The following is a 114,256-nucleotide window of genomic DNA, read 5'->3' on the forward strand; positions in this document are numbered from 1 at the left end:
AGCGGCCGGCCGCGTCGATGCTCCGGATGCCTGCGGGCACGGTGACCTCGGCACGCGAGCCGACCGCGGAGATCGTGCCGGTGGCGTCCACGAGCACCGTCTGGTCGGTGAGAACGGTGCCGGCGCGGTCGCCGGTGACGACGTTCGCGCCGACGATGGCGAAGGGGATGGTCATGAGCGGGGCTCCTTCTGGGGATGGGGCGGGGACGAGTGGTTCAGGTGGCGGCGCGGCGTGTGCGGTCCGGCAGGCGCAGATCGGTGAGGAAGGATCCGATCTTCGTCCCGATGCACAACGCCGCGAAGGCGAGCAGGGCGCCGGTGACCGCATCAGCCTCTCCGGTGGACAACGCGACGAGCCCGACGCTGCCGGGCACGAGGAGGAGGAAGGCCGGCTGGAAGGTGGTGGCTGCGGGGATCCCGACGCTCAGTCGTTCCAGCAGCCGAGCCGCGATGAATAGCGCGGCCGCAGTCGTGCCGGTGGCGACGGCGCTGCCGGTGAGGGGGGTGAGCAGGGACAGCCCACCGTAGGTGCCGAGCATGACGACGAGGCCGACCGTGGTGAGCGCGACCCCGGCCCCGAGCGCGAGGCCGACACCCGCGGCCAGCACGGCGACGCCGATCCAGGCGAGCCAGAGCGGCGGCGCGGCCATCCAGCCGGCCGCGAGTGCGGGCGCCGACGCGGGCTGGCCCACCAGGCTCGCCGAATCGGGGTCCACATGCAGCCCGGTCAGCGCGCCGCCCGCGGCGATGCCGGCCGCCATGAAGCCCAGCACGATGAGCCCGTAGGCGAGCCGGGCGGATCCGGTCACGATGTCGGCCGCGGTGAGCTCCAGCAGTGCATTCGTGATGAGCGCACCGGGGACGAGGATCGCGATCGGCGCGCACACCGCGTACAGCGGCACCGGGCCGGTTCCCAGCCAGGATGCGATCGCGCCGACGAACAACGTCGAAGCGAATGCGGCCGTGAACGGGATGACCGCGGCCGTGCGCGAGAGCCTCCCCATCAGCCGCACGAGTGCACCGACAGCGGCCCCGCCCGCAGCGGCGGTCGCGATCGCCCACCACGGGCAGCGGAACAGCACTGCGAGCCCGATCGACACCATCGCACTGCCGCCGATCCAGGCGAGCGCGGGATGGGGCATGGTGCTGTCACGGATCGCGCGGATCGCGGCTGGCGCGTCGCGCACGGGCACCGAGCGATCCTCGATGCCACGCAGCAGCAGCATGGACCGCGCCGCCTGACGGGTGCTCAGCGCGTCGCCGGTGGCGGTGCCGATCACGGCGGATCCGCCGCGGTCGTCCTGCCCGATCAGCACGGCGGCGGGCAGCACCGAGACCGAGAACCGCTCGGAGCCGGTGGCATCCGCCACAGCGACAAGCCCGGTGCGCACATCCGTGACCGACAGGTCCGCGTCGAGCAGAAGCGCTCCGAGCTCTGCCAGCGCGGCGGCGGCACCGGGCTGCATCGGAGCCATTCCGCTCGAGCCGCCGGAAGGCGCTTCGGGGTCCATGCGCAGATCTCGTTTCGGTGAAGGGGTTCGAACATATCGCGACAACGCTCTCGCCCATTCGGTCGCAGGGCCCGAGCAACCTGCTCCGGCGCGATGTGACACACATCACGGTGATCTGTGTCGAGCGCGTCGCGCTACGCTCGAGGCTCCGCTGCGGTCGGCCGAAGGGGGAGCGGATGCAGATCCGGCACGGGGTGCTCAGCAGGGTGCTCGGGGTGGTGCTCGCCGTCGCGGCGGTGGCGTTGACCGGCTGCGCTCCGGCCGCCGCAGATGCCTGTGTGAGCGGGCGCCTGGAGTACACGGCGCCGGTCGCGGAGGACGGCGGCACCGAGCGCACCGTGCCCGCGAGATCCTCGACGGTGCAGGTGTGGGCGGCCTCGTCTTCGGACGGGAGACGGGCACTCGTCCACGAGGCCGGTCTCGACGATGACGGGCGTTTCGAGGTATGCGCGCGGAATCGATCCCTCGTCGACGTCGAACTGCGCTTCCTCGCCCAGCACGAAGGGCTGTGGCGTGTCGTGTCCGAGGGTGAGGAGGTCGTGGCCCGGTTCACCGCGGAGGACGTCGGCACCACCGTCGCCGCGGGGCAGCACCACGACATCGGCACGATCGCGGTGCCCGACGACGAGGCCGGAGCCTGGCGGATCGTCGACGCCGTGACGGACCTCTATGACGCGCGTGCCACGGAATCGCCGTGCTGGGCGGCACAGTCCCGTACCGACTGCGCCGAGGCGACCTACGTGTGGCCGGCGTCGGATCCGGAGAACGCCGGGTTCTGGGACCACGCCACCGACCGCATCGTGCTCGGCCGTGACGACGCGAACTCCCGGCACTTGATCCTCCACGAGACCGGGCACTGGTGGCAGAACCAGCTGTACGCCGACGACTTCCCCGATGTGGTGAACTGCGACACCCACTACATCGACACGCCCAGCTCGCCGAGTTGCGGGTGGACCGAGGGGTTCGCCGACGCGGTCGCCGCGCAGGTGCTCGGTGACCGCGTGTACGTGTCCGACAGTGGTGAGGTCTCCCCGTTCGAGGAATCCGTCGGCACCGCCTGGGCGGGCGGCGACTCCACGCAGGGGAACGTCGCGGCGACCCTCCTCGATCTCTGGGCGCTGCAGGAGAAGGGTGAAGGCTGGGCGTCGAGCATCGCCTTCATGACGGGGCACCCGAGCGCGGACCTGGGCGCCTACATCGCCGATCGCTACCCCCAGCGCCCTGCGACGGTCTCCGACATCCTCCGCAGGCACGGCATCGACCTCGGCTGATCGCGGAGCGGGATCCGTCAACTGGTCCGCGCGTGACGCAGCGTGCCGTCCGATCCGGTGCTGTCGATCTTCCACACGCCTTGGTGCAGCAGGAGCGCAAGCTCGGCGCTCTCGCCGTCGGCCGTCGCGCGGACGGTAGCGGTGGTGCCTGCGTCGGTCACGGTGCGGAACGTCGCCGCGTCCAGGCGGAGCGTGCGCGGGTACGGCACCGTCGCGTCGGCCGCGAGGGCGATGCCAGGGCTGAGTGCGACAGCGTCGGCGAACGCGGCGGGATCGCTGCTCAGCGCGCCGGCGACGATCGTCTCGGCGCGTTCGGGGGTGAAATCTGTCGTGGTCATGTGTGGTCTCTCTTCCTGTCGGGATCCGATGGGACTCAGCTGCAGCGACCGACGAGGACGCCCAGAACGCTGACACCGCTCAGTCGCTGGCTGGCGCTGTCGTCGGTGTGGATGACGTTCGCGTTGCCGATCACTGTGCCAACTGTGAGGCTGTAGGTGCGGGCGATGAACGCGCCGGCGACGCCTGTCACCTGAAGGGTCAGGCTGGTTCCCGCCGGGATGTCGCGCCGCAGGGTGACCACGGCCTGGTTGCCGTCGACGAGGTGGATGTCGAACAACCCCATGGTTCCGCCGAACACGAGGTTCGCGAGCCCTGTTCCCTGCAGGATGAACGTCGATCCTGCGCTGATCGTCTCGCCGACGGCGGCGATGTGGAACTCCGGGAAGCTCGCGCCGATGCCGAGGATCGTCAGGCCCCAGCAGGAGGACGTCACCACGACGTTTCCCTGCCCGGACGCGGCGCGCGCCGGAGCGGCGACCGCCGCCGCGATCACCGGGATAGACCAGGCCGCGCCCTTGATCACGGTGCGACGCCGGATGATCCCGGTCCGGGCTGCATGTGGTGTGACGCGTTCGTCGGTCTCGATCGGCATGTGCTGGTCCTTCCCCCTCGATGAGTGCTCCACGCCGGCGATGGGGCGGCGGAGCAGGTTGGGATCAGCCTCGATGCCGCGCGCGGGCAACGTCCGCCGGTGGCGGGGATCAGACCGTGAAGCGGCGCAGATCGGTGCGGGCAGGGCGCGGGATGCGCCTGCGAGGCGCACATCGAGCCCTCGAACGGGGAGCGCGTCAATCGCGAGCGTGTGATGCCGGATCGCCGGCGCGCAGCGCCCGCCGCAGTGCCGCCGCGCTAGGGAAGCCGCTCATCGCGGCGAGGGTGCGCAGCGGCCGATCGCGGTGCAGGGGCGATGCGGACAGCTCGCGGAACAGCTCCAGCCGTGCGCGGCGCAGCTCGTCCGCGGCCGTGGTGCCGAATGCGGCGAAGACGCGGTTCAGTTGTCGAGGCGACAGAGCCAGTTCACGGCTCAGCATCGACACGGTGAAGGCGGGATCGCGTCGATGCGTGTACACCAGCGCCATTGCGGCGGCGCGCCGATCGCGAGGGCCGACGGGGCCCGCCTCCGCGCGCGCAACCTCGTTCAGCGTGCCCGCGATCAAGTCGATGCCGATGCCTGCGAGCGTCTCCCGGGCTACATCGGTGACGGCGAGCGTGGACGGGTCGATGTCGACCAGTCGCAGCAGGGCAGACACCAGCACGGATCCCGGCGGAACAACGGTCAGGTGCTGGCTGACAGGGTGACCGCGGCGGCGCAGCGCGGAACCTGCGACCCACGCCACCTGGGCGTGTGTCGGCGCATCGATGAGGATCGTCACCGGATCCCGGCTGACCAGCAGCAGTCCGTGGCGGCGGTCGGCCCGCAGGGGGCGCGGGTGCTCCGAGGACGACACGAACGCCTCGCCTTGCCGGGCGAACACGAAAAGCACGTGCGCGTCGTCGTGCGGGGCAGAGATCCGGTAGCGCCCGCGGGATCCTCGAAGATCATGTACGGCAGCCCCGTGGGCGTTGAACAGCAGGCGCTCGGCGAGTGGTTCGCTCGCGGAATCCCCCGTGGAATGTCGATATGCAGTCACGTCAAGCCGCTCCCCAACGGCGCGCCCCGTGGCGCAACCCCCCTGGAAGCGCCCGGACCTGGAGGCAGTATAGGCACGCCTGCCTGCGGGTCCGTCAGGCACTCAGGAGCTTGCTGATCGCGAAGAAAGCACTCCTGATCGGGATTTCTCAGCTGAGATTCCGGACCGTTCGGAAAAGTCGAATTCTCGTGAGGTGACGCAGAACCGCCGTGATCGTGCTCGGCGGGGCGAGTCCGCAGTCGGGATGAGGTGAAGCTGGGCGGGGTTCCGCGGACAAGGCTCAGTCGCCGAAGGCTCCCGGCGCCTCCGCCGGGGCGTCGGGTGCGGGCGGCGCCGGGATCGCGCCGGTATGCCCCTCGGCCTCGTAGTCCGGACGCGGCGGCTGCCGGCGCTGGTGCGCACCCTCGCCCCCGAGCCGTCCGCCGTAGGGTCTGCCGTGGTCGGCGAACTCGTCGCGCACGAACACGAACCGCCAGCCACCGGCGGTGAAGCGCGCGCCGGTGTGCAGGGTCTCGACCGGGCGGCCCTCCTCCTCGGCGGCCTTCGCGATGTTCGCGCTGGTCTGTCCCGGGCCGATCATCTCCAGGTCGTAGTCGTCGTGACCGTCGTGACGGATGATCGCGTGCACCGCCGCGATGCCCTCGAGCCGGATCTGGCAGTCCGCGCCGGATCCGATCCGCGTCTCGTCCTCGGTGATCTCATGCACCAGATGCGTGTCGTCGAAGGTGATCAGCAGATGAGGATGCCCCGCGCCCCAGTCGGCGTGCGTAGTGGTGCCGCGCTGCTCCTGCGTGTTCATGTCGGACCTCCTTCGCGGAGTCCGGGCGGCGTGGATCATCTCTCCAAGACGCTCAGCGGGGTGTCGCCACGGGCTCTCGCCTATCGCGATCGTAGCCCCGTCCGGGGCCTTCGGCGCCGGTTCTGGGAATGCTGTGCGGATACTCCGCCTCAGGGGCCGTTGAGCGTCACCTCGACGCGCTGCGCTTGCTCAGCACGGGTCTTCGCGAGACGAAACGCGGCGCCCGACGTGAGCACCGCGTTTCGTCTCGGTCGCCTGCGGCGTCCTCGCTCAACGACCCCGGGGTAGGGGCCTGCAGCGTCTTCGCTCAACGGCCCCGGGGTGGGTGCCCGCTGCGTCCTCGCTCAACGACCCCGACGAGGAGAACGCCCCTCAGCCGTGGTGGTCGTGCTGATGGCCTTCATCGTGCGCGTGGCCGTCGTCGGAGCCGTGGCCCGCGCCGTGGTCGTGTCCGCACCGGCACTCGCCGTCGCTGCACGCGCAGGCCGCGCCCTTGACCGAGCGCGGAGCGTCGAGCGACGGGTTGCGGTCGAAGAACCCGAACGGCTTGAGCCAGAACGAGATCGTGTCGGCCGGCATGATCGGCCAGTCCTCGGTCCGCGTGATGTGGTGGATCCCGAAGTTGTACCAGAGCACCACGTCCTCGTCGACGAGGTTCTCGTCATCCGCGATCCACGCCGTCATGCCGTTGCCGAGGTCGTCGACGGCCTGCGTCGGATAGTCGCCCGCGGGCCAGAACTGGTCGTCGTGGTGCCGCGTCACCCAGACGGTCTTGCCGATGACCGGGTTGCGCTTCAGGATCGGTGAGGACTCGTCGAACATCGCGGGGAACGATGCGGACGGCACGAGCTTGTACGCGACGGGTGCGCCCCACGCATTGAGCTTGTTCGGATTCTGCACCTTCCAGCCGCGCTGACGCTCCCAGTCGAAGCTGCGACCCGCCTCCGCCTCGGAGCGGATGACCGTGGCCTGCGTATGCAGGTCGAGGCCGAACGGGTTCGACTCCGAGATCGGCGCGGGCATCGAGTCGGACTCCACGACGGTGTTGCCGTCCCCGTCGACGTCCAGGTCGAGGCGAGCGATGAGGAAGTGCTGGTGGAACGGCGCGTAGGTGCGGGTGTCGATCGTCGTCCCCGTGGCCTTGCCCTGCTCGCCCTCGGCCATAGGAGTGGTCACCATGATGCCCGTGGCGCGCACCTCGCACTCGATGTTGCCATCCTGATAGAAGCGCCAGTAGACGAGGTACTCGTAGTTGGCGACGGTGGCGTGCACGGACACCACGAACCGGCGCTGGCGGCGCACCTCGGTGCCGGAGTCGGGGTCGACGTGCTTCCACAGCACGGCGTTGTCCTCCTCGTGCAGGCAGATCGCGTTCGTGATCGTCCAGGGCTGACCGGCGGTGTCCGGCAGGACCGCATCCAGGTAGGTGATCTCGCCGAGGCAGTCGCAGCCGAGCTCGAGCGAGGTGCACATGTATCCGAGGCCCCACTCGCCGATGTCGAAGGCGGTGCGCCGGTAGTGGTCGAAGCTGGAGTCGCGGTAGGGCACGATCATCTCGGCGAACGACATGCGGTACGCGACCTCGCGCCGGGTGCCCGCATCGTTGAAGCCGACCTGGTAGATCACCGGCCCCTCGCGGTAGTTGAACCCGAGCCGGAAGTCCCAGTTCTGCCAGCGGATCCGGGATCCGTCCACCTCGAAGGAGACCCCCTCGGGCTGTACGATCTGCAGCGGCGTGAGGTCTTCCCGCGGCGTGATGCCCGCCAGCTCCGGCACGTACTCGCCGTGCACCTCGGGGAAGCCGTAGTCGTGGTGGTCCTCGATCTCGAGCACCTCGAGGGTGTTCATGTCGACGATGATCTTCAGCCCGCTCACGGGGTGGGCGTAGGGGTTGCCGTCCGGCGTCGCGCGCATCCACAGATCCACCCAGCCGAGACGCCGATCGCGCCACTTGTCCGGGATCACGGCGCCGCCATACGTCCAGACGTCGAACAGCACGAGGTCGACGTCGTCGATCCCGCGACCTGCCAACGCGGCGCGCACCTCGGGGTTCGCCTTCATGGCGTGATCGCAATCGTGGTACTCGTCGATCGTGAAGTTGGGGGTCACGCCCGGCACATGCGTCCACGACTCCACGACGTCGGCGGTGAGGTCCACGACAGCCTCATAGACCTCGTTGGTCTGCTTGCGCCACAGCACCGCGAGCGAGCGCCGCACGATCGGATCCCCGTCGCGCCAGGCCTTGACCTCGGTCTTCGGCGGCTCCTTGAGGATGATCGAGGCGTACCGCCAGCCGGCGTCGATGCCGTGTTCACGGGCGAGCACGGCGGCGGTGGCGGAGAACTCCGCCCCGGTGAGCGAGTCCAAGGGGTGCGATGGCGTGGGCTGCTGCGACATAGAGGTCCCGATCGTTCGATCTTCGGGGCGCGCACCGATGCGCGTCCCGGCGGACTTCGAGTCTGCCAGTCCGGCGCGGACCGCGCGAGGGGAATCGCACCCCGTCCGGGGATCCGTCTCAGCCTTCGAGAAGCGCCTCGAACTCGGCCTTGACGTCGGCGCGATAGGAGTCCGTGTCCAGCGTCGCCGGAGGAACCTCGCCGTCGAGGAACGCGGTCATCCCGGCCGTGAGCGCGTCATCGTCCTGCGTCACGATCCGGATGGCCCCCTCCGGCAGAGCGCCGTACACGGAGCCGAAGGACGTCGACACGATCGGCAGACCGCAGATGGCGGCCTCGATGAGCACCATCGGCTGCCCCTCGTAGAGGCTGGACAGGACGAAGCAGTCGGCGGCGGCGAGAAGAGCGTACGGATTGCGCTGCGCGCCGGTGAGGAACGCCACGTCGGAGAGCCCCGCCTCGTCGATCTGCTCCTGCAGGTCGGCGGCCAGCGGACCCGCACCCACGATGAGCAGACGTGCCTCGGGGTGCGCCCGATGCACGGCGAGGAATGAGCGGATCAGGCGGGCGTGGTTCTTCTCGGGACTCAGACGACCCACCGTGATGAACCAGCGCAGGTCGCCTTCGTCGGCCTGGAGCGCCTCGTACCAGGCGGGTCGCGGCGGGATCTCCCGGTCTGCGGCCTCGTGCTGCGCGTCGGACTCGGAGAAGAACTCGCTGAGGGGGCGCCGCGCGCCCAGGGTGACGTGCTCGACATCGGGGAAGTTGCGCACCGTGCGGAAGTGCTCTCCGGAGGCGTACTCGGCGAGCTCGATGCGATTCAGCTCGGTGAGCTGGTGCGACACCGACACGAGCTGGTCGTATTCGGAGTACATGGCGAACACGGCGCCGAGGCCGCGCTTCATGCTGGCCCTGCCGTTCACCGTGCGTTCGCGGTCGGACGCCATCTCGTTGTGCATCCAGATCGCGCGGACCGGATCCGGCCCGCCGTCATCCACCGCGGGTGCGTGCAGCAGAAGGCTGGTCCACAGCGGGCCGTAGCCGCTGAAGTCGGCGACCCAGTCGAAGCGGGCGTGACCGAACACGCGCATCCACTCCGCGTTCCACAGCTCCTCGTGCCAGGGCTCCGCGCCCGGGGACCGAGGGGCTCCGCGCCAGTCGTCGACGCGGCGGCGCAGATGCACGACCTTGGACCCGTTCATCCCTCCGATGCGGAACACCTGCCGCACCTCGGCGGGGATGCGGGCCTGCGTCAGCGGATCCGTGCTGAGCCGGCGCTTGGGCAGCAGCGCGGTCACGTCATACCGGGTGTGATCGATCGCGCCGAGGAGGTTGAGCGCGCTCGTGGTGATGCCGTTCGGCTTCATCCCGCCGAGGTACACGAGCAGCCGCTTGCGACCGTCGTGGGCGGTGGGGCGGGCGCGGTAGCCCTCGCGGGCACCGCCGAACACGATGTCGACGACGCGTGCCGTCGCGCCGCCGTCTTCGAACGGTGCGAAGCGCAGGGCCCAGGAGGCGTACTGCGGATGCGGGTCGGAACCCTCGAGGAGAGATCGCAGCGCGCGGCCGGTCTCGGCGGCGTCGTCGGCGACGGGGCCCGGCAGGGTGTCCAGCGGCATGTAGGTGCCGCGTCCCGAGGAGTACAGGTCGGCATCCGGAGTGAAGAACGCGATGGGGCGACCCGTCGCCAGGTAGTCGAAGAAGATCGACGAATAGTCGGTGACGAGGCCGGCCGAAGCCCCCAGCAGCACGTTGGAGGGGATCGAGTTGGGGGCGAGCGACCGCGCCAGCTCCGGACGGGCCGAGGCGTGCGCGTGCACGATCTGATGCGTCTTCAGCACGACGACGTGGTCGTCGCCGACACCGGCCTGCAGGGCGGCGAGCTGGGCGGCGAGCTCGTCGATGTTGTCCTCGGGGTCGTCGAAGGAGCTCCCGCGCCAGGTGGGCGCGAACAGCACGATCGGCTTTCCGCCGAGCAGGACGCCGCTGCCCTCGAGCTCCGCGCGCACGGCCGCCTCGGCCGCATCGTCGAGTCGCTGCCGGTCGATGCGGGGGTAGCCCTCCTCGATGAGGGTGCCGGGGTAGACGTTGGTGAGCCGGTAGGCGCCTTCGTACATGGTCTCGGCCATGAACGGATTCGCCGCGAGCAGGTAGTCCGACATGAGGAAGTTGCGCAGGGTGTTCGCCGACTGCACGGCTCCGGACGGCATGTCGAAGCCCATGAGCTTCAGGGGTGTGCCGTGCCAGGTGTTCAGATAGACCTGGCCCTCCCTCTTGCCGAACCAGGTCGGGAAGGTGGCGTTGTTGATCAGCCAGCCGCTCGCCGCGAGCGCCTGACGATAGGAGGCGGATCCGCGACGCACGAACGAGACCCGGCGGTCCGCGGAGAACTCGTTCTGGAAGCGGGCGATCGCGTCCTCGTCGGCGAGCGCCCAGACGTGCGTCAGGTGGGCGTAGTCGGGATCTGCCAGCAGGTGGCGGAAGATCGCCTCCGGATTGCAGAGCATGCCGTTGCCGGCGAACGACTCGTACAGCACCTGATCGGGGCGCACCGGACGGGAGCGCCAGAACGCGATGCGCTCGGCCTCGACCGCCCGCTTCAGACGTCGGGCAGCGGACTTCAGACGCCGCACGGGGGAGGAGAGTGACACGGAACAAGGATATTGGGCGCATGCCGAGCGAACGCTCGGAGAACGTCGGGTGGACGGACGGTGACGCAACACCGTGCTGACAGCCATCTCGGAGCAGCGGCAAAGCAGAGGCCGCTACCCTCGGGGCGTGACCTCCTCCGCTGTCGGCACCGCCTCGGAGCGGTCCCTCCCCGCCTCGGCGCGGGTGACGGCCGATCCGCGGCGCCTGGGGCTGTGGGCCGGGCTCATCGGGCTGTTCGCGGTCGCGGCCAGCGCGGCAGGATCCTGGATCCCGTCGCTCTGGGGCGACGAGGCGGCGAGCCTCATGTCGGCGACGCGTCCGCTGTCCTCGCTCTGGCACATGCTGAGTTACGTCGACGCCGTGCACGGGCTGTACTACCTCGGACTGCACGCCTGGATCGACCTGTTCGGGCCGAGCGCGTTCTCGATCCGATTCCCGTCGGCGCTCGCGATCGGCGTCTGCACCGCCGCCGTGGTGTGGCTGTGCGGACGGTTCGAGCGGATCTGGTTCGCCGTCGTCGCCGGCGTGTTCACCGCACTCCAGCCCCGCCTGATCTTCGCGGGGGAGGAGGCGCGCTCCTATGCGATCGGGGCGGCGTTCGCGGCCGTGCTGCTCGTGCTGCTCATCGAGATCGCCCGCCGTCCCGGACGTGCGACCTGGTGGTGGGTCGGCTACGCGGCGATGCTCACGGTCGCGATCTGGACGTTCCTCTACTTCGCGCTCATGGTGTTCGCGACGCTCGCGATCGTGCTGCTGTCGCCCGAGCTGCGCCGACGATGGCGGGCCTGGGCGCTCAGCACCGGGATCGCCCTCGCGCTGTGCACGCCCCTGGCCTGGTTCGGCTTCCTGCAGCGCCGCCAGATCGCCTTCCTCGCGGTGCGCGAGTCGGTCACCGCCGAGGTGGTGCTGAAGAACATGTGGTTCCAGGAGTGGTGGTTCACCGCGATCGCCTGGATCCTCATCCTCCTCACCGTGGTCGTGTTCGCCCGCGAGATCGTGCGAATCTGGCGGGGCGGCGGGCGGCTGTGGCGCACACCCGGAGTCCGCCTCGAGGTGGTGGCGCTGAGCTGGATGATCGTGCCGATGGGTCTGCTGCTCGCGGTCACCCCGTTCGTGGCGGTGTACACCGCCCGGTACGGCACGTTCTCGGCGCCCGGAGTGGCGATCGTGATGGCACTCGGCGTGCGCGCGCTGGCCCGGATCGGGGATCGATCCGGCGATGTCCCTGGGGGCGTTGCGGCGGACGGGCGCCGCCGGGAGGGGCCGCGTCGGGAGGGCTCGCGTCGCGGGTCGTGGCTCGCGGGGATCGCGATCGCCGCCGTCGTGATCGCCGCCGTGCCGGTCGCGGTGCTGCAGCGTGGGCCCTACGCGAAGAACCAGTCGGACTGGAACGACATCTCCGCCTTCATCAGCGCGAACGCCGAGCCGGGCGACGGCATCGTGTTCGACGACGGTGCCCGACCGTCCCAGCGCACCCGGCTGGCGAAGGCCACGGATCCTGCGGCCTTCCGCAACACCACCGATCTGCTGCTGAAGACGCCGTATCAGAAGTCCTACACCTGGTACGACCAGACCTACGGGATCCCTCGGGCGGCCGGAATGGGCCGATTCGACGGGGTCGATCGGATCTGGGTGGTCGAACTGCGCTTCGACGGGGTCGTGGACTCCTGGGGCCTCAGCGACCTGCGCGAGCTCGGCTACCACGAGACCGCGCGCCACGACGGGGCCGGCAGCGTGATCCTGCTCTACGAGCGCTGAGGATCGGATCCGCCCGGCCCGGGGCTGTTGAGCGGGCATGGCCGGAGGCCGCGCGAGACGAGACGCGGTGCTCTTGAGAGCTGGCGGCGTTTCGTCTCGGTCGCCTGCGGCGTCCTCGCTCAACGACCCCGGAGGGGTGGTGTCGTGCGGCGTCCTCGCTCAACGACCCTGGAGGGGTGGTGTCGTGCGATGTGCTCGTTCAGCGACCTCGGACGGGTGGTGTCGTGCGGTGCGCTCGCTCAGCGACCTGCCGAGCCTGCGGCGACCGCGGCGGCGTGCGCGCGTCCGCGGACGAACGTGGCGCGCACCCGTGCGGTGAGGAACGCCTCGGGGCCGTCGCGGAACGGATCCGCGTCGAGTACCGCGAAGTCCGCGGATGCGCCCGCGCGGAGCACGCCCAGCTCGGCCTCCCAGCGCGAGGCGTACGCGGCGTCGCGGGTGGCGCGGCGCACGGCGTCGGCGATCGCCATCGCGTTGCCGGGGACGTTCGCCGGCAGGGCCGGGTCGAACGCCGAGCGCCGAGTGGTCGCGATGAACAGGTTCGGCAGCGGGTCGAACGGCGCGGTCGGCGCATCGGTGCCGAGCGCAAGCGTTGCGCCCGCCTCGGCGAACTCTGCCCAGGGGTAGCCGCGCTCGACGCGATCGTCGCCGAGCATCGCACGCCAGTTGTCCTGGATCGCGGGGTCGCAGTGCACGGGCTGCATCGAGGCGATGATGCCGAGGCGCGCCAGACGCAACGGGGTCGCGTGATCCACGGTCTCCAGGTGCTCGATCCGGTGGCGGCGGTCGGCGCGCGGGCCGTTCGTCGCGACCGCGGCTTCGAGGGCGTCGAGGGCGAGTGCGGACGCGGCATCGCCGATCGCATGCATCGCGATCTGCAGGCCCGCGGCGTCGGCGCGGGTGACGACCGCGGTCAGCGACGGGAGGTCCCAGAGCGCGTCCGGCTGCGAGCCGTCGGCGAACGGCGAGCGCATCGCCGCGGTGCAGCTGTCGATCACACCGTCGACGAACAGCTTGATGCCGGCGATCCGCAGACCCTGGCCGGAGTGCTCCCGGTGCAGGGCGATCGCCCGGTCGACCGCGGCGGCGTCGCCCTCCGCGGTCGCGGTGCGGTACACGGCCCAGTGCGCGGCGACGTGCATCGGAAGGACACCGTCGTACCGATCCTGCACGGCGAGCATCGCGCGCAGGTCGGGCTCGCCCAGCGCCATGTCGACCGCGGCGGTGACGCCGGCGTCGAGGTAGGTGCGCAGCGCCGCCTCGAACTGCGCTTCGCGGTCGGCGTCGCTCGTGAGGGCGTCCAGCCGCTCGCGGAGGAACGCGAACACCGCATTCTCCAGCAGCATGCCGGTGGCGTGGCCCTCGGCGTCGCGCTGGATCGTGCCGCCGAGCGGATCCGGGGTCGCGTCGTCGATGCCCAGTTCCGCGAGCGCCGCCGTGTTCAGCCAGGCGGAGTGGTTGTCGTTCGCGTTCAGGTAGACGGGGCGGTCGGCGACCACTGCGTCGATCATGTCGCGGTGCGGCGCCCGGCCGTCCAGGCTGGAGAACAGCCAGCTGCGGCCGAGGATCCGCGGTGCATCCGGGTCGGCGGCGGCCGCCGTGGCGATGCGCGTCTGGATCTCGGCGAGGTCGGGAGCGTCGTGCAGATCCACCTGCTCGAGCGACTCGCCCAGCCCGATGAGGTGGGTGTGCGCGTCGACGATGCCGGGGATCACGAGCGCCCCGTCGAGCTCGACGACCTCGTCCGCGGCGAAGGCATCGGCGGCGTCGGTGTCTCCGACGAAGAGGACGCGGCCGTCCTCGACGATGAGCGACTGCGCCCACGGCGGGGTGTCGGAGGTGAAGATCGCACCACCGCGGTAGTGCGTCGTACGGGTCTCGTTCGAAGTCATCGGTGTCGGATCCTTGTAGGTGCGGATGGTCAGAGCGAGGCCTGGGAGCGGGGCGAGCGACGCACCAGCACCAGGTAGAGGATGAACGGGACGAGCAGCCCGACCGGTACCGAGAGATCGATGCCGCCGAGCGCCGCGGCGATCGGACCGGTGAAGACCAGGGTCGCGCTGCACATCAGCGAGGCGCCGATGCCGACGAGCACCGCGACCGCGCCGGGGACGTGCACGCCGCCGGTGAACCAGAACCGGCTGCCACGGCTGTCGTCGGCGAGAGCCGCTCCGTCGTAGCGGTTGCGTCGCCACAGCATGTCGGCGAGGTACACGCCCATCACCGGTGCCAGCACCGTCACCGCGAGCTGCAGGGCGCTCGACACGCTGTCGAGGAAGTTCCACACGAGCAGTGCGAACAGGGTCATCAGCACGCCGACCGTGCCGTCCAGCAGCACGGTGCGAGAGCGGGGCAGGCGGATGCCGACGGCCTGCAGGGCGAGGCCGGAGCTGTAGGCGGTCATCGCATTGTTGGCGATGGTGCCGACGATCACGGAGATGAGGAAGATCGGCGCGAACCAGCCGGGCAGGAACTTCTCCAGCCCCGCCTCCGGATCCGACATGTCCACGGAACTCGCGGCGAGCACGCCGACGAAGGTCGCGAGCACTCCGGGGATCACCATTCCCAGCGTGGTCCACAGTGCGACGTCGCGCACGCGCGTGGCTGCGGGCAGGTAGCGGGCGAAGTCGGCGCTGTTCGTGTACGACAGCGGGCCGGACGCGACCAGCGCGACGCCGGCGGCCATCATCGCGACCAGTTCCAGCCCGTGCAGCGGGTGCGCGGGCGCGTAGCCCCACTTCGCGCCGCCGACGACGAACACGGCCATGCCCGCGAAGATCACGGCGAGCAGGATCGCGAGCGGCTGGTACAGCCGCATGATCAGGCCGTGGCCGTACACGCTGATGACCATGGTCGCGGCGGCGATCACGACGGCGCTGATCGCGATGGTCCAGGGCGATGATGCGATCCCGAGTCGGCCGAGCAGCCCGACCGCGACGGTCGTGGCGGCCGCCCAGTTGATCGCGAGGTAGCAGACGCTGATCAGCCAGCCGGCGATCGCGACGTTGAACCGGTTGCCGGTGATGCCGTACATCGCGCGGGTGATGATCTCGCTCGGGGTGCCGGCGGCGGGTCCGGATCCGGCGACGATGCCGGTGATGATGGAGAAGAGGTTGCCGATCACGATGACCAGCAGCGCCTGCCACAGGTTCAGACCGAGCAGCACGAGGGTCACGCCGATCACGACGGCGAGGAAGTTGACGTTCGGGGCCGCCCACACCGCGAACAGGTCGCGGGCGCGGCCGTGCCGCTCGGCGTTCGGGATGTAGTCGATGCCATGCGTCTCGACCCGCGTGGCGCTGTCGGTGGGGACGGGGTGCGTGAGGGCGGGGGACGGGTCCGCGGTCTCGGGGGGTGTCGTCTGCGACATGGGTCCTCCAGGGCGAAAGGTCGGGTGCGCGACGTCCTTGTTCGCGCTCGACACGCAACGCTAAAGATCCAAAACGATTTGGACAAGCGGATTCCGCGATTATCATCGCGGCATGCGCAGACAGCGATCGACGATCCGCGACGTGGCCCGTCGTGCGGGAGTTTCGGTGACCACGGTGTCGCACACGTTCTCGGGCAACGGCGTCGTGAACGAGCGCACTCAGGCGCGCGTGCGCGCGGCGGCGACGGCGCTGGGGTATCACCCGGACGTCGTGGCGAGCGGGTTGCGTCGCAGCAGGCTCGGGGTGATCGGGCTGGTGCTGCGGCCCGCCGTCGGCGTCGAGCCGCAGCAGATCCAGGACGTCGACTACTTCCCGCGGTTCGCCGGGGCGGCCGCGCTCACGACGCTCGCGCACGGCTACGCGCTGATGCTGGTCGCCGATCCGACGGTGCCGCAGGCGCCGAGCACGGCGTGGGCGTGCGACGGCATCATCGTGACCGACCCCGTCGAGGACGACCCGCTCATCGCTGCGCTGCGCGCGGGCGGCATGCCCTACACGCTGGTTGGGGCCGACACCGCGGACCCCGGGGATCCCCACGTCGTCGACATCGCCACCGCCCTGATCACGGACCGCGTGCTCGAGCATCTCGCCGCGCACGGGGCCCGCCGGATCGCCCTGGTCGTCGGCACCGATCCGATCGAGTGGAACTCCGCGACCGAGCAGCGCTACCGGGAGCGTTTGCCCGGGCATGCACAACTGGTGCGGCACGTGCCGGAGCTGGCCGAGCAGGAGGAGCTGGTCGCAGTCGCGGACGAGCTGCTCGCCCTGTCCGAGCCGCCGGACGGCATCTACTGCATGACGAGTGATCACGCCCGCGCGCTCGTGGACCGGCTCGTGGCTCGCGGCGTCCGGGTGCCGGAGGACGTGCGCGTGGTGTGCGGGTCGGACGCGGAACGCCTGCGCGGCGCGATCCCGGAGATCACCGCGGTCGACCTGCAGCCGCAGGCGCTGGGGCGTCAGGCGGCGGCCGGACTGCTGGGGCAACTCGAACCGGAGCTCCTGGTCGACGTGCCCGCCCCCGACCACGGCGCACTCATCGTGCGTGCGTCGACCGCGGGCTGAGCCGGTTCGGGCGCCGAGCCCCGCGGATCCGCCGTCCTGATGAGGGCGGATCCGCGGCGCCCGGTCAACGCGTCGACGCGTTCCCGGCGGCGATGACGGCGTTCAGCGTCGCGGTCAGCACCGATCCGTCCCGTCCTGCGGCCCACGCCGTGCCGTGCGCCCCGCGGTACTCGATCAGCGTCAGCGCCTCGCCGTCGCTGCCGGGGCCGAGGCTCGTCTGCTGCAGGTCGAGGATCTCGATCGGCGCCCCGTGCATCGCGAGGGCCGCCGTGAGCGCCTCCACCGGACCGACCCCCGGGTGCTCCGAGGCGTGCTCGGATCCATCCACGCGCAGCCGGAAGGTCGTGCGCGGCTCCACGGCGGATGTGTCGGTGCGCACCTGCGTCAGCGCGATCCGCGGCTCCTCACCACGTGCGAGATACGCCTCGTCGAAGATGCGCCAGAGCCCGTGCGCGTCGAGTTCGAGGCCGCTCTCGTCGGCGTGCCGCTGCACGTGCCCTGCGAGGTCGATCTCCAGCCGGCGAGGGAGCCGGATCCCGAACGCCGTCTCGAGCAGGTAGGCGATCCCGCCCTTGCCCGACTGCGAGTTGACCCGGATCACCGCATCGTAGGAACGGCCGAGGTCGGCCGGATCGACCGGGAGGTACGGCACGCGCCAGGCGATCTCCCGCTCGGACCGGCCCTCGCGCGCGGCGCGCGCGCGGTGCTCGGCGAAGCCCTTGCGGATCGCGTCCTGGTGGGTGCCGCTGAACGCCGTGTGCACGAGGTCGCCGACGTAGGGGTGCCGCGGGTGCACCTCGATCCGGTTGCTGTGCTCGACCGTGCGGCGGATCTCGTCGATGTCGGAGAAGTCGATCATCGGATCGATGCCCTGGGCATGCAGGTTGAGGGCGAGCGTGACGAGGTCGACGTTTCCGGTGCGCTCCCCGTTGCCGAACAGGCAGCCTTCCACCCGCTGCGCGCCGGCGAGCACGGCCAGCTCCGCGCAGGCGATCCCGGTGCCGCGATCGTTGTGCGGGTGGACCGACAGGATGACGCTCCCGCGCCGGTCGAGGTGGCGGTGCATGTACTCGATCTGGTCGGCGTAGACGTTGGGCGTGGCGATCTCGACCGTCGCCGGCAGGTTGAGGATCACCGGGCGTTCCGGCGCCGCGTCCCACAGGGCGGTCATCGCGTTGCAGACCTCGAGCGCATAGTCGGGCTCGGTCAGCATGAACACCTCGGGGGAGAACTCGAACCGCACATGCGGCAGCGCGCCGCCCAGCTCGAGCACGTCCCGTCCGGCGCCGAGGATGAGGGTGCGCAGCTCGTCCCGATCTCGTCCGAGCACGGTCTCCCGCCAGATCGGCGCCGTCGCGGTGTAGAGGTGGATGACGACGGGGTTGCGGATGTCGCGGATCGCGTCGACCGTCCGCGCGATGAGATCGCGCCGCGCGGCGGTGAACACGACGATCGTCACGTCCTCCGGCGCGATGTCGTGCTCGGCGATCAGACGCACGAAGTCGAAGTCGGTCTGCGATGCGGACGGATAGCCGACCTCGATCTCCTTGTAACCCATCGCGACCATGAGGTCGAAGAAACGTCGCTTGCGCGCAGGATCCATGGGCTCGGCGAGTGCCTGGTTGCCGTCGCGGAGATCGACGGGGACCCACAGCGGTGCGGCGGTGAGGCGCCGGGCCGGCCAGGTGCGCTCGTCCGCGGAGAGGGGGATCGAGACGCGGTCGTAGGGATCGGCGTAGCGATGCGACGGCATCTGCGAACGCCTCTGCCGGTTCCAGGCCGGCGCGTCGGCGGGGACGGGGCCGGCGGGCGTGGAGATTCCGGGGAAGGGGGTGCGGGTCATGCTCTTCTGCTCTCTGCGAGGGTTTCGGCGGGCCGGCGCGGCGCATCAGCCACGACGGGGTGCCGGACCGGTCAGTCCCCGCCGTGGCGGTGAAGAAGGAGGATCGCGCTCGTGAGCATGCAGGCAGTGTAGCGTTAACTCCGCAGACAAGTTGAGGAGTTGACGTGGTCATGAGTCCGAGTGTGCGACGTTCTTCGATGGCGGATCAGACCGCGGACCTGCTCCTGGAGAGGATCAGGGACGAGGAGTGGGCGCTGGGCGCCCGACTCCCTGGCGAGACGACCCTCGCCGCCCAGCTGGGGGTGGGGCGGTCCACCGTGCGCGAGGCGATCCGTCAGCTGGCGGGCCGAGGCGTGCTGTCGGCGCGCCAGGGCGCGGGGGTCTTCGTGACCGCGCTCGACGTGCGGGAGGACTGGGATGCCGTGCTGCAGCGCGCCGACATCGTGAGCGTGATCGAGGCGAGGGCGGCGATCGAGGGCGATGCCGCGGCGCTCGCCGCGGAGCGCCGATCGGCGGATGATCTCCGTGCGATCCGTCGCGCCCTCCGCAACAGGTCGGAGCACCGCTCCGATCTCGAGGAGCATGTCGACGCGGATCTCGCGTTCCATCGCGCGATCGTCGTCGCCGCCGCCAACCCGATCCTCACCGAGCTGTTCGACGGGTTCACTCCGCGCCTGCGGCAGACGATGATCGCGATGCTGCGGATCCGCGCCTCCTTCGGCGACGACGAGGACCATGAGGCGCACGTGCGCCTGGTCGATGCGATCCGTTCCCGCGACGCCGCGGCCGCCTCCCGCCTCAGCAGGTCGCACCTGGCGTCGCTCAAGGACGGCCTGCGATGAGCGCCGAGGTCGTCCGGCTGGACGGGGTGACGCTGCGGCGCGACGGGCGCGACATCCTGCGCGAGATCGGGCTCGTCGTGCGCGCGGGCGAGCACTGGACACTTCTGGGGCCCAACGGCGCCGGCAAGAGCTCGATCCTCGGCATCTGCGGCGCCCGTACGCATCCGTCGAGCGGGACCGCCGAGGTGCTGGGGCACAGGATCGGCCGCGTCGACCTGCAGGAGCTGCGACACCGCATCGGCCACGTGGATCCGCGGCATCCGCTGCGCTCGCCGCTGACCGTGACCGAGGTCGTGCTGACCGGGCTCACGGGGACGATCGAGACGCCGATGCGCTGGGGGCCGACGCCCGCGCAGACCGCCCTCGCGCAGCAGCTCATCGTCGATGTCGGGCTCTCGCACCGACGCGACGCCCTGTGGCCGACGCTCTCGCAAGGGGAGCGCGGCCGGGCGCTCATCGCGCGGGCGCTCGCGTGCCGGCCGCGGCTGCTCCTGCTCGACGAGCCGATGACCGGGCTCGATGTGGCCGCCCGGGAGCAGCTCCTGGAGACGATCGACGCCCTCGCACACCGGGATCCGCGGCTCGCATCGATCCTCGTCACGCATCACCTGGAGGACCTGCCGGAGACCACGAGTCATGCCCTCGTCATCGAGGGAGGGGCGATCGCCGCGATCGGCGCGATCGAGGCGGCCGTGACGACCGAGACGATCTCGCGCGCGTTCGCCCACCCGATCGAGGTGACCCGCACCGGCGGGCGGTGGGCGGCGCGCACGCGTCGCGACCGCAGGGCGGCCGTGCCGGCGTGACGCCGAGCCTCAGAGCTCCGGGACGATGCGGATCGCTCCCTTGTCCGCCGACTGGGCGAAGTGGGCGTAGGCGCGCAGCGCCGGGCTGACCTCGCGCACGCGGTCGCGCGGCCGGTATCCGCCGTTGGCCTCGAGGTGCTCGCGGCGGCGCTCCAGCTCCTCCCACGGCACGTCGAGTTCGAGCTTGCGGGTCGGGATGTCGATCGAGACGATGTCGCCGTCCTCGACGAGCGCGATCACGCCGCCGGCGGCCGCCTCGGGCGAGACGTGCCCGATGGACAGGCCCGAGGTGCCGCCGGAGAAGCGGCCGTCCGTGATCAGCGCGCACGCCTTGCCGAGTCCGCGACCCTTCAGGAACGAAGTCGGGTAGAGCATCTCCTGCATGCCGGGCCCGCCCTTCGGTCCCTCGTAGCGGATGACGACGACGTCACCCTCCTTGACCTGCTTGTTCAGGATCTTCTCCACGGCCTCGTCCTGCGACTCGCAGACGACGGCAGGGCCGGAGAAGGTCCAGATCGACTCGTCCACGCCTGCGGTCTTCACGACCGCGCCGTTCGCGGCGATGTTGCCGTGCAGCACGCCGAGGCCGCCGTCCTTCGAGTACGCGTGCGCGATGTCGCGGATGCAGCCGCCCTCGGCGTCGGTGTCCAGTGAGGCCCAGCGCTCCGACTGCGAGAACGCGGTGGACGAGCGGCGACCGCCGGGCGCCGCGTGCCACAGGTCCTGCGACACCTCGGAGGCCGATCCGCCGCGGATGTCCCATTCGTCGAGCCACTCGCCGAGCGTCGCGGCGTGCACCGTGTGCACGGTGTCGTCGAGCAGTCCGCCGCGGCGCAGCTCGCCCAGCAGGGCGGGGATGCCGCCGGCGCGGTGCACGTCCTCCATGTAGTACGTCTTGCCGCCCGCCGAGTTCGGGGCCACCTTGGCCAGGCACGGCACGCGCCGGGAGATCGCATCGATCTCGGCGAGGCCGAACTCCACGCCGGCCTCGTGCGCGGCGGCGAGCAGGTGCAGGATCGTGTTCGTGGATCCGCCCATCGCGATGTCGAGGGCCATCGCGTTGCCGAACGCGGCCTCGGTGGCGATGCTCTTCGGCAGCACGCTCTCGTCGTCGCCCTCGTAGTAGCGCTGGGCGATGTCGACGACCAGGGAGCCGGCCTTCTCGTACAGGGCGCGGCGCGCCGTGTGCGTCGCGAGCACCGACCCGTTGCCGGGCAGGGAGAGGCCGATCGCCTCGGTGAGGCAGTTCATCGAGTTCGCGGTGAACATGCCGGAGCAGGATCCGCAGGTCGGGCAGGCCGACTCCTCGATGCGCAGGATGTCGGCGTCCGAGATCTTCTCGTTCACGGCGTCGCTGATCGCGTCCACGAGGTCGAGGGAGCGCACGGTGCCGTCGACGAGCGTCGCCCGCCCGGCCTCCATCGGGCCGCCCGAGACGAACACGGTCGGGATGTTCAGGCGCAGCGCTGCCAGCAGCATGCCCGGGGTGATCTTGTCGCAGTTCGAGATGCACACGAGCGCATCGGCGCAGTGCGCGTTGACCATGTACTCGACGGAGTCCGCGATGAGGTCGCGCGACGGCAGCGAGTAGAGCATGCCGCCGTGGCCCATCGCGATGCCGTCGTCGACGGCGATGGTGTTGAACTCGCGGGGGATGCCGCCGGCCTCGCTGATCGCGTCCGACACGATGCGCCCGACGGGGGCGAGGTGCGTGTGCCCCGGCACGAACTCGGTGAAGGAGTTCGCGACGGCGATGATGGGCTTGCGTCCGAGGTCCTTGCCGTCGACGCCGGCGGCGCGGAAGAGGGCGCGAGCGCCGGCCATGTTGCGTCCGTGGGTGACCGTGCGAGAGCGATAAGCGACCATGGTGACCATTGTGGACCTCACGGGTGGTTCTGCCGAGCCCGGTCGCGAGGAGGCTTTGTACTAGTACTCGGAGTACTGTTTCGCCATGAGCTCCATTCACCGCGGAACCACACCCTCGTCGCCGGTCGGGACGGTCCGAGCAGGGGGACGGGCATGATCCGCCCGCGCACGCCCCGTCGCGAGCAGCTGGGTGACTTCCTCGCCTCCCGGCGCCGTGCGGCGCGACGTTCCGCGCTCGGGCTGCCGCAGGCCGCGCGGCGCGGCGACATCGGTCTCAGCCGCGAAGAGGTGGCGGCCCTCGCCGGGGTGAGCGCGAGCTGGTTCACCTGGCTCGAGCAGGGGCGCGACATCGGCGTCTCCCGCCAGGTGCTCGGCGCGGTGGCGCGGGTACTGCAGCTCAGCCCGGCCGAGATCGACTACGTGGTGCGACTAGCGGGGCCGGAGGAGGACGCCGCTGCCGAGGAGGCCGAGCGGATCCCGGATCACCTTCAGCGGCTCGTCGACGCACTCGCCTTTCCGGCGTTCGTCGTGGCGAGCGACTGGGCGATCGTGGGCTGGAACGTCCCGTACGCGCGTCTCTACGAGCCGATCGTCACCGTCGATGCCGGTGATCGCAACCTGCTCTGGCTGATCTACACGGATCCGCGGCTGCGTCGCATGCTGCCGGACTGGGACCAGGAGAGCAGGCGCTTCCTCGCGGAGTTCCGCGCGGAGTCGGGCGTGCGTCTGAGCTCGGACCGGCATCGGGCGCTCATCGATCGGCTGCTCGAGGAAAGCTCCGACTTCCGGATCCAGTGGGCCGAGCACGCGGTCGAGCGCTTCGCCTCCCGTCAGCGGGTGTTCCAGCATCCGAAGGACGGCCGGCTCGAGTTCGAGCACCACAGCCTCGTGCCCTCCGACGCCCCGGGCCTCTCGGTCGTGATGTACGTGCCGGTCTGAATCCGGTTCGAGGAGCGATGTCTGCTCCATCTGGCGCAGGAGGCGAGCGCACATCGCTCCCCGAAGACGAAAGAGGCGGTCAGCGCTCCAGGCGCAGCACCGTCGTGACGTTGAGACGGTGCGATGAGATCACCCGATAGCCGAGCGCCTGCAGGTGCTGCACGTCGGGGGAGCGCTCGGCGTCAGGACCGCGTTCGATCGCCCAGACGCCGGGCGTGAGGTCGCCGGCGGTGAGCCGGTCGTTCGGAACGGTGCGATCCCAGAGGCCGGGCTGGGTGCGGAACGAGGAGAGCAGGGCGGGATCGCGGAGTCCCGCGAGGTCGTCCGGATAGACCGCGGCGATCAGCCGCGGTCTATCCGAGTTCTTGGGGCGGTCGTCGTAGACGACGGCATCGCCGGTCCGGGCGTGCGCGCGCAGGTAGGCGGCGGCCTCGCGCCAGTCACTGCCGTCCTTCGCGTAGGGTCCGCGCAGGACGATGAGATTCGGGACGAACGCCGCCAGCACGACGGCGAGGAGGATCCCCGTCGCCGTCGTCGTGCGCAGCGGCGTGCGCCCGGCGAGCCACCGCGCAGTGGTCCGCACGCCGAGAGCGACCAGGATCGCCGCGGCGGGGACGCAGAACGACAGATACCGCACGGTGTACATCGGGGCGATCAGCACGCTCCCGATCAGGACCGCCGCGGTCGGCAGCGCCAGCCAGAGCAGCGCGAGCACGCCGAGACGGAGGCCGCGCGCATCCTGACGACGGCGGCGGAGCACGCCCGCCAACCCGATCACGATGAGCGCGCCGCACGGCCACGCAGTCACCGGGTCGAACCACTGCAGCGCCAGCACGCCCTGCGGCGTGATGTAGTCCCGGTGCGCGAGGAAGCCGATCTGGTTCTGCTCGGCGGCCGCGAGCCGGACGATCGGCACCGCCAGCAGGATGGCGACCGCGGCCCAGATCGCCCACCGCCAGAGCGACCGGCGGTGGAAGAGCAGTACGAAGACGCCGTGCACCACGAGCAACAGGGCCAGGTAGAGGAAGACGTAGATCGACACCGCGGCACCGACGGCGTAGACCGCCCACCCCCACCACGCGCGCCGCCCCTCCAGCTGGGCGAGCAGCAGCACGGTCAGCCACACCGCGATCGCCGAGCCGATCGCGTACGAGCGGGCCTCCGCGGCCATGAGCACGGTGCGCGGCAGGAGCGCGACGATGAGCCCTGCCGCGAGGGCGAGACGCGATCCGCCGAGCCGGCCCGCGAGCACGACGGTGCCCGCGGCGAGGAGTCCTGCGGCGATCGCGCTGGGCAGGCGCACGGCGAACTCGCTCGCGCCGAACAGATCGATCCACACATGCAGGAACGCGTAGTAGGCGCCGTGCACCCCGTCGACCGACTGCAGCATCCGCCACAGCTCGGGCCAGGTGCGCGAGGCCGACATGACGCTCGCGGCCTCATCGCCCCAGAACGAGGGGATCCAGGATCCGAGGACGCCGACCAGCGTGCCGACGATGCCCGCGATCAGGGCGATGCGCGGCAGGCGCGCGTCGGCAGGCGTGGACACAGGACGAGACTGGCTGATCCGCCTGTGAACCAGCCCGGTCGCGGACGTCGGCAACGATCAGGCCAGCGGCAGCCTCAGTGTCACCACCGTGCCGGAGTCCTCCGCGGATCGCAGGGCGACGGCACCGCCGTGGCGGCGCAGGATCGCTGCGACCAGGCTCAGCCCGATCCCGGATCCGGCGACGTCACGGGCGTTCTGAGCCCGGGCGAGCTCGTCGAACACCTGCGGGAGGTCGGACTCGGGGATGCCGCGGCCGGTGTCGGCCACGTCGATCACGGCCTGTCCCGCCTCCTCGCGCAGCCGCACCTCGATCGGGCCGCTCTCGGAGTACTTCGCGGCGTTGCCGAGCACGTTGTCGACCGCGAGCGAGAGGAGATCCAGATCGGCGGAGATCGGGGGCACCGGCCAGGGCACGCGGGTGACCGTCAGGGCCATGCGCGCGCCGGAAGCCGGATCCTGCTGTGCGAGTGCGGCGATCGCCTCGACCAGAAGCTGTTCGAGATCCACGGGTTCGCGCTCGAGCGGACGCGACTCCAGATCGGCGAGCTTGCGCAGGTCGCGCACCAGGGTGCCGAGCTTGGCCGCCTGCGCATCCACGATCGGCCAGGATTCGGCGCCGCCCACATTGTTCTGCGCGGCCGCCGAGGTCGCCAGGATCGCGGTGAGCGGGTTCTTCAGCTCGTGGTCGAGTCGCGCGAGGAAGCGCGCATGGTGCTGCCGCTCCTGAGCCGAACCTCGCGCCATGGCCGCGTCGAGCGCGATCTGCGCGCGGACCCGGCGTCGGGTGCGCACGGCGATGGCCGCGAGGACCCCGAGCGCGATCACGCTGAGCAGGATCCCCGCGCCCGCGGCCACGGCGGGCAGTGCGATCCTGACCTGCACCTGGCGCAGGTCCCCGGCCGCCGCCAGCACCGCCGCGATCGCCGCTCCGAGCACCGCGGGCGCAGCAGCGAGGATCCACCACAGGGGCCGTGAGCCGCGCCCACCACGACCTCCGACCGCGCTCGCCGCACGACCCGGCCCACCGGCGTTCACGCCGCCCCCACAGGAGCGGCGAACCGGTATCCGAAGCTCTGCACCGTCTCCACGAATCGCGGGGCCGCAGCATCGTCGCCGAGCACGCGGCGCAGTTCGGAGACGCGATGGTCGACCGCTCGGCTCGACGTGGCGAAGTCGAAGCCCCACAGCGTCGACAGCAGGCGGTCCCGGCTGTGCACCTCGTCGGCGTGCAGCATGAGGTACTCCAGCAGCGTCATCGCCTTGGGGGTGAGCGTGAGCTCGACGTCGGCGAGCCAGGCGCGTCGTGCGGTGCGGTCGAGCACGAGGTCGTGGGCGCGCAGCCGCCCGGCGGTGGCGAGGGAGGGGCCTCCGGCCGCGGTGCGACGCAGCACGGCGCGGATCCGCGAGATGAGCTCGTGCGGGTCGAAAGGCTTGTTGAGGTAGTCGTCCGCACCCTCGTCCAGGGCCGCGCTGCGCTCCCACGACTCGCCCACCTGGGTGAGCAGGATGATCGGCAGCCACAGGCTGCGGGCGCGCATGCGCCGCACGAACTCCCGGCCGTCGAGGTGCGGCATGAGCACGTCGCACACGACGAGGTCCGGGGCGCGGCGCTCCACCGCGGCGAGGCCCCGCGCGCCGTCGCCGGCGATCTCCACGTCGAACCCGCTGCGTTCCAGGAAGGGTCCGAGGGCGCCCGTGATGGCCTCATCGTCGTCGACGAGCAGGATCCGGGGGCGCGGGGTATCGCCCATGTCAGCCGGCCTTCAGGGTGTTGGCGGTGCCGATGTCGGAGATCGCGGGTGTGGAGCCGGTCCAGTTCACGATGTTCCCGTCGCCGTTGACCACGAGCTCGCGCACGGACTCCGCGAGCACGACGTTGGCGGATCCGATCACCGACAGGGAGGTGACGTCGTCCGCCACCACCTGCGCGCCCTGGGCGTTAACGATGAGCCGGTCGCAGGGCCCCTCCACATGCACCGCGACCGCGTCCTGCATGAGGGTGAGCTCGCCGTCGCAGCGCTGCGTCGTGGTGGCGGCGGCGATCAGCCCGGCGCGGGAGACCGCGTCCGCCATGGTGACGGGCGCATCGGTCTGCGGCACCGGCTTCGGCGGGCCGGACGGGCGCTCGCCCTTCACATCGACGGACGCGTCGGGGGATGGACTGCGCGACGGGTGCGCCGTGTCGACGACGCTGATCGAACAGCCGGTGAGGCCCGCCGCCAGAGCGAGGGCGGTGATGAGGAGTGCGGGGATGCGGCTGCCGTGCATGGTCTTCTCCGGTCGTTCCGAGGCGGGCGTTTCCGAGGCGGCGGATCAGTGGCCGGCCGGGATGAAGATCTCGACCCGCCGGTTCAACTGCCGCCCGGCGGGGTCGTCCTGGCCATCGATCTCGTTCGGTGCGACGGGGCGCGTCTCGCCGTAGCCGACCGCCTCCATCGCCGTGGCGGCGCCGGCCTTCCGGAGCGCGTCCACGACCGACTGCGCGCGACGCTCGCTGAGGTCCTGGTTGTCGGCGTCGTCTCCGATCGCATCGGTGTGACCTGAGATCTCCGCATTCGCGACGTTCTTCGAGACCAGCACCTGCGCGACGGACGCGATCGTCTTCGCGGCGTCGGCGCGGATGTCGCTGCGGTCGAAGTCGAACAGGACCCCGTCCTGGAACGTGATCGTGGTACCGCACGACGAGATCGGGGCGAGGGCGGCGATCGGCGGGAAGCTGCCGAGCTTCGCCACGGCGGGAAGCCTCTCCGCCTTCACCGTCTTCCCGTTGACCTTCGCGGTGCCGTCGCCGTAGTTCTGGATCGAGATGCCCGGGCCGGCGTAGTCACCGGATCCGTCGCCGAAGTTCTGGATGCGCACCGATCCCGCCGTGTAGTCGCCGGATCCGTCGCCGAAGTTCTGGATCGCCATGCCGGGCGCGGCGTAATTGCCGGACCCGTCGCCGAACACCTGGACGGTGATGCGACCGTCGCTGTAGTTGCCGGATCCGTCGCCGAAGTTCTGGATGCGCACGGAGCCGGCCGTGTAATTGCCGGATCCGTCTCCGAAGTTCTCGATCGTGACGCCGTTGATCGTGGAGACACCGGATCCGTCTCCGAAGTTCTGCACCGAACCGTCCGGTCCCGTGTAGTTGCCCGACCCGTCGCCGTAGAGCATCGCGGATCCTGCTCCCGACACCACCTTCCCGCCGGCGTCGCAGCGGGCCGGGGAGACGGTGACGCCCGGAACGCCGTCGAAGGCGGTGCTCACCTCGATCGCGAAGGCGTCAGCGGATCCGGAGAGAAGGCCGAGGTCGGGCAGCCGGAACAGGGGGACCGGCGGGAACTGACCGACGTCGTAGCCGGGGATGGTCGCGGCGGCGGGCTTCGCGGCGGCGCTCGAGGAGGGGCCGTGCGAGGGCTTCGCGGTCCCGTCGCCCGACACCGGCGCGGCGGAGGAGCATCCGGCGAGGGCGAGGACGGCGATGGTCGTGGCGGTCGCGGTGACGAGGGCGGCACGCCGGGTGGGGTGAGGCGCGCGGTGCTGCGTGGTGCTCATGACTCGAGGCTATCGACCCGGTGTCGCCGTCCCGTCGCGGCCGTGTCTCGATCCTGCGACACGCTCCGGTGGCCTGCGGCAGGGGCGCGGCGCACGCCGTCCGCCGCGGAGCGATCTCGGGGATCAGCCGCTGCGTCCGCCGTAGCCCAGCCGGCGCTGCAGCTGCCGGGCGGTCTCGGCGACGGCGTCGGCGACAGCCTTCTCGTCGACCGAGCCCTCCTCGGACCAGGTGACGGCGACGGCCGCCACCGGCCAGTCCACGTGGTCGCGCACGGCGATGCCGACCGAGCGGAACCCCGGGGTCACCTCGCCGTCCTCGCGGGCGATGCCGTCGCGGCGCACCTCGCGCAGCAGCTCGTTCAGCTCGCGCGGGCGTGCGGGCCCGCCGCCGGTGCGCTGCGCGAAAGATGCGGCATCGGGGTACAGCGCACGCACCTGCTCGCGGGGGAGCGCGGCGAGCATGGCCCGGCCGGTCGCGGTGAGGTGCGCCGGGAGCCGCACCCCCACGTCGGTAATGAGGGCGGGGCGCCGGAGCGCGCGCTCCTCGACGATGTAGAGCACGTCGCGCCCGGTCATCACGGCGAGATGCGCGCTCTCGCCGAGGCGGTCGGCGAGCCCGGCCAGCAGTGGACGGCCGAGCCGCGCCAGCGGCTCCTGCCGCGCGTAGCCGCCGGCCAGCTCGAAGGCGCTCGTGCCGAGGCCCCAGCGGCGCTCCTGCGGCAGGTGCACGACGAACCCGTGCGCCTCGAGGGTCGCGAGCAGGTGGTAGACGGTGGAGCGGGGGATGTCGAGCTCGCGGGCCAGCGCGGATGCCGCGACCGGCCCCGCGCGGCGGGCCAGGAACCGCAGGATCCGCAGCGTGTGCTCGGCCGCGGGCACCTGCGGGCGGTCGTCGCGGGCGCTCGTCGGCGAGCCCGCCCCGGCGCCGTGGTCGGTGCGATCGGCGTTCACGGTCCCAGGATGCCATGCTCGCGGCGCGCCGGGCCGTCGCCCGCGGCGGGGGCCAGGACGGCGCGGCACGCGAGGTGCATCGCGAGGCGGGTCTCGGGATCCGTGAGGTCGACGCCGAGGAGCTCCTGCACCCGCCGGATCCGCACTGCGACGGTGTTGCGATGCAGGTTCAGCGACGCGGCTGTGGCGACCAGGCTCGACTCCTGGTCGAGGTAGACGGAGAGCGTACGCAGCAGATCTCCGCTCGCGCCCTGCAACGGTGCGAGGAGCGACGCCGCCGCGGGCACGAACGTGTCGTTGCCGGTCCAGGCCAGCAGCAGCTGCTCGAGTCCGAGGCTGTCGACGCGGACGAACCAGCCCGTTGCCGAGCGCAACGCCGCGATCCTGGCCGCATCCGCGGCCTCGTCCAGCGTCGCGGCGAGCCCCGCGGGCCCGCGCTGCAGCGATCCCACGCCCGTGGCGATCGCGAACGAGCGCCCCACCTCGCGGTGCAGGGCGCGCAGACCGCGCGCGAGCCGTTCGACGGTCACGGGGTCTGGAGCCTCGGAGAACGCGAGCCATCCGCTCAGCCCGCGGCCGGCCGTGGTGACGTGCGCCTCTGCGGCGATCCCGCCGAGTGCGGCACGCACCGCGCGCAGCAGCGGCAGCGGATCCAGCCGGCCCCGTCCGACCATCCGGAAGCCGAGATGATGTCCGGACGTGCGCCAGCCGCGCTCGCCCATGCGGCGCTCGATGTCGTCGTCCGCGAGGCCCCTCGCATCGACGAAATCGCGGAGCAGGGCGGACGAGGCCGAGACGTCGTTCACCTCGGCGACCTCGTCGATGAGGATCCGCGCCGCGACGGCCGGCATCGCGACCTCGGCCGCGACCGAGAGCGCGGCGAGCTGGCTCTCGCTCAGCCCCGCACCGAAGACGACCAGACGCAGACCCGGCCTGCTCGGGCTGTCCACGCGCACCGAGGCCGCGGCGGCGTCGCCGGCACGGGCGATGTCGACCCAGGGGCGGAAGTCGATCGCCGCGTGCAGTGCCGGATCGAGGTCGCCGCCCGAGGAGTGCAGCACGTCGGTGCCGTCGACGAGTGCGAGCGGATGGCCGAGATTCGCGGACACCTGGCGCAGCAGATCCGACAGATCCCGGGCCGGGTACTCGAACGAGCGTGCGACCTTGCGCACGTGCGAGAGGGTGAGGGCGTCCTGCGCCTGCACGAGCATCCAGCACGCCTGGGCGAGCACGATGGGCCGCTGCACGTCGAGGAGGCAGATCCCCAGCCGCTCCGCGAGCCGCTGCGTGCCGGGGTCGAACGCGCCGGCTCCCGGCATCGCGACGCCGCCGAAGCCGCGCTCGCGGATCCGGCGCAGCATCGCGTCCTGCTGCCAGGGCGTCCTCGGCGCGGCGTCGAGCAGCACTGCGAGGCCGCCGTCGAGGACCGCGGGCAGGTCGGCCTCGGCCGATTCCACGGCGACCGCGTCCCATGCGGCGTCTTCGGGCCCGGCGATCCGGCGCAGGCCGCCGTTCTCGGGGTGTGCGCGGAGGCCCGCGAGCGACAGTCGCGCGGTCATGCGGCGTCCAGCTCGGCGAGTCCGTACGTCGACGGCAGCACGCGGCGCAGGCGCTCGGGACGCTCCAGCCACCAGTCGGGCGCCGGCAGCGAGAGCACGACCACGCGCCGTCCCGGAACGAGGTCGGTGACCTGCAGGATCTCGCGCGACGCGGCGTCGAGGACGACGATGATCGCCGGTGCGGAGGCGAGCAGTTCTCCGTCGCTGAGCACCGCCAGGGACTCCGAGCGGGTCACGACGCGATCCACCGCGCCGCCGGGGCCCGCGATCTCGACCGACTGCACATGCGGATCGGCGTGGTGCGCTGAGATCCGGTCGATCCGGCCCTCGGTCAGCAGCCTCGCTCCGAGCCGCGCGGCGAGCTCCGCCGGGGGCGCGAAGCGGGCGGCGAGGAAGGCGCGACCCAGCGCGAGCGCGCGCCGCTGGTGTCCGGGCATCGCGTGCTCGCGGAGATCCCCGACCGTGAACCCGGCGAGCACGGCCGCGCCGCTCCCTCCCGCCTGGATGATGGCGGAGCGGACGATGCGCTCCGCGTCCACGGCGCGATCCGTCTCGACGAGAGCGACTCCGCCGGCGCCGCTCTCGCACGTGAACACGAGGCCCGGCACCCGGTCGACGAAGAGCGACATCTGATCGAGCTCCGGCACGGCGCGGCCGGTGCAGTCGGCATCGACGATCGTGCGCTCGCCGGCGAACAGGAACGGGACGAGGCTGTTCAGGCCGCCGCCCTCGATCGAGCAGACGGCGGGGATCCGCGTGCCCAGCCAGCGCTCCGCCGCGGCCACCAGGCGTCCGAACGGCGCGAGGCCCGGCATTCGCTCGCCGAGCAGGATCGTGGAGCCCACGAACGCGGCGCCGAAGCACGGTGTCGAGGGATCCAGCTCGTCCACGTCCGCGAGCGGACGCGGACCGGAGTCGTCGCCGGCGAGCATGAGCTCGAGCATGGTGGTCGTGCCGCCGCCGCCCGAGCCGAGCAGCGCGCAGCCCAGCGCGAGCGCGGCCACGTCCTCGGGTCGCAGTCGCCACGCCATCGTCCCAGACTAGAGGTCTCGTAACGGATCGGGATCGGCTCCCTGGGCCGGTTCGGGTCCGGCCCAGGGAGCCGGCTCAGGCGCCGAGCCGCTCGACCGGGAGGAACGGCTCGGCGAGGCCGAAGGCCGAGGGGCCGAACGCGGCGAGGGCGCCCTCGGTGCGCATCATGTCCGGCGTCGAGATGCCGAGCACGCGCACGCGCTGGCCGTAGCGCAGCCCCTCGGTCGTGATCGGCTCGGCTGTCTCGTGATCCACGACGCAGATGAGATCCGGCACGATCGCGACGACCTCGCCGTCTCGCCGCGCGATGAGGTTCTCGTTCTGGAACAGGATCTCGAAGGAGCCGTCGCCCTCGAGCGGTGCGATCACGGCGCGTCCCTTCGCGAACCCCTCGGTGGTACGACGTTCGACGTCGAGCACCTTGCCCACGGCGAGTTCGCGCACGTGGGTGTACAGCGTGCGGGAGAGCGTCTCGGCGATCGCGTCGAAGGGGGAGCGGTGCTGCTCGCGGGCCTCGCGGATCGCGCGGCCGAGGGCGAGCGCCATCGAGATCGTGCGGGGAACCGCGGTCCGGCGCACGTCCGCGCCGGACATCGCGTACTCCGCGATGTGCCCGACTCCGCCGAGCCGGATGGTGATCGCGCGGGCGAGCCACTCCATCTGGCGGTCGTCGTCGCCGGTGTCGATGATCACGGTCTCGCCGCGCTCGCCGGCGAGGGCGAGGGGCGAGCCGTGCACGCCGTACACCGCGAACGTCTCCATGGACAGCTCGGGGAAGGCGCGCCCCATGCCGTCCGCATCGACCACGGGCATCCCGGTCTCGGCGGCGACGACGAGCGGGATCATCGAGTTGATCCCGCCGCACTCGATCGGCATCGTGGCGTCGGCTGTCCGCCCCAGGTGCGCCTCGAGGGCGCGCAGCGCGAGCGTCGGCTCTGTACCCGCCGGGATCTTCTCGACCATCACGGTGGGTGCGCCCATCTGCGCCGTCGGGATCACGAAGAGGTCATCCGGAAGGTCCTCCGGATCCAGGATCGTGATCGCGCCGTCGCCGAGGACCCGCTCGACGAGCTTGCTGCCGATGTAGGGGTCCCCGCCGCCGCCCGTGCCCAGCAGCGTCGCGCCGCGGGCGAGGTCGGGGAGGTCGGCCGCGGTGAGCTGCCAGCTCATGCCGCGCCCGCCGTCGCGAAGGAATCTCCGGCGGAGACGGTGCCGTCGTAACGGTGCGCCGGCATGTCGTAGCCGAAGTAGCCGGGACCGACCATCGCGAGCGCCTCGGCGGTGTGCCAGCGCTCGTCGGCGGGGGCCGCGAGCACGCGCACGCGCTGGCCGTAGCGGAGGGCCTCGGTCGTGATCGGCTCCCCGGACTCTCCCTCGACGACCATGATGAGATCCGGCGTGGTCGCGAGGATCCGCCCGTCGGCCTCGGCGACGAGGTGCTCGTTCTGGAACTGCAGGGTGAGCGCGGTGCCGCCCTCGCCCTCGATTCGCGCGCGGCCGCGCGCGAATCCGGTCGTCGTGGCGCGCTGCACGTCGACGACCTTGCCGTCGAAGAGCTCGCGCCCGGAGAGCTCGCGGACCGCGGCCGCGACCGGATCCGTCTTCGCCGCACGGGCGTCGGCGATCGCGCGGCCCACTGTGATGCACCGGGACAGCGAGCCGCCGACGAGGCCGGTTCTGGCCTGCGCGCCGGTCATCGAGAAGCCGGCGATCATCGTGGAGCAGCCCATCTCGACGGTCGCGACGCGTGCGATCCGCTCCGTCCAGGTGTTGTCGATCGTCTGCAGGACTGCGACGTTGCCCTTCTCGTCGCTGAGCGCGAGGGGCGAGGCGGTGACGCCGATGAGCGTGGGCAGCACCATCTGCAGCTCCGGGAACGCGCGGCCCATGCCGTCGGCGTCCACGAGTGGCAGTCCGAGCGCCGCGGCGGCCGCGACGGGGATCGTCGAGTTCACCCCGCCCACCTCCGCGCACGCGATGTGGGTGACGGGGCGGCCCAGATGCGAGCCGAGGGCGCGCACGGGCTCGACGACCTCGTCCAGGCTCGGGAGCTTCTCCACCATGACGGTCGGTGCGCCCATCATCGCGACGAACAGCACGTGCGCATCGTCGGGGACCTCGGCGAGGTCGAGGACCGGGACGGGGCCGTCCGACAGCGCCTGCCGGGCGAGGAGGGATCCGATGTAGGGATCGCCGCCGCCGCCGGTGCCGAACACGGCGGCGCCGCGGGCGAGATCCTCGATCTGCGCGGTGTCGATCTGCCAGCCCATCTCAGGCCCCCATGTCCAGGTCGCCGACGGCCTTGGCGCGAATGCGCGTGGCGTTGCCGGGCAGGTACGGGATCGGGACCTCGTCGAAGTCGATGATCGCGACCGTGGACGGCTTCGCGCCGGCGGCGATCGCCTTGTCGACGGCCTCGGCGCGCACGGCCGCGATGGTCTCGTCGCGCGCGCCGGGGGCGATCGCGTAGACCTTGTCGATCTCGCCGCCGACCTGAGCGATCGAGGCGCCGATCGCGTTCGCGACCGCGTAGTTCTCCGGGCGGTGCACGGGGCCGAAAGGCTCCAGCACGTCCGGCAGCAGGATGGATCCGCCGCCGACCGCCACGACCGCGATCGGGTCGGGGGAGGTGCGCATCCTGTCCACGGCCTCCGCGACGCGCTCAGCGATACGCGCGAGCACGCGCGCCACGAACTCCGGATCGAGGTGCGCGACCTTCGCGGGGTCGCCGACCTCGGCGCGCCCTGCCGCGACCGCGATGTCGGTCGCGGTGAGGGTCGAGCCGCCGAAGACGAGCGCTTCGGTGCCGAGGCGGTAGCCGACCGAGGCGGGGCCGACCTCGGCGGTCTCCTCGTCCACGATGCTCCCGCCGCCGATGCCGAGGGAGAGCACGTCGGGCATGCGGAAGTTCGTGCGGATGCCGGCGACCTTCACCTCGTTCGCGGTCTCGCGGGGGAAGCCGTTCACGAGCAGGCCGATGTCCGCCGTGGTGCCGCCCACATCGATCACGGCGCAGTCCTGCAGGCCGCTCGTGGCCGCGGCCCCGCGCATCGAGTTGGTCGGGCCGGAGGCGAAGGTCGCGACCGGATAGCGGCGCACGTACTCGTCGTCCATCAGTGTGCCGTCGTTCTGGCTGAGGAAGATCGGCGCCTCGATGCCGTGCGCCCGGACGGCAGCGGTGAGGCCGTCGACGATCTCGGAGGCGAGCTCGCGCAGGGCGGCGTTGATGATCGTCGCGTTCTCACGCTCGAGGATGCCGATCCGGCCGATCTCGTGCGAGAGGGAGATCGCCACGTCGTCGCCGAGGACCTCGCCGAGGATCTCCGCGGCGCGCACCTCGAGGTCGTGGTTGACCGGGCTGAACACGGCCGAGATCGCGACCGAGCGGATCCCATGCGCCTTCATGTCCGCGGCGATCCCGCGCAGCTCCTCGGGATCGAGCGGGGAGATCGGGCGACCGTCGAACTCGTAGCCGCCGTGCGCGAGGTAGCTGCGCGCCCGGGCGGCCTCGAGCAGTTCGCCCGGCCAGTCCACGAGCGGGGGGAGGGCTCGGGTCGCGGGCAGTCCGAGCCGGAGGGCGGCGGTGGGGGCGAGGCGACTGGCCTGCACGAGCGCGTTGATGAAGTGCGTCGTGCCGATCATGACGGCCTCGATGTCGGATCCCTCGAACGGATGGTGCGCGCGCAGATCCTCGATCGCCTGCACGATCCCGTCGGTCACGTCGGGGGTGGTGGAGTGCTTCACCCCGGCGAGGGTGTGGGCGCCGTCCATGAGGACGGCATCCGTGTTGGTGCCGCCGACGTCGATGCCGATGTGCATGGTTCTCGCTTTCTCGGTGTTTCCGGGACTTGTGGTCCCGTCGCGGGGAGTCGGAAGGCGCCGCGCCCCGCGACGGAGTCTGGGGGTCAGACGGCCGCGCTCTCCGCGGGATCGGCCTGACGGGTGGGGACGGCGCCGACGCCGCGGACGAGGCCCAGCTTGCCCGCCGCGATGTACAGGATCATCGAGAGGAACAGGCTGATGAGGGACGGGATGCCCCAGGTCACGAAGTAGCCGACGAGCGACGAGACCAGCCAGACCACGATCGTGGCGGGCACGATGCGCGGGGCGGAGGCGGGCAGCACGCCCTCCTCGCGGCTGGCGTCGAGCTCGCCGCGCCAGCGGCGCACGATGAAGTACTCGGCGACCATGATGCCTGCGATCGGCGGGAACGCGACGCTCAGCACGATGAGGAACTGGGTGAACTGCCCGAGGATCCCGGCGGCGGCGAGGACGGATCCGACCACGCCGAGCACGATCGTCGTCGTCACGCGGTGCAGGTTCTTGCCGAAGGTCGTGGAGACGAAGTTCACCAGGCCCAGGGCCGAGGAGTAGAGGTTCCAGTCGTTGATCTTGAGCGTTCCCGTGATGACGATGATGAGGCCGACGAGGCCGACCGAGCTCGTCACGATCGCGACGATGTCGCCCGACTTCGCGGCGTGCGCGAGGAGCACGCCGGCCAGGCCGATGACGAACTCGCCGAGCGTGACGCCCACGACGGTCTGCTTGACCACATCGGCGCGGGAGCGGTTGAAGCGCGTCATGTCGCCGGTGATGATCGCACCCACGATGAGGCCGCCGGCGACGATGCCGGTGCCGGCCCAGACGCTGATGTGCGGGCCCGGCGCGGGGCTCGTGAGCAGCGTGCCGAGGTCGTGACGGCTGAGCTCGGAGATCACCGACCAGCCCACGAGGATGAGGAACAGCGGCACGGTGATGTTCGCGAGCCACTGCATCCCGAGGAAGCCGAACGCGACGATGGCGGTGACGGCGAGGCCGAACAGCAGGCTCCACAGCCAGGTCGGCAGCACGCCGGGCATGAGCGCGTCGAGCGACTGCGCGGAGATCGCGGACTGGATGCCGAACCAGCCGATGAGGCTGATGCCGATCGCGAGACCCACGAGCGCCGCGCCGATCTCGCCGAAGCCGGTCCAGCGGGCGAGGAGGGCCGTGTTCAGGCCCTCGCGCTGCCCGATGAACCCGACGATGCACATGATGACCTCGAGGATGACGGATCCGAGCAGGAACGCGAGCGCGGCCTCCCCGAAGCTCATCCCGTATCCCAGCGTCGCGCCGAGGAGGAACTGCGACAGGGCGGAGACCTGGCCGAAGCGCTGCACGGCGATGCCGAACCAGGGCTTTCGTGCTTCGGGAGTCACGCGGGAGAGGGCGAAGTCGTCGTGCGGCGCGATGCGGGCCATGGTGGGTTTCCTTCGGGCGGAAGAGGATGGTGCCGCTCACGCTAGTGACGAGCCGTCCGCCCCACCATGTGCGATCTGCACTGATCTCATCGTTCGATCAACAGAGCGCACATCTCCTCCGTCGCGGCGGCGGTCATCCGAGGATCTGTGATCGCGCGAACCCGATCCCTCCCGGGGCTCCCGGGACCGGTCCGAGCGGTGCGCAGTCTTTCCTCCACTTGTCTGTGATCCCAGACAGGACGTCCTCCTGGGCCCTGTCCGAGCGGCAGACGAGGGTGTGAAATCGTCTCATGGCCCACACTTCCCCCGTCACCATCGGCGCGGCGCCTCTGCGCCCCGAGGACGTCGTCTCCGTCGCCCGCTACCTCGCACCCGTCGTCATCGACGCCGGTGCGCTCGACCGCGTCGCCGCCTCCCGCGGCGTCATCGAAGGCATGGCCGCCGACCCCAAGCCGCACTACGGCGTCTCGACCGGCTTCGGGGCTCTGGCCACCACCTTCATCGCCCCCGAGCGCCGCCGCCAGTTGCAGCTCAGCCTGATCCGCTCCCACGCGGCCGGCACCGGCCCGGAGGTCGAGACCGAGGTCGTCCGCGGGCTGCAGCTGCTGCGCCTGCAGACGCTCGCCTCGGGCCACACCGGTGTCCGTCCCGTGGTCGTCGAGACCTACGCCGCGATGCTCAACGCCGGGATCACCCCGATCGTCCGCGAGTACGGTTCGCTGGGCTGCTCGGGCGATCTCGCCCCGCTCGCCCACGTGGCGCTCGCCAGCATGGGCGAGGGCGACGTGCGCAACGCCGCCGGCGACCTCGTCCCCGCGGCCGACGCGCTCGCCATGGCCGGCATCGCGCCGCTCGAGCTGCAGGAGAAGGAGGGCCTCGCCCTCATCAACGGCACCGACGGCATGCTCGGCATGCTGTCGCTCGCGCTGCACGACCTGGACAACCTCTTCCTCACCGCCGACATCTCGGCCGCGATGTCGATCGAGTCGCAGCTCGGCACGGACGCGGTCTTCGCCGCCGACCTCATGGCGCTGCGCCCGCAGGTCGGCCAGGCCGTCTCCGCGGCGCACCTGCGCGCGTTCCTGGGCTCCTCGCCGATGGTCGCCAGCCACAAGGGCCCGGAGGACGGCCGCGTGCAGGACGCCTACTCGCTGCGTTGCTCGCCGCAGGTGCACGGCGCCGCCCGCGACACCGCCGCATACGCCACCACGATCGCCGAGCGCGAGCTGGCGAGCGTCGTCGACAACCCCGTGGTCACCAGCGACGGCCGGATCGAGTCCAACGGCAACTTCCACGGCGCCCCGGTCGCCGCCGTGCTCGACTTCCTGGCGATCTCCGTCGCCGATGTCGCCTCGGTGGCCGAGCGCCGCACCGACCGCGCGCTCGACCCCGCCCGCAGCCATGGCCTGCCCCCGTTCCTCGCGGACGAGGTCGGCGTCGACTCCGGCCTGATGATCGCGCAGTACGCGGCCGCCGGCATCGTCTCCGAGCTCAAGCGGCTCGCGGTCCCGGCCTCGGTCGACTCGATCCCGTCCTCCGCGATGCAGGAGGACCACGTCTCGATGGGCTGGGCCGCCGCCCGCAAGCTCCGCCGCGCGATCGACGGCCTCGGCCGCGTGCTCGCGATCGAGATCCTCACCGGCGCCCGCGCGCTCGACCTGCGCGCGCCGCTCGAGGCCGGACCCGCCACCGGCGCGGTCCGCGACCTCGTCCGCACCGTGGCCGGCGGCCCCGGCCCGGACCGATTCCTCAGCCCTGACATGGAGGCCGTGACTGCGCTCGTGCAGTCCGGCCAGATCGCTGCGATTGCGAAGGAGCACGCGAATGACTGACACCACCACCACTGCCGGCCCGACCCTGTCGGACCCGACCCGTTCGATCCGCGCTCCCCGCGGCAACGAGCGCACCGCGAAGAGCTGGGGCGCCGAGGCCGCCAAGCGCATGCTCATGAACAACCTCGACCCCGAGGTCGCTGAGCACCCCGAGGACCTCGTGGTCTACGGCGGCACCGGCCGTGCCGCGCGCAGCTGGGAGGCGTACGACGCGATCGTGCGCACCCTGGACGAGCTCGAGCCCGACGAGACCCTGCTCGTGCAGTCCGGCAAGCCGGTCGGCGTGTTCCGCACCCACGAGTGGGCGCCGCGCGTGCTCATCGCGAACTCCAACCTCGTCGGCGACTGGGCCACCTGGCCCGAATTCCGCAAGCTCGAGGCCGAGGGCCTGATGATGTACGGCCAGATGACGGCCGGATCCTGGATCTACATCGGATCCCAGGGCATCCTGCAGGGCACGTACGAGACGTTCGCCGCCGTGGCCCGCTCGCTCGGCAAGGACTCGCTCAAGGGCACCCTGTCGCTCACCGGCGGTGCCGGTGGCATGGGCGGCGCGCAGCCGCTCGCCGTGACCCTGAACGACGGCGCCTGCCTCATCGTGGACGTCGACGAGTCGCGTCTCGCGCGCCGCGTCGACCACGGCTACCTCGACGTGTACTACACCGACCTCGACGAGGCGATCGCCCGTGCCGTCAAGGCCAAGGAGGACGGCGAGGCGCTCTCGGTCGGCATCGTCGGCAACGCCGCCGAGGTCTTCCCCGAGCTGTTCCGCCGTGGCGTGCCGATCGACATCGTCACCGACCAGACCAGCGCGCACGACCCGCTCGCGTACCTGCCCATCGGCATCTCGGTCGCCGACTGGAAGGCCGAGGCCGAGCGGGACCCCGAGGAGTTCACCCGTCGCTCGCGCGAGGCCATGGCCGCGCACGTCCGGGCGATGGTCGCGTTCCAGGACGCCGGTGCCGCGGTGTTCGACTACGGCAACTCGATCCGTGCCGAGGCCGTTCTCGGCGGCTTCGACCGCGCGTTCGAGTTCCCCGGCTTCGTGCCGGCGTACATCCGCCCCCAGTTCGAAGAGGGCCGCGGCCCGTTCCGCTGGGCCGCGCTCTCGGGCGACCCGGAGGACATCTACAAGACCGACCGTGCCATCGCGGAGCTCTTCCCCGAGGATGCCGCCCTGCACCGCTGGCTGGAGAAGGCCGGCGAGAAGGTGCACTTCGAGGGACTGCCCGCCCGCATCTGCTGGCTGGGCTATAAGGAGCGCCACCTGGCGGGCCTGAAGTTCAACGAGATGGTCGCCTCGGGCGAGCTGTCCGCTCCGATCGTCATCGGCCGCGACCACCTCGACTCCGGTTCCGTCGCCAGCCCGTACCGCGAGACCGAGGCCATGAAGGACGGCTCCGACGCGATCGCCGACTGGCCTCTCCTGAACGCGCTGCTGAACACCGCCTCCGGCGCGAGCTGGGTCTCGCTGCACCACGGCGGCGGTGTCGGCATCGGCCGGTCCATCCACGCCGGTCAGGTGACCGTCGCGGACGGATCCGCGCTCGCCGCGGAGAAGCTCGAGCGCGTGCTCACCAACGACCCGGGTACCGGCGTCATGCGGCACGTCGACGCGGGCTACGACCACGCGAAGGACATCGCACGCGAGCGCGGTCTCAAGGTCCCGATGGGGCTCTGAACAGAGCTCGGACATCGATCCGGGGTCGTTGAGCGAGGACGCGCGTAGCGCTCAAACCGAGCGTCGCGCTGAGCGAGCGAAGCGAGACGAAGTGACGAGACGTGGTTCCCACAGGGGCTCGGCGTTTCGCCTCGTTCACTCGCTCAACGGCCCCGGATGACACTTTTGCGAAAGGCTGAGGACATGCGGATCCTGATCACGAACATCGGCGAACTCACGACGAACGTCGCCGAGGGCGACGACGTCTGCGGCACGCTGCACGACGTCGCCGTGCTCGTCGAGGGCGAGCGGGTCGCCTGGGTCGGCCCGGCGGCCGACGCACCGGATGCCGATGAGATCGTCGACGCGGCGGGTCGCGCGGTGATCCCCGGCTTCGTGGACAGCCACAGCCACCTCGTCTTCGGCGGCGACCGCGCCGCGGAGTTCGAGGCCCGCATGCAGGGCCAGAAGTACGCGGCGGGCGGGATCCGTTCCACGGTCGCCGCGACCCGCGCCGCGACCGATGACGAGCTGCGCGCGCGCCTGCGCGGTTTCCTCGACGAGATGCTCGCCCAGGGCACGACGACGGTCGAGATCAAGAGCGGCTACGGCCTCGACGTCGCGACCGAGGAGCGCCTGGTGCGCCTCGCCGCCGAGGTCACCCCCGAGGTCACGTTCCTCGGCGCGCACGTGGTGCCGGCCGAGTACGCCGACCGCGGCGACGAGTACGTCGACCTCGTGACGGGGGAGATGCTCGGCGCCTGCGCCCCGCACGCCAAGTGGATCGACGTGTTCTGCGAGACCGGCGCCTTCACGGTGCCGCAGTCCCGCCGCGTGCTCGAGGCCGGCATCGCCCGCGGGCTGCAGCCGCGCGTGCACGCGAGCCAGCTCGGCCCCGGGGAGGGGGTGCAGCTGGCCGTCGAGCTCGGCGCCGCCTCGATCGACCACGGCACCTACCTCACCGACGACGACGTGACCGCGCTCGCCGCATCGGACACCGTCCTCACCCTCCTGCCCGGCGTGGAGTTCTCCACCCGGCAGCCCTACCCGGATGCCCGTCGGCTCATCGACGCCGGCGTCACGGTGGCGATCGCCTGCGACACGAACCCGGGATCCAGCTTCACCTCATCGATGCCGTTCTGCATCGCGGTCGCCGTGCGCGACATGCGCATGACCGTCGCCGAGGCGATCCACGCCGCGACCGCCGGCGGAGCAGCGGCCCTGCGCCGCGACGACATCGGCCGCATCGCCCCCGGCATGCACGCCGACCTCGTGCTGCTGAAGAGTCCGAGCCGCGTGCACCTCGCGTACCGTCCCGGAGTGCCGCTCGTCGAGGCGGTCTGGAAGGACGGCGTGCGGTTCGCCTGATCGGCGTCAGCCGAGCACGAAGCGGATCCGGGATCCGGGTGGCAGCTGGCCGGCGAGATCGAGGTCCGCATCCACGACCGCGCCGATGACGGGGTACCCGCCGGTGAGCGGATGGTCGGGCAGGAACAGCACAGGCTGACCGTCGGCAGGGACCTGGAGCGAACCCGTCACCGCGCCCTCGCTGGGCAGCTCGGAGAGTACCGCCCGCGAGAGGGGGACAACTCCGTGCAGGCGCAGCCCGATGCGATCCGAGTGCGGCGTCACCTCCCACTCCTGGCCGAGGAGCGTCTCGACGGCGCTCGGTGCGAACCAGTCCTCGCGCGGGCCGATCGTGATCCGCAGCGCCACGACCTCGCCCGGCGCGGGCAGCGCCCGTGCGCGCGGGAGCGGCTGCACCGCGGCGCGGACCGCGCGCGGATCGCCGATCCCGAGCGCCGCGCCGGTCCGCAGAGGCGAAGGGCCGAGACCCGCGAGCGTGTCGGTCGAGGCGCTGCCGAGCGTGCGGCGCACCGCGAACGCGCCGCGCACGGCCAGGACGCAGCGGAGCCCCCGCGTCGGGAAGCCCACCTCCAGCACGTAGCCGGGGGAGAGCGGGAACGGCGCACCCCTCTGGATCGCGTGCTCCGCGCCATCGGCGCCGGTGAGCAGGAGCGGACCGTCGGCGCCGGTCACGACGGCGACGTCGCCTCCGCGCAGACCTTCGAACCGGAGCCGTGCGCCGCCCAGCAGCTCCAGCACCGGGGCTCCGGCCGGGTTGCCGACGGCGTCGTTCGCGTCGCGCAGGGCGATGCGGTCCGCCGCGCCCGAACCCGAGACGCCGAGGGCGGCGCGACCCGGTCGTCCGCGGTCCTGGACGAGGATGGGGAAGGCCGTCTCCGCGACGACGACGCGCGGGCCGGCTTCGTCCACGTCAGGGCCGCTCCTGCGCGTCGTCGGCGCCGGTGTCGCATCGGAGAGGACGATCCGGGGACGCGAGGCCAGCGTGAACCGCACCCCCGTGCCCGGCGCGAGCAGCGCCGGAGGATCCCTGTCGGCGTCCCAGACCACTGCCTCGGTGCGGCCGATGAGCTGCCAGCCGCCCGGGCTCTCCCGCGGATACACGCCCGTGAAGGCGCCGGCCAGACCGACGGATCCCGCGGGGACCCTGGTGCGGGGCGTGGCGCGGCGGGGCACGTCGAAGAGCGGATCGGATCCGACGAGATACCCGAACCCCGGCGCGAAGCCCGAGAAGGCGACCCGCCACCGCGCCGCCCGATGTCGGGCGGCGAGCTCGTCGGCGGACACGCCCAGGAGCTCGGCCACCGCCGGGAGATCCTCACCGTCGTACCGCACAGGGATCCGGATCTCGCCGTGCGCGGTCGCCGGCTGTTCCGGCGCGGGCCACGAGCGCAGCCGCGCGCTCAGCGCCGCCGCCGACGTGCGCGCAGGGTCGTACCGGACCAGGACGGTGCGCGCCGCCGGCACCAGCTCGACGATGCCGGGGACGTCGCCCCAGGCGAGGTGCCGCCGGATCGCGTCGTCGAGATCGTCGACCTCGACGAGCAGCGCGTGATCGGAGGCGGTGAGGATGCGCATCGTCGGATCAGGAGACGCCGGGAGGGGCGACCTCGACGCCGGCGCGGTCGAGGGCGGCGCGCACGGCGCGCGCGATCGCGACGGCACCCGGCGTGTCGCCGTGCACGCACACGCTGTCGGCCTGGATCGCGACGCTCTCCCCGGTGATGGCGGTCATCGTCGCCGTGGTCGCCAGCTCGACGACGCGTGCGGCGATCGCCTCCGGCTCATGCAGCACGGCGCCCGGCTCGGAGCGGGGGACCAGCGTGCCGTCCGCGCGGTAGGCACGGTCGGAGAACGCCTCCCGGAGCACCCGCAGCCCGCGATCTGCGGCCAGCCGCAGCACACGGGATCCGGGCAGGCCCATCACGGCGAGGTCGTCGCCGGCCGCGAGGATGCCATCGATCACGGCGGCCGCCTGCACCTCGTCGTGCACGATGCGGTTGTAGAGCGCCCCGTGCGGCTTCACGTACGAGACACGCGCACCCTCGGCGGCAGCGAGGGCGCGCAGTGCGCCGATCTGATACAGCGTCTCGTCGGCCAGCGTTCCGGCATCCACGTCCAGGTCCCGACGGCCGAACCCGGCGAGATCGCGGTAGCCGACGTGCGCGCCGATCGCGACGCCGTTCCGGGCGGCGAGACGGGCTGTGCGACGTGCGGTCACCGCATCGCCGGCGTGGAAGCCGCACGCGATGTTCGCACTCGTCACGACCTGCAGCATCGCCTCGTCGTCGCCCATCGGCCAGGCGGCGAAGGACTCGCCCAGATCGCTGTTCAGATCGAGAGTCACCGTCGGCTCCGCTTCTCGTGGTCCCGATCGCCAGCGTAGAGCAGATCCCGATGCCGGCGGATCCGCCCGCGCAGGAGTCTCGGGCGACTTAGCCCAGCGCCTCCGCGCACACCACGGCCGCCGCCGCGGACCACGCCTGCGGGCGGCACGACGCGGGATACGGCACCGGGGCGACCCCGGGGGTGCGGCGGTCGCCGGCGTGCAGCTCGGGCATCCGATACTCGAAGCCCTCGGCCGCGTCCACGAGCTGCCGGGCGACCGAGGCCGCCTCGGCGCGGAGACCGGCGCGGAGCAGGCCGTGCACGGCGACCGCGGTGTCGTGCGCCCAGACGCTGCCGCCGTGATAGCTGAGCGGCCAGAAGCCCGCCGCGCCGGACGACATCGTGCGGATCCCGAAGCCGCTGGACATCGAGTCCCCGAGCAGCAGCGCCGCGCACGCGCGCTCCTCATCCGGATCCAGCAGACCGGTGCCGATCAGATGGCCGATGTTGCTGGTGAGGGTGTCGACGGCGGCGCCGTGCGCATCGAGCGCGATCGCGGGATAGCGGCCCTCGGACGTCGTCACCCAGTAGGCGGTGCGGAATCGCGTGCGCAGATCCGCGGCCCAGCTGCGCAGTGCGTCGCCGCCGTCCTCGCCCAGGGCGTCGAGCAGCTCCGCACCCCTCACCGCGGCCTCGTAGGCGTAGGCCTGCACCTCGCTGAGAGCGATCGGGCCCTCGGCGAGCCGGCCGTTGCGCCACTGGATCGAGTCGCCGGAGTCCTTCCAGCCCTGGTTCGCAAGGCCGTGCCCGGTCTCGTCGACATAGTCGATGAAGCCGGATCCGCTGGCGTCGCCATGATCGGTCATCCAGCCCAGCGCCGCGCGCAGGCTGGGCAGCAGCTCGCGCACCTCGTCCTCGGGCATGCCCGCGTCGCGCGCATCGGCGAGCAGACAGACCCAGAGCGGGGTGGCGTCGACCGTGCCGTAGTACAGCGGTGGCAGGTGCACGCCCTCGTTCGGCAGTGACAGTGCGCCGCTGCGGAGCTCGTGCGGGATCTTGCCCGGCGCCTCGGCGGTCGCCGGGTCCTTCTTCGTGCCCTGCAGGCGCGCGAGCACCCGCAGGGTCGAGGCGGCGATCGACGGATCCTGCGACAGGGCAAGGCGTGCCGCCCAGATCGAGTCGCGGCCGAACAGCGTGAAGAACCAGGGCGCGCCGGCGGCGTAGAACGCGTCGTCCGGGTGCGCGGGAAGCGCGAGGCGCAGGGCGGAGAGGTCGCCGGCGGCGCGGTCCAGCCAGCGGCGCAGGCGCGGGTCGCTGGTGGCGGGTACGGCGGGGTCAGCCGGCATCGAGGGCTCGGTCACGACCAGCGTGGAGTCCTCGAGGGTCAGCTCGAACGAGAACTCCTCCGTCGAGCGCGGCTCCAGCACGGTCGTCCAGCGCACCGCGAGGAAGGCCTCCTCGACCGCGATCGCAGACCCCGGGGCTGACAGCGTGAACGAGGCCGCACCCGAGGAGGCGCGCTCGCCGTCCCAGCCCCACGCCCCGCGATCGGCCATCCCGGCCTTGACGTGCTGCAGCGGCTCGAAGTCGGGTGCGATCCGCACCGTGAGGGAGACCGGTACCGGGACATCGCGATGCGAGGAGACGCGGATCCGCTCCTCGACGGCGCCGGCGCGCACCGTGCGGGTGCGGTCGAGGCGCACCTTGGGGTCCGGCTGATCGTCGTCGATGCCGCGCAGCACCGCGGCGAACACGACACCCTGGGGTGCGGGGGAGGAGCAGGCGATCGTCTCGACGGCCGTGCCCTCGACGGTGACGGTCAGTGCCCGCACATGCCGCACGTCGCCGTGGTACACCCCGTGGATCGGCGCGGATCCCATGTCTCCGGTCTCGTCCGACCACACCTGGGTCGGAGCCTGGAGGACGATGACGGCGTCGTTCAGGAGGGGCTGCAGCGGGGTGTCGGTCATGGGGCTCCTTCGTGAGGGGCGGTGTGCGGGCGCGGGGCCCGCCGGATGGGGATGAGGACGGGTCAGGACAGGGGGCTGGAGGGGAGGACGCGGGCGTCGAGGCGCAGCTCGGAGCCGTCGGCGGAGACGGCCCAGGCGTACGCATCCGGTCGCTCAGCCACGACCTCGACGAGCTCGGTGCCGCGGTAGAGCAGACCGACGCCCTCGTCGACGCCGCAGCCGGGAGGGATCCGCCCCGACGCGACCGCATCGCGGAAGACCGGGCGCCGGGACGGCTGGGAGTCGTGGTGCGGGCTGAAGGAGCCGGGGAGCAGGCCGAGACCGTCGGCGACGACCTGCGCCTCCGGGCCGAACGACGTCGTGGTCCCGCCGCGATGCCAGCACAGGCCGCCGGCTGATCCGCCGGCGAGCACGACGCCCGCCTCCCACGCCTGCCGAAGCAGGTCGTCCAGACCGTGCGCCCGCCACAGGGCGAGCAGGTTCACGACGCTGCCCCCGCTCACCCAGATCACGTCGCGGCTGAGCACGTGCTCGGCGAGGCGTTCGTGGTTCGGATGCGGGAACAGTCGGATGTGGCTGCCCTCGACGCCGGCCGCGCGGGCGGCCTCGAGCTCCGCGCCCTCGGCGACGCGGGGATCACCGCCGGCGGTGTTCACGTGCGCGACGCGGGGAGCGCGCCCGGTCACGCCGGCGAGCTCGATGGCGAGGTGCAGCAGGGGGCCGTAGGCGGCGTCCTGCCAGCCGCCGTCGACCATGCCGCCGCAGGTGGCGAGGATCGTGGGCGCGTCGGCGGTCATTCCTTCACCGCCCCGTCGCTCGAGTTCATGATGCGCTTCTGGAAGAGGAAGAACATCACGGCCACCGGGATGGTCATGATGATCGCCGCGGCGAGCTTGAGCGGATACTGGCGGCCCTGGCTGAGCTGTCCGTTCGCGAGCTGCGCGACGCCCTTCGTGAGTGTCGTGAGCTCGGGCGACTGGGTGGACACGATGAAGTGCGCGAGCTCGTTCCATGACCCCTGGAAAGACAGGATCACGATCGTGATCAGGGCGGGTCGCGCCATAGGCAGCACGACGGACCAGAACACCCGGAAGGTGCCGGCGCCGTCGATCCGCGCCTGCTCCTCGACCGAGACCGGGATCGACTCGAAGAAGTTCTTCATGATGAACACCCCGGCCGCATCCACGAGGAGCGGCAGGATCATCCCCGCATAGGAGTCGTACATGCCGAGTGTGTTGATCACGAGGAACTTCGGGATCAGCAGCACCACCGCAGGAACACTCATCACGGCGATGAGACCGGCGAAAACCACGGTGCGCCCGCGGAAGCGGAGCCGCGCGAGCGCGTAGCCCGCGAGCGAGTTGAAGAACACCCGGCCCGCGGTGACCACGATCGTCACGATCACCGAGTTCTTGAACCAGGTCGGGAAGTCACTGCGCAGGAACAGCTGCGTGTACGCCTCGGTCGTGAAGGTGTGCGGCACGAGCGCGAGCGGGTTCCCCGCCGCGTCCGGATCCGTCTTGAAGCTCGTCGCGACCTGGATGAGGAAGGGGTAGATGTAGACCAGCGCGAGAGCGATGAGCAGCGCGTACAGGACCGACGTGGAGGCGATCCGCACGGTGCCCCGGCGCTTGCGCCGGGCGACGAACGGGGCGGGAGCGGTGGCGGTCATCGCGGGGCTCCTTCGCTCGGGGCGGGCGCTCGGTCGACGGCTGCGGCGTGTGCGGCGGCGCGCTCGGCGGCCTCCACATAGGGGCGGTTGCGGCGTCGCGAGACGGGGCGCTCACGCAGCACCCAGCGCTGCACGAGCGTGAAGCCGATGATGATCACGAACAGGATGAACGCGATCGCCGCGCCCTGCCCCCATTCCTGGTTGAGGAACGACGACTGGTACGACTGGTACGCGGGCGTGATGGTGGTCTTGGCGGGCTGGCCCCTCGTGCCGGTGTAGATCTGGTCGAAGATCTGCCAGCAGCCGATGAGGCCGAGCGTGAGCACGGTGAACAGGGTCGGCCGCAGCTGCGGCAGGGTGATCCGCCAGAACCTCTGCCAGCCGTTCGCCCCGTCCATCATCGCCGCCTCCTGCACCTCGCCCGAGATGTTCTGCAGCGCGGCGAGGAAGAGCAGCATGAACGTGCCGCTCGTCGTGAAGATGGCCATGATGATGTACACGCACATCGCGACGCTGGGCCCGCCGATCCAGTCCCAGAACGACACCCCGAGGAAGCTGTTCTGGGTGAGCGCCGCGGGGCCGCCGGTCGCGCCGAAGTGCAGGATTCCGGACGGGTCGTTGAGCCAGTTCGGCCCGTTGATCCCGAGCCAGCCGAGCGCGGCGTTGACCGCGCCCGTGGTGGAGAACAGGAACAGGAACAGGACGGTGATCGCGACGGAGCTGGTCACCGAGGGGAAGTAGAAGGCCGTGCGGAAGAAGCCGCGGCCCTTGAGGATCTGGCGGTTCACGAGCACCGCGAGGAACAGGCTCAGGGCGGTCTGGCAGGGGACCACGAGGATCACGTACCAGGCGTTGTTCTTGAGGCTCATGCCGAAGTCCGCCTCGGCGAGCCCGCCGCCGAGCAGCAGTGCGGCGTAGTTCTTCAGGCCGACGAACGAGACGCCGCCGGAGAAGGGCGAGCCCCGTCCGCCCCAGTCGCTCACGCTCACCCAGAGCGCCATCAGGACCGGGACGACCAGGAACAGGCCGAGCAGGATCAGCATCGGGGCGGTGAAGAGCCACCCCGATGCGGTCTCACCGCGCCGCAGGCCCTGATGGCCTGAGGGACGGTGAGACCGCACGGTGGAGGAGGCCATGATTACTTGGTCAGGGCTTCCAGGTTCTTCTGGGTGGCGTCGAGGATCGCCTTCGGGTCGCCGGTCGCGAGCGAGCCGAGCTTGCCGTTGAAGTCGGTCACGACGTCGTTGGCGCCCTTCGCGGTGGGCACGCCCTGGGCGTAGTCCGCGCCGTTCAGGAACGGCACGAGCGCGGCGTTGTCCTTCTTCCACGTGTCGGCGGCCGACTTGATCGACGGCATCGGGCCGAATGCCTTCGAGAAGGCGAGCTGGCTGTCGGCGCTGGTGAGGTGCTCGACGAGGTCGAGGGCGGCCTTCTGGTTCTTGCTGTCGGCGGAGATGCCCCAGCAGTTCGTGAACTGCAGGGTGCCCTTCTTGCCGTCGGGGCCCGCGGGCAGCTCGACCGCCTTGTACTTCACGGCCGGGTAGTCGTTGGTCATGGCGCCGGTGATCCAGTTGCCTTCGACGACCATCGCGGCCTTCTGGGTGCCGAACGCCTCGCCGCCCCAGCCGGATCCGAGATCGGCGGCGAACTTCATCGAGCCGTCGTTCAGCAGTCCCTTGACGTAGTCGAGAGCCTTCACGTTGCCCGCTGCATCCGCGGTGGCCTTGGTCGAGTCGGCGTTCATGAGACCGCCGCCGGCGGCGACCATGAAGGCGCCGACGCGGGCGTACTCGCCGCTCATGGACAGGCCCACGTGGCCGTCGGCGGTGAGCTTCTTGGAGACGGCGGCGAGCTCGTCCCAGGTCTTCGGGACGTCGGCGTCGGTGAGTCCGGCCTTCGCCCACATGTCGGTGTTGATCACGAGCTGCAGCGTGGAGAAGTCCTTCGGCGCGCAGTACAGCTTGCCGTCGTAGGTGAACGACTTCAGCAGGCTGGGGTAGAAGTCGTCCTTGTTCTTGAGCAGATCACCGTAGGCGAGCAGGGACCCGTTCGAGGCGTATCCGGCCAGGGCGTCGGTGGACTGGTAGAACACGTCGGCGGGGGAGCCGGATGCGAAGCCCTGCGAGAGCTGCTGGTTCAGGTCGCTCGCTGCGGTCACGGTGGCCTTGACGCCCGACGTCTTCGACCACGCGGACACGGCGTCGTTGACGGCCTTGGTCTCCGCGTCGCCGGACGAGCCGATGAGGATGTTCAGCGGCTTGTCGGACGATGTGAGCTTCGTCGATCCGGTGCTGCTGCCGGCGTCTCCGCCGGAGAACCCTGAACCGCAGCCGGTGAGCGCGATCGCGCCGGCGAGGACGAGGGCTCCCGCCCCGAGCGCGGCGCGAGTGCTGTGCCGTGTCATGTCTCTTCTCCCTTGATGAGCATCCGTGATGATGTGTGCTTCTCGGTGGCGACGGGACGCCGTCGCAAGAATTTGAACGATCAAACTCTGTGTCGAATACGCTAGGCGGCGAGAGCACGGAGTGTCAAGGTGGGAAGGTGGTCCCGGATGCCGTGCCGGATCCGGGGAGGGAGAGACATGGCGAGAACGCCGACCGTCGAGGACGTGGCGGAGCGCGCCGGCGTGTCGCGGCAGACGGTGTCGAACGTGCTGAACACCCCGGCGATCGTGAAGCCGGCAACGCGCGAACGCGTGCAGCAGGCGATCGTCGAGCTGGGCTATCGCCGTCATGCGGCGGCCCGCCAGCTGCGCACCCGCCGCAGCTCGACGATCGGCATCCACCTCGATCCCTATGTCGGCGGCGTCTCCGGCGTCGTGCTGGACCGCTTCGTGCACGCCCTCACCGAGCGCGCGAGCGAGCGCGGCATGCGCATGCTCGTCTACGCCGCGCGTACGGCCGGCGATGAGATCGCACGGCTCGCAGAGCTCTGGGAGGGCTCCGAGATCGATGCCGCGATCATCACCGGCACCTTCCACGGCGACCCGCGCACGCGCTGGCTGGGCGAGGCCCGGCTGCCGTTCGTCGCGTTCGGACGCCCCTGGGGCGAGGACGACCTCGCCGCCCCCGAGCACCTCTGGGTCGATGTCGACGGCGCCGCCGGCACCAGGGCCGCCACCGAGCACGCGCTGGGCTTCGGCCCGAGGGTCGCGTTCCTCGGCTGGCCGACGGGTTCGGGAACCGGCGACGACCGGGAACGCGGCTGGCGCGAGGCGATGGCCGCCGGCGGCACGGCCGGGCCGCGCTGGATCAGCGAGGAGGACGTCGCACGGGCGCGGGCCGTCGTGGCGCGCGCCGAGGTGGACGTGGATGCCGTCGTCTGCGCGAGCGACTCCCTCGCGATCGGTGCCCTGCTGGCGCAGACGGGGGGATCCGCGCGGGTACCCGTGATCGGGTTCGACAACACGCCGACCGCGGAGGCGCTCGGCTTCTCCAGCGTGGAGCAACGTCCTGAGGACGTCGCCGCGGCGACCCTGGAGCTGCTCATGGGGCCGACCGGCGAGGCGGTCACCCCGCGGGACGTGCGAGCGGGCACCGCGCACGCGCTGATCGAACCGCGCCTCGTCGTGCGCTAACGGGTCGCTCGAGCGGGCGCGGCCGTTCGTCCGCCGATGGCCGCCCGCGTCGTGCGTCGGCCGAGCCGGGGCCCGTCGTGGGTCGGCCGAGCCGGGTCCCGTCGTGGGTCGGCCGAGCCGGGGCCCGTCGTGCGTCGGCCGAGCCGGGTCCCGTCGTGGGTCGGGCGAGCCGGGTCCCGTCGTGGGGTGAGCGGATCCAGCTCCATCCGCCCGCGACCGCGGGATCGGGCATAGCGTGGTGGCATGGCACGGATCCTCGTCTTCGGCGGCCACGGCAAGGTGGCCCTTCTGCTCGAACCCCTCCTCGCGGCCCGTGGCGACCAGGTGACCGCGGTGATCCGCGACGCCGGCCAGATCGAGGACGTGCGCGCGACAGGTGCGGATCCCGTCGTCTTCGACGTCGAGTCGGCGTCGCGGGAAGCCATGGCCGCGCTGATCGCCGGGCACGACGCGGTCGTGTGGTCGGCCGGTGCGGGAGGCGGCTCGGCGGAGCGCACCCGAGCGGTCGACCTCGACGCCGCGGTCCGGTCCATGGCGGCGGCGGCCGATGCCGGAGTTGACCGGTACGTGATGGTGTCGTACTTCGGATCCTCGCCGGAGCACGGGATCCCCGCGTCCGACTCGTTCTTCGCCTACGCCGAAGCGAAGGCGGCGGCCGATGAGGCGCTGCGGGCCACCGGACTCGAGTGGACCGTGCTCGCGCCGAGCCGGCTGACGCTGGAGGAGCCGACGGGGCGGATCGACGCCACGGCGGAGGTCTCGGGCAGCGTCTCACGAGCCGACGTCGCCCATGTGATCGCGCAGGCGCTCGTGGAGCCGGCGACCGTCCGACGCACGATCCGGTTCAACGCGGGAGAGGTTCCCGTCGACGAAGCGCTGCACGCCGTCTGATCCGATGGGCCAGCTGGTGCTGGTGCTGGACCGTGGGCTTTCCCGCCCTGGGGTCAGCGCCGGTTGAGCGCGGCCAGCGCGATCCTGTCCAGAGCCCACACGGCGAAGAGCGCGATCCCGGCGACGCCGAGTCCGCTCGCCCAGAGCGCCGCTGCCACCGCGGCGAAGAGCACGGTCTCGAGGAGCACCCGTCCTGCGGGGCGGATGTCGAAACGCGCCTTGGGCGACAGGAGCAGACCCCAGACGACCGCCAGCACGATGACGGCCGCCACGGCGCCGACCCATCCCGGCCAGCCGGGGACGAGCCGCACCGCGGCGGTGGCCGCTCCCGCCAGCAGTGCGAGCTCGATCAGGAACCGCAGTCCGAGGGCGATGCGCAGGCCAGGGCCGCCGTCGAGGAACGGATCGCGTGCCGGGCCGTCGCTCATCGGCGGATCAGGGCCGGCCGGCCAGCGCGGCGAGCAGCTCCAGCACGCAGAGCGCGGCGAGGCGCACGGTACGGGCGTCCTCGTCGTCCGCCGTCGCGTCCACCTCGGCGATGTCGGCGCTCACGACGCGGGGATCGCCGGCGATGCCTCGCACCAGCGCGCGCAGCTCCCAGGCCGCGAACCCGCCGGGCACGCTCGCGGGGCATCCCGGGGTCGCGGCGCGGTCGCACGCGTCCACGTCGATGTCGAGGTGCACGCGGGAGTCGTCTCCGGCGCCCGCGATCTCGACCGCCTCGGCCACGACGTCGTCGATGCCGCGGCGGCGCACCTCGTCCAGAGTGATCACCCGGATGCCCCAGTCCGCAGCGCGCTGCGCGTAGGCGGCGGAGTTCGCGAAGTCCGCGATGCCGATCTGCACGATCCGGTGCGGGTCGATCGCGGATCCCTCCGGGGCGTCCTCGACGAGGCGGCGCACGGGTGAGCCGTTCGAGACGCCGTCGCGCAGATCGAAGTGCGCGTCGATCGTGATGAGCCCCGTGGATCCGGATCCGAGGGCGACGGGGTAGGTGAGGGAGTTGTCGCCGCCGAGTGCGATCACGAGGCGCGATGCCGCGGACAGCTCGGACACGCGGGCGATCGCGCGGGCGATGCCCTCGTCGCCGTCCGGCTCGTGCACGTCGCCGGCGTCGGCGATCCGCAGCACGGTGTTCAGGTCGACCACGGGCGGGCCCATCAGGGTCGGGCTGTAACGGCGCAGGGCGTCGCGGATCGCGGCCGGCGTCGCATGCGCGCCGGTGGGCGAGAGCGACGTGCGCCAGGTCGGAACTCCGAGCACGACCGCATCGGCGGGCGTGCCGAACTCGGGCCAGTCGCCCCCGCGGGGCCAGAGGGGATCGTGCGACAGTGCCATGTGGAGTCCCTTCCCGGACGCGCGGGCGGCATCCGAGAACAGCGTGCCACGGCGCGGGTTCTCCGCGGGGATGCCCGTGCGAACGTTGTCTGGCCCACCAGACACCCAGCGTGCAGGTTCCGGTTCGTCTCGCCCGGGCCCGGTGGACTCCGGCGGTTGTCGGTCGGGTTCGCGCCGCTGTCGGGTGTGCCGGCATGCCTCGCTTGCCTGCCTGCTGCCCGCGACGATCCGCACACGATGTCACGATCAGCACACGAATACGCCGGATCCGTGTGCTGATCGTGACAGGGTGTGCTGATCGTGACAGTCCGCGGTTCGTCACACGCCGCGGTTCGTCACACGCCGCGGTTCGCCGCACGCCGCAGTTCGCCGCACGCCTCGGTTCCTCACCTCGGGTCGCCGCACGCTGCGGATCATCACTCGCCGTGCATCGTCACACCCCGCGGAGTGCGGCGAGGATCGCTGCCTGCACGGAAGGCCAGTCGTGCACGACCTGCGCGTAGTCGAACCGGAGGGTGCGGTATCCGAGGCGCGCAGCGGCGGTGTCGCGCACGAGATCCCGGTGTCGCTGCGTCTCTCCGTCGTGGTTCTCCCTGCCGTCCACTTCGATGATGAGCCGGTCGACCACGAAATCGACCCTGCCGACCCCGACGATGCGCACCTGGCTTTCGAGGCGCAGACCGATCAGGTGCAGTCTCAGCCGCAGCAGCGATTCGAGTCCGCTGTCCGCGTCGTGCCGTGCCAGATCGACGAGCCAGCGGGCGGAGGCCGGCAGAGCTTCGCGGATCCGCCGGCGAGCCGCCACGGGCAGAAGTCGTTGCCTCCAGGCGGACTCGAAGGCGGCGAAGAACGCCTCATCACCGGCGCAGAGGCGCAGGTGCAGCAGGGCGGTCTCGAGATCCGCCCGACCGAGTGGCGGTGAGCCGCGGTAGTAGTGCGGAACGCAGGCGCAGTCCGGATGCGCGCGCCCATGCCGCCCCGCGCCCAGCCAGACGTGCGGCCCGGCGACCTCGGGCAGCACCCAGATCCGCTGCTCCATCAGCACGCTCGCGCACGTGAGCGCGCCACCATGCGCGACCGCGGCGCGGACATCGGGAGCGATCGGGCCGGCCGCGAACACGCCGTCCCTCAGGCGGTCGACCGTTCCGGCACGCACGGCACGGGCGAGCGCTGTGCGGGTGAAGCCGAGCCGCTGCAGGTCCGTTCCCCGGGCGATGCCGCCGCGGCGTCGGATCGTGTCGATCAGGGAGAGCATGTCCTCAGCGTGGCGAACTCCACTCGCCCCTGGCGCCGACATCACAGGATCCGTGCACAACCCTCGATGTCGGGCCACGGTGAGGGACGATCGACCGGAACGATCGGCACACGATGTCACGATCAGCACACGAAAACGCCGGATCCGTGTGCTGATCGTGACGGGGTGTGCTGATCGTCACGGGGCCATGGGCAACACCTCACCCGAGCCCCTCCGGATCCAGGGGCTAGACCGAACCGAGGGGTAGTCCGGATCCAGGGAGCACCCGTGCTCGGCGGCCAGGCCGGGCCCAGGGAGCAGACCGGGCCCGGCACGGCTACACCGGGCCCAGGGACCAGACCGGGCCCGGCGTGGCTACACCGGGCCCAGGGAGCAGACCGGGCCCGGCGCGGCTACACCGGGATCACGGCATGGGCGACCGCGAAGATCGCGAGCCCCGCCAGAGCTCCGACCACGGTGCCGTTGAGCCGGATGTACTGCAGGTCGCGGCCGACCATGAGCTCGATCTTCTCCGTGGTCTCGGCCGGATCCCACCGCTCCACGGTGTCGGTGATGACCGAGGCGATGTCGTGCCGGTAGCGGTCGACGAGGAACACGGCGGCGTCGGTGAGCCAAGTGTCCACGCGGTGCTGCAGCGGATCTTCCGTGGCCAGACGATCGCCGAGCTCGCCGATCGCCACGGCGGCGCGATGGCGCAGCCCGCTCTCGGGATCCGCGAGTGCGGACAGGAGTCCGGTCTTCGCCGCGTTCCACACCTCGGCGGCCAGTGCGCCCACGCGCGGGCTGTCGAACACGGCGGCTTTGGCGTTCTCCAGACGCGCCCTCGTGTCGGGGTCGTGCTGCAGGTTGTTCGCCAGGCGGGAGAGGTATCCGTCCAGGGCGCGTCGGGCGGGGTGGCGTGGATCCGCCTGCACCGCGCGCACGAAGCGCACGGCCTCGTTGTAGGCGGCCTCGTCGACGAAGCGGTGCGCAAGGCGCGGCACCCAGCCCGGCAGCCGGCGCGAGAGCAGCCCCTGGAACGCAGCTGCGTTGCCGTCCAGCCAGGTGGCGATGCTGTCCACCGCGAGGTCGACCGCCCCGCGATGGGCGTCGGCTTCCACGATGCGCTGCAGCCAGGCTCCCGCGGGTGTGCCCCACTCCGGGTCGACCAGGTGTTCGCGGGCGAGCTCCGCGATCACGCTCTGCACGTCGTCGTCGCTGAGGGCGCGCAGCACGGCGGAGGCGATCGTGGATCCCTCCGTCGCGACTCGCTCCGCATGCGAGGGTTCGCGCAGCCAGGATCCGAGTCGCGCGGCGATCGAGGCGTCCTCGAGCTTCGTGCGTACGACCTCCGCGGAGAGGAAGTTCGTCTCGACGAACTCGCCGAGCGTGCGGCCGATCTCGTCCTTGCGGCTGGGGATGATCGCGGTGTGCGGGATGGGCAGTCCGAGCGGGTGCCGGAACAGCGCCGTCACGGCGAACCAGTCGGCCAGAGCGCCGACCATGCCGCCTTCTGCGGCCGCGCGGACGTACTCCAGCCACGGGTAGCGCCCCTGCAGCCAGAACGCGACGACGAACGCGATCGCCATCACACCGAGTGCGGCGAGGGCGACGGCCTTCATCCGCCGGAGGGCCCGCAGACGCTCCAGATCCGCCGGGGACAGCAGTGCTTCACGGGCGCGAGCCATGCGCCCATCCTTGCAGAGCCTCTCCACGCCTTGCAGAGCCTCACCGCGCGAGGCGGGCGGTACTCTCTACCTCGTGATCGAAGACATCAAGAAGCGCGTCCTGCACCGCACCAGCATCCTCGAGGGGCAGCTCCGCGGCGTCGCGAAGATGATCGAGAACGAGGAGTACTGCATGGACATCATCACGCAGTCCCGCGCGATCCAGCGTTCGCTCGAATCCCTCAACAAGCTGTTGCTCGAGAACCACCTGCGCACGCACGTGGCGCACATGTTCGACGAGGGCGGTGAGCAGCGCGAGCAGGCCATCGAGGAGCTTCTGAAGGCGTTCGACTTCCAGGCGAAGTAGCTCGCTCGTAACACGCACGAAACACGCATATTCGTTGACAGACGCCTGATCGACAACGAATATCGTCGCAGGAATCCGACGAACCTACGTTTTCCTCTGTACTGAGCGCAGATCCTGTGCCAGACTCTCCGCAGCGAAGAACTCACTGTGGAGGTTCCATGAGCGGTCCCATGTCCGTACCTGCTCAGAGCACGACCGATGCGGCCACCGGCGGCGTCGAGATCTCTGGCGTCACCAAGTACTACGGTGAGGCGACGGCCGTCGACCGGCTGTCGCTGTCGATCCGGCCGGGGGAGTTCCTCTCCCTTCTCGGTCCCTCGGGATGCGGCAAGACCACGACCCTGCGCATGATCGCGGGCTTCGAGCACCCCGACGAGGGCGACATCCGCCTGAGCGGCCGGAGCGTCCTCGGCCTTCCCCCGCACAAGCGGGAAGTGAACACGGTCTTCCAGGCGTACGCGCTGTTCCCGCACATGACGGTGGCGGAGAACGTCGCCTACGGACTGCAGCAGCGCGGGGTGCCCAAGGCCGAGCAGCGCGAGCGCGTGGCCGAGGCCCTCGACATGGTGCAACTGCGTCGCTTCGCCGACCGCAAGCCCACCCAGCTGAGCGGCGGGCAGCAGCAGCGCATCGCGCTGTCCCGCGCTCTGATCAACCGCCCCAGCGTGCTGCTGCTGGACGAGCCGCTCGCGGCTCTCGACCGCCAGCTGCGCGAGGAGATGCAGCTCGAGCTGAAGCTGCTGCAGTCCCGGCTCGGCACGACCTTCGTGTTCGTCACGCACGACCAGGCGGAGGCGCTGTCGATGAGCGACCGGATCGCGGTGATGCGTGCGGGGCGGATCGAGCAGCTCGCCGCCCCCGCCGACATCTACGCCGAACCGGCCTCGGCCTACGTGGCCTCGTTCATCGGCCAGCAGAACTTCCTGCACGGGACGGCACTGGGCGGCGACGCCGTGGACACCTTCGCGGGAACCGTGCACGGCCGCTGGGGCGGCGCGCAGAGCGCTCCCGGATCCGCCGCCGTCGCCGCGATCCGCCCGGAGTTCGTGCGGCTCGCTCCTGCGGGACGTGCGGACGAACCCGGCCTCGACGGCACCGTGCTGGGCGTCTCGCATCTGGGAGAGACCCTGCAGGTCGCCGTGGACGTGGGCCGCGAGCAGACGTTCCTGGTGCGGATCCCCGCTCCCGGCGCGCCGGCGGTGGCCGTCGGCGACGCCGTGCGCTGCACCTGGAGCGACGCCGACGTGCGCATCTTCGCCGGCGACGGGATCCCCGAGACGGCCACCCACGTGATCGCCCTGCCCAAGGAAGCGGCCTGATGGCGTACGGCGGCGCTCACGGCCACGCCCCGGTGCGGGTGCTCGCGAACGCTCCCTCCGCACGCAAGATCGGTGCCGAGCTGACGCGGCGCGGCTTCCTCGCGACCGCGCTCGCGGCCTCGGGCGCCGTGCTGTTCACCGCCTGCGCCCCGCAGAAGGCGTCCGCGGCATCCCAGGCGAACGGCGGTCCGCTCGAGGACAAGCTCTCGATCTACACCTGGAGCGACTACGACAATCCGGATCTGCTGAGCGCCTTCACGAAGAACAAGGGGCCGAAGATCGTCGTCGACGCGTTCAACTCGAACGAGGAGCTCGTCGCGAAGCTGGTCGCCGCACGCGGCACGTCGGGCTACGACATCGTCGTCCCGACGGGTCCGTTCATCCTCCCGATGGCCGAGAACGGTCTGCTGGAGCGGCTGAACCTCGACCTGATCCCGAACTTCCAGACGATGAACCCCCACTTCATCCACCGCACGTTCGATCCGAAGAACGAGTACTCGATCTGCAAGGCATGGGGCACGACGGGCTTCGCCTACGACAAGACCGTGATCAAGCGGGAACTGACCGGGTGGGCCGACTTCATCGATGCGGCGCAGAACGAGGCCTCCGGGAAGACCTCCCTCCTCGATGACCCGGCGCCCATGTGCGGCATCTACTTCTGGTCCCACGGGATCGACTGGAACACGACGGACGAGAAGCACCTCGCGGACTGCGAAGCGTTCATGACGAAGGAGATCGCCCCGCACGTGATCTCCTTCGACTCCGCACCCGGCGGACAGATCATCCCGCAGGCGACCGCGGCACTCGTGCAGGTGTACAACGGCGACGCGCGCACCGGAATCGCGGCATCGAAGAATCCGGAGCGCTGGCAGTGGGTGCTGGGGGCCCCGGCGACCGAGATCTGGATGGACAACTGGTCGATCGCAAAGGGGGCGCCGCACCCCGAGGCGGCGCACGCCTTCATCAACTTCATCATCGCGCCGGACGTGCAGGTGAAGCAGATGGACTACATCGGCTACGACACCGGCGTCGAGGGCAATCAGCAGCGGGCCGAGGCGGCGGGATTGGAGAACCTCGACATGGTCTTCTTCACGGAGGAGCAGATCGCCACGATGCACGAGGGGAAGTTCACGAAGGCCCAGGAGCGGATCGTGGCGATCTGGAACGCGACGAAGGCGGCCGCCGGTGCGTAAGCTCAGGATCCGCTTCGGCCTGGCCCTGCCCGCCTGGGTGTGGCTGCTCGTCTTCTTCGTCGTCCCGATCGGCGTCGTGGTCTGGTACAGCTTCGGCTACAAGCCGAGCATCTTCTCGACCAACGCGAACGACAAGCTGTCCTTCGATCGCTACGTCGAGGCCCTCTCGCCCACCTTCTTCGCGACCTTCCAGAACACGCTCTGGGTCGGCATCGCCGGAACCGCCCTGTGCCTGATCATCGGCGCTCCCGTCGCGTACTGGATCGCGGTGAAGTGCGCGCCGAGCAGGCGCGGGATGTTCCTCGCCCTGGTGATGGTGCCGTTCTGGACCAACTTCCTGGTGCGCACGATCGGCTGGCAGATCATCCTGGCGCCCGAGGGCTGGCTCTCGCACGCACTGCAGTTCCTCGGCGTGATCCCGGGGCCCCTGGGGATCCTGAACACCCGCGGTGCGGTGCTGCTCGGCGTCGTCTACAACTATCTGCCGCTCATGATCCTGCCCCTGTTCGTGGCATTCGACCGCGTCAGCGGACCGCTGCGCGAGGCGAGCAAGGACCTCGGCGCCGGCAGCTGGCAGACGTTCTTCCGCGTGACGATCCCGCTCGCGCAGCCCGGCATCATCGCCGGGGTGCTGCTGGTCTACATCCCGCTCATGGGCGACTACATCACGGCGACCGTCCTGGGCGGTGCGAAGGGCAACATGGTCGGTCAGATCGTCGCCAGCCAGTTCCAGACCGCGCAGAACTGGGCGCTCGGATCCGCGATGGCCGTGCTGCTCATCCTCACGATCGCCCTGTCGATCGGCGTCATGGCGGCGATCGGCTGGCTCGTCACGATCCCCATCCGCCGCAGCTACCGACTGACGCTGGAGGACGCACGATGACCGTCGTCGCAGAACGCCCCGCCGAGCAGGCGGATCCGTCACCGTCCACGACCCGGGCGGGATCCGGTCGCCGTGTGAAGGCGCCCCGCAACGTCAGTCGCTGGCTGCTGCCGCTGTGGGCGACGCTCGTGTTCGTCTTCCTGTTCCTGCCGATCGCCGTCGTGATCGTGTATTCGTTCAACGTCGGCCGACTGCTGATCTCGTGGGACCACTTCGGCTTCGACTCGTTCGCCGCGATCGTCACCAAGCCGGCCGTCCGCGACGCCGTGCTGGTCTCGCTGCGCACCGGTCTCATCGCGGCCGTGCTCGCGACGGCGCTCGGCACCCTCGCCGGCATCGCGATGGCACGCACCCCCGGCAAGTGGGTGCCGTGGTTCCTGGGACTGCTGCTGCTGATCTCGGTGACGCCCGAGATCGTGGACGCGGTGGCGCTGCTGCCCTGGGTCGTCTTCCTCGGCCAGGATCTGGGGCTGTCGATCTTCAACGACGGCACCGTGCGCCTCGTGATCGGCCAGTCGCTGTTCTCCATCGCGATCGTGTCGTACATCGTGCGGGCGCGCCTGGTCGGCCTCGATGCGAAGCTGGAGGAGGCCTCGGCCGATCTCTACGCCAAGCCGTTCACCACCTTCGCGAAGGTCACGCTGCCGCTCGCGATGCCGGCCGTCCTCGCGGGCTTCCTGCTCTCGTTCACGCTGGGGCTGGACAACACGATCGTCTCCGCCTTCGTGCAGGTCTCGGGCACCACGCCCTGGCCCGTGTACGTGCTGAGCGCGCTGCGCAGCGGCCTGCGTCCGGAGATCGCCGCGGTGTCCACGATCATGCTCGTGCTGACGCTCGGGGCTCTCGCGCTCGTGGCCCTGGTCTTGAAGAAGGCAGGCGACTCCGCGGCCGACATCGCCCGGACGATGGCGGGAGGCTGAGCCGGGCGGCTAGCCTCGGCTGCGTGGACGCCTCCGACCTCGCCGCCCTCCGCGGCGGACTGCTCGCCTTCTGCTATCAGATGCTGGGCTCCCCGTTCGACGCGGAGGACGCGGTGCAGGATGCGCTCGAACGGGCCTGGCGCGGCCGCGCGTCCTACGATCCGGCCAGGGCCGCCCTGTCGACCTGGGTGTACCGCATCGCGCGCAACGTCTGCGTGGACAGGCTTCGCGAGATGCCGCGCCGCCCGCTCCCGCGCGACCTCACGGATCCGGGCATCGACGTCGGCGCCCCTCTGGTCCCGGCCATGGACGTGCCGTGGCTGGTGCCGGCGCCGACCCGCTGGTGGGCCGACTCCGAGCCGGAGCGGGCGGTCGCCGAGGCCTCCGGGGTGCGGCTCGCGGTGACTCTCGTGCTGCAGGCGCTGCCCCCGAAGCAGCGCGGGGTGTTCATCCTGCGCGAAGTGCTCGGGCATTCCGCGGCGGAGACGGCCCTGATCCTCGAGACGAGCGTGCCGTCGGTGAACTCGGCGCTGCAGCGCGCGAAGGCGGCAGTGGCAGAGCGGTCCTCTCGCGCCGCGCCGCTGCGGCGCGAGACGGTCGAGCGGTATGCGCGCGCCATCGAGCAGGCCGACGTCGCGGCTCTCGCAGAGCTCGTCGCCGATGACGTGCTGTTCGAGATGCCGCCCGTGCCGTACTGGTCGATCGGTCGGGAGACCTACGCCGCGTTCATGGCGCACCTGTTCGACGGGCAGGGCACGCGCTGGCAGACCCGCCCGATCTCGGCCAACGGGCAGCACGGCTTCCTGCTCCTGCGCGTCGATGAGGACGGCCCTCAGCCGCACACCGTGCAGCTGTTCGAAGCCGATGCGACGGGAACCAGGATCGGCCACGTGCTGGTGTATCGCGACGCGGCGCTGTTCGCCCTGTTCGAGCGCGACGGCGTCGTCGCCGTATGAGGGACCCGAACGGATCCCGCCCGCACCGATGAGTTCGACGGCCCTCGTCCGTACACCCTTGTGAAGCCCTCCGCGGAGGATCCGCATCGGGGCACGACGCAAGGAGCACGACATGGCACGCATCATCGTGGCGCAGTTCATCACCCTCGACGGGGTCGTGGAGGACCCGGACGGATCGGACGGCACGCCCTTCGGAGGGTGGGCGTTCCGCCATGGCCGGGAGGCGATCGCGGGAGACAAGTTCGGCTACGGGACGATCCTGCAGACCGGCGTCTTCCTGTTCGGACGCCGCACCTGGGAGTCGTTCTCGGCTCTGTGGCCGCCGCGCGACGCGACGGATCCGTTCGCCCGCGCGTTGAACGCCGCGGACAAGGCGGTCGTCACGGGCGGTGACGTCGACCTCGATCGCTGGCAGCACTCGCGGCGGGTCGAGTCGGATCCGGTGGGCTGGGCGCGGGAGATCGCGGCGGAGCGCGACGTCATCGTGATCGGCAGCGGCTCGCTCGTCGACGGCTTCGTCGCGGCCAGTGCCGTCGACGAGTACCGTCTGCGCGTCTTCCCGACGGCGACCGGTGCCGGCCGCCGGCTGTTCCCCGACGGCGCGGCGCTCGACCTCGTGAGCGTCGAGCAGATGGGGCCGACGAGCCTCGTGATCGCGACACCGTCCGCTCGGGGTCGTTGAGCGAGGACGCCGCACGGTCGTTGAGCGAGGACGCGCAGCGACCGAGACGAAACGCAGATCGAGACGAAACGCCGCACGGGTTCAGAGGAAGCGGATGCAGAGGAAAGGGGAGGGCGGATCCCCATCCGCCCTCCCCGTGTCGCGTCCCCAGCGACTACAGAACCGACTCGGCCTCCTTCAGCACGCCGCGCAGGATCCCGGCGATCTCGCGGAACTCCGCCGGACCGATCGTCAGCGGCGGTGCGAGCTGGATCACGGGGTCGCCGCGGTCATCGGCGCGGCAGTACAGTCCGGCCTCGTAGAGCGCGCCGGAGAGGAACCCGCGCAGCAGCCGTTCCGACTCGTCGTCGTCGAACGTCTCACGCGTGGTCTTGTCCTTGACCAGCTCGATCCCGAAGAAGTAGCCGTCGCCGCGCACGTCGCCCACGAGCGGCAGGTCGAGCAGGGTCTCCAGCTCGGCGCGGAACAGCGGTGAGTTCTCCCGCACCCGCTCGTTGAGCTTCTCCTCCTCGAAGATGTTCAGGTTCTCCAGCGCGACCGCAGCCGAGACCGGGTGCCCGCCGAACGTGTAGCCGTGCGGGAACGACAGGTCGCCGTGCGCGAAGGGCTCGTAGATCCGGTCGCTCACGATCGCGGCGCCCAGCGGGGAGTAGCCGCTCGTGATGCCCTTGGCGCAGGTGATGATGTCGGGCACGTAACCGTAGGCGTCGCACGCGAACATGTGCCCGATCCGGCCGAACGCGCAGATCACCTCGTCGGAGACGAGCAGCACGTCGTAGCGGTCGCAGATCTCGCGCACGCGCTGGAAATAGCCGGGAGGAGGCGGGAAGCACCCGCCCGAGTTCTGCACCGGCTCGAGGAAGACCGCGGCGACCGTGTCGGGACCCTCGAACTGGATCATCTCCTCGATCCGGTCGGCCGCCCAGACACCGAACGAGGCGGGATCCGTCGGCGCGCCCATCTCGGCGGCGCGGTAGATGTTCGTGTTCGGAACGCGGAAGCCGCCCGGGGTGACCGGCTCGAACATCGCCTTCATCGCGGGGATGCCGGTGATCGCGAGCGCACCCTGCGTCGTGCCGTGATAGGCGATCGAGCGTGAGATGACCTTGTGCTTGGTGGGCTTGCCCTGCAGCTTCCAGTAGTGCTTGGCGAGCTTGAAGGCGGTCTCGACGGCCTCGCCGCCGCCCGACGTGAAGAAGACCCGGTTCAGATCGCCCGGGGCGTAGCCGGCGAGCCGGTCGGCGAGCTCGATCGCGGCCGGGTGCGCGTACGACCACAGCGGGAAGAACGCCAGCTGCTCCGCCTGCTTCGCGGCGGCCTCGGCCAGCCGCTTGCGGCCATGACCGGCGTTGACGACGAAGAGGCCGGCCAGCCCGTCGATGTACTGCTTGCCGGTGTCGTCCCAGATGTGGTGTCCCTCGCCCCGGACGATGATCGGCACACCGGTGCGGTCCATCGTGGACTGCCGGGTGAAGTGCATCCAGAGGTGATCGTGTGCTTTCTGTTGCAGATCGGCGCTCATGTTCCGATCTTGTCACTCGAAATCGGAATTGACAACAGAAATCGAAGGTTGAAGTCCCCGGATCCTGCGGATTCCGAGGTCACGGGTTCCGGCGGCGGAATCACGCCGTCACGGCAGCTGGACGACCTCGGTGTCCGGCATGGGCGCGGCGTCGCGGTCGCGCAGATCCGGGAAGAACCGCACGAACACCGCCGAGACGACGAGCGCCGCCGCCGCGAAGCACGTGGCGGCGAGGTAGGCGCCCGTCGGGCTGTGCAGGCTGTCGATGAGGAATCCGGCGATGGCGGATCCGGCGGCCGCGCCGATCAGCTGCCCGGTGCCGGCCCAGCCGAACGCCTCCGCGGTCTCGGAGAACTTCACGCTCGCGGAGGTGATCGCGAACAGCACCGCGAGGGCGGGGGCGATGCCGATGCCTGCCGCGAGCAGGGTGCCGCCGAGCCAGAACACGTTGAGGGAGACCATGGTCAGCGCGAGACCGACGGTCACGATGGTCAGCCGCCGTGCCATCGCCCACGGCCCCATGGGCACCCGGCCCGAGGCGAGACCGCCGACGAGGCTTCCCACGGAGAAGACGGCGAGCACGAGCCCCGCCTCCAGGCCGCCGTGGTCGAAGGTCTTCACCACGCCGGCCTCCACCGCGGAGCAGGCGCCGATGAGGAGGAAGCCGATGACCGTGGCCAGCAGCACCGGCGGCTTCAGCACGACGGCGCCGAAGCCGCGGCGGCTGCGCGGGATGCGCACGCGCCCGACCTCGGGGGAGAGGATGAACCAGGCTCCGCCGCCCACGAGCACCGCGGCGACGAGCAGCAGGCCCTGCACGGTGCCGACCTGCGTGGACACGATCGTGATGACGACGGGCGCCACGATCCAGATGATCTCCTGCAGCGATGCGTCCAGCGAGAACAGCGGCGTGAGCTGCGAGGAGTTCACGAGCTTCGGGTAGATGGTGCGCGCGGCGGACTGGATCGGCGGGGTGGAGAGCCCGGCGATCAGGCCGAGCACCACGAAGCCGGCGAGCGGCAGGAACGAGAAGAACGCCAGTCCGAGGAATGCGAGCACGCAGATCGACAGGGTCAGCGTGAGCACGGGGCGCATGCCCCAGCGGCCCATCCAACGGCTGGTGACGGGGCCGGACACGGCCTGTCCGATCGACGACGCCGCCAGCACGAGTCCGGCCGCCCCATAGGATCCGGTCGCGTGCTGCACGTGCAGCAGGATCGCGAGGCTCGCCATGCCGTTCGGGAACCGCGCCGTCAACTGCGCGGCGATGATGCGCCCGACTCCCGGTACGCGCAGAAGCTCCTTGTATCCCGATCCGGCCACGGATCAACGCTACAGGTCGCGGGGCGCGGAGAGCAGGTCCCGCGTCCGCCCGGACCGTCCTGCGCGAGGAGCCGATGCGACACGCCGACGACACGCCGGAGGACGATTTCCACAGGCTGAGGAATGTCCGCGGCCCCTTCTAGCGTCGGATCTGTGGAGGGATCCGACGGGGGCGTCCGCGAGCCGCGGGAAACCGCGGTTCGGGAGGGCTCCGCGGCCGCCCCGGGCTGTGGACAGAAGCGTGGAGAACCTGTGTTGTAGCGGTGGAATACGGTGGAAAACTACACAGTTGTAACTACTAGCCCTTGTGGTCGATCCGAATGTCCGCACCTATATGTAGTATTGAACTCCCGGCAGGGCCACCTGTCCGAAAGCCGGGTTCTGAGGGGAAGAAGAGGCGCAATACATGTCCATCACGGTCTACACCAAGCCCTCCTGCGTCCAGTGCAACGCGACCTACCGCGCGCTCGACGCCAAGGGCATCGAGTACGAGATCCACGACGTCTCCGAGGACGCCGCGGCGCTCGAGCACGTGAAGTCGCTCGGCTACCTGCAGGCGCCCGTCGTCGTCACCGACGAGGACCACTGGTCGGGCTTCCGTCCCGACAAGATCGACGAGCTCGCCGCTCGCCTGGCGTAATCGCGGAGGAGGCGATCTCATGAACGCCGCCACCGCGACCGCCGCGCCGCTTCTGGTCTACTTCTCGAGCATTTCGGGCAACACCGCCCGGTTCATCGAGAAGTTGGGCCTGGAGGCGCGGCGGATCCCGCTGCACAGCACCGAGGAGCCGCTCGTCATCGATGAGCCCTTCGTGCTGGTCACGCCGACCTACGGCGGCGGGCAGGGGCGCGGCGTCGAGAAGGGCGCCGTGCCGAAGCAGGTCATCCGGTTCCTCAACGACGAGCGCAATCGGCGACACATCCGCGGAGTGATCTCCGCAGGCAACACCAACTTCGGCGACGCGTTCTGCGCCGCCGGTGACATCATCAGCCGCAAGTGCCACGTGCCCCACTTGTACCGGCTCGAGATCTACGGCACACAGGACGACGTCGATCGCGTGAGCGACGGATTGGAACGATGGTGGGTATTGCAGTCGAAGAGCACGCAGAGCGTGACGCAGTGAAGGCCGAGGCCGACTACAAGGCGAACCAGGCGTACGAGGGGCTCGATTACCACGCCCTGAACGCGATGCTGAACCTGTACGACGCGAACGGGCAGATCCAGTTCGGCGCCGACAAGCGCGCGGCACGGGAGTACTTCCTGCAGCACGTCAACCAGAACACGGTGTTCTTCCACTCGCTCAAGGAGCGCCTGGACTACCTCGTCGAGAAGGAGTACTACGAGGGCGCCGTCCTGGACAAGTACTCGTTCGACTTCATCAAGGAGCTCAACGAGTTCGCCTACTCGAAGAAGTTCCGCTTCGAGACCTTCCTCGGTGCGTTCAAGTACTACACGAGCTACACGCTCAAGACGTTCGACGGCAAGCGCTACCTGGAGCGCTTCGAGGACCGCGTCGTGATGACCGCCCTCGCGCTCGCCGACGGCGACGAGGACGTGGCGAAGAACCTCGTCGAGGAGATCATCTCCGGCCGCTTCCAGCCGGCCACCCCGACGTTCCTGAACGCCGGCAAGGCGCAGCGCGGCGAGCTCGTCAGTTGCTTCCTGCTGCGCATCGAGGACAACATGGAGTCGATCGCCCGCGGCATCAACTCCGCCCTGCAGCTGTCCAAGCGCGGCGGCGGCGTGGCGCTGCTGCTGAGCAACATCCGCGAGTCGGGCGCCCCGATCAAGCAGATCGAGAACCAGTCCTCGGGCATCATCCCCGTCATGAAGCTGCTCGAAGACAGCTTCTCCTACGCCAACCAGCTCGGTGCTCGTCAGGGCGCCGGCGCGGTGTACCTCAACGCGCACCACCCCGACATCATGCGGTTCCTCGACACCAAGCGCGAGAACGCCGACGAGAAGATCCGCATCAAGACGCTGTCGCTCGGCGTCGTCGTGCCGGACATCACGTTCGAGCTCGCCAAGAACGGCGAGGACATGTACCTCTTCTCGCCGTACGACGTGGAGCGCGTCTACGGCGTGCCGTTCGGCGACATCTCGGTGACCGAGAAGTACCGCGAGATGGTCGACGACCCGCGCATCAAGAAGACGAAGATCAACGCGCGCGAGTTCTTCCAGACGATCGCCGAGATCCAGTTCGAGTCGGGCTACCCGTACATCATGTTCGAGGACACGGTGAACAAGGCCAACCCGGTCAAGGGCCGGATCAACATGTCCAACCTGTGCAGCGAGATCCTGCAGGTCAACACCCCGACGACGTACAACGAGGACCTCTCGTACGCGCAGATCGGCAAGGACATCTCCTGCAACCTCGGCTCGATGAACATCGCCCTCGCGATGGACGGGGGCGACCTCGGCGCGACCGTCGAGACCGCGATCCGCGGCCTCACCGCGGTGAGCAACCAGAGCCACATCGCCTCGGTGCGCTCGATCGAGGACGGCAACGACCGCTCGCACGCGATCGGCCTGGGCCAGATGAACCTGCACGGCTACCTGGCGCGCGAGCACGTCTTCTACGGATCCGAAGAGGGCGTCGACTTCACGAACATCTACTTCTACACGGTGCTGTTCCACGCGCTGCGCGCCTCGAACAAGCTCGCGATCGAGCGCGGGACGGCGTTCGACGGCTTCGATGACTCGACCTACGCGTCCGGTGCGTTCTTCGACAAGTACATCGATCAGGAGTGGGCGCCCGCGACCGAGAAGGTCGTCGAGCTGTTCGCCGGTCACCACATCCCGACGCAGGCCGATTGGGTGGAGCTGAAGGAGTCCATCCAGAAGCACGGCATCTACAACCAGAACCTGCAGGCCGTGCCGCCGACCGGATCCATCTCGTACATCAACAACTCGACGAGTTCGATCCACCCGATCGCGTCGAAGATCGAGATCCGCAAGGAAGGCAAGCTCGGTCGCGTCTACTACCCGGCGGCGTTCATGACGAACGACAACCTGGAGTACTACGAGGACGCGTACGAGATCGGCTACGAGAAGGTCATCGACACGTACGCCGCGGCCACGCAGCACGTCGACCAGGGCCTGTCGCTCACGCTGTTCTTCAAGGACACGGCGACCACGCGCGACATCAACAAGGCGCAGATCTACGCCTGGCGCAAGGGCATCAAGACGATCTACTACATCCGCCTGCGTCAGATGGCGCTCGAGGGCACGGACATGGCCGAGTGCGTCAGCTGCATGCTGTGAACCTCCGATCAGGCATTCTTCTGAAGGATTGATATGACTCCCGAACCGCTCAAGCTCGTCGATCGCGTCCAGGCGATCAACTGGAACCGCATCCAGGACGACAAGGACCTCGAGGTCTGGAACCGTCTGGTGAACAACTTCTGGCTGCCCGAGAAGGTGCCGCTGTCCAACGACATCCAGTCGTGGAACACGCTCACCCCGGAGGAGCAGACGCTCACCATGCGGGTGTTCACCGGCCTGACGCTGCTGGACACGATCCAGGGCACCGTCGGCGCCGTGTCGCTCATCCCCGATGCGATCACCCCGCACGAGGAGGCCGTCTACACGAACATCGCGTTCATGGAGTCGGTGCACGCGAAGAGCTATTCCTCGATCTTCTCGACGCTGTGCTCGACGAAGGAGATCGACGAGGCGTTCCGCTGGTCCGTGGAGAATCCGAACCTTCAGAAGAAGGCTCAGATCGTCATGGACTACTACCGGGGCGACGAGCCGCTCAAGCGCAAGGTCGCCTCGACCCTGCTGGAGAGCTTCCTGTTCTACTCGGGCTTCTACCTGCCGATGCACTGGTCGTCGCGGGCGAAGCTCACCAACACGGCTGACCTCATCCGCCTCATCATCCGTGACGAGGCCGTGCACGGGTACTACATCGGCTACAAGTTCCAGCGCGGCCTCGAGACGCTCGACCAGGCCAAGAAGGACGAGCTGAAGGACTACACCTTCTCGCTGCTCTACGAGCTCTACGACAACGAGGTGCAGTACACCCAGGACCTGTACGACGGCGTCGGCCTCACCGAGGACGTCAAGCGCTTCCTGCACTACAACGCGAACAAGGCGCTGATGAACCTCGGCTACGAGGCGATGTTCCCGGCGACCGTGACGAACGTGAACCCGGCGATCCTGTCGGCGCTCTCGCCCAACGCGGACGAGAACCACGACTTCTTCAGCGGTTCCGGATCCTCCTACGTCATCGGCAAGGCCGAGGCCACGGAAGACGAGGACTGGGACTTCTGAGTCGCAGCATACGAGAGGCCCGGATCCGCGATCATCGCGGGTCCGGGCCTCTTCCTGTGCCGAAAGGGATCAACCCGCCTGGTGCTCGGCGGCGACGTCGAGGATCCAGGTCACGCCGAAGCGGTCGGTCAGCATGCCGAATCCCCGGCTCCAGGCCGATGCGGCGAGCGGCTCGATGATCGATGCGCCCGCGGACAGCGCGTCCCAGTGCTCCTTCACCTCGTCCAGGGCGGTGCCGCGCACGGAGACGAAGAAGGGCTGCTCGGTGAGCGTGACGCCGTTCTCGCGGCGCGTCGGACCGCCGGTCGCGAGGTCGGCGGGCGCGCCGGGAATGTCGTAGGCCATGACCCGGAAGCCGCCCTCGGACTCGAGCTGCCCGAAGACGACGTCGTCGGCACCGGGGGCGTCCTTCGGCATTCCGAAGTCACCGTAGGTCGCGATGCCGAGCCGACCGCCGAACACGGCCTGATAGAACTCCAGCGCCTGGCGCGCGTCGCCGCGGAAGTTGAGGTGGGTGGTCGTCGTGATGCTCATGAGCGCTCCTTGATCAGGTGTTGTCCCGGCTTCCCCCGGACTCGCTCAGCCTCGCATCCATATAGGTCAGATCATGTCCTACACCGGAAGTACTGTTCATACATGGCCGCTCCCACGTCACGCCTGCTCACCCTGCTGTCGCTCCTGCAGACCAGACGCGACTGGCCGGGATCGACCCTGGCCGAGCGGTTGGAGGTCAGCCAGCGCACGGTCCGCCGCGACATCGATCGACTCAGGGAGATGGGGTACCGCATCCAGGCGACCATGGGGCCGGACGGCGGATACCGCCTGGGTGCGGGCAGCGAGCTCCCGCCCCTGCTCTTCGACGACGAGCAGGTCGTGGCGCTCGCCGTCGCGCTCCAGGCCGCGACGGCTTCCGGAGCCGGCATCGAGGAGGCCTCCCTGCGCGCGCTGACCACGATCCGTCAGGTGATGCCGTCTCACCTTCGGCACCGCCTCGATGCGCTCCGCTTCACCACGCTCCCGTCGCGCCCCGACGACGACCTGCGGGATGCGGTCTCGACCGGCGTGCTGATCGCGATCTCGGCTGCGGTGCGGGCCGACGAGGTGCTGCGCTTCGACTACACGAGCGGCGCTCCTCGTGCGAACGACGACCATCGGCCTCCGCGGCGGGTGGAGCCGCATCACCTCGTGACCGCCCGGGGTCGCTGGTATCTGGTCGCCTGGGATCTCGACAGGGATGAATGGCGGCTCTTCCGCGCCGATCGCATCGCGCCGCGCACACCTGCGGGCCCGCGATTCGCGCGCCGGGAGATCCCGGGCGGCGACGTCGCCGAATACGTCTCGGCGCGGTTCAAGGGCTCTGCCGAGGGGGACCGCTGGCCGTGCCAAGGCAAGGTCGTCCTCTCTCTGCCCGCTCGTGACGTGCTGCCGTTCGCGGGTGGCGGAGTCGTCGAGGACCTCGGCCCCGACCGGTGCTCGCTCGAGATCGGCTCGTGGTCCTGGATCGCCCTCGCGGCGGACCTCAATCGGTTCGACACCGACATCGAGGTCGTCCGCCCTCCGGCACTCGCGCACGCGTTCGCCGTGCTGGCTGAACGGAACGCGGCGACCGCCCGGGGGAAAGGTACGCCCGGTTCAGCAGTTGCGAAGGCGGCCGCTGATACCGTCTCCTGACGGCGGACGAGGGGAGACACGGTGGCCGACGACCCGACCCTCGGACTGACGCTGAGCGGCGGCGGCGCCTACGGCGCGGCCCAGGCCGGAGTGCTGCAGGTGCTCGCGGAGCGCGGCATCCGCCCCGGGATCGTCGCGGGGACCAGTGCCGGCGCCCTCCTCGGGGCCGCATATGCGGCCGGATTCGATGCCGATGCGATCGAACGCGCGGTCCGCGGCTTCCGCTGGGGCGCGATCGCGCGATGGTCACTGCGCCCGCGCTGGGGCCTGCTCGACACTCATGCCGTGACGGACGCGATCCACCGAATCCTCGGGCGCGACCCACTGATCGAAGACCTGCCCCGCCGCTTCGGCGCCTACGCGACGGATCTGCGCACGCGCAGCGGCGTGATCCTCGACCGCGGTCCGCTCAGCACCGCCCTGCGCGCCACGGTCGCCGTCCCCGGGGTGCTGCCGCCGATCCGCCGCGATGGCGCGCTCCTCGCCGACGGCGGGATGGTCGACAACGTCCCCGACTCCGTGACCCGCGCGCTCGGCGCAGAGCGGACGATCGTCGTCCGCCTGCACGCGAAGTGGGAGAACGTGCGCATGATGCGCACCGTCACCGCGACGGCCGACCTCGTCGCCGATCCGACCGTGATCCTCATCCAGCCGCAGATGGAGCGCATGGCGCAATGGGTGATGAAAGATGTGCCCCGGCTCATCGCGGAAGGGCGTCGCGCCGCGGACGAGGCCCTGGATGCCGCGCATCGTGACGGCCGCCTGATGGCCGCTGCCTAGGCCGCCGCCTGCCCGCACGCCCTGGCGCCACCCGTCTTCGCGCCGGGGTTCCCCGGGCCTTCGCACCAGGGTTCCCCGGTCCTGATCCAGGGCGCCGCCGTGGCACCAGCGTTCAGAGGCCCCGCAGGGTGCTTTCGTGCCGGATGTGCAGGCGTCGCATGCCCGTCGATGCATATGGATGCGCGTACGGTGAGAACAGCGATCGGCACCTGCCCTTGGCTCCAGCTCCGGCTCGTCCGGACACAGGGAAGGCGCTCGCGATGTCATCCACCTACGCCGAGACTCCGTCCAGGCTCGGACCCGTCCGACAGACCTACGCCCGCCAGGAGGACTTCCCGCACGTCGCGCGGGCGTTCGTCGAAGTGTCCCGGGTGGTGCGGGAGACCGGACTGATGCAGCGCACGCCGCGGTTCTACATCTTCGTGGCGATCGGGATCGCGATCGCATTCGGCGGTGCGATCACCGGATTCATCCTGTTCGGAGACAGCTGGTACCAGCTGCTCATCGCCGCCGCGCTGGGGATCATCTTCACCCAGGTCGCGTTCCTCGCGCACGAGGCCGCGCACCGGCAGATCCTCGCCTCCGGCCCGGCGAACGACCGGCTCGCCAGATTCCTCGCGGCGGCGGTCGTAGGGATCAGTTACTCGTGGTGGGACTCCAAGCACAGCCGTCACCACGCGAACCCGAACCGCGTGGGCAAGGACCCGGACATCGAGGTCGACACCATCTCCTTCCTCGAGGAGGACGCGGTCCAGGCGCGGGGTCTGCGCCGGATGATCACCCGCAAGCAGGGCTGGCTGTTCTTCCCCCTCCTCACCCTCGAGGGCCTGAACCTGCACTACCTCGGCATCAAGCATCTCGCCGGCCGGGAACCGGTCAAGGGCCGCTGGACGGAGATCGGCATGATCGGCGCCCGGTTCGCCCTGGTGCTGACGCCCGTCTTCCTGCTGCTCCCGCTCGGCAAGGCCTTCGCGTTCGTCGGCGTCATGCTCGCCGTGTTCGGCGTGTACATGGGGGCCTCGTTCGCACCGAACCACAAGGGCATGGCCGTGATCGCCCCGGAGGCCCGACTCGACTTCTTCTCGAAGCAGGTGCACACCTCGCGCAACATCCGCGGCGGCTGGTGGGCCACCTGGCTCATGGGCGGCCTGAACTACCAGGTCGAGCACCACCTCTTCCCGAGCATGTCCCGGATGCACCTCGCACAGGCGAGCGAGATCGTCCGCGAGTTCTGCGCCACGCACGGCGTCCCCTACACCGAGACCTCGCTCTGGCGGTCCTACGCGATCGTCATCGACTACCTCAACCGCGTGGGCCTCGCTGCGCGGGATCCGTTCGACTGCCCCATGGTCGGGCAGTACCGGCGCGCCTGATCGGGGGCGCCCGGCTCCTCGCCGCGGCCTCAGAAGACGCCTCGGGGCAGCCCTGGCGGAAGACCGCTCAGGCGAGGTCGGCGAAGAGCGCCATCGTCTCGGGACCCATCTCGACCTGGGTCAGGATCACCCGGAACGAACCGTCGGGGGCGACGTACACGTCGGTGCCCAGCCCTCCGGACCAGCCGTAGCGACCCCGATGCGGCCCTTCGGTCTGCACGGCGACGCCGTAGCCCCAGCCCATCCCGTCCCAGAAGCCGGGGAAGAAGCTGTCCGGCGTCTTGAGGCGCGCGGGAACGCGGTCGGTCCGCATCTGCTCGAGCAGTGCGGGCTGCACCATGATGCGATCGCCGGCGCGGCCGCCGGAAGCCAGCATCCGGGCGAAGGCCGCATAATCCGACGCCGTCGAGACCAGCTCGGCATGACTCAGGTCGAACGGCGCCGGGGCCACGTAGAAGCCCGATGCGGCGGGTTCGATCTCGATGAGCGCGCCCGGCCCGTCGTGGCGGTGCGCCGCGGGGAGACGATGTGCCTGCGGCTGCGGAACCGAGTATCCCGTGTCGGTCATGCCGAGCGGATCGAAGATCTCGTCCGAGAGGTGATCCTGCAGGGGGCGGTCCGCGACGCGGCTGAGCAGGATCCCGAGGATCCCGAACGAGTGGTGGTAGCGCCATCCCGCACCGGGCTGGAACATCAACGGGAGCTCAGCGAGGGCGTCGAGCCAGTCCTGGGCGCCGAGCGCGACGGGATCCTGACTCGCCTGGGTGCGACCCCGCGCCATCGCATCCTGCAGCGGTCCGGGAGCGGTCGTCATGCCGTAGCCGGACGTGTTCGTGAGCAGATGCCTGACGGTGATGGGCGATCGGGCGGGTACGACGTCGTCGAGCGCCGCACCCGGAGCACGCAGCACGCGGCGGTCGGCAAGCTCCGGAAGCCACCGCTGCACGGGAGCGTCCAGCTCGAGCCGTCCCTCCTGCACCAGCCGGAGCGTCGCGACGGCCAGGACGGGTTTCGTCATCGACTGGATGCGCACGATGGCGTCGACGGGGAGATCGCCGGAGGAGACGATGTCCAGCCGTCCGTCGTCGGCTCCATCCGCGACCACGATGCCGGGCGCGGTGCCGCCCGCGACATGCCTGTCGAGGATCTCCTGCAACTCCGTGGTCGTCATCGTCCGGCTCCTTCACGTGCGCAGGCGTCATCGTAGGGGTGGTCCCGGCCCACTCTAGGCGGAGAGCGGGAGTGGGCGCCCTCGTCCGCGCCGAAGGCCTCCGCCGCCGGTTGTCAACCCCCGTGCCACGGCGCGGGGTCCGGCCTAGTGTCGGACCGTTCGACCACCCAGTCACCGAACGGAGGCCCTTCTCATGGGCATCGGAACCGGCATCGTCCTCTTCGTCATCGGCGCGATCCTCGAATTCGCGCTCAACATCCAGGTCACCTGGATCGATCTGCACCTCGTTGGCTACATCCTGATGATCGCCGGTGCGGTCGTGTTCCTGCTGAGCCTGATCCTGATGCTCACGCGGCGCGGGCGCCGCACCGGGCCGGTCGACGACGAGGATCTGCTCTGACCGAGAATCGGCCGGGCGGAGAGGCGTCGCGAGGGTCGGCGAAGCGTCGGCGCGTCAGAGACCGCGGTGCGCGGCCCATCGTCGGGCCGCCTCGGTCGCCGCGCCCGTGATGAGCGCATCGATCGCGGGGGAGTGCCGCACCGGGAACGACACGTAGGCGCCCCGCCCACCGGCGACGGGACGCCCGTACGCCTTCGCCGCGAGTGCCCCGTCGGGCAGGAGCCTCACGGTGAGGGACTGCAGTTCGAACCGTTCGCCGCGGCGCTCGTCCTCCCACCGCAACTCCGGCGGGATGGTGACGTTCAGCGCGAGCGCGCCGATCTCGATCTGGTCGTCGCCCACGTCGGCGCCTCAGGCCTTCCGCTGCTCGCGGTAGTACGCGAGCAGCGCCCGGGTGGAGGGATCCTGGGCGTCGATCGCGTCCTGATCGCCCTCGATCGCAGGCGCGATCTGCAGGGCCAGCTGCTTGCCGAGCTCGACGCCCCACTGGTCGAAGGAGTTGATCCCCCAGATCACGCCCTGCGTGAAGGTGATGTGCTCGTACAGGGCGATCAGCTGACCGAGCACGGCCGGCGTCAGCGCGGGGGCGAAGATCGACGTCGTCGGACGATTGCCGGCGAAGGTCCTCGCCGCCACGAGCGCGCCGGTCGTGCCCTCTGCCTCGACCTCCTCGGCGGTCTTTCCGAACGCGAGCGCCTTCGTCTGGGCGAGGAAGTTCGCCAGGAAGAGGCCGTGCACGTCGCGGCCGTCGTCGGCGAGAGGGTAGGCGGGATTCGCGACGGCGATGAAGTCGGCGGGGATCAGTCGCGTGCCCTGGTGGATCAGCTGATAGAACGCGTGCTGGCCGTTCGTGCCGGGTTCGCCCCAGAACACCTCGCCGGTGTCGGTCGTCACCGGCGACCCGTCCCACCGCACGGACTTGCCGTTCGACTCCATCGTGAGCTGCTGCAGGTAGGCGGGGAAGCGGCTCAGCTGCTGCGCATAGGGGAGCACCGCGTGCGACTGCGCGCCGAGGAAGTTCGTGTACCAGACGTTGAGCAGGCCCATCAGAACCGGAACGTTGCGCTCCAGCGGCGTGGCGCGCACGTGCTCATCGACGGCGTGGAAGCCGGCGAGCAGCTCGCCGAACGCGGCGGGGCCGAACACGATCGCGAGCGACAGGCCGATCGCGCTGTCGACCGAGTACCGTCCACCGACCCAGTCCCAGAAGCCGAACGCGTTGGTCGGGTCGATGCCGAACGCGGCGACCTTGTCCAGCGCCGTGGAGACGGCGACGAAGTGGTGGGCGACCGCGTCGCTGCGCACCTCATCGGTGGCGACGTCGACCCCGGCCTCGGCGAGACGCGCCCAGAGCCAGTCACGGGCGAGGCGCGCGTTGGTGAGCGTCTCCAGGGTCGTGAACGTCTTCGAGGCGACGATGAACAGCGTCGTCTCAGGATCCAGATCCGCCGTCTTCTGGGCGATGTCGGTCGGATCGATGTTGGAGACGAAGCGGGCCTGGATGCCCGCGTCGGCGTAAGGCTTGAGCGCCTCGTAGACCATGACCGGGCCGAGGTCGGATCCGCCGATGCCGATGTTGACCACGTGGGTGACCTTCTTGCCCGTGACGCCGCGCCATGCGCCGGAGCGCACGCGATCGGCGAACGCGCTCAGCGCGTCGAGCACGGCGTGCACGTCGTGATCCACGTCCTGGCCGTCGACGACCAGCTCCGGGGTCGCTCCCGCAGGCCGACGGAGGGCGGTGTGCAGCACGGCACGATCCTCGGTCGTGTTGATGTGCTCGCCCGCCAGCATCGCGGCGAAGCGCTCGGCGACGCCGGTCTGCTCGGCGAGCTGAACCAGGGCCGCTCGGATCCCGGGCGTGATGAGGTTCTTCGACAGGTCGACCCGGAGGTCGGCCAGATCGAAGGTCAGGCTCTGCACGCGCTCCGCATCGGCCGCGAACCACCCGCGCAGATCGGGCGAGAACGACTCGCGCAGCGCGGTGAGCGCGGTCCAGGCGGGTGTTGCGGTGGCGTCGATCGGGGAGCTCATGGTGCCACGCTAGCGCGCGCGACGGCACCTGTGCGGACGATGTCACGCCGGCCGCAGACGAGAGGGGGCGGGGCGCACCTGACACCCCGCCCGCTCAGGGTCAGGCCTGCGCGCTGCGGTCCGGAAGCTCCTGCAGCGTCCAGCGGTTGCCATCGGGATCGGCGAACGTGACGAAGCGGCCCCAGGCCTGCTCGTCGACATCGGTCGCCTCCGCACCCACGCTGCGCAGGTGCGCCAGAGCCTCGTCGGCGTTCGGCACGACGACCTGGATCGTGTTCTGCCTGCCCGGTTCGAGGTCGATCCCGAGGTTGGTTCCGAACGCGATCGAGCACGCGGATCCGGGGGGCGTCATCTGCACGAAGCGCAGCCCGTCGAACGGCGTCTGGTCGTGGTCGGGGTTGAAGCCGATCCGCTCGTAGAACTCCTTCGAACGATCGACGTCCGTGACCGGCACGAAGATGAGCTCGATCTTCCAGTCCATGCTGCACGCTCCTCTGAGTGGGAATTCCGTGGCGGAGGATCCGCCGTCGATCCGACGCTACGCCGGGCGTCGGACATTCGACTCGGTCGTGGAGGCGGCCCCGGCGGGTCGCACTCAGTCGTCGCGCAGAGCCTCGGTCGCCTGACGGTGCGGGAGCACCGAGTGCTTGCCGGTGAAGCCCTCGCGTTCCCGGGCCGCCGCGAGGATCCGGCGTCGGGCGGCGAACCATCCGACGATGAGCGCCGGGATGATCACGATGAGGGAGAGCAGCACCCACCGGCCGGTCTCGGTGAACCCCATGGTGACGAGCACGAACACGAGGAACGCGAGCGTGAGATACCCCGTGTACGGCGCGCCGAACATGCGGAACGAGGATCGCTCCAGCAGCCCCTTCTTCGTGAGCGCATGCAGGCGCAGCTGGCACAGGACGATCGTGGCCCACCCGCCGATGATGCCGAGCGCGGAGACCTCGAGCACGATCTCGAACGCCTGCGACGGCACGATCGCGTTCAGGACCACGCCCGCGAGGGTGATGACCGAGGTGAGCAGGATTCCGCCGTACGGCACGCCGTTCCGGCTCATCCGGGCGGTGAAGCGCGGTGCCGACCCGTTCACCGACATCGATCGCAGGATGCGACCGGTCGAGTAGAGGCCGGCGTTCAGGCTGGACAGCGCGGCCGTGAGCACGACGAAGTTCATCACGGACCCGGCCACGGCGCCGGTCTCCGCGCCGCCGAGGTGCGTGAAGAAGGTCACGAACGGCGATTCGCCGGCCTTGTACGTGTTGAACGGCAGCAGGAGCGAGAGCAGCAGGATCGAGCCGACGTAGAAGATCGCGATCCGGATCACGACGGTGTTGATCGCACGGGGCATGATCTTCGCGGGCTCCGCCGTCTCACCCGCCGCCGTACCGACGAGCTCGATCGAGGCGTAGGCGAACACCACGCCCGAGATCGCGATGAGCGGCGCGAACAGGCCCATGGGCAGGATTCCGCCGTGCTCCGCGATGATCGAGAAACCGGTGGGCCCGACGTCGGTCGGGGCCTGGATGATGAGGATGACCGTTCCGATGATGAGGAACGCCACGAGGGCGATGACCTTGATCATCGCGAACCAGAACTCCATCTCGCCGAAGAGCTTCACGCTGACGAGGTTCAGCGACAGCACCACCACCAGCGCCACGAGCGCGATCAGCCACTGCGGTACGGCCTGCAGCGGCGGCCAGTACTGCGCCCAGAACTTCACGTACAGCGCCGCCGCGGTCACGTCCACGATCGAGGTCATCGCCCAGTTCAGGAAGTACAGCCAGCCGCTCACGAAGGCGACCTTCTCGCCGTAGAACTCTCGGGCGTACGAGACGAAGGAGCCGGAGGACGGGCGGTGCAGCACGAGCTCGCCGAGCGCGCGCAGGATCAGGAATGCGAAGAAGCCGCACACCGCGTAGACGATGATCAGGGCCGGCCCGCTCGAGGCGAGGCGGCCGCCTGCGCCCATGAACAGACCGGTGCCGATCGCGCCGCCGATGGCGATCATCTGGATCTGCCGGGGCTTCAGCGCCTTGTGATAGCCGGCGTCCTCGCTGGAGAAGTCCTCGACCGCCATGAGGCGATCGCCGGTGAGTTCGCGTTCGTTCTCCAGGGCGTCCTCGGGGTCGACGGCCCGGCCGGGGTGCTGATCGCTCATCTGCGCTGCCTTTCCTCTGGGCCGCCCCGGGACGACAGCCGATCATCGGTGCATCGAAGATCCTGCCGCGGATCGAGGGTGCAGGGCAACGAACGAACCGGCGTCGGGGGACAATGAGCCATGACCGAAACCAGCCTCGTCGGCGACACGATGCTCTCCCGGGCGGAGGGGCTCGCCGCCGGCCGAGCCGCCCGCGACCGCGTGCCCCGCACCGCCTTGGCGACGATCACCAGGACCGGCCGCGACCCGCTCGGGATTCTGGATCGGCAGAACAGCACGCGGCTGCGGGACCTCATCCCGCTGCGCACGGAGCGCATGGCCGCCAGCCCGTTCGCGTTCTACCGGGGTACGGCCGCGATCATGGCCGCGGACTTCGCGCGGGAGCCGCACACGGGGATCCTGGTGCCGTCCTGCGGCGATGCCCACATCGGCAACTTCGGCTTCTTCGCGTCGCCCCAGCGCACGCTGATGTTCGACCTGAACGACTTCGACGAGGCCGCCTGGGCGCCCTGGGAGTGGGATCTCAAGCGGCTCGTCGCGAGCGTCGTGATCGGCGCGCGGGGAAGCCGCGGGCAGGCGCTGGCGGATGACGCGGCTCGGCAGTGCGTGGTCGCCTACGCGAGGGCGCTGCGCTCCGCCGCCTCTGCGGATCCGCTGCAGCGGTACTTCGCCCACTTCGACGCGGCTGCCGCGCGGGACGGGCTCGACGTCGATTCGCAGCGCACCCTGCAGAAGGCGATCGCCGCGGCCGAGAAGCGCACCGGGGCGCGCGCGGCGCGCAAGCTCACGGTGCGCGGCGACGACGGGCATCTGCGCTTCGTCGAGCAGCCTCCGGTCATGACGCACGCCGATCCCGAGATCCGCGAGGTCAGCGACACCGCCTTCGCGCAGTACGCGGCTTCCGCCAACATCGACATCCAGCTGCTCCTGCGCCAGTACCGGGTGCGCGACGTGGCACGCCGCGTCGTCGGTGTGGGCAGCGTCGGCACGCGGTGCTTCCTCGCGGTGCTCGGCACCCCCGATGCCGAGCCGCTGCTGCTGCAGGTCAAACAGGCGGGACGCAGCGTCCTCGCCGAGTACGGCGGGATCGAGCAGCCGGCCGACCTCCGGGGGCGGATCCGCGACGGCGGGGAGGGCGCGAGGGTCGTCGGGGTGCAGCGGGTGCTGCAGGCGTTCTCGGATCCGTTCCTCGGGCACATCAAGGGTTCACGCGACGACTACTACGTGCGCCAGTTCCACGACATGAAGGGCTCGATCGACACCGACGAGATCGAGGACGAGGGGTACCGCGAGTACGCGGTGGCCTGTGCGATCACGCTCGCCCGCGCCCATGCGCAGGCGCCTGCGGCCGCGGAGATCGCCGGATACGCAGGAAAGGGCGCGCAGCTCGCGGATATCCTGGTGAGCTGGGCCAACGCCTACGCCGATCTGGCCGAGCAGGACTACCGGTCGTTCACGGCGCGGTCGGACGAGCAGGGGGCGGCGAGCGCCGCTCCACACGCAGCGCAGCAGACTGCGCAGGAGGAGAGCACCGCATGAAGCAGATCCGATTCGGATCCGGATCCGCCCCGGCGGTCGTCGCGGGCATGATGCGCATCGACGGCCGCACGGACGCGCAGGTCCGCGAGCTGTACGACACCGCCCGAGCGAACGGGATCGACTTCTTCGACCACGCCGACATCTACGGCGGAGCGATGCACGTCTGCGAAGACCGGTTCGGCGCCGCGCTCGGGCTGTCCGCGTCGGAGCGGGACGAGATCACCCTGCAGACCAAGTGCGGCATCGTGCCGTCGGAGGGGATGTTCGACTTCTCGTACGAGCACATCATCGGCCAGGTCGAGGGTTCCCTGAAGGCCCTGCGCACCGACCGCATCGACGTTCTGCTGCTGCATCGCCCGGACGCCCTCGTGGAGCCCGAGGAGGTGGCGCGCGCCTTCGACGAGCTGCACGCCGCGGGCAAGGTGCGCTCCTTCGGCGTCTCCAACCACACGCCGCGCCAGATCGACCTGCTGAAGACCGCGGTGACCCAGCCGCTCATCGCGAACCAGCTGCAGCTGTCGGTCACGCATGCGCCGATCATCGCGCAGCCGCTCGCGGCGAACATGGCCGGACTCGACCAGAGCATCGTCCGCGACGGCGGCGGGATCGTGGAGTACTGCCGCATCGAGGGCATCACGATCCAGGCGTGGTCGCCGTATCAGGCGGGCTTCTTCACCGGCGTGTTCCTGGACAACCCGGCCTACCCGGAGCTCAACGCGGCGATCGACCGGATCGCGGCCGCGCACGGCGTCACCCCGATCGGCATCGCCACCGCATGGATCACCCGGCACCCCGCCGGAATGCAGGTGGTGCTCGGCACGACCACGCCGTCGCGCGTCCAGGAGGCGGCGGAGGGCGCCGACGTCGAGCTCAGCCGCGCTGAGTGGTACGAGCTGTTCCGCGCGGCCGGCCACACTCTGCCCTAGGGCGCGGCCGGAGCGCACCCGGGATCTCCTAGGCTGTCGGCATGGGCCTGGTGTTCACGATCCTCATGCTGGTGCTGATGATCGGCGCGCTCATCGACATCATCACGCGTCGCGACGACCAGGTGAAGCACCTGCCCAAGGCGTTCTGGATCATCCTCGTGATCATCGTCCCGCTGGCCGGATCCCTGATCTGGTTCCTGGTCGGGCGCGAGTACGACGGGGAGGGGATCCGCCTGCCGCGGCCGCGGGAGCGCCGCTCCGGTCCGCCGGCGCCCACAGCGCCGTCGCAGCCCGCCGACACGCGCAGCACGGAACAGCAGATCGCCGATCTGGACCGCGAGATCGAGGAGTGGCGGCTGCGCGCCGAGATCGAGAAGCGCAAGAAGCAGCAGGGCGAGGCGGAACAGGGATGAGCAACGCTGCGGGCCTGCCCCGCGCGGTGATCGGCGGCGGAAGCGGCTACCTCGGATCCGCCCTGCGCGACGCGCTGCGCGTCGACGGCTACGACGTGCGCACGATCGGGCGCGGGGGCGATGCGGATGCGCGCTGGGGTGACGAGGACGGGATCCGGCGTCTGATCGACGGCGCCGCGCTCGTGATCGGCCTGGCCGGGCGGCGCATCGACTGCCGCTACACCGATCGCAACCGCGACGAGATCCTGCGCTCACGCGTGCGCACCACGGCGGCATTGCACCGCGCGATCTCCACCGCGGCGCATCCTCCCGCCGTCTGGATGAACGGCAGCTCCGCGACCGCCTACCGCTACTCGCTCGACACGCCGCGCACGGAGGCGGACCCGCTCGACGAGCGCGGCTTCTCCTGCGACGTCACCCGGGAGTGGGAGGCGGCGCTGTTCGCCGGCGAGCTGCCGGACACCCGCCGGATCGCCTTGCGCACGTCGCTCGTCCTGGGCCGGGGTGCGCCGGTCATGACCATGCTGCTGCGCCTGGCCCGGCTGGGGCTCGGCGGGCCGCAGTACGACGGCTGGTGGTTCCCGCACCGGCGCTACCGGGGGATCGGCTCGCATCCGACGGAGCCGGTTGGGCCCGACTATGAGCGCTCGCGGGGGCGGCAGCGGCTGAGCTGGATGCACGAGCAGGACTTCGTGCAGGCGGTGCGGTTCCTCCGAGACCACGACGAGATCGCCGGCCCCGTGAACATGGCGTCACCGAACGCGGTGACCAACATCGCGCTCATGCGCGCGCTGCGCCAGGCTGTGCGCGCGCCGTTCGGGCTGCCCGCACCGCGCTTCGTGCTCGAGCCGGGGATGGCCGTGCTGCGCACCGAGTCCGAGCTCATCCTGAAGAGCCGGTGGGTGCTGCCGCAGGTGCTCGAGGACGCCGGATACGTGTTCCGGTTCCCGGAGCTGGGCGGAGCCGTGCGGGCGATCGTGGGGCGCTGAGGCGCGCGCGGGGACCGCACCTCCCCGGGGAGTCCGGTGTTCCCGTCGCGAAAGCCACCGCTGCTGATCGCTCCAGGCGCAGAGGACGCCGCAGACCGGTGGTCAGAGCGACTCTCTCCGCGACGGCAACGGATCAGGGTCTCGTGACGGGGCAGCTCCGAGACCGAAGGACGCGCGGACGGCCTCATCGAGGTCGGGGTGCGCGAACGCGTAGCCCGCGGCGAGCAGCTTCTCCGGCGCGACCCAGCGGCTCTTTAGGATCAGCTCGGTCTCGGTGCGGATCCCGATCGCGCCGAGCTCGAGCATCCAGCGGGGCTGCGGCAATCCGAACGGCACGTCCAGGGCGCGGCGGATCGTCGCCATGAGCGTGCGGTTGTCGCTCGCCCCGGGGGCTACCACGTTCACGGGTCCCTCCAGCGCGGGGTGATCCTCGAGGAACGCGATGATCCCCGCCAGATCGTCGAGGTGCACCCAGCTGAACCGCTGCCGCCCGCCGCGGACGCGGAAGTCGTGCGCCGTCCCCGCTTCGCGCCGCGCACGGCCCACGAGCCAGTGCCCGTCGTACTGGGTGCCGCCCAGCCCGAACCGCGCGAGCGTCCGCAGCGTGCCCAGCACGCCGCCGTCGCCGAGCACGATCGCGGTGCGCAGCGCCACGCGGCGCGTTCCCGGCAGATCGCCCGCGAACAGGGCCCGCTCCCACGCCTTCGCCACCTCGACGGAGAAGCCGGTGCCCGGCTCGCCGCTGGCCTCCGTCTGCGCCCGGTCCTCCGCATGGCGGTAGATCGTCGCGGTCGAGGAGTTCGCCCAGAGCGGGGGCGGCGTCGCCGCGCGCCCGATCGCGGTGTGCAGGGCGGCGGTCGTCCGCTCGCGGGAGCGGAAGATCTCTGCCCGGTTCGCCGGGGTGTACCGGCAGTTCACGCTCCTGCCGGCGAGGCCGACCACGAGACCCGCGCCGTCGACCGCGGCATCGATCCCGGACTGGTCGTCCCAGCTCAGATCGGCGTCGTGGCGCGAGATCGTGACGACCTCGCGCCCTGCGGCACGCCAGCGCCGCGCGAGATCCTGGCCGATGAACCCCGTGGATCCGCCCAGCACCACCCTGCCGCGACCGTCCTCGTGCGCGCTCATGCGTCCTCCTCGATGTCGTAGCGGAACGTTCCGGCGTACTCATGGATGCGACCGAGCAGCGGCACGTCCACCGTCAGGGCGACCCGCTGCCCGCCGAGGTCGGTGTCGGCGCTCTCGATCAGTCGGATCCGGGGAGCGAGGCACCGCGGGAACCGGATCCCCCGTCTCCCGAGTCGCACGCCCACCCGAGTGCTGCGCAGCTCGAGAGCGCCGCCGGATGCCGTCACGTCGAAGACCGCGGCGAGCACCCCGCGCTGACCCAGACGATCCGCGACCCGGCCGCGCGGCAGGGATCGCACGCGGTCGCGCATGGTCCAGTCCCCGCCGGTGAGGTGCAGCGTCCTCTCGGCCGATCGGCCTTCGCCGTCACGGTTGCGGATCGTGAACGGGACGTCCTCCGCCCAGCCGGCGTACACCGCGCCGCGGCGCTGCAGCACGCGCAGCACCGGCCCGAGCAGCACGCGGACCGCGCCGCTCCGGCAGCCGACCCGCTCGAACACGCCGTGTCCGACGCCGACCCTGCCCGGAGGGATCGGCTGGAGGTACGCCCGCAGGTGCGGATGCAGCTCGCCGAGGCCGTCACCGAGTGCGGTGGCGTAGGGGGAGAGCGGATCGATACTCATGGTCCCACAATATCGAACACGTTCAAAAAACGCGAGCGCACCGCTTCGTGCCGTCGAGGTCCGCGAAGCCTCAACGGGTGACGAGCGGCGGCCCGGGAGTGCCATCCCGCTACGGAGACGGAGTCTGAGACGGGCGCGGCGGACGCGGTGCGCCTGAGGGGGCCTCAGGCGCCGACGTCGGCGCGGTTCGTCGCCTGCGCCACGTAGGCGTCGACGTTCGCCGAGGAGAGGATGTGGCGGGCCACCATGATCGCGGCGCCGAGCACGGCCGCCTTCTCCCCGGCGTGCGTCTGCACGATCGCGAGGTGCTGCGTGGCGAGGGGGATGGAGCGGCGGTAGACGACCTCGCGTACGCCCGCGAGGAGGTGCTCACCGGCGCGCGCGATGCTGCCGCCGAGCACGATGACCGACGGATTCAGCAGGTTCACGAACGTGGCGAGCACCTCGCCCACATCGCGGCCCGCCTGCCGGGTGGCCTCGATCGCCGCGGGGTTGCCGTTGCGGACCAGCTCGACCACGTCCGAACTCGTGATGGCGTCGAGACCCTGGGCCCTGAGCGCTGTGGCGATCGCGGTGCCGCTGGCGAGCTCCTCGAGGTCGCGGTCCTCCCCGGGTGCATGCGAGGACTCGGGGGAGTACGGCACCTTGACGTGCCCCATGTCGCCGGCCGAGCCCTGGGCGCCGCGTTGCAGCCGCCCGCCTGCGATGATCCCGGCTCCGATGCCCGTCGCGACCTTCACGAAGACGAGATCGTCGACGTCGGCGAAACTCGTGGCCTGTTCGCCCAGCGCGAGGACGTTGACGTCGTTGTCGACGAGCACGGGCACATCCAGGGTGCGCTGCACGTAGCCCGGCACGTCGAACCGGTCCCAGCCGGGCATGATCGGCGGGTTGTAGGGCCGACCTGTGGAGTGCTCCACGGGGCCGGGTACGCCGAGGCCGATGCCCACGAGCGGGATGCCGCGCAGGGCTTCGGTCTCGAGCAGCGCACGGCCGTCGGCGAGCACCCCGTCGAGCACGGCGGCGGGGCCGTCGGCGATGCGCAGCGAACGTGTCGTGCTCTCCAGGATCCGTCCGCCGAGATCCGAGACGGCGACCGTCGCGTGCGAGGCGCCGAGGTCGGCGGCCAGAACCAGTCCGACCCGCGGGTTGAACGCGACCCGCGAGGGAGGGCGGCCGCCGGTCGACAGGCCCTCGCCGGCGGGGACGACGAGGCCGGACGCGAGCAGGGCGTCGACGCGCGCCGACACCGTCGAGCGGGCGAGGCCGGTGAGGTGCGCGAGGTCGGCCTTCGTGCGCGCCTGGCCGTCGAGGAGCAGCTGCAGCATGTCGCCCGCGCCCGGCGAGGCGCCGCCGTTCAGCCGGTCGGGGTCGCTCATAGGGTCAGTAAACCACACGGGTATTGCTGAGCTGAGGAACGACATCTGTCGGTTCCGGCAAGACTTTTGTCTAGCACTTGACAAAAGGGTGTCGATCCGTGTCAGAATCATCGACATGACAACGGAGGTCACTCACACCGGCATCGGGACGATCCGATCCGGCTTCCTCGGCGGAGGATTCATGGCGCAGGCGCACACCCGAGCGGCGCGTGCCGCGGGCGCGGTCCTCGCCGGCATCGCCAGTTCCTCGCCCGAGCGCGCGGCGGTCGCCGCGGCTCAGCTCGGGGTCGAGCACGCCGCCACGGTCGACGAGCTCCTCGCCGGGGACAGCGACGTCGTGCACGTCTGCACCCCGAACTCCACGCACGCCGCGCTGGCGATGAGCGTGATCGAGGCGGGCAAGCACGTGATCTGCGAGAAGCCGCTGGCCACCTCGCTCACCGATGCGCGGGCGCTGGCCTCCGCAGCGCGGGAACAGGACGTGGTCGCCGCGGTCCCGTTCGTGTACCGGTACCACCCGATGGTGCGGGAGGCGCGAGCCCGCGTCCTCGCCGGCGAACTCGGCGCTCTGCTCACGGTGGACTGCGGCTACCTGCAGGACTGGATGCTGCTGCCGACCGACGACGACTGGCGGGCGACGTCCGACGAGGGCGGCCCGTCCCGCGCGTTCGCCGACATCGGATCGCACCTCTGCGATCTCCTCGAGTTCGTGGCGGGCGAGCGCATCGTCCGGCTCACCGCCCGCACCCGCCGGGCGTTCGCGGAGCGCGGGGGGCACCCCGTGCAGAACGAGGACGCGGTCGTGATCCTCGTCGAGACCGCAACGGGGGCGATCGGCACCCTGCTGGTCTCGCAGATGGCGGCGGGCCGCAAGAACGCCCTCACCCTCGAGCTGCACGGCACGCGGGAGAGCATCCGCTTCGACCAGGAGCGCCCGGAGGAGCTCTGGATCGGCCGGAGGGAGGGCAACGCGCAGTTGTTCCGGGATCCGCAGAACGCCCATCCCGGCGTCGCCCGGTTCTCCCGGCTCCCGGTCGGGCACGCCCAGGGGTATCAGGACGCGTTCAACGGTTTCGTCGCCGACGTCTACGCCGCGATCGCGGGGGAGCAGCCCGACGGCCTGCCGACCTTCGACGACGGCGTGCGCGCGGCGCAGCTGACCGAGGCCGTGCTCCTCGCCGCCCGGGAAGAGCGCTGGGTCGACGTTCCGGCCGAGACTCCCTGACCACTGCATCAGCACACGAGCTCCTGAACCGAAGAAGAGGAAGAGCAATGTCAGACGAATACGATCTCGTCATCGTCGGATCCGGTCCGAACGGCGCGATCATCGCCCGCCGGGTGCACGAGCAGAACCCGGAGGCGTCGATCCTCGTGATCGAGGCGGGGTCGCGGATCACGGGTGTCGACGGCGAGCACCTCGTCGAGGTCGACGAGAACGCGATGAACGCCTCCTACGAGGATCTGATGCGCCGTGCGCGGCAGATCGAGTACGTCCGCGGCGCCGCCTCGATGAACGAGATCGACGGCGACGGCTGGACAGCGGACTCGACCGGCATCTTCCCCGCGGCGTTCCTCGGTCACAACTTCTCCGAGTTCCCCGGCGCGTCCGTCGCCTGGAACATCGGCGGCATGGGCGTGCACTGGACCGCGGCGACCCCGTGGCCCTACGCCGAGGAGATCCCCCCGTTCCTGCCGCGCGCGCAGTGGGACGAGGATCTCGAGAGCGCGCGAGGCCTGCTGCGCACGTATGTCGGACCGCTCGTCGACAACCCGTTCACCGAGCCGCTGTTCGCCGCGCTCCGTGACGCCGTGCCGAGCCCTGACCCCGAGCGCCGCTTCGGGTACATGCCGATGGCAGGGGTCCCGCACCAGGACCGCCCGTTCGCCCGCACCGGCCCCCGCGACATCGCCCCGTACCTGTTCGACGGCAGCGAGCCGAACGTCGCGATGCGCACCGGCGTGCTGATCACCAGGATCGAGCACGACGGCGCGCGCGTGACAGGGCTCGTCGGACGCGACCTCGCATCGGGGGAGGAGGAGTCCTTCCGCGGCCGGGTGGTCCTGATCGCCGGTGACGCGCTGCGCACCCCGCAGCTGCTCTGGGCCTCGGGAATCAGGCCCGAGGCGCTCGGCGTGCGGCTCAACGAGCACGCGTCGATCGACGGCGACGTCGTGATCGACGCGGCCCGTCTCGGGCTCACCGACGCGGACATCCCGGTGCCGCCGGCCGGCGAGCCGTTCATCGGCTCGTACTGGAGCCCGTCGATCGGAGCCGCTCGCCCCGCTCACGGACAGCTCATGGAGCGCGAGTTCGACGGGCAGCACGTGCTCGGCGTCGGCTGGTACTGCGCCACGGAGATCCGGCCCGAGAACCGGATCGAGTTCTCCGACGACCGCACCGACGCTCTCGGGATGCCGCACATGACCGTGCGCTTCTCCTATTCCGAGGCGGACATGGCCGAGATCCGACGGACCATGGACGTGCAGCGCGCGGCCGCGAACGCGATCGGCGTCTTCCCCGCGGAGGACTCCGAGATCCTGCCCGCCGGCGCCTCCCTGCACTACACGGGCACCGTGCGCATGGGCCCCGTCGACGACGGCACCGCCGTCGTCGACACGGACGGGCGCGTCTGGGGCTTCGACAACCTCTATCTCGCAGGCAACGGCGTCATCCCGACCGCCCTCACCTGCAACGCCACCCTCACGGGCGCCACGATCTCGGTGCGCATCGCGCGCGCCGTGTCCGCGGCGCTCTGACCATCACCGAACCCGACCCACCACCCGATACAGAGGAGAATGCGATGCACCTCACCACCCGACGGTCGCGCCGAGCAATGCTGCTCGGCACCGCCGTCCTCACCGCCGGTGCCCTGCTGCTGACCGGCTGCGGACGCAGCAGCGACGCCGGCGCGCCCAGCGGCGGCACCGGCGCCGCGATCGACGACAAGCCGGCGAAGGGCACGGTCCAGCTCTGGGCCGAAGGCGCCGACGGCGACAAGCTGCCCGACATGATCGCCGAGTTCAAGAAGGCCAACCCGGACGTCGACATCAAGCTGACCAAGGTCCCCTCCGACCAGTTCGCCTCGAAGATGACGGCCGCGATCACCGCGGGGACCGTGCCCGACCTGCTCTTCGCCTACACCGAGGATCAGCCGGCGCTGCTGAACACGGGCGGATTCGACCCGGTGCCGGACGGCCTGGCGAAGAAGGACGACTTCTTCCCGGCGATCTGGAACAACTCGATCGTGAAGGACGTGCAGTACGGCGTGCCCTGGTACACCTACGCGAACATGCTCATCTACCGCAGCGACCTCGCGGAGAAGGCGGGGGTCACCGCCGCGCCGAAGACCTGGGACGAGCAGAAGGCGTTCGGCGAGAAGCTCAAGGCCGCAGGGTCCGAGTTCCCGTTCGCGCTCGCCGTCAACTACGACAAGTACAGCGCGGGGCAGCTGCAGGTCATGGCCGTGCAGAACGGCGGCGCGTTCCTGAACGCGGATCACACCAAGTGGACGCTGAACGACCCGAAGAACGTCGAGGCGCTCGACTACTGGGCCGGTCTCATCAAGAGCGGCCTCTCGTCGCCCGACGGCCCGCAGTTCCTCGACACGGTGCCATGGTCCTCGCAGGGCAAGAACGCGGCGATCGTCGACGGCGGCCCGTGGTTCAAGGCGTGGTTCAACGACGCCAACGGCGCGGACTGGGCGAAGGACCACCTCGCCTTCGCACAGAACCCGACCGGTCCCGACGGCGGCAAGGGCGCGACGACAGGCGGCGGAAGCTGGCTCGTGCCGAAGGACGCCAAGAACAAGGACGCGTCCTGGAAGTTCGTGCGCTGGATGTCGGCCTCCGCCCAGCAGGTCAAGTGGTACCAGATCTTCGGCAACATGCCGGCGCTGAAGGCGGCCTGGGACGACTCGGCGATGAAGGGCGACCCCATGCTCGAGACCGTCCGCTCCGCGCTCGACAACGGCGTGGCGCAGCCGAACGTCCCGACCTGGTCGCAGGTCGGAGACGTGATCGGCAAGCAGATGGAACGGGTCGTGCGCGGCGGGGTCTCCGCCAAGGACGCGCTCGACGCCGCACAGCAGCAGGCGGAGTCGATCGGGCTGGGCGGGAAGTAGTCGCCGATGTCCACCGCCACGCGTGCACTGGTCACCCCGGGGGCGTCCTCGCGACGCCCCCGGGGCACCACCCGGGCCGTCTCCGCGCATGAGGGATCCCGCGCGGAGGCGGCCACCGGATGGATCTTCCTGATCCCGTTCCTGCTCATCTTCGCCGTCTTCACCGCCGTACCCACGATCCTGGCCGTCGGCGCGAGCCTCACCGACATGACCGCTCGCGACATCCGCGATCCGCTCAACGTCAACTTCACCGGATTCGAGGCCTATGCCAAGGTCCTGGGATCGCCGGCGTTCCAGAGCGCGTTCGGGAACACCGTGATGTTCGTGGTGCTGTGCGTGCCGCTCAGCATGGGGCTCGGGTTCGCACTCGCGCTCATGCTGAACAACGGCATCCGGCGGCTGCGCACCTTCTTCCGCGCCGCCGTGTACGTGCCGGTGATCACGAACATCGTCGCTGCCGCCGTGATCTGGCAGTACGCCTTCTCGATCTCCGGTCCGGTCAACAGCGCCTTCTCGAACCTGGGCGTCCCGGTGGTGAACTGGCTGGGCAAGCCGGAGTGGGCGATCGTGACCGTGGTCATGATGGGGGTCTGGCGCAACGCCGGAACCTGCATGATCCTGTTCCTCGCCGGGCTCCAGGCCGTTCCCGAGGAGATCTACGAGGCGGCCGCGACGGACGGGGCCTCCACGATGCGCCGGCTCTGGTCGATCACGCTGCCGCTTCTGCGCCCCACCACCCTCCTCGTCACGGTCCTCATGACCGTGTCGTTCCTGAACATCTTCGAGGAGCCGTTCCTGCTCACCAAGGGCGGTCCGCTGGGATCGACCCGGCCGATGGCGCTGTGGGTCTACGAGCAGTTCGGCTTCGGCAACATCGCCTCATCGATGGCCGGATCCGTGATCCTGCTCATCCTCGTCGGCATCGTCGCCTTCATCCAGTTCCGAATGCTGAGGCCGAAGCATTGAACAAGACAACCCCGCTCCGCTCCACGCTGACCTACATCGCCCTCGCGGTGATCACGGTCCTGATGCTGCTGCCGTTCGTCTGGGTGTTCTTCGGATCCTTCAAGACCCAGGCCGAGTTCTTCTCGGACCCCGGCGCATGGTTCCCGAAGTCGTTCCAGGTGCAGAACTACATCGGCCTGTTCACGGACGGCGGCTTCGGCGGCTACATGGCGAACAGCATCGTGGTCTCTGCGATCGTGGTCGTGTGCAACGTGCTGTTCAGCGCCATGGCAGGCTATGCGCTCGCCAAGCTGCGCTTCCGCGGTCGCGCCGTGATCTTCCCGCTCGTGATCGTGTCGATGATCGTGCCCTACGTCGCGCTGTTCGTGCCGCAGTTCGTCATCGTCGTGCAACTGGGCCTGGTCAACACACTCATCGCGATCGCCCTGCCGTTGCTGGTTATGCCGCTCAGCGTGTTCATCATGCGCCAGTTCGCGCACGGCGTGCCCTTCGAACTGCTCGAGGCGGCTCGCCTGGACGGCGCGGGGGAGACGCGGATCTTCTTCCGGATCTTCCTCCCGCTGACCGGCCCGGGCCTCGCGACCGTCGGGATCCTCTCGTTCCTGTCTTCGTGGAACAACTTCCTCTGGCCGCTCGTGGTCGCGCAGTCGCAGGACGTGTACACGGCGCCGGTCGGACTCGCGGTCGCCTCGCAGGCGTCCAACACGATCGCGTTCGGCGTGCTTCTCGCCGGCGCCATGGTCGTGCTGCTGCCGATCCTCATCCTGTTCCTCTTCCTGCAGAAGTACTTCATCCAGGGCGTCGCCGCCACAGGACTGAAGTAGCCCCACCTCTCGAAAGGCATCGACATGGCATCCCTCTCCACGCTGACGTTCTCGCTCAACGCGATCCAGTGGATCAACGTGCTGTCCGACCCCTCCGACCCGGACAGCCCCGGTCTGTGGCGGTTCGCGGATCCGACCTTCGTGGCTGAGTACCCCGATGTGCTCGCGCAGATCCGCACCGCCGGATTCGACACGACCATGATGGAGGTGCTCGACACCCAGACGCTGCAGAGCTACGCCCGCATGATCGCGGACTCCGGGCTGCGGGTCTCGCCGGGCTACGCGCAGGTGCCGGTGGGATCCGCGCACGGCGGACGCCTGGAGAAGGGGACGTTCGAGCGCGCCCACTGGTTCGACGGCGTGCGCCGCAAGGCCGAGGAGTCCACCTTCATGGGGCTGTCCCGGATCTTCCTCGCCGCCGAGGTCGACTACGCCGCTCCGCGCTGGGAGCATCCGGCGGTCGGCTACGACTTCGATCAGGACCGCCTCGACGAGCAGTTGGAGCTGCTGGACGAGGCCGTCGACGTGCTCAACGCCGAGGGTGTGCGTCCCGGGCTGCACAACCACGTCGGCACTCTGATCGAGACCGAGCGGGAGTACGAGTACGTCCTGGAGAACATCGACGCGTCGCGCCTCGGAGCGGCGTTCGACATCGGCCACCTGGAATGGGCCGGGATCGACTCCCGGGCCGTTCTCGAGAAGTGGGGGGACCGGGTGCAGGACCTGCACATCAAGGACATCGACCTCGCCGTCGCCCGGCGCACCCGCGAGGAGGGGCTGAGCTACGAGAAGGCGACCAACCTCGGTCTGTACCGCGAGCCGGGCCTGGGAGATCTCGATCTCGTCGGAATCCTCGGAGCTCTTCCCGACTCGTTCGACGGCACCGTGCTGATCGAAGTCGACCGTGCCAGCATGGATCCCACGGAGAGCGCGGTCTACACGGCGGGCTGGCTGGCCGACGCGACGAAGTCCTGAGGAGATGCTCATGAGCACGCATCCCGTCACGCTGTTCACCGGTCAGTGGGCGGATCTGCCGTTCGAGGAGGTGGCCCGCCTCGTCGCCTCCTGGGGGTACGACGGGCTGGAGATCGCCGCGTCCGGCGATCACCTCGACCTGAAGCGCGCCGATGAGGACGACGCCTACGTGGCGTCGCGACTCGAGATCCTGGATCGCCACGGCCTGAAGACGTTCGCGATCTCGAACCATCTCGCGGGCCAGGCGGTGTGCGATGCGCCGATCGACTTCCGCCACCAGGCGATCCTGCGCGACCACGTGTGGGGCGACGGCGACGCGGAGGGCGTGCGGCAGCGTGCCGCGGAGGACATGAAGCGGGCGGCGCGCGTGGCGCGCAAGCTCGGCGTCGACACCGTCGTCGGCTTCACCGGGTCTTCGATCTGGCCGTACGTGGCGATGTTCCCGCCGGTCGGGGACGACGTGATCGCGGCCGGGTTCGAGGACTTCGCGCGCCGCTGGAACCCGATCCTCGACGTGTTCGACGCCGAAGGGGTGCGGTTCGCGCACGAGGTTCACCCGTCCGAGATCGCGTACGACTACTGGAGCTCGGTGCGCGCCCTCGACGCGATCGACCACAGGGAGGCGTTCGGGTTCAACTGGGATCCGTCGCACATGATGTGGCAGAACATCGACCCGGTGGGCTTCATCTGGGACTTCCAGGACCGGATCTACCACGTCGACTGCAAGGACACCCGGATGAGGCCGCGGAACGGCCGCGCGGGCGTGCTCGGCTCGCACCTGCCCTGGGGTGATCCGCGCCGCGGCTGGGACTTCGTGTCGACAGGGCACGGCGACGTGCCGTGGGAGGACTCGTTCCGAGCGCTGGACGCGATCGGCTACACGGGACCGATCTCGATCGAATGGGAGGACGCGGGCATGGACCGCCTGCATGGAGCCGCTCAAGCCGTGCAGTACGTGCGCTCCCTGCTCTGGCCGAAGCCCGCCGCCTCGTTCGACGCCGCCTTCCGCAACCAGTAGCGGGCGGGTCAGGCCTCCTTGAGGCGCACGAGCCGCTCGTGCCCGGTCTCCTCGAGCTCGGCGATGTCGGCGCGCGATTTGAGGAAGGCGTTGAAGGAGCGGTAGCCGAGGGCCTTCTCGCTGAACGAGGGGTCCATGCGGCGCATCTGCGTCTTCACCGCCGAGCTGTGCAGCCACTCGTCGCCGTCGCTCTTGTCGTGGCCGAGGCGCAGCGCGCGCACGAGTGTGGCGGTCGCCTCCTCCTGCTCCGAGCGGGTCGGCTCCTCCTTCTCCGCGACCGTACGGGACTGCTTGCGCGCTCCCTGGGTCTGCTTGGCGGCGGGCTTCTTCGGCGCCGTCTCCTCGGCCGCCGCCGCCGGCGCGGCCGCGCGCTCGACACCGGGGAGCGAGTCGTACGCCTCGAATTCGTCGCAGGCGGCGGCGAGCGACTTGGCAGTGGATCCGGCGACGCCGACGCCGATCACGTACCGGCCCAGCCGCTTGCACCGCTGGGCGAGCGGCACGTAGTCGCTGTCGCCGGCGACGATGACGACGTGGGTGAGGTCGGGGAGACGGAACATGTCCTCGACCGCGTCGACCGCCAGGCGGATGTCCGCACCGTTCTTCGCGTACGCCGCAGCGGGGAAGAGCTGCACGAGATCGACGGCACGGGCCACCAGCTGCGACCGGTACTCGGCGTTGACCGGCGAAGACCAGTCGGCGTACGCCCGCGTGAGCACCAGGGTGCCGAACGACGACGCGTAGTCGATGATCGCGCCGACGTCGATCATCGCGGCCTTGAGCCGCTCCGCGACCTCGGCATCGGCCGGATTGTCCTGGATCCGCTGACGGTCCTTGCTGTACGCGTTGCGTCCGTGCACGCGGTCGTACCAGGAGATGACGATGTTGTCGAAGTCGAGATAGACGGCGACACGGGTGTCCTGCGGCTCAGCCATGGGTTCTCCTCCGGAGTCGGTCAGGCGATCTCGTTGGGGTACCGCACGCCGATCTGCGCGCGGATCTCGTCGAGCAGACCCATGATCGCGACCGACTCCGCCACAGGCAGGAGGTCGCTGTCCAGGGATCCGTCGGCGACGTAGCGCTCGGCGGCGATCGCCTCGTACTGCATCCCGCGTCCTTCGCCCTCGGCGGGGCGCGCGGAGAACTCCTCCAGCACGACGCCCTCGGGGTCGATCACGCGCAGGACGGAGGGCGACCACCACCAGCGCTCGATCTCCACGCGGGCCTTCGTTCCGAGCACGACAGCGGTGTTCGGCCCGGCGGTGCGCGAGGAGGAGAACGTGGTCGAGATCGCTCCGCCGTCGTGTGTCATGACGGTCGCGACCTCGGCATCGGCGCCCGTCTCGAGGAGGCGGGCGACCGCCTTGACCTCGGTCGGCACGCCCAGCACGCCGACGACGAAGGAGATCGGGTAGATGGCGAGATCCAGCAGCGCCCCGCCGCCCAGCTCGAGAGCGTTCAGGCGGTGTGCGGGATCCGTCGGCAGCGTCTGGGTGTGGTCCGCCGAGACGGTGCGGATCTCGCCCAGGGTGCCCGCCGCGATGATCTCGCGCAGTCGCGCCATGTGCGGCAGATACCGGGTCCACATCGCCTCCATGACGAGCAGGCCCTTCTCGCGGCCGAGGTCTGCGAGGTCCTGCGCCTCGGCGCGGTTGAGGGTGAACGCCTTCTCGACGAGCACGTGCTTGCCGTGCTCGAGCGCGAGACGCGCGTCGGCGTGATGCATCGGGTGCGGAGTGGCGACGTAGATGATGTCGACGTCGGGGTCCGCCACGAGCGCCGCGTACGAGCCGTGCGCCCGGGCGATGCCGTAGCGCGCGGCGAACGCGTCGGCGGAATCCTGCGAGCGGGATCCGACGGCCACGAGATCCAGACCCGCGGTGCGCAGGTCGGCGGCGAAGGCGGCGGCGATGCCGCCCGTGGCGAGGATGCCCCAGCGCAATGCTGCGGGTCGAGGGGAGTGGCCGGTCATGGCTCCCAGCGTACGGGCTCCTGCGTCGTTCCGATTCCGGGGAGAGCCCCCACCCCGCCCTGCGGTGTTGAGAGGATGGGGCCATGGCAGACCTCATCACCGCCGCCGACCTCCGCACTCTCATCGAGGAGGGCGCGGATCCTCGGATCCTCGACGTGCGCTACCGCCTCGGCTTCACGGACGGGCACGCGAACCATCTCGCCGGGCACCTCCCCGGCGCGGTGTTCGCCGACCTGGAGGCGGAGCTGGCCGGTCACGGCGCCGCCTCGGAGGGCCGGCATCCTCTGCCCTCCGACGACGCGCTGGCGGAGGCGGCGCGGCGGTGGGGCATCCGGCAGGGGCAGACCGTGGTGGTCTACGACGACTCCCGCTCGCTGCCGGCGTCCCGCGCCTGGTGGGCCCTGCGTCGGGCGGGGATCGCCGACGTGCGCGTGCTCGACGGCGGTCTCGGCGCCTGGCGCGCCGCCGGGGGAGAGATCGAGCAGGGCGAGGTCGTCCCGGAGCTGGGTGACGTCGTGCTGAGCCGGCCGGGCACCGCGGACGTCCTCGACACCGACCAGGTCGCGGAGTGGGGCGGAGTGCTGCTTGACGCGCGCGCCCCCGAGCGGTTCCGCGGCGAGACCGAGCCGATCGACCCCGTCGCGGGGCACATCCCGGGTGCGCGCAACCTGCCGATCTCCGAGCTGCTCACCGCGGACGGGCGGTTCCGCAGCCCCGCGGAGATCGTCGCCGCGTTCGAGGCCGTGGGCGCCGGCGAGGAGGTGCCGATCGCGGCGTACTGCGGATCCGGCGTGACAGCGGCTCAGCTCGCGCTCGCCGGGGCGCTCATCGGCCGCGAGGTGACCGTGTACCCCGGATCCTGGAGCGCCTGGTCGAACACCCCGGGACGCCCGGTCGAGGTCGGGCCCGTGCCGGCCGTGGAGGATCCGCTCGACGAGTGACCTGCGCATCACGCAGGAGGGGGTGCCGCCGGTCCCCTCGGAGGCACCCCCTCCTCTCGGATCGCTGCGCGCCATCGCTTCCGCGCACATCCCCAGTTCACGGCGTCCCCTCTGGCCGACGCTCCCCGCGGCGGCCGCACCGTATCGATCCGAAGAGCAGGAGCCGCCGGCGACGGCCGTGATACATCGGGTTCAGAATCCGCTGCCGTGCACCTGGAAGGGCGAGAGCACGCCCGTCCGCGCCGTCGCTCCGGCCAGCGCCTCCGCGGGGACGAGGCCGGCGGCGAGACCGACGTGCACCGCGCCGAGCAGTTCGCACGCGTCGTCGTCGGCGACGATCACGGGCGTCGCGATGACGGCACGCGACCCCGCGTGCAGCCAGACCCGGGTCATGCCGATGGCTTCCCATCCCCAGCGCACCGACGAGCGCCCGACTTCGCACGCCGACAGCACGACGGTGTCGGGGACCCGTTCCATCCGGTCGATGTCATAGCCGAACAGGGCGCCGTCGGCGAGCTCCAGGCCCGAGAACATGGGGTTGCCGTCGGCATGGCGGCCGTGCGCGGCGATGTGCAGCACGCTCACCCGAGTGGACAGCTCCGTCGCGGCGGCGACGGTCGCCTCGTCGGGATCGAGGACCCGTGCGCTCGGCCAGGCGGCCGCGGCGCGGTTCACCTCCTCGCCGCCCCGGAAGACGCGCGGACCGACGGCGAAGCCCGCACCGCGGAACGGCGCCTCGCCGCGGGCGCGCAGCCACTGCGTCGCCGAGTCGGTCACAGTGAACACCCGTTCGCGCATCGCCGGCAGCATGCCCCACGGGAGCCCGTTCAGGATCGCCGCGGCGGCCAGGGCGAGGCGCCGATCGCCGACCACCGGGAGCACCGGCGCCAGCAGCGCATCCGACAGCTCGGCGAGACGCTCGTCGAGCGCCCGGCGCACGACCGCGCCCATCGCACCGGCGCGCACGGTCGCGGCGACATCGAGGTCGGCGCGCAGTCCTGCCATCGCTCGTCGTGCCCGCGGCCAGCCGGTGATGTCGACCACCCGGGCGTCGTCCGCGGTCACCGCGACCGCGACCAGGCCGTCGCGCTGATAGGCGTAGGCGACGAAGGCGCTGTCCGCGTCGAGCGCCGCCTGCAGCTCGTCGATGGTGGCGCGCTCCCGACCTCCGGCCCGTCCGATCGAGGACCACTCCCGCTGCCGCACGCGCTGGCTCAGTTCGGCGGCGCGGGGGTGGGCGAGCCAGTCGCCCGACGCGGCCTCGGAGCGGAGCATCCGCAGCTCGGCGAGATCCGCGGCCAGCCCGGGGTCGGGCGGGGGGCGCAGGGGCACGGTCTGCTGGCTCAGGTGCCGGGCGCGCTCCGACCACTCGAACACGACCGCCGGCCGACGGGAGCGGACGGCCGCCTCGAGCCCGGCATAGAGCAGGCCCGCACCATGCATGACGAGAGCGGTGGCCAGATCCAGGCTGCCGAACGAGGCCTGCCAGGAGGCCAGCTCGTCCAGGCCCGCAGCGGCGATCCGACGTGCGGCCGCGTCGTCGCCCGCGGCGGCGACCCGCGCCGCCCGTACCTCCAGCGCGAGCAGTCGCACCTGCAGCCCCGCGCCGGGCGGAACCCGTATGCGCGCCTGGGCCGCGGGGATCGCGGTGCGGGTCTGTGCGTGGTGACGCTGCCGGGTGAGCCGCAGCGACGCCGCCTCGGCCCGGAGCCGATGGTGAGTCAACTGCGCCTCGACGCGGTCGACCTCGGCGTCGCCCGGAGCGCGCAGCCCCGTCGGCCGGCCGTCCGCCTCGACGGTCAGCAGGGCGCGCAGCCGCACGGCGTCCGCCCGCACCGCCCACGAGTCGCTCCCCACGGCGCGGAATCGTCGTGCCGCGGCGGAGGAGATCGTCGCCGCCCGCTCCGGTTCGTGGCTCAGCAGGGAGCGCGCCAAATGGAACTCCGCCTCCGCGCGCGCCTGCCTCATCCGGTGCGCGCCGAACACCCGGATCGCCCGTTCGAGGGTGCGCTCCGCATCGCGGGTGAGCCCGGCGTCCCGCAGCACCTCGGCGCGATCGCGGTCGCAGATCGCCGCGTTCACGGCCGAGGCGGCGCTCAGCACCGTCTGCGCCTCGCCCATCTTCTCGAGCGCGGGCACCAGCTCGCCGGCGAGCAGCGCCGCGTAGCCGCGGTTGTGCACCGCCATCGCCCGGGAGACCTCGTCCCCCGTCGCGGCGTAGTCGGGGACCGCCCGATCGAGGTCGGTGATCGCCTCCTCGAGCCGTCCGGCCTGCATGTGCGCCACGCTGCGGTTGAGCAGCATCGGCCCCCGATGCTCCACCTCGTCTCCGATTCCGGCGATGCCGCGATCCAGCATCGTCATCGCGCGCGCCAGATCACCGCGTTCGAGCGCGACCAGCCCGAGCTGACCGTAGAGCATGGCCGCTGTCGCCTCGGAGAGTCCGGGCAGGTGCAGCGCGTCGAGGCACACGGCCTCGGCGGAGGTGCGGTCTCCCTGGCGGATCGTGATCGCCGCGATCGACCCCGCGATCCTCGCCCGGAGGTTGGGATCCTCGGTGCGCGCTCGCGCGCGCAGGAACTCGCGCCGCGCCGCGGCGTTCCGGCCTGCGTTCAACTGCGCGCGGCCGCGCCGGTACAGCTCATCCGCCGTCAGCGTCACCCTCACAGCATGGCGCGTCGGCGCCCGCTACGGGAGGGTCTTCTGCGCGCGCGATCCATCCTCGATGATGCAGCGCTCCAGCACGGCATCCACTGCCTCGGCGGGCGTGATCGGCCCGCGCGCGGCGAGCGCTCCCGCGCTGAGTTCGCGGGCGATCCGTCCTGCCACGATCGGCGCGGCGAACGAGGTGCCGCTCCATACCGCGAACCCTCCCGCGAAGTCGTCGAGGTCGAGTGTCTCGCGCCGACGGCCCTCCTCGTCGTCGCGCATGCCGGCCTGCGACCCCCCGTCGAACGACACCGGCAGCGTGGAGAGCACCGAGACGCCGACCACATAGGTCCGCACCCACGGGCCGAAGTTCGAGAACAGTGCCACCGAGCGCGCCGACGGATTGAGCGCGCCGACGGAGACCTGCGGCGCGAGGCCGGCTTCATCGGCCGGATCGATCCCGGATTCCGGACCCCAGGCGAAGAGCGCCGCGGGCGATGAGGGCCGGTCGGTCGCATCGTTGCCGGCGGAGCACACCACGACGCATCCGCTCCTGCGCACGCGCTGCAGCAGCGCGTACAGCTCGCTCTGCGTCTCCTCGGCCCCGGGGGACTCGTGGAAGAAGCCGAACGAGAGGCTCATCACGTCCAGGCGCAGCGTCCCGGACTCGAGGAGCCCGACGATGCGCCCGAGCGCGCCGAGCAGATCGTTCTCCATGATGATGCCGTTCCCGTCCGACACCCGGACCGGCAGGATCTGGGCCTCGGGACAGGCCTGCAGCACGAGGCCGGCGATGAAAGTGCCGTGCCCGGCGACCGGATCCAGGTGTCCGTCGAGCGGCTCGCTCAAGCTCGGGTGCCGCTCGGGGTCCGTCGCCGGGTCGGTCAGCCCGAGCGGCTCGCCGGTGAGATTCGTCCACGTGATCAGCACGGGATCCGCATCCGGCGCCGCTCCCGGCATGTTCCCGAACCAGGGGTGCGCGCCGCATCCGGTGTCCAGCACAGCGACGATCGGGCGACGCGCCCCCGCGGGCAGCGGGGAGCGCGCGGGCCCCGGTCCGGTCCAGGCGACGGGCTGACGTCCGCCGAAGCCGGGGAACCCGTAGCTCGCGAGTCCCGCCGGGTTGCCGGTGAAGGGGTTGCCCGTGAACGGGTTGCCGGTGAAGGGATTGCCGGTGAAGGGATTCCCCGTGAACGGATGGATCCCGAGCAGGTGGTTCAGCGCGAGGCCGGGGATGCCGTCGTCGCGCGCGGCCACGAGCAGGCGCCAGGCATCCGGCGCGAGGATCGGCCGGGCGTCGCGGGCCGCGCTCGCCGACACGGCGATCCGCAGACGCGTCGAATCCGCGACGCCGGGGTCGCGAGGGGATCCGACCCGGCTCTCCTGCGCGTCCGTCCGCCGGGCTCCTTCGGTCTCCCGGGCTCCCTCCGGCGCCCGTCGTGCGCCGGGCGGGACGTCGCCGTCCTTCCGCGCTCCGGGGGCGTCTTCGAGTCGCTCCACGGTGAGGCTCCAGCCGAGCGCCTCGGCGAGAGCGGCCAGCCTCTCGTCGCCGCGCCGTCCGGACGCGTCCCGCTCGAAGAGTGCCGGCCGCACCAGCAGCACGTCCGGCTCGTAGGCGGTGGTGTGGGCCGCGGGGCCGTGCGCCGGCTGCAGAGTCACGTCGAGCACCGCACCCCGGAGCCGCGCCGCGCGCTCCCGCTCGCGCCAGCTCGGTCGTGAGCGGGGCCTCGGCCCGTCCTCGTCCTGGTCATGCCGCCCCTCATCGTCCCGTGCCATCCGCGCCTCCTGATCGATCCGTCGTCTCGCATCACACTTCGAACATCGGAGTTCGGAACTCCGTCGGCTCGCCGTCCGCGCCGCGCAGGACCAGTCGCAGCGCCGAAAGGCCGGTCGGCACCGCATCGAAGGCGAACCGGCCCGGGTTCGCGAGCTCGGCCGTCCACTCGCGGTCCTGCTGCGTCAGGCGGACCACGAGCACGGCCCCGTCGACCCACCCGTCGATCCGTCGCAGATGCGCTTCGGTCGTCGTGACGTGCACCACGACGCCGGTGCTCCCATCGCTGAACTGGAGCGTCGCGGTGTCGGTCTCGCCGCGTACGGCGATCGGACCCTCCTGCTCGACCAGCGTCAGCAGCGCGTACTCGCGTCCGAGGTCCTCCACCGCGACGGCCGCGACCATCCGGTCCGCGAGCCCGGCGGGCACCGGATCGTGCATCCCCCACGCGCTGCGCAGTCGCGCGAAGAGCGCCGCATCGGCCGCTGCCTCCTCAACGGTCATCGTCGTCCTCCCATCCGTCCTGCTCCAGCAGTGCGCGGAGCTTGCCCAGGCAGCGCTGCCTGGTCGGCCCGATCGAGCCGATCGGCATCGCGAGATCCTGTGCGATGCGCGCGTAGTCGGGCCGTTCCTCGAAGGCGACGATGCGCAGCAGCCGCTGGCACCGCGCGTTCAACGCCCCGACGGCGCTCCACAGCGCCCCCGCCTCCGTGCCGCGCTGCGCCTGGTGTTCGGCGGACTCGCCGACGGGCAGGTGCGGCTCGAGGAACTCCGTCTCGGTGGGATCCGCTCGGCGCTGCAGCCGGCCCACGCGCCACGCCTCGCGCCGGGCGCACGTCGTCAGCCACCCCGAGATCGCACGCGGCTCGTCGATCGCGGCGTGCCGGCGCATGAGCGCCATCCAGGTGGACTGCACGACATCCTCGGCCAGAGCGCGGTCGAGCCCGTACGCTCGCGCGACGTGCCACAGCACCGGCGTCATCAGACGCACGAGCTCGTCCATGGCGCGGGGTTCCCCGTCGCGCCAGCGCAGGAAGAGGGCCGTCGCTCGCTCCCATCGGGGCGGGTCCGATCCCGCGCCGGCCCGCGCCGCCACCCGGCCCTCGGCCGCGCTGCGATCACGCTCGACGGCGTCGCCGAAGGCCTCGTCGCGCTCGTCGAACGGCTGCGTACGGTCGCCGGTGGCCGTCATGGCGCCCATTGTCTCCACAAGGGGCAGGAGAGCGATAGTGGCTCGCTGATACAACTTCCGCGCGCGGATCTGGTGTCATCCGCGACAGGAGGATCAGAGCGCCTCGATGACCTCGCGCAGCACGTCCGGGTCGTACCAGGCGATCTCGCCGCCGGCGAGGGCGTGATAGCGCTCATGACCCTTGCCGAGGATCACCACGGTGTCCTCGGGGCGCGCCATCCGCACGGCAGCGGCCATGGCTTCGCGACGGTCGGCGATCTCGGTGATCTCGACCGTGCTCGAACGCGCGCCGGCGATGAGGGAGGCGCGGATCTCGGCCGGATCGTCGTCGTAGGGGTTGTCGTCGGTGATGACCAGCACATCGGCGAACATCGCCGCGAAGCGGCCCATCATGCGGCGCTTGGCGGCGTCACGGTGACCGTTCGCGCCGAGCACAGCGATCAGGCGGCCCTCCGGCGTCGTGGTGCGGATCGCCCGCAGTGCGGCGTTGATGGCCTCGGGCTTGTGCGCCGAGTCGACGATCGCCGTGAACGCCTGCCCGAAGTCGAACCGCTGCAGGCGCCCCTCGACGCTCGGCAGCGCGGCGATGCCGGGGGCGAGGTCGGCGAGCTCGCGCCCGGACTCGGCGAGCGCAGCGACGGCGGCGAGGATGTTGTTCACGTTGAACGCGCCCGTCAGCTGGGTCGTGAACGGCACGCGCTCGCCATGCGGGGAGCGCACGACGAACGAGGACCCGTGCGCACGCAGCTCGACGTCCTCGGCGCGCCAATCGGCGGATTCGGATCCGCTCGCCGAGGTCGTGCGCACCGGCACCGTGGCCTGGGCGGCGAGCACGCGGCCCCAGTGCGAGTCGATGTCGACGATGCCGATCTTCGCGTGCGCGGGGGTGAGCAGCAGCGCCTTCGCGGCGAAGTAGTCGGCCTGGGTGGGGTGGTAGTCGCGGTGGTCGTGGCCCAGGTTCAGGAAGATCCCCGCGTCGAACGCGAAGCCGTCGACGCGGCCCAGGGTGAGGGCGTGGCTGGACGCCTCGACGGCGACCGTGCCGAGCCGCTGCTCGCGCATCACCGCGAACAGCGCCTGCAGCTCGGGCGCCTCGGGGGTGGTCAGCACGGGCGGGAAGAAGTCGTCGCCCACGGTCGTGCCGATGGATCCGATCGTGCCGGACCGGGACATGCCCGCGGCGGCGGCCACGTAGAACGCGGTCGTGGTCTTGCCCTGGGTGCCCGTGATCCCGATCGAGGTCATCGACGCGACCGGGTCTCGGTAGAGGAACGCGGATGCGGGGCCGGCGGCCAGGCGCGGATCGTCCACGACGAGCGCCGGGACGTCGTCGGGCACGAGGGCGGCGCCCTCGGCGTCGGTGAGCACCGCGGCGGCTCCGGCCTCGACGGCCTTCGCCGCGAACCGGGCCCCGTGCGCATTCGCCCCGCGTATTCCGAGGAACAGGTCGCCGGCGCGGACGTGCTCCGTGCCCACGGCGACACCCGTGAACGCCGCGTCGGCGCGGACGGGAGCGGCGACGTCGAGGCGTGCCGCGAGGTCGCCGAGCGTCGCGCGGAACGTCTCGACAGGGCGGGAATCCAGGCGCGGGGCGGGGTAGTTCGACACGGAGGGCATGACCGTCCGAGTCTACCGGGGCGCTTCCCGGTCGTTGAGCGAGGACGCCGAAGGCGACCGAGACGAAACGCGACCGTCCAGGACCCCCGCGACTCACTGCGCGCGCATGAACTCCTCGGCCGCGCGCACCTGCTCGTCGGTCGGGCGCACGCCCGTGTACAGCACGAACTGCTCGAGCGCCTGCAGCGTGGCGACGGAGGCCCCGTTGATGACGGTCTTGCCCGCGGCGAGTCCCGCCCGCACGAGCGGCGTCTCGGCGGGGAGTGCCACGACGTCGAACACGACCCGTGCCGCATCGATCGCGGACGGCGGGAACGACAGCGCCGCAGCCTCGGCGCCCCCGGCCATGCCGATCGGGGTCACGTTGACCAGAACGTCGGCCGTTCTCCCGTCCACGTCCGCAGCCCAGCCGAAGCCGTAGAGACCCGCGAGTGCCCGTCCTGCGTCCTCGTTGCGCGCGACGATGGTGACGTCCGAGAACCCCGCGTCACGGAACGCGGCGGCGGTCGCCTTCGCCATGCCGCCGGATCCGCGCAGCAGCACGGACGACGCGGGCTCGATCCCGTTCCGCGCGATGAGCTCGGCGATCGCCGAATAGTCGGTGTTGTACGCGGTGAGCACCCCGTCGTCGTTCACGATCGTGTTGACCGAGTCGATGGCCGTGGCCGACGGATCCATCCGGTCGACGAGGGCGATCACGTCCTCCTTGTACGGCATGGAGATCGCGCAGCCGCGGATACCGAGGCCTCGCACGCCGGCGATCGCCTGCGCGAGATCGGTCGGGGCGAACGCCTTGTAGATCCAGTTCAACCCGAGCGCCTCGTAGAGGTGATTGTGGAACCGGGTGCCGTTGTTGCTCGGGCGCGCAGACAGCGAGATGCACAGCGTCATGTCTTTGTTCAGGATCGGCACGGGACCAGCGTACCGACGACGGCTCAGGCGTTCGCGAACTCCTGCTGCGTCGTCGCGGTGATCGCAAGGGAGAGCGCCTGCTCGAGGTCGGCGAGGATGTCGGCGGGGTCCTCGATGCCGATCGACAGACGCACGGTCGTGGATCCGATGCCGGCGGTGGCGCGCTGGGCGGCGTTCAGGTGCGAGTGAGTCATGGAGGCGGGGTGGGAGACGAGCGACCGGGCGTCGCCGATGTTCGCCACGAGGCGCACGATCTTCAGACCGTCCACGAACCGTTCCACGCGCTCCTGATCCAGGGCCTCGTCACCGGTGGGGACGAGATCTATCGAGAACACCGCGGGGATGCCGCGGGGGAGGTAGCGCGCGGCGAGGTCGTGCCAGGGGTTGCCGGGGAGGCCGGGGTGGTGCACAGCGTCGATCGCCGGGTTCTCGTGGAGGGCTTCGGCGATGGTCTGGGCGGACGCGCTCTGACGCGAGACGCGCAGGTCGAGCGTCTCGATGCCCTGCAGGATCTGGTGCGCGTTGAAGGGCGACAGCGAGGGCCCCAGGTCGTGCACGTACTTCGCCTTCACGAGCGCGGCGAAGGCGAAGCCCTGTCCGAACCGCTCCCAGAGCGAGAGGGGGCCGAACCGGTCGTGCTGCGCCGTGAACTGCGGCCACCGCGCGGGCTGCGCGCCGAAGTCGAAGGAGCCGAGGTCGACCGCGACTCCGCCGAGCGACGTGCCGTGGCCGCTCAGGTACTTCGTCGCGGAGTGCACGACGAAGTCGGCGCCGTGCTCGCCCGGGCGGATCAGGTACGGAGTGCCGACGGTGCTGTCGATCACGAGGGGGACGCCGGCGGCATGCGCGGCGTCGGCGACCGAGCGGATGTCGAGCACCTGCGCCAGCGGGTTCGCGACCGACTCCGCGAAGAACAGCCGGGTGCGCTCGTTCGCCGCCGCGCGCCAGGCCTCCGGGTCGTCCTGGTCGACGAAGGTCACGGTGATGCCGAAGTCGGCGAGCGTGTCCTGCAGCAGGTCGACCGTTCCGCCGTAGAGCCGGTCGGCCGCGACGACATGCCCACCGCGACCGGCGAGCGCGAGGATCGTGACGGCGACCGCCGCCTGGCCGCTCGCCACGGCCACGGCCGAGACGCCGCCCTCGAGCGCGGTCACGCGCTCTTCGAGCAGCTGCTGCGTCGGGCTGGCGTTGCGGCTGTAGATATTGCCGGCACGGCGCAGCGCGAACAGGTCGCGGGCCTCGGCCAGCGAGCCGAACTCGTAGGCGGCGGACTGGTACAGCGGCGGCACGGCGGTGTTCTGCGGCGTGCCGGAGACATACGCGGCCTGCACCTGCTTCGTGGCGAAACGGGTGTCGGGGGAGGAGGCGGCGCTGTCGGTCACCCACCCATCCTCGGGCGCGCGGGTGCGGATCCGCAGGGATGTTTCCGACTGTTGCGGATCCGGCGGGTCAGGGGCGCAGCACGATCTTGCCGCGCGCGGAGCGCGCCTCGATGAGCCGGTGCGCCTCGGCGGCCTCGGCCAGAGGCAGCTCAGGGCCGAACTCGATCGAGAAGAAACCCCGGGCGATGAGCCCGAGCGCGGCCGACACGGCCTCCGCGCGCCACGCGAGCTCCTGCTCCGTGAGCGGGACGGGGCTGCCTCCGCTGAACGCGCGGATGCCGAGCGAAGCCGCGTCCGGGCCGCGCACGATCGTGGCGATCCTGTCGCGGTCGGAGACCAGGGCGAGCGAGGCGGCGATCGCCTCGTCCGTGCCGGCGCCGTCGAGCGCGACCGTGACGGGCCGCCCGTCCGCGGCGTCCCGGACGCGCTGTTCGAGGCCCTCCCCGTAGACGACGGGGATCGCGCCCAGCTCGCGAAGGCGCTCCTGCGACGCCGCACCGCCCGTGGCGATGACGGTGGCGCCCCCGTTCACGGCGAACTGGACCGCGGCCTGGCCGACCGCGCCGGATCCCGCGTGCACGAGCAGCAGGTCGTCGTTGCCGACGCCGAGCGAGAGCAGCGACTGGTACGCGGTGCCCGCGGGGATCCCCAGGGCGGCGCCCTGTGCGGCGGTCACCTCGTCCGGCATCACCCAGGTGTGGGCGGCCGGCACGGCGAGCGCGGTCGCGTACGTGCCTCGGGTGTCGCGGATCGTGACGCGGTCGCCGACCTCGAGACCCTCGATGCCGGATCCGATCGCGGTCACGACGCCCGCTCCGTCGAAGCCCAGGTGCCGGGGCTCGGTGATCGGCGGCAGGGGGCGGAAGCCACTGCGCTGCTTGACGTCGATCGGATTCACGCCGGCCGCTTCGATCCGCACGACGACCTCGCCGGGCGCAGGCACCGGATCCGGCACCTCCACGAGGGTGAGGACCTCGGGTCCGCCGAGCTCGGTCTGCACGATCGCCTGCGCCATGGCTCCAGGCTACGACGGGTCGGCGGGGTCGGGACGCGCGAGCGGCACGGGGCCGCCGGCGTCGCCCACCGGCGTGGCGGGGCGGATCGAGAGCAACGCCACCCTGGGGGTCACTTCCCGGCGAGCGCCTTCACGATGCGCTGCGGGGACACCGGCTGCGCGGTGCCCAGGCGCTGCGCGAACAGGCTCACGCGGTACTCCTCGAGCAGCCAGCGCACCTCGACGAGTCGGGGCTCGGTGCCCGCGGTCAGCGGGATCGCGCCGCCGGCGTCGGCGTAGGCCTGTGCCATGCGCTCGTACTCGCTCTGCCGGGTGCGGTCCTTGCCCGGGGCATCGGCGAGGGTGCGCAGCCGATCCAGGATCCCGTCCAGGTAGCGCGGGTAGTGGGCGAGGCGCTCCACGCCCGCGCCCGAGACGAAGCCGGACGTCACCAGCCCCCCGAGCTGACCGCGGATGTCGTTCAGCGGCCCGAGCAGCGCGAGCGAGTTCTGGCCCTTCATCGCGCGCTCGACCTCGCGGGCCTTCGTGAGGACCTTCGCGACCAGCGACACCAGCGCGAACAGCTCGTCCACGACGACCGCGGAGACGCCGTCCCGCACGCGCGTGAAGTCGGCCTCGGAGCGCACCACGCCCGACCCCTCTGTCAGACGGTCGATCGCCGCCCGTGCGACCGCCGCGCGCGCGTCCTCGATCAGCGTCGCGACGTTCGGGTACGGCGAGGCGGCGAGGGCGAGCTTCTCCGGGCTGGTCAGATGCTGCTGCACGTAGGGCGCGGGGGAGGGGATCCCGAGGAGCACGAGCCGCAGCACACCGTCGCGCGTGGCGGCCCGAGCCGCCTCGGCGGTCGCCTCGACCCGCAGCGCGACGGATCTGCCCTGATCCACGAGGGCGGGATAGCCGCGCACGACGCCGCCCGCCACGCGCGTGTCCAGCACCTCCGGCAGGTCGCCGACGTCCCAGGTCGTGATGCCGTCGCGCTCCGTCGGCGCCGAGGCGGCCGCGACCGCCGCCGCACCGCGTCCCGGGCGGGCCGGGCCCGGCGCCCGCTCGATCGAACGGGCCACGCTCGCCCGCGACCGGTCCGCGAGATCCCGCTGCAGCGCGGTCAGATCCCGGCCGGATCCGACCACGCGCCCGCGCTCGTCGACCGCACGGAAGTTCATCCGCAGGTGTGCGGGAACCCGCTCCAGGTCGAAGTCCGCGGCCGACATGGGCTGGTTCGCGAGCGGCTGGATGAGACGCGCGAGCGCCTCGCCCAGGCTCCGGCCGGGAAGGCCCTGGCGTGATTCGGGTCCCTCGGCGGCGAGTTCGGCGCCGAACTTCTCGGCCCAGTCCGCGGCGGGGACGACGTGCCGCCGGATCGCCTTCGGCAGCGCTCGCAGCAGCGCGGTCACGAGTTCGGCGCGCAGCCCCGGCACCTGCCAGTCGAAGCCCGCGTCCCGCACCTGCTGCAGCAGCGCGAGCGGGATGACGACGCTCACGCCGTCGTCCGCGGCACCGGGCTCGAACCGGTAGGCCAGGCCGAGCATCTGATCGCCCTGGGCCCAGCGCGTCGGGAAGTCCTGCTTGTCGGCACGATCTGCGTCGTCGATCAGGTCGCCCTCGCGCATCACGAGCAGCTTCGGCATCGTCGTCAGGGCGTCGCGCCACCACGCCTCGAACGAGCGCACGTCGAACACATCGGTCGGGATGCGCTCGTCGTAGAACCGGAACACGGCCTCGTCGCCCACGAGGATGTCGCGGCGCCGCTCGCGCTCCTCGAGCTTCTCGAGGCGCTTGCGCAGCTCGGCGTTACTGCGCCAGAACGCGGAGACCCGCTTGTCGATCCGGCTCGGATCCCACTCGCCCTCCACGAGGGCGTGCCGGAGGAACAGCTCACGCGCCGCGGGCCGGTCGATGCGCGCGAACTGCACCCGCCGACGGGCCACGATCTCCACGCCGAACAGCGTCACCTTCTCGTACGCGACGGCGGCGCCCGACTCCTTGGACCAGTGCGGCTCGGAGATCTGCCGCTTGGCGAGGTCTCCCGCCAGTGCCTCCGCCCACGCCGGGTCGATCGCGGCCGCCGTGCGCGCGAACGTGCGCGACGTCTCCACGATCTCCGCCGCCATGACGGCACGCGGAGCCTTCTTGCGCAGGGCGGATCCGGGGAACAGCGAGAAGCGGATCCCGCGGGCTCCGCGGTACTCCGCGATGCGCCGCTTCGGATCCTTCTGCCCGCCCTTCGCAGGCGGGCCCTTGGCGAGGTTGCGCTCGTCGAGGATCCCGATCTGGCTGAGCAGACCGGCGAGGATCGCGCGATGCACGGCATCGGCATCAGTCGGGGTCGTTGAGCGAGCACCGACGGAGTCGGAGCGAGACGAAACGCGGTCCCCCGCGAGATCGCCGCGTTTCGTCTCGGTCGCGCTGCGCGCGTCCTCGCTCAACGACCCCTTGCGGGGCACGAGCGTCCGCAGCTGCCGGTGCACGTCGAACCACTCCCGCACGCGCACGTAGTTCAGGTGCTCCGAGCGGCAGAGCCGGCGGAACGCACTGGATCCGAGCTCTTTCTGCTGTTCGCGCAGGTGGTTCCACAGGTTCAGGATCGACAGGAAGTCACTCGTCGGGTCCGCGAAGCGCGCGTGCATCCGCTCGGCCTCGTCGCGCACGCCCTGCGGTGCATCCGCCGAGGGGCGCTCGCGCACGTCCTGGATCGACAGCCCCGCGACGATCGCGAGCACCGGCGCGACCACGTCCGTCCTGGCCGCCTCCACGAGCATGCGGGCGAAGCGCGGGTCGATCGGCATGCGTGCGATGTCGCGGCCGATCCGGGTGAGTCGCGGAGCCTCCTCCGCGCGGGATCCCGAGGCCTTCGACGGCACCTGCACCGCGCCGAGCTCGACCAGGAGGTCGAGTGCGGAGCGCACGTCGCGGGATTCCGGGGGAGTGAGGAACGGGAACTCCGCGATGTCGCCGAAACCCAGGCTCAGCATCTGCAGCACCACCGCGGCGAGCGAGGTGCGCAGGATCTCGGGCTCGGTGAACTCGGGACGCTTGTCGAAGTCCTCCTCGCCGTACAGGCGGATCGCGATTCCCGCGCTCGTGCGCCCCGCACGTCCGGAGCGCTGGTTCGCGGACGCCTGCGACACCGCCTCGATCGGCAGCTGCTGCACCTTCGAACGGCTGCTGTAGCGCGAGATGCGGGCCGTGCCGGTGTCGATCACGTATTTGATGCCGGGCACGGTCAGGCTCGTCTCGGCGACGTTCGTGGCGAGGATCACGCGGCGGCGCAGGCCCGCCACGGTCGACGGCTCGAACACCCGGTGCTGCTCCGCGGCCGAGAGTCGTCCGTACAGCGGGAGCACCTCGACCGGCGCTGTCTGGGAACGATAGGCGCCGCGGATCGCGTCGGCCGCGTCGCGGATCTCGGCCTCGCCCGGCAGGAACACCAGCACGTCGCCGCGCTCGGAGCGGTCGAGTTCACGGAGGGCTCGCACGATCGCGGTGACCTCGTCCTCGGGCTCGGACTTCGCGCCCTTGGCGGGCTTCGCCGGCTCGGCGGTCGTGGCCTCCTCGTCGACGAGGGGGCGGTACCGGATCTCGACCGGATAGGTCCGCCCGGACACCTCGATCACCGGCGCCGGCTCCCCGTCGCGGTCCGCGAAGTGCTTCGCGAAGCTGTGCGGATCGATCGTGGCCGAGGTGATGACGACCTTGAGATCCGGCCGCTCGGGGAGGATCCGGTGCAGGTACCCGAGCAGGAAGTCGACGTTGAGGGAGCGCTCGTGCGCCTCGTCGATGATGATCGCGTCGTAGCGGCGCAGCAGCCGGTCGCGGTGGATCTCGTTGAGCAGGATCCCATCGGTCATGAGCGCGATCCGGGTCTCGTCCGAGACCTGGTCGGTGAACCGCACCTTGTATCCGACGAGCCCGCCGAGCGGCACGTGCAGCTCTTCCGCCACGCGCTCCGCGATCGTGCGCGCGGCGAGCCGCCGAGGCTGGGTGTGCGCGATGCGCTCGCGGCCGAGCTCGAGCAGGATCTTCGGCAGCTGCGTGGTCTTGCCGGATCCGGTCGCGCCGGCGACCACGACCACCTGATGGTCGCGGATCGCCGCGGCGATCTCCTCGCGCGCGGCGCTGACCGGGAGTTCCGGCGGATAGGTGATCACGGGCGCAGACATAGCCCTCCAGCCTATCGCGGACGAGCGCGCGTGCCGGGCTGGTCCGGCGGGACCGATCCCGTCCCGGTGCTCCGACCGCGGACATGGTGCCGCGGCATCCATCCGTTCGGGTCGGACGGATGCCGCGGGGTCGTGGAGCCGGGACGCCGCGAGCGTCCCGGGCGCCGTTCAGAAGTGGGTGCCGCCGTCGATGCGCACCTCGGTGCCCGTGATGAAGGCGCCGTCGGCGCTCGCGAGCATCGCGACCACCCCGGCCACGGACTCGGGGCCCGCGAAGCCCTGGCCGATGGCCGGGGCGAGCTTCATGAAAAGGCTCATGTCGGCGTCCTCGGGAAGGCCCGGGCCTCGACTCTGCCCGCTCTGGCCGGATCCGTCGGTCATGCCGGAGGAGATCGACCCGGGCTGCACGGCGGTGAAGCGGATGCCCTGCTTGGCGTACTCCGCCGCCAGCGCATGCGTCATCGACTGCACACCGCCCTTGCTCGCCGCGTACGCGGCCATGTAGGGGTGCGCGAACATCGCCGAGGTGGAGCTGAAGTTCACCACGGCCGCGTCCGTGCCCTCGAGCAGTGCGGGGATCGCCTCGCGGATCATCAGGAAGGTTCCGACGAGGTTCACCTGGATGACCTGCTGGAACTGGTCGAGCGTGGTCTGGGCGGTGTGCGAGGAGCGCAGGATGCCCGCGGCGTTCACCAGCACGTCCAGGCCGCCGAGAACCTCGACCGCCGCGGCGACGCCTGCCGTGACGGAGGCCTCGTCGCCGATGTTGACCTCGATCGCGGTGAGGCGATCGGCCGCGTCTCCCGCCTTCGCGACGGTGTCGGCGAGACCGGCGGCGCTGACATCGGCGGCCACGACGCGTCCGCCCTCGGCGAGCATGCGCAGCACCGTCGCCTGACCGATGCCGGATCCGCCGCCGGTGACCAGAGCGCGGCGACCTTCATAGCGGTTCATGTCGAATCCTTCTTCCTTTGGAAGTCCTGTCGTGCCTGAATGGCACAACGTGTCATATTGACACATAACACCATGAAACGGAAGGTATTCCCGTATGCTCGGAGCATGCAGACCCGCACCGGACTCATGACGCGTCGCAAGGCCGCGACCGCCGGCGAGATCGCGGCGGAGGCGGCGCGACTGTTCGCAGAGCGCGGCGTCGCGCAGGTGACCGCGGCCGAGATCGCAGAGGCCTCCGGAGTCTCCTTGCGCACGTTCTACCGCTACTTCCCGACCAAGGAGGACGCGGTCGCCCCGGTGCTCGAGATCGGCGCCGCGCGGTGGCAGGCGGCACTCGAGGAGGCCGAGGAGGTGCCGGCCGTGGCGATCCCCGCGGTGCTCGCCGCGCAGCTGACCCCGGCGACCGCGGAGGATGCCGAGGGGCTCGCCCGCATGCGCCCGCTGCTGCGCGCGCTCGCTGAGGACCGCGAGCTCAGGGCCGTCTGGCACCGTGTCAACCACGAGTCCGAGGAGCGTCTCGTCGCACTCATCACCGAGCGCGGGGAGAGCGACCGGCTCGCCGCCCGGGTGCTCGCCGCAGCGGCGACGGAGGCGATCCGGATCGGACTCGAGGAGTGGGCGTGGTCGACGGCCCCGGTGCGCGGAAGCGGATCCCCGGCGGCGCTGGCCGCCCGTGCCTACGCGGCGCTTGCCCCGAGGCGCTGAGCGCTTGTCGCTCAAGACCGAGCGCGGTGAGGCCGGCCCGTGGTTCCGTGCGGGAACCTAGGGTGGAACCATGACGATCCCCGGAATCCTGCTCAACGACGGCCACACGATCCCCCAGCTCGGCTACGGCGTCTTCAAGGTCGATCCGGCCGATACCGAGCGCACGGTCAGCGAGGCGCTCGAGATCGGGTACCGCCACATCGACACGGCCGCGATCTACGGCAACGAGGCCGGGGTCGGTGCCGCCATCGCGAAGAGCGGCATCCCGCGTGACGAGCTGTTCGTGACGACCAAGCTGTGGAACGACCGCCACGACGGCGACGCGCCCGATGCGGCCGTCGCGGAGAGCCTGGAGAAGCTCGGCCTCGACCACGTCGACCTGTACCTCGTGCACTGGCCGACCCCCGCCAGGGACAACTACGTGCACGCCTGGGAGAAGGTCGTGGAGATCCGCGACCGGGGGCTGGCGCGTTCGGCCGGCGTCTCGAACTTCCTCGTGC

The 114,256-nt window shown here is 70.8% G+C and carries 98 protein-coding genes (2 of these 98 running past the window's edge); 40 read left to right on the forward strand and 58 right to left on the reverse strand.

The window, feature by feature from the left end:
• Together ACFWCK_RS17675 and ACFWCK_RS17680 are read right to left on the reverse strand one after the other, a co-directional pair.
• Positions 1-175, reverse strand: partial view of an amidohydrolase family protein gene (locus tag ACFWCK_RS17675; protein ID WP_378807116.1) — the 5' portion only. 1,145 nt of this gene lie to the left of the window's left edge; 175 of the gene's 1,320 nt are visible here — the first part of the coding sequence; its start codon is at positions 173-175; its stop codon lies off the left edge, out of view.
• Positions 176-215: 40 nt separating this feature from the next.
• Entirely contained in the window at positions 216-1,511 is a 1,296-nt protein-coding gene (locus ACFWCK_RS17680; protein WP_378807117.1) for a threonine/serine exporter family protein, read from the reverse strand.
• A 176-nt stretch (positions 1,512-1,687) separates the two neighbouring features.
• Between ACFWCK_RS17680 and ACFWCK_RS17685 the strand changes: the two genes are divergently transcribed.
• Complete coding sequence (locus ACFWCK_RS17685; protein WP_378807118.1) at positions 1,688-2,782, forward strand: hypothetical protein; 1,095 nt, start codon at positions 1,688-1,690, stop codon at positions 2,780-2,782.
• 17 nt (positions 2,783-2,799) lie between these two features.
• Here ACFWCK_RS17685 and ACFWCK_RS17690 read toward each other — a convergent pair whose 3' ends face one another.
• From ACFWCK_RS17690 to ACFWCK_RS17715, 6 genes are all read right to left on the reverse strand, one after another.
• A complete protein-coding gene (locus ACFWCK_RS17690; protein WP_378807119.1) occupies positions 2,800-3,120 on the reverse strand; it encodes a hypothetical protein in 321 nt (106 codons plus the stop codon).
• Positions 3,121-3,155: 35 nt separating this feature from the next.
• The gene (locus ACFWCK_RS17695) at positions 3,156-3,713 is read right to left on the reverse strand and encodes a hypothetical protein (RefSeq protein WP_378807120.1); all 558 of its coding nucleotides are present in this window, start codon (positions 3,711-3,713) and stop codon (positions 3,156-3,158) included.
• A 196-nt stretch (positions 3,714-3,909) separates the two neighbouring features.
• Positions 3,910-4,752 (reverse strand): helix-turn-helix domain-containing protein, encoded by an 843-nt coding sequence (locus ACFWCK_RS17700; protein WP_378807121.1) that lies wholly within the window; start codon positions 4,750-4,752, stop codon positions 3,910-3,912.
• A 280-nt stretch (positions 4,753-5,032) separates the two neighbouring features.
• Positions 5,033-5,551, reverse strand: a complete 519-nt coding sequence (locus tag ACFWCK_RS17705) for an FHA domain-containing protein (protein ID WP_378807122.1) — start codon at positions 5,549-5,551, stop codon at positions 5,033-5,035.
• 372 nt (positions 5,552-5,923) lie between these two features.
• Positions 5,924-7,948: a primary-amine oxidase gene (locus ACFWCK_RS17710; RefSeq protein WP_378807123.1), complete on the reverse strand. Its 2,025-nt coding sequence runs from the start codon at positions 7,946-7,948 to the stop codon at positions 5,924-5,926.
• 118 nt (positions 7,949-8,066) lie between these two features.
• The gene (locus ACFWCK_RS17715) at positions 8,067-10,598 is read right to left on the reverse strand and encodes a CDP-glycerol glycerophosphotransferase family protein (RefSeq protein ID WP_378807124.1); all 2,532 of its coding nucleotides are present in this window, start codon (positions 10,596-10,598) and stop codon (positions 8,067-8,069) included.
• A gap of 127 nt (positions 10,599-10,725) precedes the next feature.
• Here ACFWCK_RS17715 and ACFWCK_RS17720 point away from each other — a divergent pair, with 127 nt between their 5' ends.
• Positions 10,726-12,357 (forward strand): glycosyltransferase family 39 protein, encoded by a 1,632-nt coding sequence (locus ACFWCK_RS17720; RefSeq protein WP_378807125.1) that lies wholly within the window; start codon positions 10,726-10,728, stop codon positions 12,355-12,357.
• Between the two features lie 239 nt (positions 12,358-12,596).
• Here ACFWCK_RS17720 and ACFWCK_RS17725 read toward each other — a convergent pair whose 3' ends face one another.
• Both ACFWCK_RS17725 and ACFWCK_RS17730 read right to left on the reverse strand, forming a co-directional pair.
• Complete coding sequence (locus ACFWCK_RS17725) at positions 12,597-14,249, reverse strand: amidohydrolase (RefSeq protein WP_378807126.1); 1,653 nt, start codon at positions 14,247-14,249, stop codon at positions 12,597-12,599.
• A 29-nt stretch (positions 14,250-14,278) separates the two neighbouring features.
• Positions 14,279-15,727, reverse strand: coding sequence for a cytosine permease (locus ACFWCK_RS17730; protein WP_233311422.1), 1,449 nt, complete (start codon positions 15,725-15,727; stop codon positions 14,279-14,281).
• Positions 15,728-15,839: 112 nt separating this feature from the next.
• Between ACFWCK_RS17730 and ACFWCK_RS17735 the strand changes: the two genes are divergently transcribed.
• Positions 15,840-16,850: a LacI family DNA-binding transcriptional regulator gene (locus tag ACFWCK_RS17735; protein WP_378807127.1), complete on the forward strand. Its 1,011-nt coding sequence runs from the start codon at positions 15,840-15,842 to the stop codon at positions 16,848-16,850.
• Between the two features lie 64 nt (positions 16,851-16,914).
• On the opposite strand, the gene ACFWCK_RS17740 is transcribed toward ACFWCK_RS17735, so the two are convergent.
• The gene (locus tag ACFWCK_RS17740; RefSeq protein ID WP_378807128.1) at positions 16,915-18,693 is read right to left on the reverse strand and encodes a 2-isopropylmalate synthase; all 1,779 of its coding nucleotides are present in this window, start codon (positions 18,691-18,693) and stop codon (positions 16,915-16,917) included.
• 197 nt (positions 18,694-18,890) lie between these two features.
• Between ACFWCK_RS17740 and ACFWCK_RS17745 the strand changes: the two genes are divergently transcribed.
• Both ACFWCK_RS17745 and ACFWCK_RS17750 read left to right on the forward strand, forming a co-directional pair.
• Complete coding sequence (locus ACFWCK_RS17745; protein WP_378807129.1) at positions 18,891-19,535, forward strand: FadR/GntR family transcriptional regulator; 645 nt, start codon at positions 18,891-18,893, stop codon at positions 19,533-19,535.
• Complete coding sequence (locus ACFWCK_RS17750) at positions 19,532-20,341, forward strand: ABC transporter ATP-binding protein (RefSeq protein ID WP_378807130.1); 810 nt, start codon at positions 19,532-19,534, stop codon at positions 20,339-20,341. The genes ACFWCK_RS17745 and ACFWCK_RS17750 overlap by 4 nt, the downstream gene beginning before the upstream one ends.
• 9 nt (positions 20,342-20,350) lie before the next feature.
• On the opposite strand, the gene ilvD is transcribed toward ACFWCK_RS17750, so the two are convergent.
• A complete protein-coding gene (gene ilvD, locus ACFWCK_RS17755; protein WP_378807131.1) occupies positions 20,351-22,207 on the reverse strand; it encodes a dihydroxy-acid dehydratase in 1,857 nt (618 codons plus the stop codon).
• 153 nt (positions 22,208-22,360) lie between these two features.
• On the opposite strand from ilvD, the gene ACFWCK_RS17760 reads away from it, so the two are divergent.
• On the forward strand, positions 22,361-23,146 hold the full coding sequence (locus ACFWCK_RS17760; RefSeq protein WP_378807132.1) for a helix-turn-helix transcriptional regulator: 786 nt from the start codon (positions 22,361-22,363) through the stop codon (positions 23,144-23,146).
• 79 nt (positions 23,147-23,225) lie between these two features.
• Here ACFWCK_RS17760 and ACFWCK_RS17765 read toward each other — a convergent pair whose 3' ends face one another.
• From ACFWCK_RS17765 to ACFWCK_RS17820, 12 genes are all read right to left on the reverse strand, one after another.
• Positions 23,226-24,695, reverse strand: a complete 1,470-nt coding sequence (locus ACFWCK_RS17765; protein ID WP_378807133.1) for a glycosyltransferase family 39 protein — start codon at positions 24,693-24,695, stop codon at positions 23,226-23,228.
• A gap of 57 nt (positions 24,696-24,752) precedes the next feature.
• The gene (locus tag ACFWCK_RS17770; RefSeq protein WP_378807134.1) at positions 24,753-25,730 is read right to left on the reverse strand and encodes a sensor histidine kinase; all 978 of its coding nucleotides are present in this window, start codon (positions 25,728-25,730) and stop codon (positions 24,753-24,755) included.
• Positions 25,727-26,446 (reverse strand): response regulator transcription factor, encoded by a 720-nt coding sequence (locus ACFWCK_RS17775; RefSeq protein WP_378807135.1) that lies wholly within the window; start codon positions 26,444-26,446, stop codon positions 25,727-25,729. Before ACFWCK_RS17775 ends, ACFWCK_RS17770 begins: the two co-directional genes overlap by 4 nt.
• 1 nt (position 26,447) lies before the next feature.
• Positions 26,448-26,963, reverse strand: coding sequence for a DUF3060 domain-containing protein (locus tag ACFWCK_RS17780; protein ID WP_378807136.1), 516 nt, complete (start codon positions 26,961-26,963; stop codon positions 26,448-26,450).
• 45 nt (positions 26,964-27,008) lie between these two features.
• A complete protein-coding gene (locus ACFWCK_RS17785; protein ID WP_378807137.1) occupies positions 27,009-28,232 on the reverse strand; it encodes an OmpA family protein in 1,224 nt (407 codons plus the stop codon).
• Positions 28,233-28,355: 123 nt separating this feature from the next.
• A complete protein-coding gene (locus ACFWCK_RS17790; RefSeq protein WP_233311561.1) occupies positions 28,356-29,111 on the reverse strand; it encodes an IclR family transcriptional regulator in 756 nt (251 codons plus the stop codon).
• A gap of 68 nt (positions 29,112-29,179) precedes the next feature.
• Positions 29,180-30,742 carry a PucR family transcriptional regulator gene (locus ACFWCK_RS17795; RefSeq protein WP_378807138.1) on the reverse strand — a complete coding sequence of 521 codons (1,563 nt, stop codon included), beginning with the start codon at positions 30,740-30,742 and terminating at the stop codon, positions 29,180-29,182.
• Positions 30,739-31,773: a DUF917 family protein gene (locus ACFWCK_RS17800; RefSeq protein WP_378807139.1), complete on the reverse strand. Its 1,035-nt coding sequence runs from the start codon at positions 31,771-31,773 to the stop codon at positions 30,739-30,741. Before ACFWCK_RS17800 ends, ACFWCK_RS17795 begins: the two co-directional genes overlap by 4 nt.
• Positions 31,774-31,849: 76 nt before the next feature.
• Positions 31,850-32,944 (reverse strand): DUF917 domain-containing protein, encoded by a 1,095-nt coding sequence (locus tag ACFWCK_RS17805; RefSeq protein ID WP_378807140.1) that lies wholly within the window; start codon positions 32,942-32,944, stop codon positions 31,850-31,852.
• Complete coding sequence (locus ACFWCK_RS17810; protein WP_378807141.1) at positions 32,941-34,044, reverse strand: DUF917 domain-containing protein; 1,104 nt, start codon at positions 34,042-34,044, stop codon at positions 32,941-32,943. The genes ACFWCK_RS17805 and ACFWCK_RS17810 overlap by 4 nt, the downstream gene beginning before the upstream one ends.
• Before the next feature lies 1 nt (position 34,045).
• On the reverse strand, positions 34,046-35,593 hold the full coding sequence (locus ACFWCK_RS17815) for a hydantoinase/oxoprolinase family protein (RefSeq protein WP_233311406.1): 1,548 nt from the start codon (positions 35,591-35,593) through the stop codon (positions 34,046-34,048).
• An 86-nt stretch (positions 35,594-35,679) separates the two neighbouring features.
• Entirely contained in the window at positions 35,680-37,014 is a 1,335-nt protein-coding gene (locus tag ACFWCK_RS17820) for a purine-cytosine permease family protein (protein ID WP_378807142.1), read from the reverse strand.
• Positions 37,015-37,304: 290 nt separating this feature from the next.
• On the opposite strand from ACFWCK_RS17820, the gene hutH reads away from it, so the two are divergent.
• From hutH to hutI, 3 genes are all read left to right on the forward strand, one after another.
• On the forward strand, positions 37,305-38,846 hold the full coding sequence (gene hutH / locus ACFWCK_RS17825; RefSeq protein ID WP_378807143.1) for a histidine ammonia-lyase: 1,542 nt from the start codon (positions 37,305-37,307) through the stop codon (positions 38,844-38,846).
• Entirely contained in the window at positions 38,839-40,527 is a 1,689-nt protein-coding gene (gene hutU, locus ACFWCK_RS17830; protein ID WP_233311403.1) for a urocanate hydratase, read from the forward strand. Before hutH ends, hutU begins: the two co-directional genes overlap by 8 nt.
• A 183-nt stretch (positions 40,528-40,710) precedes the next feature.
• Positions 40,711-41,874: an imidazolonepropionase gene (hutI, locus tag ACFWCK_RS17835; RefSeq protein ID WP_378807145.1), complete on the forward strand. Its 1,164-nt coding sequence runs from the start codon at positions 40,711-40,713 to the stop codon at positions 41,872-41,874.
• Positions 41,875-41,880: 6 nt separating this feature from the next.
• On the opposite strand, the gene ACFWCK_RS17840 is transcribed toward hutI, so the two are convergent.
• From ACFWCK_RS17840 to ACFWCK_RS17870, 7 genes are all read right to left on the reverse strand, one after another.
• Positions 41,881-43,449: a carboxyltransferase domain-containing protein gene (locus tag ACFWCK_RS17840; RefSeq protein ID WP_378807146.1), complete on the reverse strand. Its 1,569-nt coding sequence runs from the start codon at positions 43,447-43,449 to the stop codon at positions 41,881-41,883.
• 7 nt (positions 43,450-43,456) lie between these two features.
• Complete coding sequence (locus ACFWCK_RS17845; RefSeq protein ID WP_378807389.1) at positions 43,457-44,167, reverse strand: LamB/YcsF family protein; 711 nt, start codon at positions 44,165-44,167, stop codon at positions 43,457-43,459.
• A 139-nt stretch (positions 44,168-44,306) separates the two neighbouring features.
• On the reverse strand, positions 44,307-46,169 hold the full coding sequence (locus tag ACFWCK_RS17850; protein WP_378807147.1) for a glycogen debranching N-terminal domain-containing protein: 1,863 nt from the start codon (positions 46,167-46,169) through the stop codon (positions 44,307-44,309).
• A 62-nt stretch (positions 46,170-46,231) separates the two neighbouring features.
• On the reverse strand, positions 46,232-46,966 hold the full coding sequence (locus tag ACFWCK_RS17855; RefSeq protein ID WP_378807149.1) for a Type 1 glutamine amidotransferase-like domain-containing protein: 735 nt from the start codon (positions 46,964-46,966) through the stop codon (positions 46,232-46,234).
• Positions 46,963-47,841 (reverse strand): carbohydrate ABC transporter permease, encoded by an 879-nt coding sequence (locus tag ACFWCK_RS17860; RefSeq protein ID WP_378807150.1) that lies wholly within the window; start codon positions 47,839-47,841, stop codon positions 46,963-46,965. Before ACFWCK_RS17860 ends, ACFWCK_RS17855 begins: the two co-directional genes overlap by 4 nt.
• Positions 47,838-48,977 (reverse strand): carbohydrate ABC transporter permease, encoded by a 1,140-nt coding sequence (locus ACFWCK_RS17865; protein WP_378807151.1) that lies wholly within the window; start codon positions 48,975-48,977, stop codon positions 47,838-47,840. Before ACFWCK_RS17865 ends, ACFWCK_RS17860 begins: the two co-directional genes overlap by 4 nt.
• A 2-nt stretch (positions 48,978-48,979) precedes the next feature.
• Positions 48,980-50,245 (reverse strand): extracellular solute-binding protein, encoded by a 1,266-nt coding sequence (locus ACFWCK_RS17870; protein ID WP_378807152.1) that lies wholly within the window; start codon positions 50,243-50,245, stop codon positions 48,980-48,982.
• Between the two features lie 177 nt (positions 50,246-50,422).
• Here ACFWCK_RS17870 and ACFWCK_RS17875 point away from each other — a divergent pair, with 177 nt between their 5' ends.
• Both ACFWCK_RS17875 and ACFWCK_RS17880 read left to right on the forward strand, forming a co-directional pair.
• Positions 50,423-51,418, forward strand: a complete 996-nt coding sequence (locus ACFWCK_RS17875; RefSeq protein ID WP_378807153.1) for a LacI family DNA-binding transcriptional regulator — start codon at positions 50,423-50,425, stop codon at positions 51,416-51,418.
• A gap of 243 nt (positions 51,419-51,661) precedes the next feature.
• Positions 51,662-52,309 carry an NAD(P)H-binding protein gene (locus tag ACFWCK_RS17880; protein WP_378807155.1) on the forward strand — a complete coding sequence of 216 codons (648 nt, stop codon included), beginning with the start codon at positions 51,662-51,664 and terminating at the stop codon, positions 52,307-52,309.
• Positions 52,310-52,362: 53 nt separating this feature from the next.
• On the opposite strand, the gene ACFWCK_RS17885 is transcribed toward ACFWCK_RS17880, so the two are convergent.
• The 4 genes from ACFWCK_RS17885 to ACFWCK_RS17900 form a co-directional block, all read right to left on the reverse strand.
• Positions 52,363-52,737 carry a DUF2568 domain-containing protein gene (locus tag ACFWCK_RS17885; protein WP_378807156.1) on the reverse strand — a complete coding sequence of 125 codons (375 nt, stop codon included), beginning with the start codon at positions 52,735-52,737 and terminating at the stop codon, positions 52,363-52,365.
• A 7-nt stretch (positions 52,738-52,744) separates the two neighbouring features.
• Positions 52,745-53,647: an agmatinase family protein gene (locus ACFWCK_RS17890; protein ID WP_378807157.1), complete on the reverse strand. Its 903-nt coding sequence runs from the start codon at positions 53,645-53,647 to the stop codon at positions 52,745-52,747.
• 433 nt (positions 53,648-54,080) lie between these two features.
• Entirely contained in the window at positions 54,081-54,902 is an 822-nt protein-coding gene (locus ACFWCK_RS17895) for a DUF559 domain-containing protein (protein WP_378807158.1), read from the reverse strand.
• A gap of 392 nt (positions 54,903-55,294) precedes the next feature.
• The gene (locus ACFWCK_RS17900; RefSeq protein ID WP_378807159.1) at positions 55,295-56,569 is read right to left on the reverse strand and encodes a DUF445 domain-containing protein; all 1,275 of its coding nucleotides are present in this window, start codon (positions 56,567-56,569) and stop codon (positions 55,295-55,297) included.
• Positions 56,570-56,642: 73 nt separating this feature from the next.
• On the opposite strand from ACFWCK_RS17900, the gene ACFWCK_RS17905 reads away from it, so the two are divergent.
• The 7 genes from ACFWCK_RS17905 (at position 56,643) to ACFWCK_RS17935 (ending at position 62,868) form a co-directional block, all read left to right on the forward strand.
• Entirely contained in the window at positions 56,643-56,915 is a 273-nt protein-coding gene (locus ACFWCK_RS17905) for a metal-sensitive transcriptional regulator (protein ID WP_378807161.1), read from the forward strand.
• A 158-nt stretch (positions 56,916-57,073) separates the two neighbouring features.
• The gene (locus ACFWCK_RS17910; protein ID WP_233311388.1) at positions 57,074-58,234 is read left to right on the forward strand and encodes an ABC transporter ATP-binding protein; all 1,161 of its coding nucleotides are present in this window, start codon (positions 57,074-57,076) and stop codon (positions 58,232-58,234) included.
• Complete coding sequence (locus ACFWCK_RS17915; RefSeq protein WP_378807162.1) at positions 58,234-59,427, forward strand: spermidine/putrescine ABC transporter substrate-binding protein; 1,194 nt, start codon at positions 58,234-58,236, stop codon at positions 59,425-59,427. Before ACFWCK_RS17910 ends, ACFWCK_RS17915 begins: the two co-directional genes overlap by 1 nt.
• Positions 59,420-60,310: an ABC transporter permease gene (locus ACFWCK_RS17920; protein ID WP_233311386.1), complete on the forward strand. Its 891-nt coding sequence runs from the start codon at positions 59,420-59,422 to the stop codon at positions 60,308-60,310. The genes ACFWCK_RS17915 and ACFWCK_RS17920 overlap by 8 nt, the downstream gene beginning before the upstream one ends.
• Positions 60,307-61,230: an ABC transporter permease gene (locus ACFWCK_RS17925; RefSeq protein ID WP_378807163.1), complete on the forward strand. Its 924-nt coding sequence runs from the start codon at positions 60,307-60,309 to the stop codon at positions 61,228-61,230. Before ACFWCK_RS17920 ends, ACFWCK_RS17925 begins: the two co-directional genes overlap by 4 nt.
• 23 nt (positions 61,231-61,253) lie before the next feature.
• Positions 61,254-62,186, forward strand: a complete 933-nt coding sequence (locus tag ACFWCK_RS17930; RefSeq protein WP_378807164.1) for an RNA polymerase subunit sigma-70 — start codon at positions 61,254-61,256, stop codon at positions 62,184-62,186.
• 112 nt (positions 62,187-62,298) lie between these two features.
• A complete protein-coding gene (locus ACFWCK_RS17935) occupies positions 62,299-62,868 on the forward strand; it encodes a dihydrofolate reductase family protein (RefSeq protein WP_378807165.1) in 570 nt (189 codons plus the stop codon).
• Positions 62,869-63,022: 154 nt separating this feature from the next.
• Here the strand turns inward: ACFWCK_RS17935 and ACFWCK_RS17940 are convergent, their stop codons facing one another.
• A complete protein-coding gene (locus ACFWCK_RS17940; protein ID WP_378807166.1) occupies positions 63,023-64,390 on the reverse strand; it encodes an aspartate aminotransferase family protein in 1,368 nt (455 codons plus the stop codon).
• A gap of 108 nt (positions 64,391-64,498) precedes the next feature.
• The gene (locus tag ACFWCK_RS17945) at positions 64,499-65,662 is read right to left on the reverse strand and encodes an MFS transporter (RefSeq protein WP_378807390.1); all 1,164 of its coding nucleotides are present in this window, start codon (positions 65,660-65,662) and stop codon (positions 64,499-64,501) included.
• 457 nt (positions 65,663-66,119) lie between these two features.
• Between ACFWCK_RS17945 and nrdH the strand changes: the two genes are divergently transcribed.
• Genes nrdH through nrdF form a run of 4 tightly spaced genes read left to right on the forward strand, consistent with a single transcriptional unit; the run spans position 66,120 to position 69,989 of the window.
• On the forward strand, positions 66,120-66,353 hold the full coding sequence (nrdH, locus tag ACFWCK_RS17950; protein ID WP_045273567.1) for a glutaredoxin-like protein NrdH: 234 nt from the start codon (positions 66,120-66,122) through the stop codon (positions 66,351-66,353).
• A gap of 19 nt (positions 66,354-66,372) precedes the next feature.
• On the forward strand, positions 66,373-66,837 hold the full coding sequence (nrdI, locus tag ACFWCK_RS17955; protein ID WP_233311381.1) for a class Ib ribonucleoside-diphosphate reductase assembly flavoprotein NrdI: 465 nt from the start codon (positions 66,373-66,375) through the stop codon (positions 66,835-66,837).
• On the forward strand, positions 66,792-68,978 hold the full coding sequence (gene nrdE / locus ACFWCK_RS17960; RefSeq protein WP_267920812.1) for a class 1b ribonucleoside-diphosphate reductase subunit alpha: 2,187 nt from the start codon (positions 66,792-66,794) through the stop codon (positions 68,976-68,978). The genes nrdI and nrdE overlap by 46 nt, the downstream gene beginning before the upstream one ends.
• Positions 68,979-69,011: 33 nt before the next feature.
• Positions 69,012-69,989 (forward strand): class 1b ribonucleoside-diphosphate reductase subunit beta, encoded by a 978-nt coding sequence (gene nrdF, locus ACFWCK_RS17965; protein ID WP_375908371.1) that lies wholly within the window; start codon positions 69,012-69,014, stop codon positions 69,987-69,989.
• Between the two features lie 69 nt (positions 69,990-70,058).
• Here nrdF and ACFWCK_RS17970 read toward each other — a convergent pair whose 3' ends face one another.
• Positions 70,059-70,523, reverse strand: coding sequence for a VOC family protein (locus tag ACFWCK_RS17970; RefSeq protein ID WP_378807167.1), 465 nt, complete (start codon positions 70,521-70,523; stop codon positions 70,059-70,061).
• Between the two features lie 102 nt (positions 70,524-70,625).
• On the opposite strand from ACFWCK_RS17970, the gene ACFWCK_RS17975 reads away from it, so the two are divergent.
• From ACFWCK_RS17975 to ACFWCK_RS17985, 3 genes are all read left to right on the forward strand, one after another.
• Positions 70,626-71,660 (forward strand): helix-turn-helix transcriptional regulator, encoded by a 1,035-nt coding sequence (locus ACFWCK_RS17975; protein ID WP_378807168.1) that lies wholly within the window; start codon positions 70,626-70,628, stop codon positions 71,658-71,660.
• Positions 71,661-71,681: 21 nt separating this feature from the next.
• Positions 71,682-72,440, forward strand: a complete 759-nt coding sequence (locus ACFWCK_RS17980) for a patatin-like phospholipase family protein (RefSeq protein WP_378807169.1) — start codon at positions 71,682-71,684, stop codon at positions 72,438-72,440.
• 260 nt (positions 72,441-72,700) lie between these two features.
• A complete protein-coding gene (locus tag ACFWCK_RS17985) occupies positions 72,701-73,813 on the forward strand; it encodes a fatty acid desaturase family protein (RefSeq protein WP_378807171.1) in 1,113 nt (370 codons plus the stop codon).
• Between the two features lie 67 nt (positions 73,814-73,880).
• On the opposite strand, the gene ACFWCK_RS17990 is transcribed toward ACFWCK_RS17985, so the two are convergent.
• Positions 73,881-74,984: a serine hydrolase domain-containing protein gene (locus tag ACFWCK_RS17990; RefSeq protein WP_378807172.1), complete on the reverse strand. Its 1,104-nt coding sequence runs from the start codon at positions 74,982-74,984 to the stop codon at positions 73,881-73,883.
• A 193-nt stretch (positions 74,985-75,177) separates the two neighbouring features.
• On the opposite strand from ACFWCK_RS17990, the gene ACFWCK_RS17995 reads away from it, so the two are divergent.
• Positions 75,178-75,384, forward strand: coding sequence for a DUF6458 family protein (locus ACFWCK_RS17995; protein WP_374107826.1), 207 nt, complete (start codon positions 75,178-75,180; stop codon positions 75,382-75,384).
• Between the two features lie 54 nt (positions 75,385-75,438).
• Here the strand turns inward: ACFWCK_RS17995 and ACFWCK_RS18000 are convergent, their stop codons facing one another.
• From ACFWCK_RS18000 to ACFWCK_RS18015, 4 genes are all read right to left on the reverse strand, one after another.
• Positions 75,439-75,726, reverse strand: coding sequence for a hypothetical protein (locus ACFWCK_RS18000; RefSeq protein WP_378807173.1), 288 nt, complete (start codon positions 75,724-75,726; stop codon positions 75,439-75,441).
• Between the two features lie 9 nt (positions 75,727-75,735).
• On the reverse strand, positions 75,736-77,418 hold the full coding sequence (gene pgi / locus ACFWCK_RS18005; RefSeq protein ID WP_378807174.1) for a glucose-6-phosphate isomerase: 1,683 nt from the start codon (positions 77,416-77,418) through the stop codon (positions 75,736-75,738).
• Positions 77,419-77,518: 100 nt separating this feature from the next.
• Positions 77,519-77,899, reverse strand: a complete 381-nt coding sequence (locus tag ACFWCK_RS18010; RefSeq protein ID WP_233311372.1) for a VOC family protein — start codon at positions 77,897-77,899, stop codon at positions 77,519-77,521.
• Between the two features lie 114 nt (positions 77,900-78,013).
• A complete protein-coding gene (locus tag ACFWCK_RS18015; protein WP_378807391.1) occupies positions 78,014-79,501 on the reverse strand; it encodes an amino acid permease in 1,488 nt (495 codons plus the stop codon).
• 201 nt (positions 79,502-79,702) lie between these two features.
• On the opposite strand from ACFWCK_RS18015, the gene ACFWCK_RS18020 reads away from it, so the two are divergent.
• From ACFWCK_RS18020 to ACFWCK_RS18035, 4 genes are read left to right on the forward strand one after another with little or no spacing between them, the layout of a single operon-like run.
• Entirely contained in the window at positions 79,703-81,121 is a 1,419-nt protein-coding gene (locus ACFWCK_RS18020; protein ID WP_378807175.1) for a DUF2252 domain-containing protein, read from the forward strand.
• Positions 81,118-82,047: an aldo/keto reductase family oxidoreductase gene (locus tag ACFWCK_RS18025; RefSeq protein ID WP_233311370.1), complete on the forward strand. Its 930-nt coding sequence runs from the start codon at positions 81,118-81,120 to the stop codon at positions 82,045-82,047. Before ACFWCK_RS18020 ends, ACFWCK_RS18025 begins: the two co-directional genes overlap by 4 nt.
• Before the next feature lie 41 nt (positions 82,048-82,088).
• Positions 82,089-82,460 carry a PLD nuclease N-terminal domain-containing protein gene (locus ACFWCK_RS18030; RefSeq protein WP_233311369.1) on the forward strand — a complete coding sequence of 124 codons (372 nt, stop codon included), beginning with the start codon at positions 82,089-82,091 and terminating at the stop codon, positions 82,458-82,460.
• Entirely contained in the window at positions 82,457-83,449 is a 993-nt protein-coding gene (locus ACFWCK_RS18035; protein ID WP_378807176.1) for an epimerase, read from the forward strand. Before ACFWCK_RS18030 ends, ACFWCK_RS18035 begins: the two co-directional genes overlap by 4 nt.
• 102 nt (positions 83,450-83,551) lie before the next feature.
• On the opposite strand, the gene ACFWCK_RS18040 is transcribed toward ACFWCK_RS18035, so the two are convergent.
• From ACFWCK_RS18040 to ACFWCK_RS18050, 3 genes are all read right to left on the reverse strand, one after another.
• Entirely contained in the window at positions 83,552-84,577 is a 1,026-nt protein-coding gene (locus ACFWCK_RS18040) for an epimerase (protein ID WP_378807177.1), read from the reverse strand.
• Positions 84,574-85,200 (reverse strand): DUF4166 domain-containing protein, encoded by a 627-nt coding sequence (locus tag ACFWCK_RS18045; RefSeq protein ID WP_378807178.1) that lies wholly within the window; start codon positions 85,198-85,200, stop codon positions 84,574-84,576. The genes ACFWCK_RS18040 and ACFWCK_RS18045 overlap by 4 nt, the downstream gene beginning before the upstream one ends.
• 164 nt (positions 85,201-85,364) lie before the next feature.
• Entirely contained in the window at positions 85,365-86,579 is a 1,215-nt protein-coding gene (locus tag ACFWCK_RS18050; RefSeq protein WP_378807179.1) for an ROK family protein, read from the reverse strand.
• A gap of 115 nt (positions 86,580-86,694) precedes the next feature.
• Here ACFWCK_RS18050 and ACFWCK_RS18055 point away from each other — a divergent pair, with 115 nt between their 5' ends.
• From ACFWCK_RS18055 to ACFWCK_RS18085, 7 genes are read left to right on the forward strand one after another with little or no spacing between them, the layout of a single operon-like run.
• Entirely contained in the window at positions 86,695-87,804 is a 1,110-nt protein-coding gene (locus tag ACFWCK_RS18055) for a Gfo/Idh/MocA family protein (protein WP_233311364.1), read from the forward strand.
• Between the two features lie 47 nt (positions 87,805-87,851).
• Positions 87,852-89,336 (forward strand): GMC oxidoreductase, encoded by a 1,485-nt coding sequence (locus ACFWCK_RS18060; protein WP_233311363.1) that lies wholly within the window; start codon positions 87,852-87,854, stop codon positions 89,334-89,336.
• Between the two features lie 44 nt (positions 89,337-89,380).
• A complete protein-coding gene (locus tag ACFWCK_RS18065) occupies positions 89,381-90,700 on the forward strand; it encodes an extracellular solute-binding protein (RefSeq protein ID WP_378807180.1) in 1,320 nt (439 codons plus the stop codon).
• A gap of 6 nt (positions 90,701-90,706) precedes the next feature.
• A complete protein-coding gene (locus tag ACFWCK_RS18070; protein WP_378807181.1) occupies positions 90,707-91,666 on the forward strand; it encodes a carbohydrate ABC transporter permease in 960 nt (319 codons plus the stop codon).
• A complete protein-coding gene (locus ACFWCK_RS18075) occupies positions 91,663-92,490 on the forward strand; it encodes a carbohydrate ABC transporter permease (protein ID WP_233311360.1) in 828 nt (275 codons plus the stop codon). The genes ACFWCK_RS18070 and ACFWCK_RS18075 overlap by 4 nt, the downstream gene beginning before the upstream one ends.
• Positions 92,491-92,514: 24 nt before the next feature.
• Positions 92,515-93,465: a sugar phosphate isomerase/epimerase gene (locus ACFWCK_RS18080; RefSeq protein WP_233311359.1), complete on the forward strand. Its 951-nt coding sequence runs from the start codon at positions 92,515-92,517 to the stop codon at positions 93,463-93,465.
• Between the two features lie 10 nt (positions 93,466-93,475).
• The gene (locus ACFWCK_RS18085) at positions 93,476-94,483 is read left to right on the forward strand and encodes a sugar phosphate isomerase/epimerase family protein (RefSeq protein WP_378807183.1); all 1,008 of its coding nucleotides are present in this window, start codon (positions 93,476-93,478) and stop codon (positions 94,481-94,483) included.
• Between the two features lie 8 nt (positions 94,484-94,491).
• On the opposite strand, the gene ACFWCK_RS18090 is transcribed toward ACFWCK_RS18085, so the two are convergent.
• Entirely contained in the window at positions 94,492-95,418 is a 927-nt protein-coding gene (locus ACFWCK_RS18090; RefSeq protein WP_378807184.1) for an NYN domain-containing protein, read from the reverse strand.
• 20 nt (positions 95,419-95,438) lie between these two features.
• Positions 95,439-96,455, reverse strand: a complete 1,017-nt coding sequence (locus ACFWCK_RS18095; RefSeq protein ID WP_233311356.1) for a Gfo/Idh/MocA family protein — start codon at positions 96,453-96,455, stop codon at positions 95,439-95,441.
• Positions 96,456-96,538: 83 nt separating this feature from the next.
• Here ACFWCK_RS18095 and ACFWCK_RS18100 point away from each other — a divergent pair, with 83 nt between their 5' ends.
• Positions 96,539-97,396, forward strand: coding sequence for a sulfurtransferase (locus ACFWCK_RS18100; RefSeq protein ID WP_378807185.1), 858 nt, complete (start codon positions 96,539-96,541; stop codon positions 97,394-97,396).
• A 192-nt stretch (positions 97,397-97,588) separates the two neighbouring features.
• Here ACFWCK_RS18100 and ACFWCK_RS18105 read toward each other — a convergent pair whose 3' ends face one another.
• The 10 genes from ACFWCK_RS18105 to ACFWCK_RS18150 all read right to left on the reverse strand — a co-directional run bounded on the left by ACFWCK_RS18105 (position 97,589) and on the right by ACFWCK_RS18150 (position 113,051).
• Positions 97,589-100,057, reverse strand: coding sequence for a CHAT domain-containing protein (locus ACFWCK_RS18105; protein ID WP_378807186.1), 2,469 nt, complete (start codon positions 100,055-100,057; stop codon positions 97,589-97,591).
• Between the two features lie 27 nt (positions 100,058-100,084).
• Complete coding sequence (locus tag ACFWCK_RS18110; protein WP_378807187.1) at positions 100,085-101,821, reverse strand: S8 family serine peptidase; 1,737 nt, start codon at positions 101,819-101,821, stop codon at positions 100,085-100,087.
• 31 nt (positions 101,822-101,852) lie between these two features.
• Positions 101,853-102,323 (reverse strand): hypothetical protein, encoded by a 471-nt coding sequence (locus ACFWCK_RS18115; protein WP_378807189.1) that lies wholly within the window; start codon positions 102,321-102,323, stop codon positions 101,853-101,855.
• Positions 102,313-103,011 (reverse strand): RNA polymerase sigma factor, encoded by a 699-nt coding sequence (locus ACFWCK_RS18120; RefSeq protein ID WP_378807190.1) that lies wholly within the window; start codon positions 103,009-103,011, stop codon positions 102,313-102,315. The genes ACFWCK_RS18115 and ACFWCK_RS18120 overlap by 11 nt, the downstream gene beginning before the upstream one ends.
• A 93-nt stretch (positions 103,012-103,104) precedes the next feature.
• The gene (locus ACFWCK_RS18125; protein WP_378807192.1) at positions 103,105-104,628 is read right to left on the reverse strand and encodes a Mur ligase family protein; all 1,524 of its coding nucleotides are present in this window, start codon (positions 104,626-104,628) and stop codon (positions 103,105-103,107) included.
• 93 nt (positions 104,629-104,721) lie between these two features.
• The gene (locus ACFWCK_RS18130; RefSeq protein ID WP_378807194.1) at positions 104,722-105,540 is read right to left on the reverse strand and encodes a shikimate 5-dehydrogenase; all 819 of its coding nucleotides are present in this window, start codon (positions 105,538-105,540) and stop codon (positions 104,722-104,724) included.
• 23 nt (positions 105,541-105,563) lie between these two features.
• Positions 105,564-106,922 carry an O-acetylhomoserine aminocarboxypropyltransferase/cysteine synthase family protein gene (locus tag ACFWCK_RS18135; protein WP_378807195.1) on the reverse strand — a complete coding sequence of 453 codons (1,359 nt, stop codon included), beginning with the start codon at positions 106,920-106,922 and terminating at the stop codon, positions 105,564-105,566.
• Between the two features lie 67 nt (positions 106,923-106,989).
• The gene (locus ACFWCK_RS18140) at positions 106,990-107,937 is read right to left on the reverse strand and encodes a zinc-binding alcohol dehydrogenase family protein (RefSeq protein ID WP_378807196.1); all 948 of its coding nucleotides are present in this window, start codon (positions 107,935-107,937) and stop codon (positions 106,990-106,992) included.
• A gap of 110 nt (positions 107,938-108,047) precedes the next feature.
• A complete protein-coding gene (gene hrpA / locus ACFWCK_RS18145; RefSeq protein ID WP_378807197.1) occupies positions 108,048-112,097 on the reverse strand; it encodes an ATP-dependent RNA helicase HrpA in 4,050 nt (1,349 codons plus the stop codon).
• 168 nt (positions 112,098-112,265) lie between these two features.
• The gene (locus ACFWCK_RS18150) at positions 112,266-113,051 is read right to left on the reverse strand and encodes an SDR family NAD(P)-dependent oxidoreductase (RefSeq protein WP_233311346.1); all 786 of its coding nucleotides are present in this window, start codon (positions 113,049-113,051) and stop codon (positions 112,266-112,268) included.
• A 105-nt stretch (positions 113,052-113,156) separates the two neighbouring features.
• Between ACFWCK_RS18150 and ACFWCK_RS18155 the strand changes: the two genes are divergently transcribed.
• Together ACFWCK_RS18155 and ACFWCK_RS18160 are read left to right on the forward strand one after the other, a co-directional pair.
• A complete protein-coding gene (locus ACFWCK_RS18155; RefSeq protein WP_378807198.1) occupies positions 113,157-113,756 on the forward strand; it encodes a TetR/AcrR family transcriptional regulator in 600 nt (199 codons plus the stop codon).
• Between the two features lie 70 nt (positions 113,757-113,826).
• On the forward strand, positions 113,827-114,256 hold the 5' portion of the coding sequence (locus ACFWCK_RS18160) for an aldo/keto reductase (protein ID WP_378807200.1). Its footprint extends 407 nt past the window's final position; the window shows 430 of its 837 coding nt (coding positions 1-430); its start codon is at positions 113,827-113,829; its stop codon lies off the right edge, out of view.

The sequence above is a fragment of the Microbacterium sp. NPDC060117 genome (assembly GCF_042729315.1).
In the GTDB taxonomy this organism is placed as follows: domain Bacteria; phylum Actinomycetota; class Actinomycetes; order Actinomycetales; family Microbacteriaceae; genus Microbacterium.

What these genes read in the sequence shown, in the direction of transcription:
- ACFWCK_RS17985 (WP_378807171.1), top strand. Translation starts at nt 72,701, where the DNA reads ATGTCATCCACCTACGCCGAGACTCCGTCCAGGCTCGGACCCGTCCGA.
- ACFWCK_RS17845 (WP_378807389.1), bottom strand. Translation starts at nt 44,167, where the DNA reads ATGGGCGACGACGAGGCGATGCTGCAGGTCGTGACGAGTGCGAACATC.
- ACFWCK_RS18055 (WP_233311364.1), top strand. Translation starts at nt 86,695, where the DNA reads ATGACAACGGAGGTCACTCACACCGGCATCGGGACGATCCGATCCGGC.
- ACFWCK_RS17775 (WP_378807135.1), bottom strand. Translation starts at nt 26,446, where the DNA reads ATGGGCGATACCCCGCGCCCCCGGATCCTGCTCGTCGACGACGATGAG.
- ACFWCK_RS17725 (WP_378807126.1), bottom strand. Translation starts at nt 14,249, where the DNA reads ATGACTTCGAACGAGACCCGTACGACGCACTACCGCGGTGGTGCGATC.
- ACFWCK_RS17810 (WP_378807141.1), bottom strand. Translation starts at nt 34,044, where the DNA reads ATGGGCTGGCAGATCGACACCGCGCAGATCGAGGATCTCGCCCGCGGC.
- ACFWCK_RS17680 (WP_378807117.1), bottom strand. Translation starts at nt 1,511, where the DNA reads ATGGACCCCGAAGCGCCTTCCGGCGGCTCGAGCGGAATGGCTCCGATG.
- ACFWCK_RS18120 (WP_378807190.1), bottom strand. Translation starts at nt 103,011, where the DNA reads ATGACGGCCACCGGCGACCGTACGCAGCCGTTCGACGAGCGCGACGAG.
- ACFWCK_RS17880 (WP_378807155.1), top strand. Translation starts at nt 51,662, where the DNA reads ATGGCACGGATCCTCGTCTTCGGCGGCCACGGCAAGGTGGCCCTTCTG.
- ACFWCK_RS18150 (WP_233311346.1), bottom strand. Translation starts at nt 113,051, where the DNA reads ATGAACCGCTATGAAGGTCGCCGCGCTCTGGTCACCGGCGGCGGATCC.
- ACFWCK_RS17885 (WP_378807156.1), bottom strand. Translation starts at nt 52,737, where the DNA reads ATGAGCGACGGCCCGGCACGCGATCCGTTCCTCGACGGCGGCCCTGGC.
- ACFWCK_RS17935 (WP_378807165.1), top strand. Translation starts at nt 62,299, where the DNA reads ATGGCACGCATCATCGTGGCGCAGTTCATCACCCTCGACGGGGTCGTG.
- ACFWCK_RS18100 (WP_378807185.1), top strand. Translation starts at nt 96,539, where the DNA reads ATGGCAGACCTCATCACCGCCGCCGACCTCCGCACTCTCATCGAGGAG.
- ACFWCK_RS17900 (WP_378807159.1), bottom strand. Translation starts at nt 56,569, where the DNA reads ATGGCTCGCGCCCGTGAAGCACTGCTGTCCCCGGCGGATCTGGAGCGT.
- ACFWCK_RS18045 (WP_378807178.1), bottom strand. Translation starts at nt 85,200, where the DNA reads ATGAGTATCGATCCGCTCTCCCCCTACGCCACCGCACTCGGTGACGGC.
- ACFWCK_RS18080 (WP_233311359.1), top strand. Translation starts at nt 92,515, where the DNA reads ATGGCATCCCTCTCCACGCTGACGTTCTCGCTCAACGCGATCCAGTGG.
- ACFWCK_RS17840 (WP_378807146.1), bottom strand. Translation starts at nt 43,449, where the DNA reads ATGCGCATCCTCACCGCCTCCGATCACGCGCTGCTCGTCGAGGTCGAC.
- ACFWCK_RS17690 (WP_378807119.1), bottom strand. Translation starts at nt 3,120, where the DNA reads ATGACCACGACAGATTTCACCCCCGAACGCGCCGAGACGATCGTCGCC.
- ACFWCK_RS18085 (WP_378807183.1), top strand. Translation starts at nt 93,476, where the DNA reads ATGAGCACGCATCCCGTCACGCTGTTCACCGGTCAGTGGGCGGATCTG.
- ACFWCK_RS17815 (WP_233311406.1), bottom strand. Translation starts at nt 35,593, where the DNA reads ATGCACATCGGCATCGACGTCGGCGGCACCAACACGGATGCCGTCCTC.
- ACFWCK_RS18065 (WP_378807180.1), top strand. Translation starts at nt 89,381, where the DNA reads ATGCACCTCACCACCCGACGGTCGCGCCGAGCAATGCTGCTCGGCACC.
- nrdH (WP_045273567.1), top strand. Translation starts at nt 66,120, where the DNA reads ATGTCCATCACGGTCTACACCAAGCCCTCCTGCGTCCAGTGCAACGCG.
- ACFWCK_RS18040 (WP_378807177.1), bottom strand. Translation starts at nt 84,577, where the DNA reads ATGAGCGCGCACGAGGACGGTCGCGGCAGGGTGGTGCTGGGCGGATCC.
- ACFWCK_RS17710 (WP_378807123.1), bottom strand. Translation starts at nt 7,948, where the DNA reads ATGTCGCAGCAGCCCACGCCATCGCACCCCTTGGACTCGCTCACCGGG.
- ACFWCK_RS17925 (WP_378807163.1), top strand. Translation starts at nt 60,307, where the DNA reads ATGACCGTCGTCGCAGAACGCCCCGCCGAGCAGGCGGATCCGTCACCG.
- ACFWCK_RS17820 (WP_378807142.1), bottom strand. Translation starts at nt 37,014, where the DNA reads ATGGCCCGCATCGCGCCGCACGACGACTTCGCCCTCTCCCGCGTGACT.
- ACFWCK_RS17745 (WP_378807129.1), top strand. Translation starts at nt 18,891, where the DNA reads ATGGCGGATCAGACCGCGGACCTGCTCCTGGAGAGGATCAGGGACGAG.
- ACFWCK_RS18030 (WP_233311369.1), top strand. Translation starts at nt 82,089, where the DNA reads ATGGGCCTGGTGTTCACGATCCTCATGCTGGTGCTGATGATCGGCGCG.
- ACFWCK_RS18050 (WP_378807179.1), bottom strand. Translation starts at nt 86,579, where the DNA reads ATGAGCGACCCCGACCGGCTGAACGGCGGCGCCTCGCCGGGCGCGGGC.
- ACFWCK_RS18115 (WP_378807189.1), bottom strand. Translation starts at nt 102,323, where the DNA reads ATGACCGTTGAGGAGGCAGCGGCCGATGCGGCGCTCTTCGCGCGACTG.
- hutH (WP_378807143.1), top strand. Translation starts at nt 37,305, where the DNA reads ATGGCCCACACTTCCCCCGTCACCATCGGCGCGGCGCCTCTGCGCCCC.
- ACFWCK_RS17750 (WP_378807130.1), top strand. Translation starts at nt 19,532, where the DNA reads ATGAGCGCCGAGGTCGTCCGGCTGGACGGGGTGACGCTGCGGCGCGAC.
- ACFWCK_RS18060 (WP_233311363.1), top strand. Translation starts at nt 87,852, where the DNA reads ATGTCAGACGAATACGATCTCGTCATCGTCGGATCCGGTCCGAACGGC.
- ACFWCK_RS17695 (WP_378807120.1), bottom strand. Translation starts at nt 3,713, where the DNA reads ATGCCGATCGAGACCGACGAACGCGTCACACCACATGCAGCCCGGACC.
- ACFWCK_RS17685 (WP_378807118.1), top strand. Translation starts at nt 1,688, where the DNA reads ATGCAGATCCGGCACGGGGTGCTCAGCAGGGTGCTCGGGGTGGTGCTC.
- ACFWCK_RS18155 (WP_378807198.1), top strand. Translation starts at nt 113,157, where the DNA reads ATGCAGACCCGCACCGGACTCATGACGCGTCGCAAGGCCGCGACCGCC.
- pgi (WP_378807174.1), bottom strand. Translation starts at nt 77,418, where the DNA reads ATGAGCTCCCCGATCGACGCCACCGCAACACCCGCCTGGACCGCGCTC.
- ACFWCK_RS17735 (WP_378807127.1), top strand. Translation starts at nt 15,840, where the DNA reads ATGCGCAGACAGCGATCGACGATCCGCGACGTGGCCCGTCGTGCGGGA.
- ACFWCK_RS17740 (WP_378807128.1), bottom strand. Translation starts at nt 18,693, where the DNA reads ATGACCCGCACCCCCTTCCCCGGAATCTCCACGCCCGCCGGCCCCGTC.
- ACFWCK_RS18110 (WP_378807187.1), bottom strand. Translation starts at nt 101,821, where the DNA reads ATGGCACGGGACGATGAGGGGCGGCATGACCAGGACGAGGACGGGCCG.
- ACFWCK_RS17805 (WP_378807140.1), bottom strand. Translation starts at nt 32,944, where the DNA reads ATGAGCTGGCAGCTCACCGCGGCCGACCTCCCCGACCTCGCCCGCGGC.
- ACFWCK_RS18035 (WP_378807176.1), top strand. Translation starts at nt 82,457, where the DNA reads ATGAGCAACGCTGCGGGCCTGCCCCGCGCGGTGATCGGCGGCGGAAGC.
- ACFWCK_RS17990 (WP_378807172.1), bottom strand. Translation starts at nt 74,984, where the DNA reads ATGACGACCACGGAGTTGCAGGAGATCCTCGACAGGCATGTCGCGGGC.
- ACFWCK_RS18010 (WP_233311372.1), bottom strand. Translation starts at nt 77,899, where the DNA reads ATGGACTGGAAGATCGAGCTCATCTTCGTGCCGGTCACGGACGTCGAT.
- hutU (WP_233311403.1), top strand. Translation starts at nt 38,839, where the DNA reads ATGACTGACACCACCACCACTGCCGGCCCGACCCTGTCGGACCCGACC.
- ACFWCK_RS17895 (WP_378807158.1), bottom strand. Translation starts at nt 54,902, where the DNA reads ATGCTCTCCCTGATCGACACGATCCGACGCCGCGGCGGCATCGCCCGG.
- ACFWCK_RS17780 (WP_378807136.1), bottom strand. Translation starts at nt 26,963, where the DNA reads ATGCACGGCAGCCGCATCCCCGCACTCCTCATCACCGCCCTCGCTCTG.
- ACFWCK_RS18125 (WP_378807192.1), bottom strand. Translation starts at nt 104,628, where the DNA reads ATGCCCTCCGTGTCGAACTACCCCGCCCCGCGCCTGGATTCCCGCCCT.
- ACFWCK_RS18070 (WP_378807181.1), top strand. Translation starts at nt 90,707, where the DNA reads ATGTCCACCGCCACGCGTGCACTGGTCACCCCGGGGGCGTCCTCGCGA.
- ACFWCK_RS17865 (WP_378807151.1), bottom strand. Translation starts at nt 48,977, where the DNA reads ATGGCCTCCTCCACCGTGCGGTCTCACCGTCCCTCAGGCCATCAGGGC.
- ilvD (WP_378807131.1), bottom strand. Translation starts at nt 22,207, where the DNA reads ATGGTCGCTTATCGCTCTCGCACGGTCACCCACGGACGCAACATGGCC.
- ACFWCK_RS17975 (WP_378807168.1), top strand. Translation starts at nt 70,626, where the DNA reads ATGGCCGCTCCCACGTCACGCCTGCTCACCCTGCTGTCGCTCCTGCAG.
- ACFWCK_RS17730 (WP_233311422.1), bottom strand. Translation starts at nt 15,727, where the DNA reads ATGTCGCAGACGACACCCCCCGAGACCGCGGACCCGTCCCCCGCCCTC.
- ACFWCK_RS18020 (WP_378807175.1), top strand. Translation starts at nt 79,703, where the DNA reads ATGACCGAAACCAGCCTCGTCGGCGACACGATGCTCTCCCGGGCGGAG.
- hrpA (WP_378807197.1), bottom strand. Translation starts at nt 112,097, where the DNA reads ATGTCTGCGCCCGTGATCACCTATCCGCCGGAACTCCCGGTCAGCGCC.
- ACFWCK_RS17705 (WP_378807122.1), bottom strand. Translation starts at nt 5,551, where the DNA reads ATGAACACGCAGGAGCAGCGCGGCACCACTACGCACGCCGACTGGGGC.
- ACFWCK_RS17785 (WP_378807137.1), bottom strand. Translation starts at nt 28,232, where the DNA reads ATGAGCACCACGCAGCACCGCGCGCCTCACCCCACCCGGCGTGCCGCC.
- ACFWCK_RS17970 (WP_378807167.1), bottom strand. Translation starts at nt 70,523, where the DNA reads ATGAGCATCACGACGACCACCCACCTCAACTTCCGCGGCGACGCGCGC.
- ACFWCK_RS17760 (WP_378807132.1), top strand. Translation starts at nt 22,361, where the DNA reads ATGATCCGCCCGCGCACGCCCCGTCGCGAGCAGCTGGGTGACTTCCTC.
- ACFWCK_RS17870 (WP_378807152.1), bottom strand. Translation starts at nt 50,245, where the DNA reads ATGACACGGCACAGCACTCGCGCCGCGCTCGGGGCGGGAGCCCTCGTC.
- nrdI (WP_233311381.1), top strand. Translation starts at nt 66,373, where the DNA reads ATGAACGCCGCCACCGCGACCGCCGCGCCGCTTCTGGTCTACTTCTCG.
- ACFWCK_RS17875 (WP_378807153.1), top strand. Translation starts at nt 50,423, where the DNA reads ATGGCGAGAACGCCGACCGTCGAGGACGTGGCGGAGCGCGCCGGCGTG.
- ACFWCK_RS17850 (WP_378807147.1), bottom strand. Translation starts at nt 46,169, where the DNA reads ATGACCGACACCCCGCTGCAGCCCCTCCTGAACGACGCCGTCATCGTC.
- ACFWCK_RS17890 (WP_378807157.1), bottom strand. Translation starts at nt 53,647, where the DNA reads ATGGCACTGTCGCACGATCCCCTCTGGCCCCGCGGGGGCGACTGGCCC.
- ACFWCK_RS17995 (WP_374107826.1), top strand. Translation starts at nt 75,178, where the DNA reads ATGGGCATCGGAACCGGCATCGTCCTCTTCGTCATCGGCGCGATCCTC.
- ACFWCK_RS18095 (WP_233311356.1), bottom strand. Translation starts at nt 96,455, where the DNA reads ATGACCGGCCACTCCCCTCGACCCGCAGCATTGCGCTGGGGCATCCTC.
- ACFWCK_RS17855 (WP_378807149.1), bottom strand. Translation starts at nt 46,966, where the DNA reads ATGACCGCCGACGCGCCCACGATCCTCGCCACCTGCGGCGGCATGGTC.
- ACFWCK_RS17800 (WP_378807139.1), bottom strand. Translation starts at nt 31,773, where the DNA reads ATGGCGTGGCGACTGCGACCCGAGGACGTGGCCGCGCTCGCGCTGGGC.
- ACFWCK_RS18025 (WP_233311370.1), top strand. Translation starts at nt 81,118, where the DNA reads ATGAAGCAGATCCGATTCGGATCCGGATCCGCCCCGGCGGTCGTCGCG.
- nrdE (WP_267920812.1), top strand. Translation starts at nt 66,792, where the DNA reads ATGGTGGGTATTGCAGTCGAAGAGCACGCAGAGCGTGACGCAGTGAAG.
- ACFWCK_RS18015 (WP_378807391.1), bottom strand. Translation starts at nt 79,501, where the DNA reads ATGGCGGTCGAGGACTTCTCCAGCGAGGACGCCGGCTATCACAAGGCG.
- ACFWCK_RS18090 (WP_378807184.1), bottom strand. Translation starts at nt 95,418, where the DNA reads ATGGCTGAGCCGCAGGACACCCGTGTCGCCGTCTATCTCGACTTCGAC.
- ACFWCK_RS17860 (WP_378807150.1), bottom strand. Translation starts at nt 47,841, where the DNA reads ATGACCGCCACCGCTCCCGCCCCGTTCGTCGCCCGGCGCAAGCGCCGG.
- nrdF (WP_375908371.1), top strand. Translation starts at nt 69,012, where the DNA reads ATGACTCCCGAACCGCTCAAGCTCGTCGATCGCGTCCAGGCGATCAAC.
- ACFWCK_RS17910 (WP_233311388.1), top strand. Translation starts at nt 57,074, where the DNA reads ATGAGCGGTCCCATGTCCGTACCTGCTCAGAGCACGACCGATGCGGCC.
- ACFWCK_RS17915 (WP_378807162.1), top strand. Translation starts at nt 58,234, where the DNA reads ATGGCGTACGGCGGCGCTCACGGCCACGCCCCGGTGCGGGTGCTCGCG.
- ACFWCK_RS17795 (WP_378807138.1), bottom strand. Translation starts at nt 30,742, where the DNA reads ATGACCGCGCGACTGTCGCTCGCGGGCCTCCGCGCACACCCCGAGAAC.
- ACFWCK_RS18140 (WP_378807196.1), bottom strand. Translation starts at nt 107,937, where the DNA reads ATGGCGCAGGCGATCGTGCAGACCGAGCTCGGCGGACCCGAGGTCCTC.
- ACFWCK_RS17940 (WP_378807166.1), bottom strand. Translation starts at nt 64,390, where the DNA reads ATGAGCGCCGATCTGCAACAGAAAGCACACGATCACCTCTGGATGCAC.
- hutI (WP_378807145.1), top strand. Translation starts at nt 40,711, where the DNA reads ATGCGGATCCTGATCACGAACATCGGCGAACTCACGACGAACGTCGCC.